Below are 114,476 nucleotides of genomic sequence, written 5' to 3' on the forward strand. Positions count from 1 at the left end.
CCGCGATCCGGAACCAGCACGGGCGAGCTGGCATCCGATCGCGGCTGAAGCCGCTCCTACAAAAACGGTTCTGCGGACGGAACCACAATCGGCAAAGGCGGATAATCGGCCGCATGAGCATCGAAACCGTTCCTCCCGCCGAAGCCTTCCGCCGACAGCGCGCCGGCGCCGTGTTGATCGACGTGCGCGAATCGCATGAGCGCGCGGCTGGGCACGCCGCCGACGCGCGGGGTATCGCCAAAGGCGAACTCGAAGCCGACCCGCAGGCCTCACTGCCGGCCCGCGACACCGACGTGCTGCTGATCTGCCAGTCCGGCGCCCGCTCGCTGCAAGCCGCGCACTCGCTCACGGCCGCCGGCTACACACGGGTCGCGTCGGTTGAGGGCGGCACCGCGGCGTGGATGGCAGCGTCGCTGCCGATCGTCCGGCCCGAGGGCGGGGATCCCAACTTCGATGGCGACTTCTTCGACCGCTATTCGCGCCACCTGCGCCTGCCCGAAGTCGGCGAGGCCGGCCAGCGCAAGCTGCAGGTTGCGCGCATCGCGATGGTCGGGGCGGGCGGCCTCGGTTCGCCCGCCGCGTTCTATCTGGCCGCCGCCGGAATCGGCACGCTGGTGCTGGCCGACGACGACGTGATCGACCGCAGCAACCTGCAGCGGCAGATACTGCACACCGAAGCGCGCATCGGCACGTCCAAGGTCGAATCCGCCCGCGTGGCGCTGGCCGCGCTCAATCCGCGCGTGCGGGTGGAGGGGTTCGGCGAGCGTGTCACCGCCGACAACGTCGAGCGCCTGCTCGGTGGCGCCGACGTGGTGCTCGACGGCGCCGACAATTTCGCCGCGCGCTACCTGCTCAACGACGCCTGCGTGAAGCTCGGAAAGCCGCTGGTGTACGGCGCGGTGCATCGCTTCGAGGGCCAGGTCAGCGTGTTCGATGCGGGGCGCCGGCGCGGCGAGGCGCCGTGTTATCGCTGCCTGTTTCCGGAACCGCCGCCGGCCGAGGCCGCGCCCAACTGCGCCGAAGCCGGCGTGCTCGGCGTGCTGCCCGGCGTGATCGGGCTGCTGCAGGCAACCGAGGCGATCAAGCTGATCCTGGGGCTGGGTGAACCGCTTGCCGGCCGGTTGCTGCATTTCGACGCGCTGGCGATGCGCTTTCGCGAGACCCGGTTGACGGCGGATCCCGGCTGCAAGCTCTGCGCGGCCGACGCGTCGTTTCCCGGTTACATCGACTACCGCGCGTTCTGCGCCGGCGGCTGAATCGTTCGATCCGGCTGTGCCCGCTGCTTTCCGGGTCGACAGCAGCGGAGCAAGCTCCGCTCTACAGGACGCTAGGAGCGGGCCATGCCCGCGACGGGAACCGGGAGTGCGTCGCGGCGTGGATCGCGCCCATGGGGCGCTCCTACGAAAGACACACGGTTTTTGTAGGAGCGGGCCATGCCCGCGACGGGAACCGGAGTGCGCCGCGGCGTGGGTCGCGCCCATGGGGCGCTCCTACGATACGGTGGATGCGTAGAGCCGAGCTTGCTCGGCTGCTCTTCCAGGCGGACGGCAGCGCAGCAAGCTCCGCTTTCCTCAGAACCTGCGCGCCACGCTGGCGATGAGCGCGACCAGTTCGGCCGGTTCGATCGGCTTGGGCAGGTGCATCTGGTAGCCGGCGCGGATCGCCTTGAGCCGGTCGTCGGCGCCGGCGTAGGCGGTCAGCGCGATCGCGGGGATCGCGCCGCCACGATCGGCGTCGAGCGCGCGGACCCGCCGCATCAACGCGTAGCCGTCCTCGCCCGGCATCCCGATGTCGCTGACCAGCACGTCGAATGCGCCATCTTCCAGTGCGCTCACCGCCGCACCGGCCGAATCGGCGGTGCTGACACGCGCGCTGCAGGCCTCCAGCAGGCGCTGGGTCATCAAGCGTGCATCGGGGTCGTCGTCGACCACGAGCACATTCACCCCATCGAGTTCACTGGCGTGGCTGCCGCCGCGGGCCGGCGACGGCGCTCGCAGCGCCGGCTGCGAGCACGCCAGCGGCAGCGCGACCACGAACGTCGTCCCGCAACCCGCGCCTGCGCTGTGGGCATGCACCGTACCGCCATGCAGCTCGACCAGCTTCTTGACGATCGACAGCCCAAGGCCGAGCCCGCCGTGGCGCCGGCTGATCGAAGCGTCGGCCTGGCGGAAGCGGTCGAACACATACGGCAGGAATTCGGCATCGATGCCCTCGCCGGTATCGCTGACGGTCAACTCCAGCAGCGAGCCGGCACGCGCCAGTCGCACCTGCACCTCGCCGCCGCGCGGGGTGAACTTGATCGCGTTGCTAAGCAGGTTCCACAGGATCTGCTGCAGCCGCGACGCATCGCCACTGACCGTGCTATCGCCGATCGCGTCCCGGGTCGAGTGCACCAGACGCACATGCCGGGCGTCGGCGTTGGGCCGGGCGGTTTCCACCGCGGCCAAGGCAATCTCGGCCAGGTCGACGTTCTGCAGGTCCAGGCGCACCTTGCCGGAGATGATCGCGCTCATGTCGAGCAGGTCCTGGATGATCTGCGCCTGCGCGCGCGCGTTGCGTTCGATCACGTCCACGCCCTGCGCCAGTTCGGCCGGAAGCGCCTCCTGCTGCAGGCGCAGGATGCCGACCCAGCCCAGGATCGCGTTGAGCGGCGTGCGCAGCTCATGGCTCAGCGTGGCAAGGAAGTCGTCCTTCATGCGGCTGGCACGCTCGGCCTCGCTGCGTGCCTCCTGCTCGGCCTGCAGCGACTGGCGCAGGCGCTGGTCGACACTGTGCTTCTCCAGGACGATGCCGCCCAGGTGCGAGGCCAGACGTGCGAGGTCGAGATCGTGGGCGCTCGTCTCGCGCGGCTGGCGATAGTAGACCGCGACCGAGCCGAGCACCCGGCCGTCGCTGGCGCGGATCGGTATCGAGGTGCAGGCGCCGAGGCCCTGCTCGGCGGCCAGTGCGCGGAAGTCCTGCCACAGCGGATCGTTGCTGATGTCGTCCACCGACACCACCCGGTCCTCGAACGCGGCGGTGCCGCACGAGCCGGCGCTGGTGCCGATGCGCAGGCCGTCGATCGCGGCGTTGTAGGGCTCCGGCAGGCTCGGCGCGGCGCCACGATGCAGGCATTCGCCGGCCTCGTCGAGCACCAGCACCGAACACAGCATGCCATCGGCCGACTGCGCCTCGACCATCCGCACCAGCGTCTCGAGCACGTCGGGCAAGGCCGCGCCGGTCGCCATCAGTTCCAGCACCTTCTTCTCGGCGGCCAGCCCGTCCTCGATACGCTTTCGATCGGTGATGTCGATGACCGATCCGATGTAGCCCGGGACTTCACTGCGCGCTACCGGACGCGGCGCAGCCGACACCACGCACCAGCGGTAGCTGCCATCCGCGCGGCGCATGCGGAACTCGTGAGAGAACGGTTCGCGGCGCGCAGTGGCCGCGGTGAAGGTATCGATCGTCTTGAGCGCGTCATCCGGGTGCACCACGTCCACCCAACCCTCGCCCAGCGGTTGCGCGTGGGTCTGGCCGGTGAAGTCGTACCACTGCTTGTTGACGTATTCGCACTGCCTGTCGGGCCGCGTGAGCCAGATCATCACCGGTGCCTGGTCGGACATGTTGCGAAAGCGCTGCTCGCTCTCGCGCAGCTCGCGCGCGACATGGGCGCGCTCCATGGACTCCCAGCAGCGATTGGCGACGTGGTGAGTCAGGTCGACCTCCTCGGCGGTCCAGTGGCGCGGGGTCGCCTGGTGTACGGCCATCGCGGCGACGAAGCGTCCCGACTTGTGCAGCGGGACGCAGATCACTGCCTGGATCATCGTCTGGCGGTAGGCGGACAGGTCTCCCAGCGCGGGCTGATGGTCGTCGACATCGTTGACCACCAGCGGCTGCCCGGCGTGCATCAGTTGCAATGCCTGCTCGCCGAAATCGGAAAAAAACCTGTAGCGGCCGACGATGCCAGGGACGACGCGGTTGTAGTTGCCGCTGACGTTGAAGGTGTCCTGGTCGGCCTCGACGTCCGCGTAGGCGCAACGGTCGGCCTGCAGGTGCTCGCCCAGCAGGCGGGCGCAGGTTCTGGTGATCTCCTCCGGATCGGTCAGTGGCCGCACCGCCTCGTCGAGCGCGAGCAGGAAGCGGTCGCGAGTCTCGGTCTGGTGCCGTTCGGTAACGTCGATGCCGTGGGCGAGGATACCGGTCACTATGCCGTCGGCATCGCGCATCGGCAGGTAGACGAAATCCACGTAGCACGTCTCCAGCGGCCGCCCGGACTGGCGCTGCAGCAACACCTGCATGTCGTTGCCCACGTAGGGCTGGCCACTGGTATAGACGCCGTCGAGGATCCCGATGAAGCCCTGCTCGACAACTTCCGGCAGTGCCACGGTCACGGTCTGGCCGACCACTTCACGACCGCCGATGAGTTGCAGGTAGCGCTCGTTGGCGAACTCGAACACGTGCGCCGGCCCGCGGGTCACCGCCATGAACGAAGGCGAGAGCGTGAACGCATCCGCCAGCCGCTCGCGCTCGGACTGCGCGCGCGCGAGCAGTCGGTCGCGCTCGCGTTCGACCAGTACCCGCGGCGTTTCCTCGGTGCAGGCGCAGAACAGACCGCCAATCCCGCCCGAGCCGTCCGGCGCGTCATCGGGAATGGGGCTGTAGGACCAGGTGAAGTAGGCCTCCTCACGGAAGCCGTGGCGCTCCATGACCAGCAGCATGCGCTCGTTCCAGCTCGCCTCGCCGCGTTGCATCACGGCATCGGCCTGTACCCCGACCACGTCCCAAATCTCCTCCCACGCTGCCTGCGCCGGACGCGCGAATGCGGATGGGTGTCGCTTGCCCAGTAACGGGATGTAGGCGTCGTTGTAGAAGTTGATCAGCTGTGGTCCCCACCACACGAACATCGGAAACCGCGAGTTCAGGCAGATGCCCAGGGCAATGCGGAGACTCTGCGGCCAACGCTCCATTGGTCCAAGCGCATGACGCGACCAGTCGGTGGCCTGCAGCAACGCCCACGCCTCCGGCGAGGTCACCGGCGCTCCGGCTGCGGACTGCTTCGGTTGCATCATCGGTCGCGGTTCCCGCGGTGCAGCGCTGCAGGCGCGCGGCATGTCACCGGGCAGTGGCGATGCTCCTCGGGATGCGTGATCCAGCGGGACCAGCGTCGATCAGATAGGCACATCGTGTCGAGTCTAGCGGTGGCGGGTGTAAAGATGAAGAAAAAAGGCCCGCCGAAAAACGGCGGCCCGCCGCCATCACCAGGACGTTCGGTGCGCGCGTGCCGGCGTCGCATCAGCGCATGAATTCCGACAACGCCTGCCCATATTCGGGATACATCGCGATGTCGTTGTGCCCGGCCTGCTCGATCGCCACGACCTGCGTGGCCACCAACAACCCCGACGCCAACGACGCGATCAGCCGGTCGGTCGCCGGCGCCGGCACGACCGCGTCCTCGCCGGCACGGATGATCAGCACCTCGCCGCGATAGTCCGCCAAGGCATCGGCGGTGTCATAGCGATCGCGCATCAACCAGCGCACGGGCATCCATGGGTAGTGCGATTGCGCGACGTTGGGCAGCGAGTCGAACGGCGTGATCAGCACCAGCCGTGGCACGTCCCGGCGCGAGGCGAGGTGGCCAGCGACGCCGCTGCCGAGGCTGCGGCCTACCGCTGCGATGGACGCCGCGGGCTGGCGGGCCCTCACGTGGTCATACAGTGCGAGCGCATCGGCGACCAGCGCCGCTTCGCTGGGCTCGCCGTCGCTGGCGCCGTAACCGCGGTAGGCGAGCAGGTAGATGGTGCGGCCGGGAAACCAGCGGCGGAGATCCTCGCGCGAGGCCTCGATGCGCTCGGCATTGCCGCCGAAGTACAGCAGCGCGTCGGGCTTTCCCGGATTCACCACCCAGCCGCGCAGCGTGATGTCGCCGCGGGCGAGGGCAAAGTCGGTCTCCGCCGCCTCGACCCGGGTGAACTCCGGGAAATATATGAGACTGCGTTGGCGTTCATACAGCAGCAGGCACAAGCCGACATAGGCCAGCAGCACGACCGCCAGCGCGCCCAGCAGGATGCGCATCGGGGCGGCTCAGCCGTTGCTCGCCCGTGCGGCCTCGAATGCTGCCAGTTGCTCCGGCGTCGCCTCGCGCTGGTGCTGCGCTTTCCATTGCGTGAACGGCATGCCGTAGACGGCCTCGCGGGCCTCGTCCCGGGTCATCGTGATGCCGCGCGCTTCGGCGGCATCGCGGTACCAGTCCGACAGGCAGTTGCGGCAGAACCCGGCCTGGATCATCAGATCGATGTTCTGCACGTCCGGACGCTCGTGCATCAGGTGCTGCAGCAGACGGCGGAACGCGGCGGCTTCGATGGCGGTGGTTTCGTGGTCGGTCATGGCGCAGTCGGCAAGTCCGTGGGAGCGTCGCCTACGTTACGTCGGATTTCGTGGTGACGTGGTAATCGGGGACAATGCCGGTCCCAGCGCCCGGGTGTCCCTCCACTGATGACCGCAAAGATCCTCGACGGCAAGCGCATCGCCGAAGCCCTGCTCGATGACCTCAAGGTACGGGTCGATGCACGTATGGCCGCCGGCGGCACCCGGCCGGGACTCGCGGTGGTGCTGGTCGGTGGCGATCCGGCCTCCGGCGTGTACGTGCGCAACAAGCGGCGTGCCGCCAAGAAGGTTGGCATCCGCGCGATCGACCACGACCTGCCGGCGACCACCACCGACGCCGAGCTGCTCGCGCTGATCGACCGGCTCAACGCGGACCCGCAGGTGCACGGCATCCTGGTGCAGCTGCCGCTGCCGGACCGCCGCGACGGCACGGAGCTGATCCACCGGATCGACCCGCGCAAGGACGTCGACGGGTTCCATCCCCAGAACGTCGGCCATCTCGCGCTGCGCCAGTTCGGCCTGCGTCCGTGCACCCCGCGCGGCATCACCACCTTGCTGGCCTACACCGACCGGCCGGTGCGCGGTGCCAGTGCCACGGTGGTGGGCGTGTCCAACCACGTCGGCCGGCCCATGGCGCTGGAGCTGTTGATCGCCGGCTGCACCACCACCTGCTGCCACAAGTTCACCCCGGCCGAGGCGCTGGAGGCGGCGGTGCGCGGCGCCGACATCCTGGTGGTCGCGGTCGGGCGCCCGCGGCTGATCCCGGGCGAGTGGGTCAAGCCCGGTGCGGTGGTGATCGATGTCGGCATCAACCGCCTCGAGGACGGCCGCCTGGTCGGCGACGTGGGCTTCGCCGCGGCGGCTGAACGGGCCAGCTGGATCACGCCGGTGCCGGGCGGGGTCGGGCCGATGACCGTTGCGACGCTGATGCAGAACACCCTGGATGCCGCCGACGCTGCCGAGTCGTAGGGCGGGTAAGTCGGCGGCTTTCGCCGCCTGTGAGCCGGCAAGGCCGTGCCCACCCCCAGCGGCGACTTACCCACTCACAGCCGCGCCAGCGGCGACTTGCCCCTCACAGGCCGCGCAGCGGCCGACTCCCGCCTGATACAATGACGCGCTTCATTCCCCCGGGCCCGCCCATGCTGCGCATCCAGGCTGAAGCGCTGACCTACGACGACGTATCGCTCGTCCCCGCGCATTCGAGCGTCCTGCCCAAGGACGTCAAGCTCACCACCCGCCTCACCCGCGACCTGAGCATCCGCCTGCCGATCCTGTCGGCGGCGATGGACACCGTCAGCGAGGCGCGCCTCGCCATCGCGATGGCGCAGCTCGGCGGCATCAGCATCATCCACAAGAACATGAGCGTCGAGCAGCAGGCCTCGCACGTGGCGCAGGTCAAGACGTTCGAGGCCGGGGTGATCCGGCGGCCGTTCACGGTCGGTCCGGAAACCACGATCGGCGACGTGCTCAAGCTCACCCGCGCGCGCAACATCTCCGGCGTGCCGGTGGTCGACGGCGGGCGCCTGGTCGGCATCGTCACCAGTCGCGACATGCGATTCGAGAAGAAGCTCGACGATCCGGTCCGCCACATCATGACCAAGAAAGATCGCCTGGTGACCGTGCAGGAGGGCGCCGCGGACGAAGAGGTGGTGCACCTGCTGCACAAGCACCGCATCGAGAAGGTGCTGGTGGTCAACGACGGTTTCGAGTTGCGCGGCCTGATCACGGTCAAGGACATCCAGAAAAAATCCGACAACCCCAACGCCGCCTATGACAGCAGCGAGCGCCTGCTGGTCGGGGCTGCGGTCGGTGTGGCCGGCGATACCGAGGCGCGGATCGAGGCGCTGGCCGAGGCCGGGGTCGACGTGGTGGTGGTCGATACCGCGCACGGCCATTCGCAGGGCGTGCTCGAGCGGGTGCGGTGGGTCAAGCAGCGTTTCCCGCAGCTGCAGGTGATCGGCGGCAACATCGTCACCGGCGATGCCGCGCTGGCGCTGATGGACCATGGCGCGGACGCGGTCAAGGTGGGGATCGGGCCGGGCTCGATCTGCACCACGCGAATCGTGGCCGGCGTCGGCGTGCCGCAGGTGACTGCGGTGGCGATGGTGGCCGAGGCACTGCAGGACCGCATCCCGCTGATCGCCGACGGCGGCATCCGCTACTCGGGCGATATCGGCAAGGCGATCGTTGCGGGCGCATCGACGGTGATGGTCGGCGGCCTGTTCGCCGGCACCGAGGAGGCCCCCGGGGAGACCGAGCTGTTCCAGGGTCGCAGCTACAAGAGCTACCGCGGCATGGGCAGCCTGGGCGCGATGGAGCAGGGCTCCAAGGATCGCTATTTCCAGGATGCCTCCGACGCCGACAAGCTGGTGCCGGAAGGTATCGAGGGGCGGGTTCCGTACCGCGGACCGCTGCGCAACGTCGTCCACCAGCTCGCCGGCGGCCTGCGCGCGACGATGGGCTACGTCGGCTGCGCGACGATCGAGGAAATGCGCAAGCAGCCCAGCTTCGTGCGCGTGACCAACGCCGGCACGCGCGAGAGCCATGTGCATGACGTGCAGATCACCAAGGAACCGCCGAATTATCGGGCGGGGTGAAAACAGTAGGAGTGAGTGAAGAGGAGTGAGGAGTGGGAGCCGATGCTCCCGCACCGTTCGCACCGCTTTCTCTCGCTTCTCACTCCTCTCCACTCACTTCTCGCCCATGACCATCGCCCACATCGACGACATCCATTCCGACCGCATCCTGATCCTGGATTTCGGCGCGCAGTACACGCAGTTGATCGCCCGCCGCATCCGCGAGATCGGGGTCTACTGCGAAGTCTGGGCCTGGGACCACGATCCGGCCGAGATCGCCGGCTACGGTGCCAACGGCATCATCCTCTCGGGCGGTCCGGAGTCGACCACGGCACAAGGCGCGCCGCGGGCGCCGCAGGAGGTGTTCGATTCCGGCCTGCCGATCCTGGGGATCTGCTACGGGATGCAGACGCTGGCGGTGCAGCTGGGCGGTTCGACCGAGGCGGCCGACGCACGCGAGTTCGGCCACGCCGAGGTCGAGCTGTTTGCCCACGATGCGCTACTGGGCGGCCTGAGCGACCACGCAGGCCAGCCGCGCCTGAACGTCTGGATGAGCCACGGCGACCACGTCGCCACCGCGCCGCCGGGGTTCACCGTGACCGCACGCACCGACCGCATCCCGGTCGCGGCGATGGCCTGCGAGGACAAGCGCTGGTACGGCGTGCAGTTCCATCCGGAAGTCACCCACACCCTGCAGGGCCAGACCCTGCTGCGTCGTTTCGTCACCGAGATCTGCGGCTGCCAGACCTTGTGGACCGCCGCGCACATCATCGACGACCAGATCGCCCGGGTGCGCGAACAGGTCGGCAGCGACGAGGTGATCCTGGGCCTGTCCGGCGGAGTCGACTCCTCGGTCGTCGCCGCGCTGTTGCACAAGGCCATCGGCGACCAGCTGACCTGCGTGTTCGTCGACACCGGCCTGCTGCGCTGGCAGGAGGGCGACCAGGTGATGGCGATGTTCGCCGAGCACATGGGCGTGAAGGTGATCCGGGTCGACGCCGCCGACCGCTACTTCGCGGCATTGGAAGGCGTCAGCGACCCTGAGGCCAAGCGCAAGATCATCGGCAACCTGTTCATCGACATCTTCGACGAAGAGTCGTCGCGGCTCGCCAATGCGAAGTGGCTGGCGCAGGGCACCATCTACCCCGACGTGATCGAGTCCGCCGGCAGCAAGACCGGCAAGGCCCACGTCATCAAGAGCCACCACAACGTCGGCGGACTGCCCGAGCACATGAAACTCGGGCTGGTCGAGCCGCTGCGCGAGCTGTTCAAGGACGAGGTCCGTCGCCTCGGCGTCGAGCTCGGCCTGCCCGAGCCGATGGTCTACCGCCATCCGTTCCCCGGCCCGGGCCTGGGCGTGCGCATCCTGGGCGAGGTCAGGCAGGAGTACGCCGAGCTGCTGGCCCAGGCCGACAACATCTTCATCGAGGAGCTGCGCAGGGCCGACCTGTACGACAAGACCAGCCAGGCCTTCGCGGTGTTCCTGCCGGTGAAGTCGGTCGGCGTGGTCGGCGACGCGCGCGCCTACGAATGGGTGATCGCCTTGCGCGCGGTGGAGACCATCGACTTCATGACCGCACACTGGGCGCACCTCCCGTACGAGTTTCTCGGCCGGGTTTCTAACAGGATAATCAACGAGTTACGAGGCGTTTCTCGTGTTGTCTATGACATCAGTGGCAAGCCGCCTGCGACGATCGAGTGGGAGTAGGGGCTTTTTTGACGCGGATCAACGCGGATAAAAACGCGGATAGAGCAAAGGTTGTGATGGCTAGTTCGTCTTTCGTAGTTCGTAGGATGGGTTGAGCGCAGCGAAACCCATCGTGGTCTCGGTCGATGGGTATTCGCCTTCGGCTCAACCCATCCTACGGCTCTGTTGTTCTGCTTGGTCCGCTGTTATCCGCGTCAAAAATGTTAGCGCCCATGAACACCGACGAACACTGGATGCAGCACGCGCTCGCCTTGGCCGAGCGTGCCGAGCGCGAGGACGACGAGATTCCGGTCGGCGCGCTGTTGGTATCAGCCGCGGGCGAGGTCCTGGGCGAGGGCTGGAACCGCAACATCACCGAGCATGACCCGACCGCGCACGCCGAAGTCGTCGCGATGCGCCAGGCCGGTGCACGCATTGGCAACCACCGGCTGCTAGGCAGCACGCTGTACGTGACCCTGGAGCCGTGCGCGATGTGCGCGATGGCGATGATCCATGCGCGTGTGGCGCGCGTGGTCTATGCGGCCAGCGATCCCAAGACCGGCGCCGCCGGCAGTGTGTTCGATCTGTTGGCCGACCCGCGCCACAACCACCGCGTCGAAGTGCAGGGTGGGGTGCTCGGCGAGGCGGCTGCGGCGCGGCTGACCGCCTATTTCCGCCGCAAGCGCGGCAAGGCCACGCCGGCCGCGTCCTAGTCAGCTCTTGTCGAGCATGATCAGCTCTGGTCGAGCATGCTCAGCTCTTGTCGAGCATGGCGCGTGCGCGCTCGTGGGCGTGGTCCATTTCCTCGTTGAGCGCGGCCACCGCGAGCGCGGCTTCGCGCGACAGGCTTAGGCTCGCGGCAAACATGGTCAGCACGCCCAGCACCGCCAATGCCGTCGGCATGTACCCGAGCCGGTAGTCGAGGAATGCGTCGATCGCGACCGTCAGGCTGGTGCCGACGAAGAAACTGATCGACCCGTAGAGCAACTGGCTGCCACGCAGGATCAGGTTGGAGCGACGCCGCTGGATCCGGATTCGGCGCTCGATCCGCAGGATATGCTCGTCATCGTCCTTGCCGTCCTCAAGCTCGCGCAGCAAACCGCGCAGCCGGTCGACCACGCGCGCCAGCCGGTTGTTGGCCGACAGCAGCAGCGATGCGGTGGCGGTCAGGAAAAACGCCGGCGCCAGCATCGCGGTGAGGATTGCGTAGTGTGCATTCTGGAACATCGGATCGCTCGTGGCAGTCGCGGGGCGTGGGCTATCATGCCGCGACACCGACAAGACAGCGAGCCATCAATGCAAAGGACTGGGGCCGAGCACCGGCTTATCTGGATCGACCTTGAGATGACCGGACTGGACACCGACCGGGACTCGATCCTCGAGATCGCCACGGTGGTGACCGATGCCAACCTCGAGGTGCTGGCCGAGGGTCCTGAACTGGCCATCGCGCATTCGCTGCAGACGCTGGAGGCGATGGACGAATGGAACCGCAACCAGCATCGCAAGTCCGGATTATGGCAGCGGGTGCTGGAGCAAGGCGTGGCAATGGCCGAGGCCGAGCAGCGCACGCTCGCATTCCTCGGCAAGTGGGTGGCGGCCAATACCTCGCCGATCTGCGGCAACTCGATCTGCCAGGACCGGCGCTTCCTGCACCGGCAGATGCCGCAACTGGAAAAACACTTCCACTACCGCAACCTCGACGTCAGTACCGTCAAGGAACTCGCCCGACGCTGGGCGCCGGAAGTGCTGGCCGGCGCCGGCAAGGAATCCAAGCACACGGCGTTGAGCGACGTGCAGGACTCGATTGCGGAGTTGCGGCACTACCGGTATTTCATGGGCCAGTTGAGCGGCCTGCATCCGGTCGAGGATTGACCGCGCCACAGCACCTGTAGGAGCGGCTTCAGCCGCGATCAGTTGCCGTCCAGCGGACCGACTGGCACGCGAGACTCGCCATTGCGATGCTCCTACAGGGGCGTCGGGCTTCAGCCGCCTTCGATCTGGTTGGCGGCCTGGGGGCTCAGCAGTCGCGGGTCGATGATGCTGCCGTCGCGGGCGTCGTGGTGATAGACGTGCACATCGCGCTGCGGGAACGGGATGTTGACGCCGATCGCGTCGAAGCACTTCTTGATGCGTTCGGTCAATTCGCACTTGGTCACGAAAAAGTCGGCATTGGCGACGTGGCAGCGGATGCCGAGATCGACGCTGTTGTCGCCCAGCGCATAGACCAGCACGTCGGGCGCCGGGTCCTCCAGCACCCGCTCGTCGCCGTGCATCAGCTCCAGCGCCGCCGCACGCGCGGCGTCGATATCGCTGTTGTAGGCAATGCCGATCACCAGCTCAATGCGACGCCTAACGTCCGGGGTCAGGTTGATGATCGAGTCGGTGGTGACCAGGCTGTTGGGCAGCACGATGGTCTGGTTGTCGGGGCCGCGCAGCACCGTCTGGAAGATGCTGACCGACTCGACCAGGCCGGTCTGCCCGCCGACGGTGACGATATTGCCGACGCGGAAGGGCTTGAGCGTCACCAGCATCACGCCGGACGCGATGTTGGACAACGAATCCTTCAATGCCAGGCCGATCGCCAGGCCGGCGGCACCGAGCACCGCGATCATCGAGGTCATCGGAATGCCGATGAACTGCAGCACCGCCAGAATCAGCACCACCACCAGCAGCACATAGGCCACCTTTCGCAGGAACAGCACCGCGGTCGCCTCGACGCGAGACCGGGTGAGTGCCTTCTCGGCCAGTCCCGAAACCCACGTGGCGACACGCAGCCCGATCAGCAGGATCAACAACCCGCCGAGCACCTTCGCGCCCCAGGTCATCGCGATTGCCTGCCAACTGCCCGCTTCCAGGTTGCTTAACCAGTCCATACGGCCTCCCTCTACTCGATTAGCCAGCCTTCGCCTTCGCAAGCCGCAACCAGGTATCAACCACCGTGTCGGGGTTCAGCGACACCGAGTCGATGCCCTGGTCCATCAGCCATTCGGCCAGGTCAGGGTGATCGCTGGGTCCCTGGCCGCAGATGCCGACGTACTTACCCTTGGCGCGGGCGGTCGAGATCGCCATCGACAGCAGCTTCTTGACCGCGGGGTCGCGCTCGTCGAACAGGCTGGACACCAGTGCCGAATCGCGGTCCAGCCCGAGGGTCAGCTGGGTCAGGTCGTTGGAGCCGATCGAGAAGCCGTCGAAGATATCGAGGAACTCGTCGGCGAGCAGGGCATTGGACGGTAATTCGCACATCATGATGATCTTGAGATCGTCCTTGCCCTGTTCCAGCCCGTTGGCACGCAGCACCTCGACCACCTTGCGGCCTTCCTCCAGGGTGCGCACGAACGGGATCATGACCCAGCAATTGGTCAGGCCCATCTGCTCGCGCACCTTCAGGACCGCGCGGCACTCCAGCGCGAACGCGTCGGTGAAGCTGGGATCGACGTAGCGGCTGGCACCGCGAAACCCGATCATCGGGTTCTCCTCGTGCGGCTCGTAGCGCGCGCCGCCGATCAGGTTGGCGTATTCGTTCGACTTGAAGTCCGACAGCCGCACGATCACCGGGTTGGGTGCGAACGCAGCGGTGATCGTGGCAATGCCCTCGGCCAGCCGGTCGACGTAAAAGTCGACCGGGTCATCACCGTAACCGGCAATGCGCGCGTCGATCTTCTGCTTGGTCGCTGCATCCTGTTGCGCATACTCCAGCAGCGCCTTGGGGTGGATGCCGATGTGGCTGGCGATGATCATCTCCAGCCGCGCCAGTCCGACGCCGGCGTTGGGCAGCATCGCAAAATCGAACGCGCGCTCCGGGTTGGCGACGTTCATCATCACCTTGAGCGGCGCCGGCGGCATCTTCTGCAGGTCGGCGGTATGGCGCTCGAAGGGCAGGGCACCGTCGTAGATGAAGCCGGTGTCGCCCTCGCAGCAGCTGATGGTGACCGTCTGGCCGTCGCGGATCGTGTCCAGCCCGTTGCCGGTGCCGACCACCGCCGGCACGCCCAGCTCGCGCGCGATGATCGCGGCGTGGCAGGTGCGGCCACCGCGGTTGGTCACGATCGCCGCCGAACGCTTCATCACCGGCTCCCAGTCGGGGTCGGTCATGTCGGCGACCAGTACGTCGCCGGGCTGCACGCGACTCATGTCATTGAGGTTGCGCACCACGCGCGCGACGCCGCTGCCGATCCTCTGGCCGATCGCGCGGCCCTCGCAGATCACCGGGCCGCGCTCGCCGAGCTGGAAGCGCTCGATCTGGGTGGCCTTGCCGCGCGACTTCACCGTCTCCGGGCGCGCCTGCACGATGAAGAGCTTTCCGCTGACGCCGTCCCGCGCCCACTCGATGTCCATCGGGCGGCCGTAGTGCTGCTCGATCACCAGCGCCTGCCGCGACAGCTCGTGCACGTCCTCATCGCTCAGCGAGAAGGTGTTGCGCAGCTCGGCCGGGGTCTCCTCGGTGCGCACGCGCTCGCCGGGCTGGTCGGAGTAGACCATGCGCAGCTGCTTGGCGCCGATCGTGCGCCGCAGGATCGCCGGCTTGCCCTGCTGCAGGGTGGGCTTGTAGACGTAGAACTCGTCGGGATTGACCGCGCCCTGCACGACCATTTCGCCGAGCCCGTAGCTGGAGGTCACAAACACCACGTCGCGGAAGCCGGACTCGGTATCGAGCGTGAACAGCACGCCGGAGGCACCGACGTCGGACCGGACCATCAACTGCACGCCGGCCGACAGGAACACGTCCTCGTGCTTGAAGCCGTGGTGCACGCGGTAGGCGATCGCGCGGTCGTTGTAGAGGCTGGCGAAGACTTCCTTGACCTTGACCACCACGTCGTCCTCGCCGGTGACATTGAGGAAGGTTTCCTGCTGCCCGGCAAACGACGCATCCGGCAGATCCTCGGCGGTGGCCGAAGAGCGTACCGCCACCGCGACGTCGTTGCCGTTGGAGCCGGCGCTGGCGTTGTCCTGGCACAGCTGGCGATAGGCGGTGCGGATGTCCTGGTCGAGTTGCGGCTGCAATGGCGCGGCGATCACCCAATTGCGGATCTCGGTGCCGGCCGCAGCCAATGCCCCGACATCCTCGACATCCAGCGGAGCCAGGCGATCGAAGATCCGCTGATGCAGATCGTTGTGGGCGATGAAGTCCTTGAATGCCTCGGCCGTGGTGGCGAAGCCGCCCGGTACCGATACGCCGAGTTTCGCGAGGTTGCCGATCATCTCGCCGAGCGAGGAGTTCTTGCCGCCGACGCGGGCCAGGTCGTTGAGGCGCAGCGCGTGCAGCCAGAGGATGTTCTCGTTCAAGGCGGGCGATCTCCGTGGGGGCAGCAATATCGGGGGGCGAGGGCAGGGAGCGATGTGGCGCGAGAATATGCCGGCTGCGGTGGACACGGCGTTTGCGGGCGCGGCCAAGCGGCTATGATCGCTGTTGCGTCGGGTGCTTACAAGCTTGATCCGGCGGGCTTTTTCCTATCTGGAGGCAGGCCTGCGGAGTAATCCGCAGGTACATATTGCGAGGTGATTCGATGACGGGCTTGCGTCCGGTTTTCTACATTTCCGACGGTACCGGCATCACCGCCGAGACGATCGGCCACAGCCTGTTGACCCAGTTCACCACTACGCGTTTCGTCAGCGACCGCATCGCGTTCGTGGACTCCATCGAACGTGCCGGTGAAGCCGCCGTGCGCATCCGCGCCGCGGCCGAACTGCACGGCGTGCGGCCGGTGGTCATCAACTCGTGCATGGATGGCAACGTCAGCGCGGCGCTGGCCGAGAGCGGCGCGCTGATGCTGGACGTGTTCGCGCCTTTCATCGAGCCGCTGGAGCAGGAGTTCGGCGAGAGCCGCCAGCACACCGTCGGCCGGGCCCATGGGCTGATCGATTTCGACACATACCATCGCCGCATCAATGCGATGAACTACGCGCTCAGCCACGACGACGGCGCCAGCATCGACTACAGCGACGCCGACCTGATCCTGGTGGCGGTGTCGCGCGCCGGCAAGACCCCGACCTGCGTCTACCTGGCGCTGCACTACGGCGTGCGCGCGGCCAACTATCCGCTGACCGAGGAAGACCTCGAGCACGACCGGCTGCCGCCGCGCCTGCGGCCGTTTCGCAACAAGCTGTTCGGGCTGACCATCGACCCGGTGCGCCTGCAGCAGATCCGGCAGGAGCGCCGTCCGGATTCGCGCTATGCCAAGCTGGAGACCTGCAAGCGCGAGGTCGCGGCGGCGGAAATGATGTTCCGCGCCGAACGCATTCCGACGCTGAGCACCACGCACACCTCGATCGAGGAAATCTCCAGCAAGGTGCTGACCTCATTGGGCATCCAGCGCGAGATGTTCTGAAGCCGGCTCGCCATGCGCGCTGTGTTGTAGGAGCGCCCCATGGGCGCGATGCTTTCGCATCGTCTGATCGAAGAACATCACGCCCATGGGGCGCTCCTACGGAAGCGTTGATCTCGACCAACGCTGAACCATAAAGTTATGCGCGTCGCAGGACGTTCGTCAATGCTGCCGCGCCGCCGCCGGCGCGTGTAGCATCGGGCCATGAATTCGCTTGCCACCCGCACCGCCCGCATTCCGCGCCTGTCCCGCCTCGGCTGGTTGATGGGCCTGTATGCCGAGAACCACGCGCGCATCGAGCGTCTGTTCGCACCAGCGAAGCTGGCTCCGGGACGATATCTGTCGCAGGTCGATGACCAGCTAGACCTGCATCTCGATGTCATCGAGCAACATCGCTACACGACCGAGCTCCGGCTGAGCTACGCGATGACCGATCCGCAGACCGGCGAGCCCGACCCGTCGGCCTACCTGCGGTTGTACAACGATGCGCGCCAGGTGGAAGCCACGCACTGCTACATCGGCCGCCGCTGGCAGGACGTCATCGGCATGTATCCGCCGCCCGCACGGCTGTTCGGCCACCGCCTGCGAATGAACACGTTCCTGGGCAAATGGCTCGAATACCTGGCCGAGCGCGGGCACGGCGTCGGCACGTTGGGGTTCGCGGGGGAAATTCCGCGCGAAACAAAAAGAGCGCTTGACGATCCGGAAATCGCTGCTTAAGCTTGTCGACTTTCCAGCACGTGGGGCCATAGCTCAGCTGGGAGAGCGCTACAATGGCATTGTAGAGGTCGGCGGTTCGATCCCGCCTGGCTCCACCATCTCGCTGGAACGTGTCAGGCCCGACTGCGTGAAAGGCAGTCGCAAAAGGGCTGAGTTTTCCGCGTCCCCATCGTCTAGAGGCCTAGGACACTGCCCTTTCACGGCGGCGACAGGGGTTCGAATCCCCTTGGGGACGCCATCTCGTTTCTGCAACGAAGCCCGCCACTGGCGGGCTTCGTTGTTTCCGATGGTCGGAGACCGGAACGGGCAGGCGCACTTCCCTTCTGCGGAGGACGCGGCGCGGCAGGACCTCTTCGCAGGTCTACCGCGCCGGAGCCAGGCAGTTCATCACCCGCTCGCCAGGCCTGCACGCCTGCGCGCGTACCTACTGGCTTGAGATCGAGGTGATCGTGCCGTCCATGCCGGTCGAGGTGAACTCGAACGACACCTCGTCGCCCGGCTCGATCGAGCCCAGATCGATCCCGGGCGCCTGGAACGTCATCGTCATCGCAGGCCATTGCAGTGCGTCGACGGGGCCATGGTCGATGGTGATGGTGCCGGCGGAGGCATCGACGGCCTGCACGGTGCCGGTGGTCGATGCACTGGTCGTGCCGGCGTTGTCGCGCTGCATGCCCTGCATGCCATCGGCGCCGGGCGCCGGCGCGGCCGGTGCCGCTGCATCAGGCGCTGCCAGGTTCTGCTCGTCGGCCTCTGGTGAGCAGCCGGCGAGCAGCCCGAGTGCAAGCAGCGCGGTCATCGTGTACGTGGTCAGGGTCTTCATGTGGTTCTCCTGGGGTTTGTGGAGCGGGATCTATGGAGTCGGGATCGGTGGAGTCCGGCTGATGGAGCCGGCGTTGGAGCGGTTGCGAACCAGTTCGCGTCGGCGCAGCCAGCGATAGGCCGCCGGGATTGCCAACATCGACAACAGCGGCGCGCTGAGCATGCCGCCGACCATTGGCGCGGCGATGCGTTGCATGACCTCCGAGCCGGCGCCGCCGCCGATCAGGATCGGCAGCAGACCGGCCAGGATCACCGCCACGGTCATCGCCTTGGGCCGGACGCGTTGTACCGCACCTTCGCGGATGGCGGCGTCAAGTTCGGCCTCGCCGGCCTGCGGGTTGGCCGCCAGCTGGCGCTCCCAGGCCTGGCGCAGGTACAGCAGCATGATGATGCCGAACTCGGCGGCCACGCCCGCGAGCGCGATGAACCCGATCAGGGTAGCGACCGAAATCGCATGGCCCAGCAGCCAGATCAGCCACAAGCCGCCGATCAGTGCGAACGGCAGGCTGAGCATGATGATCCCTGCCTCCGACGCGCGCCGGAACACCAGCCATATCAGGCCGAAGATGATCAGCAGCGTCGCCGGGATCACCACCCGCAGGCGCTCGCTCGCGCGCTGCAGGTATTCGTACTGGCCCGACCAACCCAGCGAATAGCCGGCCGGCAACGGCACCTCCGCGGCGATGGCCTGCTGCAGGTCCTCGACCACCGAGCCGAGATCGCGATCGGCGACATCGACGTAGACATAGCTGGCCAGCCGGGCGTTGTCGCTCTTCAGCATCGGCGGGCCGGTCGTATACGACACCTCTGCCACTTGCCCCAAAGTCAGCTGCACGCCGCCAGGTGCAACCAGCGGCAGCTGCGCCAGCTCCGAGGGCGAGTCGCGGAGTGCGCGTGGGTAGCGCACCAGCACCGGATAGCGTTCGCGGCCCTGGATGGTCTGGTCGATCGGCTGGCCTCCGACGACGGTGGCGACCAGCCGCTGCACATCGGCCTGAGTGAACCCGTAGCGCGCTGCCGCCTGCGGTCTGACCTCGACATCGAGATAGCGACCGCCGGCGATGCGCTCGGCCACCGCGGAGCTCACGCCGGGCACCGTTCGCGCGACCTGTTCGATCCTGTCGCCGAGGCTCGCCAGCACCTCGGTATCCGGGCCGAAGATCTTGATGCCGATCGGGCTCTTGATACCGGTGGCGAGCATGTCGATGCGGTTGCGGATCGGCGGCACGAACAGGTTGGTCAGGCCCGGCACTTGCACCGCCGCGTCCAGCTCCTGCTGCAGCTTCTCCATGGTCATGCCGGGGCGCCATTCACTTTGCGGCTTGAACGTGATCGTGGTCTCGAACATCACCAGCGGCGCCGGATCGGTCGCGGTATCGGCGCGCCCGGCCTTGCCGAACACGTGCGCGACCTCGGGCACGGTCTTGAGCATGCGGTCGGTCTGCTGCAGCAGTTGCGCGGCCTTGCCGGCCGACAGCCCGGGCAGCGCGGTCGGCATGTACAGCAAGGTGCCCTCGTTGAGCGGCGGCATGAACTCGCTGCCCAGTTTCAACAGCGGCAGCAGGCTGAGAAGCAGCACCGTGCCGGTCAGCGCCAGGGTCATGCGCGGACGCCGCAGCACGGCTTCCAGGACCGGACGGTAGGCCTTGATCAGCCCGCGATTGACCGGGTTGTCGCGCTCCGGACGGATGCGCCCGCGGATCAGGTAACCCATCAGCACCGGGACCAGCGTGATCGACAGCATGGCCGCGGCCGCCATCGAATAGGTCTTGGTGAATGCCAATGGCGAGAACAGCCGGCCCTCCTGCGCCTGCAGCGAGAACACCGGGACGAATGACAGGGTGATCACCAGCAGGCTGACGAACAGCGCCGGCCCGACTTCGCTGGCCGACTCCCCCATCAGTTGCCATCGTTCCAGGCCCTTGGGATCGCGTGCGTTGCGTTCGCGAAACTCTTCCAGATGTTTGTGTGCGTTCTCGATCATCACCACCGCCGCATCGACCATCGCGCCGATCGCGATGGCGATGCCGCCCAGCGACAGCAGGTTCGCGCTGATGCCCTGGTAGCGCATCACGATGAACGCGGCGAGCACGCCCAGCGGCAGGCTGATCACCGCGACCAGCGCCGAGCGCACGTGCCACAGGAACAACACGCAGACCAGCGCGACGATGAGGAACTCCTGGGCCAGCTTGCCCGCGAGGTTGTTCACGGCATCCAGGATCAGCCCGGAGCGGTCGTACACCGGCACCACCTCGACCCCCGGCGGCAGGCTGTCCTGCAACTGGGCGAGCTTGGCCTTGACCGCATCGATCGCGTCCAGCGCGTTCTTGCCCGAGCGCAGCACGATGATGCCGCCGACGACCTCGCCCTCGCCGTCGAGTTCGGCGATGCCGCGGCGCAGGGTCGGGCCGCGTACGACCCGTGCCACTTCATCCAGCAGCACCGGCACGCCACCGGTGGTGACCGGCACGTTCTCGAAGTCCTCGCGGGTTTGCAGATAGCCTTCGCTGCGGACCATCAGCTCGGCCTCGGCCAGCTCGATCACCGAACCGCCGGTGGCGCCGTTGGCGGCGCGGATCGCCTCGACCAGTTGCGCGACGCCGATGCCGCGGGCGGCGAGCGCCTGCGGATCCGGCACGACCTGCCAGGCCTGCACCATGCCGCCGATACTGGCGACCTCGGCCACGTCGGGAATGGTCTTGAGCTCGTAACGCAGGAACCAGTCCTGCAGCGAGCGCAGCTCGCCCAGGTCGTGCGCGCCGGTACGATCGACCAGCGCGTACTGGTACACCCAGCCCAGCCCGGTCGCGTCGGGGCCGAGCGACGGCGTGATCCCCTCGGGCAGGCTGTCACGCGCCTGGCTCAGATACTCCAGCACGCGCGAGCGCGCCCAGTACAGGTCGGTGTCGTCGTCGAACAGCACGTAGACGTACGAATCGCCGAAGAACGAATAGCCACGCACGTCCTTGACGCCCGGCACCGACAGCATCGTCGTGGTCAGCGGGTAGGTGACCTGGTCCTCGACGATGCGCGGGGTCTGTCCGGGCCATTCGGTCCGGATGATGACCTGGGTGTCGGACAGGTCGGGCAACGCGTCCAGAGGGGTACGGAAGACCGACAGGACTCCCCATACCGTCAGCAGCAGCGCAGCGAACAGTACGATGACGCGGTTGGCGATCGACGCGCGGATGATTGCGGCGATCATGGAGTCGGCTCCGCGGCGGCGGGCACGTCGGTCGACGAAGCCGCTTCGGGCGCCGGTTCGGCCGCATCATCCGCGTCGTCGGCACCGTCCATTCCGGGCATGCCATCCATGTCCGGCATCCCGGGCCCGGGCGTGCTCGAGTCAGGCATGCTCGAGTCAGGTGCGGCGTCGCTGGCCGCGTCGTCCTGGCCCGAGGCAGTGCCCAGGCGCTCCAGTGCGCCGGACAGGTTTGCCTCCGAGTCGATCAGGAACTGCCCCGACGCCACCACCTGCTCACCGCCCTCCAGGCCCGACAGGATTTCGGTGAAACCGCCGCCGCTGCGCCCGGTCTGCACCGCCACCGGCCGGAAGCGACCCTCCTGGTCCATCAGGATCACGCGCGCCTCGTTGCCCGCGCCGATCACGGCATCCGACGGCACCAGCGGCTGTTGCGCCCCATCGACCGGCTGCAACGTGATCTGCGCGAACATGCCCGGTGCCAGCACGCCATCGGGGTTGTCGAGCACGATCCGCGCCTGCTGCGTGCGGCTGCCGGTTTCGATCTGCGGCAGCAGGGTTTCCACGCGCCCCTCGAACACGCGTCCGGGCATGGTGCTCACGCGCGCCTCGACCGGGGTGCCGGGCACGATGGCGCCAACGGCAGCCTGCGGGATCGCCGCTTCCAGCCACACCGTGTCGGTGCCGTTGACGCGGAACAGCAGCATGCCGGTTGGCGCCGCCTGGCCTTCGCGCACGCCGATTTCGCTGACCACGCCGTCGACCGGTGAGGTCAGGACGATGCGGCCATCGCGCGTCGTTGCACCCGGCGGTAGTCCCAGTACCTGCAGCCGTTCGCGCGCGGCCGATTGCAGCGCCTGCGCCGAGGCCGAATCGGCCTGGCCCAGCGCCCGGGCTTCGGCCAGTGCGCTGCTCCACGCCGGGGCCAGGATCGTCGCCAGCGGCTCGCCGGCACGGACCGGTTGGTACGGCGCCTTGACGAACAGGCGATCGACCACCGCATCGACCCGCGCACTGACGACGTGCTCCTGCCGCAGGTCCCAGCCGATCGTGCCGGGCACGCTGACGGTGCCGGCGAGACTGCCGCGCTCTACCTCCACGGTGCGGATGCCGAGGTTCTGACGTGTGCCCGGGGCGATGCTGATGCCGCTCGCGGTCGCTTCATCGGCGTACTTGGGCACCAGTTCCATGTCCATGAACGGCGACGGGCCCGGCTGGTCGAAATGCTGGCCCGGCACCATCGGGTCATACCAGTACAGGACCTCCTGCTCGGTGGCAGGGGCCACGCCGTCGGCGGCGGCGCCGGAAGCGGGCGGCGCGGATGACTGGCTTGCCCACCAGTAGCCCACGCCGATGCCGCCTGCCAGGATGGCAAGTGAAAGCGCGATGATGAGAGTGCGATTGTTGAAGTTCATCGCTGCGGCTCCTCCGGAAGCAGATAGGCAAGCGCCGCCCAGGCACGTCCAAGCCCCTGCAGGCGTTGTGTGTGGTCGATCAGGATGTCGAGCTCGTCGCGCCGGGCATCCAGCCACGGCCGCACCGGAGCGCCAGCCCGGTAGGCCGCCAGAGCGGTCGCGGTGCGATCCCGCGCCAGCGGCAGCAATGCATTCCGGTCACGCGCTACTTGCGCCTTGAAGCCTTCCCATCGCGCAACATCGGCGCGGATCCGGGCCGCCTGCTGGCGGCGCAGGTCCTCCCGCATCGCCAGCGTCGCCTGGTATTCGGCCTGGCGGGCGGCAACGCCGCGGTCCTGCCGGTTGCGGGTGAACAGCGGCAGCTCGATCCCGAACTCCAGCATCACCATGTCGCTGCGATCGCCACCGCGCTGGCCGTAGGAGGCGGCGACGCTCCAGTCCGGACGCTTCTCCGCGCGCGCAAGATCCACCGCGGCGGCCGCGGTCTCGATTTCCGCCGTGGTCGGCAGCAGCGGTCCCAGCCGGTCCAGCGCGGCCAACAGTTGGGCTTCCGACACAGGCAAAGCGGTGAAGTCGGGCGCCTCATCGGTAAACAGCAGCGTGCCGTCGCCGAGCCAGCGCGCCAGTTCCACCTGCGCCGCCGTCTCGGACGCGCGAGCCGCTTCGATGCGGTTGTCCAACTCCAGCAACGCCGCCTCGGCTGCCAGCGCGTCGGCCACCGGCTCGGTCCCGCCGGACACACGTGCACGGGCGAGCCGGCTGGCCAGCTCGGTTTCCTCGCGCAGGGCCATCAGCTCGTGCAGTTCGCGCTGTGTGGCCCATAGATCGATCCAGGCGCCGGCAGTCTCGCGGCGCACCTGGAGATGCTCCGCCTGGGCATCGGCCTGGGCCTGGTCGATATTGCGCGCCGCCAGCGAACGGCGCGCCTCCCGCTTGGCACGCGCTGGAACCTCCTGGCGCAGGCCGATGCGCTTCATGGTCATGAAGTCGGCCTGGACATCGAACGCATCGGTGCCGGTGACCGGCATATTGTCGATGCCGACGGCCAGGGTCGGGTCGGGCAGGGCGCCGGCGCGGCGCGACTCCTGCTGCGCCGCCTCGATCTGAGATCGGCGCGCATCGAGCAACGGGGCGCGCTCGACCGCGAGGCGGGTCGCCTCTTCCAGCGAAAGCACAGGTGGCGCGGCGAAGGCCGCAAGCGGGACCGCCAACAGCAAGATCAGCGGGCACATCCTGGTCGCGCGAGCAAGCGAGCGCGCAACACAGACAGTCTGGGTATGGAACAGCATGGAACCTCCGGAACGAAAGCGTCAGCAACGCGAGGCGCACATTGCGCCGGCGTGATTCACGACGTCGTTCGGGGTCTAGATCAACAAGCTGCAGTAGCGCAGACGCGCCGGAGGATCCGATCTGGCGACCGGTACCTCCGTGACCATCACATGCGATACGTGCTGTTCCAGCACGAGGTCGAACGCGACCGGCGGCAGCGCCAGTGCCGGCACACCCGGGGGGGCGGCGTGATCGGCGGCAATCGACAGGTCCGGCGCGCAATGTTTGGCGCACAACACCGGAGACTGCTCGACTTGCTTGATGCCCATCTGCTCGCAAGCCTCGGTCATGGCGACCGGATCGGACGGCATGCGGGTTAGCGTGCAGGCGTACGCAGCCACCGCGACCTGCTGAAACAGCAGGCTCAGGATCACCACGAGGGCGATACGCATGCGGTGGCGGCCACGGCGGGTCATGCGCGGCATTCTACACTCCGTGCCGCCGTAGCGGGGCGTGAAGGCTGAACATCCGGTACGGCTAGGCGTGCGACACACTGGGCCCAAGCCCAACGCGCCGAGCCAAGGCTGACGCCGCGAGCATGCACTTCATAGATAGTAGCGGCCTCGTCGGTGGCGACACGTTCTCAAACCATGGCACCAATGTCGGACGCACCTGTTGGGTACGCGAACATCGTGCTCTTCAGATCGGCTGCTGTAAGCCCGTGGCGGATCGCGAGCGTGAAGAGGTTGATAACCTCGTCCGCATGCGGACCAACGAGGTGGGCGCCCAGAATCTGGCCGCTATCCTCCTCGACCAGTACTGAAAACCCGTAGACCGGTTCTGCCGCCTGGCGTGCAGTGAACCAGTCCGAGGTCCGTTGCGACTTCACTGTGAACTTCAATCCTCTTTCGCGAGCCTTGGCTTCGGTCAGGCCAACGGTCGCCATGGGCGGGATCGTGAAAACCACGCTCGGGACGCCGCGGTAGTCCGGCCGACGATGGTTTCCATGAAGGAGGTTGGCGACCACCACCTTCGCATCGTGGCTCGACACAGGCGTCAACGGCGGCCCTGCCTGGGCTGCGTCGCCCGCCGCAAAGACCGCAGGATTGGACACGCTCTGCAGGTACTCGTTGAGGGCGAGGCGACCGTGCTCGTGCGCAAGTCCGGCCGCTTCGAGGTCAAGCGATTCGAGTGCAGGCGCTCTGCCCGCCGCATGCACGACCAGATCGGCGTCGACCGCCCAGGTCTGATCGTGCGAGGTGCATTGCACGCGGTAGCCGCTGTCGGTTTTTTCGATCGCAGTGACCGTGGTTTGCAGACGCACATCCACACCGATGGTGTCGAACGAGTCCATCAGCCAGCCGACGAGGTCGGAATCGAATCCGTTCAACAGGCGTGGGCCGCGCTGAAAGACGGTCACGTGCGCACCGGCGCGAGCCGCGATGTGCGAGAACTCGGCAGCGATATAGCCGCCGCCCACGAGCGCGATCCGCTTCGGCAACATCGGCAGGGCAAGAAACTCTTCGCTGGTGATCAGGCACTCTTCGCCAGCAATACCCAGCTCGATCGGCTCCGCGCCCGACGCGATCAATACGTGTTTGGCGTCCAGCGACTCGTCACCGACTTCGATCGTGTTCGGTCCCGTAAACCGGGCTCGACCATGGTAGGTGTCGATCCCCTTTTCGCGGTATCTCTGTTCATGTTTGGCCGGGACGGGATCGGTGAAGCCACGTTTGAACGCCATCAGTTCGGACCAATCGATCTTGACGTCTCCGGCCACGCCTTTGCCCTGCATCCGACGTGCGTGATCGGCGGCGCGCGCTCCACCGACCAGCATTTTCTTGGGATCGCAGCCCCGCAAGGCGCAGGTGCCGCCGAAAGGGCGGTAATCGACGACGGCAACGCGCCAACCCGCGGCGCGTACGCGCGTGGCCGCAACCAGGGCGGCGGTCCCTGTACCGATCACCACGAGATCGTACTGTTTCAACATGGCAGCTCTCCATAACGCTGGCGGCTCGTTGCTGATGACCCTGGCGGCTGTTATTCCCGAGACCTATGTGCGAGACGCGCCAGTGACCGTGTGCGGGCCGAGCTGGCCATCAGCCGGCGCAGCACGACAACTGCGAGACATCCCTGGTGAATGTCTGTGCCGCGAGCTTCAGACCCTCCACCATCGTCAGATACGGGAACAGTTGATCGGCCAGGTCGTGCACGGTCATTCCCGCCCGCAATGCCATCGCGGCGGTCTGGATCAATTCTCCAGCTTCAGGTGCTACGGCCTGGACACCGAGCAGGCGGCCAGTGCCGGCCTCGGCCACTACCTTGATGAAGCCACGCACGTCGAAGTTCACGATCGCACGCGGGACGTTGTCCAGGTTGAGCAGGCGGGCGTCGGTCTGGATGCCGTCGCGCTGCGCTTGCGCCTCGCTGTAGCCCACCGTGGCGACCTGCGGATCGGTGAATACGACCGCCGGCATGGCGGCCAGGTCGAGCACGACGTCGCTGCCGGTCATGTTGAGTGCCGCGCGGGTGCCGGCGGCCGCGGCCACGTAGACGAACTGGGGCTGATCGGTGCAATCGCCGGCGGCATAGATGTGCGGCGCACTGGTCCGCATGCCTGGATCGATGGCGATGGCACCCCGCGCATCGACCACCACGCCCGCCGCGTCCAGTTCCAGGTTTTGTGTATTGGGCGCGCGTCCGGTCGCCACGAGCAATTGATCGGCGCGCACCTCGCCATGCCCGGCGGTCAGCGTGAATTCCCCGTCCGCATGACGGACGCGGTGGACCGACGTGTGTTCCAGCACTTCGATCCCTTCTGCGCGGAAGGCATCGGCGAGCGCCTCGCCGACGGCCGGATCGTCCCGGGAGAGCAGAGTGTTGCGCGCCAGGATCGTGACCTGGCTGCCCAGCCGCGCGAACGCCTGGGCCAGCTCTACCGCCACCACCGACGAGCCGATGACCCCAAGCCGGGCCGGCAGGATCTCGCTCGCCAGGGCCTCGGTGGAGGTCCAGTACGGCGTGTCGCTCAAGCCGGAGATTGGCGGCACCGCCGCACTGGCACCGGTGGCGATCAGGCAGCGATCGAACGCCACCGTACGCTCGCCGCCATCGGTCAGGCGCACGAGCAGGCGATGATCGTCCTGGAAACTCGCTTCGCCCCGCAGCACGGTGATCGCCGGATTGCCGTCCAGGATGCCTTCGTACTTGGCGCGCCGCAGTTCATCCACGCGCGCCTGCTGTTGGGCCAGCAGCCGGTCGCGCCGGATCTTCGGCAGCGATGCTTCAATGCCGCTATCGAACGGACTTACGCGGCGCAGATGGGCAATGTGGGCGGCGCGGATCATGATCTTGGACGGCACGCAGCCGACGTTGACGCAGGTCCCGCCGAGGATGCCGCGCTCGACCAGGGTGACCTGCGCGCCTTGTTCGACGGCCTTCAGCGCCGCCGCCATTGCGGCACCGCCACTGCCGATGATCGCCACGCGCAGCGGGCTGTTTTCGACAGGATCGACGCATGACGCGCAGGTCATGTCGTCACCTTGTAGTGCGGTCGGTTCGGCCATGTGCCGTCTCAAGGCTTGACGGTGGAGGGATAGCCGACGTTCCGGGTCGCCTCGGTCAACGCGCCGACGTCGGTCCTAGCGTCGTCGTACGTCACCACCGCTTCCTTGGGCTCCCAGGTGACCTTGGCCTCGAGCACACCCTCCACCTTGCCGAGTGCCGCTTTCACCGTAAGCGGACAGGTGGCACAGGTCATGCCGGGCACCGACAGGGTGACGGTCCGGGTTGCGGCCCAGGCGGGCGTGCTGAAAGCGGCTGCCAGGGCGATGAGGATGGCGAACTTTTTCATGCGACTCTCCTGTTTCAATAGAACGGCTTTCAGTAGAACAGCGGCACCACGTAGGGAAACGCCAGCGCGACCAGCACCAGAGCACCCACGATCCAGAAAAGGATTTTGTAGGCCCTCCTGACCGCGGGCACGGAGCAGGTTTTCCCCGGTTGGCAGGCCGACATCGGCCGGAAAATGCCGCGATAGGCGAACCACAGCGCGATCAGCGCCGCGCCGATGAAAAGCGGACGGTACGGATCCAGTGCCGACAGATTGCCGATCCATGCCCCGCTGAAGCCGAGCGTGACCAGCACCAGCGGCCCGAGGCAGCAGGTGGACGCAAGGATCGCCGCGATGCCGCCGGCGGCCAGCGCGTTGCGACCTTTGGGAGATTCGTCCAAGGGGTTCCTTTATTTCCGATATCGGTCAGTTGCGCTACGATATCTCCGTAGTCAAGTACGGAGTCAAGCCTCATGTCACGTCCGGAAAACCTGGCCATCGGCGCGTTCGCGAAAGCAGCAGGAGTCACCGTCGAAACGCTCCGGTTCTATCAGCGCAAAGGGCTGCTGATCGAACCGGAAAAGCCGCCTGGCGGCATCCGTCGTTATGGCGCAGCGGACGTCGCGCGGGTCAGGTTCGTAAAATCGGCGCAGCGGCTTGGGTTCACCCTGGACGAAGTCGCACAGCTGCTGAAACTGGCCGATGGCACCCATTGCAGTGAAGCCTCTGAACTGGCCATGCTGCGCCTGACCGATGTCCGGGCCCGCCTGAAGGACCTCAGGCGCATGGAGTCGGCTCTTTCCAGGCTGGTCAAGGAGTGCCACGCACATAGAGGCGACGTGTCCTGTCCGCTGATCGCCGCGCTGTACTGAAGTGTCAGCTCACACCTCACTTCGAGATCACAGTGGGCGCGGTCAGCTATCAAAGCGAGCGGAGTGCTTGCCCAACAGGAAGACAAGATCATGAAACTGTTGAATGCATCGTTGTTACTGGCGTGGTTCGCCCTGCTCTCGGGTGCTGCGCATGCCAGCCAGGGCCCCGGTCCCGGGATGATGAGTGAAGGCATGATGGGCGGCTGGATGATGGCCGGCTGCGTGTTGCTGGGCGTGCTGCTCATCATTTTTCTGGTGCTGGCCGTCGTCGCGCTGATCAAGTATCTACGGAGCGATCGGCACCCCCGACCCTGAGTCGATTGCCGCCCGGAGCCGACCGCAAGGGCGCGCTCAACCTCGTGCTCGCCAGCCTGATCGTCGTGGTCGCGCTTTACATGCTGTACCGCACCGGACTCGAACTCGGCTGGCTGTGACGCCGCCGCCCACGTTCCGACATCCCCAACAGGAGGACACATGACCTCGCCCCTTCCCTTCGATGACGCCCACCCTTCGCGGGTGGACAGCCCACCCTTGAGGAGCTCGCGCAACTCGCACACGACGGCGTGCGCACGGTGACCGACCTGCGCGCGCCCGGTGAAACAGTGGACTACGACGAATCGGCCGAAGCGGCACGGCTCGGCATGCGCTACAGGTCTCTGCCGATCACTGGCGCGGGCGACCTCGACCGCCAGCGTGTCCAGCGCTTCGGACGCATGCTCGACGAGGCACGCGGCGAAGGCGGCGTCCTGATCCACTGCGCGAGTTCCAACCGCGCGGGAGCACTGGTGGCGCTGGACGAAGCGCTCAACCGCGGCCGCCCGCTCGATGTCGCGCTCGAGCGCGGCCGTGCCGCCGGACTCGCGGCGCTGGAGCCGGCCGTCGTCGCACTTGTGCAGCGAGAGGAGGCCACGCGATGAACATGACCCGGCCTATGATCTTTCGGCAACTGTTCGAGCCGGTGTCCTCTACCTACACCTACCTGCTGGGCTGCGCGGAAACCGGCGAGGCCGTGCTGGTCGACCCGGTGATGCCCGCCTGGCAGCGCGACCTCGAAGCGGTCAACGACCTCGGCCTGCGGCTCGTCATGACGCTCGACACGCACATCCACGCCGATCACATCACCTCGGCCTCGCTGCTCAGGCGCGAAGTCGGCAGCCGCATTGCGAATCCGGCGCTCGATTCGCTGCCGTGTGCGGACGTGGGGGTCGAGGACGGCGTCCCGCTGCACGTCGGGGGGCTGCAGCTCGATCCGATGCACACGCCAGGCCATACCGACAACCACTTCGCGATCATCGCCGGTGACCGCGTGTTCACCGGCGATGCCCTGCTGATCGACGGCTGCGGCCGCACCGACTTCCAGAGCGGCGATTCGCACGCGCTGTTCGAAAGCGTGCGCGGCAAACTGTTCGGCCTGCCGGGCGAAATGCTGGTGTATCCCGCGCATGACTACCAGGGCCGCCGGGTGTCCAGCATCGCGCAGGAGAAGCAGCGCAATCCACGGCTCGGCGCCGATCGCACGCTGGAGGATTTCGTCGAGCTCATGGCGAACCTCGACCTGCCGTATCCGAAATTCATCGACCACGCGGTGCCCGGCAATCGTGCTTGCGGCGTCTGCCCGCCCGACCTCCCCGAGCACCTGCGGCAGTATTGCCAGGAGGTGGCGGAGAGCCCGCAGGGATGACGACCCTGTGCCTCACCCGGCGACCGGCAGTGCTGATCGCAGCTGTGCTGCTGCTCGCGGGCTGCCAGAGCGTGCCGGACTCGTCCCGGGCTGCATTCGTCGCCGTGACCGCGTTCTAAACGGCTGTCAACGTGCCTGGCGCCTCGGCTCGCCCGGGCGTCCGAAGCGACGTGCGGACCTGCCGGGATGACCGCCCGCAACATCATCACGAACGTCGCGATGTTGATGCCGGCGCCATCATCAGCCCGCCGCTGCCGCGCCTCCAGGCGCGGATACCGACGGTGCCGCTGCAGCAGGCATCACTTGTCGGCGTGCTCCTTGTGTTTGTCCGTCTCGTGGTGGGCGTCGTGCAGGATGTCGATACCGCCCTTCAGTGCGACTCCCGCAACGGCGACGCCGACGGCGAGGTCGGTCCATGCCTGCCCTGTCCAGAGTACTTTTTCCCAAGCCCGAGCATCTCGCGATGCACACACCTGTAGGAGCGGGCCATGCCCGCGACCGCCAGTCAGGTGACCGGCATCTCGGCCCTTTCTAGCGCACCTCTTGCAACCGGTTGCCGATCGCGGCTGAAGCCGCTCCTACAGGGGTTGTGCTACTGCTTCATGCTTCCGCAGCTTTCGGCGCAGCGACGGCAGATGTCGACGCAGCGCTGCATCTCGGGGTCATCGCCCATGGCCGCGCAGGAGTCGGCGCACTGGCGGCACACCTTCGCGCAGGCGCCGCAGATCACGCCGTGCACCTGCGTGCCACGCAGCATGGCATCGGCGCAGGTCGCGCAGACGTCGGCGCAGGTGGCCATCAGCGCGATGTGCCGGGCCTCGGCGTGCTTGCCGCCCTTGCCCAGGCAGTAGTTGATGGTCTCCAGGCAGATCGCGTGACACTGGGTGCAATCGTCGATGCAGCGGTTCACTTCCTGGCTGCGATGTTCGGCTCGGTGGTGGGACATTGGAGAACCCTCCTGATCGGCGGGCGATCATCGGCGCGCCCGCTTCACCGCCCCTTTTTCCGACTACTTCCCCGTCGGGCCGTGCTGCGCGAAGGGCGTGGTGGTGCCATCGCGGCCGACCAGTTCCACGGTGTACCGATGGACTGTGCCATCGGGGACTTCCATGCCGGGTGAACCCAGCGGCATGCCCGGTACCACCAGCCCCTTGGCGTCGGGCTTCTCGGCGAGCAGGCGTTTCACGTCGGCCGCCGGCACGTGACCTTCGATGAAATAGTTGCCGACCTGCGCGGTGTGGCAGGAGCCCTTCGCCAGCGGTACGCCGACCTGCTGCTTGATCGGGTTGAGGTTGTCGACGTTGCGCACCTCGACCTGGAAGCCGGCATCGCGCATGTGCTCCACCCACAGGCGACAGCAGCCGCAAAACTCGCTCTTGTGCACGACCATGTGCTCGAGTTGCAGCGCCGCATCGTCGGCGGTGGCGGCAGGCTCGACTGTCGCGGCCGGTGCCGAGGGCTTCGCCGCGGCATCGGAGATCACCGTCGGCGGCGTCTGCCGCGCGCAGGCGGGCAGCGCCATGGCGGCAAGCAATAGCGCGCCGGTAGTCAGGGCATGAAGTTTCATCATGTCTCTCCTCAGGATTTCTTCGGTCGCGAGGACCAGTGGATGTGGACGATGCGCCAGCCCTCCGGCGTGTTGTTCAACACGACCGTCTCGGTGCTCAGCAGGGTCATGGGTTTGCCGTCCCTGCTCGCGTGCAGCTCGCTTTCACTGGCGATCCAGGCGGTGTCGCCATCGACGCGTGCGCGTCGGTGGGTCAGCGTGCTGTGGGTACCGGACAGGAATTTGGCATCGGACCGGGCGTGATGGCTCAGGTACTCACTGCGGCTGCGTTCGGCGCCGCCGCTCTCCAGGATGATCACCGACGGATCGAGCAGTGTCTCGACCTCGGCGAAATCGCCGGCGACGAGCGCCTTGCCGAATGCATCGACGACTTCGACCGGCGCCTGCGCAGCGGCAGGCACGTCCATCGCGGCCGTGCTCGCCGCTGCCGGGTGGGCGTGATCGGATGAGGATGGCTGGGTCTGTGCAGGGACGGGCAGGGCCATACCGAGCAGCAGTGCGGCGCTTAGCATCGAGATTGCGGTTTTCATGGGTGCGGTTTCCCTGTGGTCAGTGTTGGTGGTCGTGGCCGTCGCCGGCCTCTGGCGCGGCCGGCTCGGGTGAGGGCGCGGACTGCGGAGCGGGGTGTGATTCGACGGTGCCGTCCGCGTGGCGGTGGGTGGTCGTCTGGTTGGAGGCCGCGGCATGGTGGTCGTCCGCCACACCGGGCGGGTGCGGGTGATCGTCTGTTGCACCCCCTGCCGCTTCACGCCCTTCGTCGTGTGCGGTCCCGGCATCGTGGTGGTCGGCGGACGCGCTTTCGGAGTGCCCGTGCTCCATCGTCTCCCCGCCGCCGTGATCATGGCCGCCGCTGCTGGCGACCAGTGCGTCGTACTGCGCGGCGTCCAGCCCGGGCAGTTCCTGCAGGAACGCGGCCATGTTCCAGACGTACTCGTCGGCCATGCTCTCGCCCCAGGCCGGCATGCCGGTGGCCTTGATGCCGTGCTTGATCACCCAGAACGCCGCGGCCGCATCCACCGCCGCCTTCGACAGGTTCGGCGGCGCCGGGTTCAGGCCCCGGCTCAGCTCGGTCTCGCCCATGCCGGGCGCGAGGTGGCAGCCCGTGCACATGGCGTCGTAGTTGCCCGCGCCCTGGCGGATGCGGGCCGGGTCGGCCAGATCGGGCGGCGGCTGCAGCTCGTCGATGCGCGTTGCGATCGATCGCTCGCGCACCGTTTGCAAGAGTGTGCTGACTGCCTGCGTGTGGTCATCGTCGGCGGCTACGTTGTAGACGCCGGACCATATGACGCCGGCGGTCACGGCCGCGACCGCGGCGATGGCGACAATGCCGCCGATGATCATTGACCTGCTTGTCGTGATTGGCATGTTGTTCCCCTTGGTGTTGCTATCTAGAACCACAGACGAACGCCCGCGACCACGCGGGTGTCGTCGACCGCCTCGCCCTCTTCGCGGTGCAGGTCGGCGGTGCCACCGTACACGCGCTCATGCACCACGCCGATATAGGGCGCGAACTGCCGGGTGAATTCGTAGCGCAGGCGCAGGCCCGCTTCGAGCTTGCCAAGGCCCGAACCGATGCCGCGGCGCGGGTCGTCCTTGCCCCAGGCTTCGGCCTCGATCAGCGACTGCAGGACCAGGCGGTTGGTGAACCGCGTGTCGTATTCGGCCTCCAGGGCGACGCCGGTCTGGCCGGACTCGCCCAGGTAGGCGGTGGCCGAGATCTCGAACATGTACGGCGCCAGGCCCATCACGCCGACCGCGGCGAAGGTCTGCGACGGGTGTTCGCCGAAATCGTGGCGGATGCCGGCCACCGCGTCCCACCAGGTGGCGACGGCGCGGCCATACAGCAGTTCGACATCCGCCGACTCGGTCGTTCCGTCGGTCCATTCGCCCTCGCTGCGTATCCACAGGCGCTCCAGGTCGTTGCCGATCCAGCCGCTGCCTTCCCAGCCCAGTGCATTGCCGTCGTCGGCGTCCCAGGTTTCCAGGCGGTTGAACTGGGCGAACCAGAGAGTCGCGGTGTCGTGGACGCTGTGACCGGCGACGTCGGGGAACGCGGCGGCGCGGTCGGCGGCGGTGATTTCGGGGATCGGCTCGCGCGGCGCGGCGTCCGCCGGTAGATCGGCGGACGTGCCCGGCAGGTCGTGACCCATGGCGGCGTGTCCCATCGCTTCTTGGTCCACCGGCGGCGGGCCTGCCTGGTTGTGGGAGTCACTGTGGGCTCCGTCGCGCTCGTCCTGCATCGGCATCGCGTGCCCGGTGTGCGGGTCGTGTTCGGGTTCCGAAGGCGGCGCGTGCCGGGAGTGCTCGGTCTGCTGCGCAAAGGCGGGCAGGACGCCGCCGGCCAGTGCAATCGCCAGGCCGAGCGCACCTAGGCGCAGACGGCTTTGGGAAGGAATCATGTCGGTCACTCCAGCACCTGCACTTCGCGGAACATGCCCGCTTCCATGTGGTACAGCAGGTGGCAGTGGTAGGCCCATCGGCCCAGCGCGTCGGCGCGCACGCGGTAGCTACGCCTGGTGCCCGGCGGCATGTCGATGGTGTGCTTGCGGACCAGGAAGTTGCCGTCCTCGTCCTCCAGGTCGCTCCACATGCCGTGCAGGTGGATCGGGTGGGTCATCATGGTGTCGTTGACCAGCACGATGCGCACGCGCTCGCCGTACTTCAGTTGCAGGGGTTCGGCCGAGGAGAACTTGATGCCGTCGAACGACCACGCGAAGCGCTCCATGTGGCCGGTCAGGTGCAGTTCGATGGTGCGGCCGGGCGCGCGGCCGTCGGGGTCGGGGAAGGCGCTGCGCAGGTCGGCGTAGGTCAGCACCCGGCGGCCGTTGTCGCGCAGGCCGATGCCGGGGTCGTCGAGTTTCGGCGCCGGGGTCATGGTCTGCATGTCGACCAGTGGGTTGTCGGTCTCGCTGGCGGGGTGGGACTGCATGCCGCCGGCACCATGATTCATGCCGGGATGGTTCATGCCGGAATGGTCCATGCCGGCGTTGGCGCTACCGGACATCGCCGACATGTCGTGTCCACCGTGCTCCATGCCGTGCTCCATGCCGCCATGCCCCATGTCGGCCATCGTCAGCACCGGTTTCGGATCGACCTGCGGCACCGCTGCGCGCAGCCCCTCGCGCACCGCCAGCGTGCCGCTGACGTAGCCGGTGCGGCCGAGGTCCTGGGCGAAGATGGTGAACGCATCCTGCCCGGTGGGCTCGACGATCACGTCGAAGGTCTCGGCCGTCGCGATACGGAACTCGTCGACCGATACCGGCCGCACGTAAAGCCCGTCGGCGGCGACCACGGTCATCTTCAGACCGGGGATGCGTACGTCGAAATGGGTCATCGACGAGCCGTTGATGAAGCGCAGCCGCACCTTCTCGCCGGAGCGGAACAGACCGGTCCAGTTGCCCAGCGACGTGGTGCCATTCAGCAGGTAGGTGTAGGTGTTGCCGTTGACGTCCGACAGGTCGGTCGGGCTCATCCGCATCTCGCCCCACAGCTTGCGGTTCTGCACCGTGTCCGCGAGGCCGTGCTCCTGCACGTCGTCGATGAAGTCGCCGACGGTGCGCTGGGACATGTTGTCGTAGTGCGACATCTTCTTGAGCCGGGAGAACAGCGCGGTGGGGTCCAGGTCGGTCCAGTCGCTCAGCAGCACCACGTAGTCGCGCTCATAGCGGAACGGCTCAGGCTCCAGCGGATCGATCACCAGCGCGCCATAGACGCCGGCCTGCTCCTGGAACGCGGAATGGCTGTGATACCAGTAGGTGCCACCCTGGATCACGTCGAAGCGGTAGGGGTAGGTCTTGCCACGATGGATGCCGTCGAAGCTCAGCCCCGGCACGCCGTCCATGTTGGCCGGCAGCAGGATGCCGTGCCAGTGCAGCGAGGTGGAATGGCCGTGGATGGAATTTTCCGGCAGGCGGTTGGAAACGCGCAGGTTGACCGTGTCGCCCTCGCGCCAGCGCAGCAGCGGCGCCGGCACCGAGCCGTTGACGGTGATGCCGGTGCGGGTGGCGCCGGTGAAATTGAGCGGCGTCTCGCCGATGGCCAAGTCGAACTCGGTGCCGGCCAGCACGGTTTTCTGGCCGAGCGACTTGAGCGCCCAGACCGGCTCCGGCCACAGGCCGAGCCCTGCAATTGCGCCGCCGGCGGCGAGGCCCTGCACGAACCGGCGCCGCGACGGGGTGGCCGGATCGAGCGGTCCGGAACCCGAAGAACTGAATGCCATGTATGACTCCACTGGGGAACGTTGTTTTCTGCCGCGGAACGGCCGCCGCATGCCGGACATGCCGGACATCCGATACGCGGCACGAGCGGGTTGGACCGGGCAGGAACCGGACGCAGCGCACTCAGGTGCTGGACGCGCCACGCAAGGCACCGCAAGGACTCAGCCGATTGGCGGCCGGATCAGATGCGGCAGGACAGGCGGAGGATGGCCGCTCATGAGCGCGCCGGCCTCGCCGCTGTGGCCGACGACCGCCCCGTGCGGCAGGAGGGCCGCGGGCGTCCCCATCGCGAGTTGCAGGCAGGCGCAGCTGCACGCTGACGGTTCGCAGCATCCGGCGTGGGTCTGGTCCGGGCCGTGCTGCATGCCGGAGTCACGAGGCGCGGGCGTCGCTCCGCCCGCGTGTGGACCCGCCTCCTCGTGGCAGGGTCCGGCTGCATGCCCTGCGGCGAGGATATCCGGCGGCGGCGGCGAAAGCCGGGCGTCCTGGACCGCGGCAACGCCACGCTCCAGGGGGACGTGCTCGGCCGACACGGCGTGGCCCGCCCCGTTCAGAAACAGGCTGACGCACAGCAGCAGGCGCAGAAGGATGGCGTGACAAGACATCAGGCCGACACTTTACCCGGAAGCACTTGGCGGTTGCTCACCGATCCGTAAACGTGGCGCTCAGGGGGGCGGTCGCACCGTGCGTATTAGATGCGAGTGCGCCGCAACCGGCTCGCGCCAGCGCGAAGCAGGTTTCAGCATCATCATGTGACGTGAAATTACGCTGTACGGCGTATAACCAAGGGGTTCCCGCCATTTGCCAGCGGAGGCGGCCCTTCGATGAGTGAGCGCAACGCTCGCGATGAGTACGTGAAACCTGTCGCCGGTGCCCGCGAGGCACCGCCGAGCGATGGGGCGTCCGTGGCTGACGGGGGCATGGATCTGGTTGCCGCGGGACGACTGCACGAACTGAGCATGCGCCTGGTCAGCCGCGGCGACCAGGCAAGCCTGTTGCAGGACATCGTCGATGCGGCGGTCGAACTCACCGGTGCCGACGCCGGCAACGCGCAGCTGCTGGAGCGGCATTCCGACGATCACGTGGTATTGCGCCTGAGCGCCAGTCGGGGGCTCGATCTCGCGTTCCAAAGCTACTTCGATCTCGTCGACGGCGCCGATTCTGCATGCGGGGTGGCCATGCAGCACGGCGGACGGGTCGTCGTGGAGGATGTAGTCAGCAGTCCGGTGTTCACCGAGGAAGCACGCCGGGTGATCCTCGATGCCGGGTTCGTGGCCGTGCAGTCGACGCCGATGCGCAGCCGCTCGGGCGAGTTGCTCGGAATGTTGTCCACGCACTACCGCGACCACGCGCCCACCCGCGGCGACCTGCGCCTGATCGACCTGCTGGCGCGCCAGGCCGCCGACTGGATCGAGCGCATGCGGGCCGATGAGCGTGCGCGTCGCAGCGCGCAGCAGCTCCATGCGATCGCCCAGGCGACGCTGGCCATGGGCACGGCGCCGACCATCGAGGCCAAGCTGCAGATATGCACCGACCGGGTGCGCGAGATCATCGGTACGCACCAGTGCGTGATCAGCGTGCGCAACGGCGATGGCGAGGGCGGCGACGGCGGCAACCGCGACGACGATGGCGACTGGTCGCCCGCCGTCACCAGTGTGTCCCTCTCGGACAAGTACCGGCAATCGCGCAATCTCGGGAAGCAGGTGCGCGGCAGCGGCATCTTCGCCGAGGTCGGCCGCAGCAACCGGCCGATGCGGCTGACCCACGAACAACTGCTCGCGCATCCGGCATGGCGCGGGTCCAGCGAGGGTGCCGAGGGCCACCCGCCGCTGCGGGGTTGCCTGGCCGCGCCGCTGATCGGCGGCGACGGGCGCAACATCGGCGTGGTGCAGGTTTCCGACAAGCACGTCGGCGAATTCACCGACGAGGACGAATCGATCCTGGTGCAACTGGCGCAGTACGCTTCGGCCGTGATCGATGCCGCGCAGGGGCAGCAGGCGCTGAACGCCAGCCAGGCGCGGTACCGGAACATCGTCAATCACACCATCACCGGCGTGGTCCAGACCGACGCGGCCGGCCGGATCACCTTCGTCAATCAATGCTGGTGCGAGATGCTCGGCTACAGCGAGCAGGAGATGCTGGGGCTGAACATCACCGACGTCACCGACGCGGTCAGCCTCGCACAGACCGGCGAGGCGGTGCGACGGTTGGCAGAGGGTGGCCCGGCCTTCACCATCGAGAAGTGCTACCGGCGCAAGGACGGTGGCGCGCTGTGGGCCACCAGCAGCGTCAATGCCCTGCGTGGCCCGGACGGCGAATACCTGGGCCTGAGCGCGGTGGTGCTGGACATCAGCAGCCGCAAGCGCGCCGAGACCCTGCAGACCGGGCTGTCCGGCGTGCTGGAGCGCATCGCCAGGGGCGAGCCGCTGCCGGAGGTGCTGCACGCATTGGTCGACGTGGTCGAGGCCGTATCCGAAGACGGGATGGTCGCCTCGGTGCTGCTGCTCGACCGCGACCGCGCGCACCTGCGCCATGGCGCAGCACCAAGCCTGCCGGAGGCATACAACCAGGCCGTCGACGGCATTGCCATCGGCCCAAGGGCCGGCAGCTGCGGCACCGCGGTGTACCGCCGCGAGCCGGTCTACGTGAGCGACATCGCCACCGATCCGCTGTGGGACGACTACCGTGATGTCGCCGTGCCCTGCGGATTGCGTGCGTGCTGGTCCACGCCGATCCTGTCCAGCGAAGACGAGGTGCTGGGGACCTTTGCGCTGTACTACCGCGAACCGCAGGAATCCAGCCCGCAGGACAGCGAGATCATCCGCATCGCCACGCGCACCGCGGCGGTGGCGATCGAGCGTGCACGCGTGGAAGAGGCCCTGCACCAGAGCGGCGAGCAGTTCCGCCGGGCCGTCCAGGACGCGCCCATCCCGGTAATGATGCACGCCGAGGACGGCGAGGTATTGCAGCTGAGCCACGCATGGACCGAGCTCACCGGATACGGACTGCACGACGTCGCGCAACTGCGCTACTGGCTGACCCAGGCCTACGGCAACGACATCCTTGACGCGGTGCGCGGCGTGTTCGACCGCGGCGGCACTCTGGCGACGGACTTCGAGTTCGACACCCGCGCCGGCGAGCGCCGTACCTGGAGCTTCAGCGCCTCCTCCCCGGGCACTCTGCGCGACGGGCGACGGTTCGTGATCGCGATGGCGCTGGACATCACCGAACGCAAGCAGGCGCAGCGACGCAACGAGTTCCTGCTGCGGCTGGACGCGGCGCTGCGGATGCTGGTCGAACCGGAGACGATGCTCGCCGCCGCCGGTGCGCTGTTGCGCGGGCACCTCGATGCCGACCGCGTGATCTTCGCCGAGGTCCACCAGGACGAGGACCACAGCACGATGCTCGGGGATTTCCGGCGCGGCGACATGCCCGCAATGCGCGGCGCCCGGCGTATCGGGGATTTCGGAGGCGCTCTGCTGCGGGCCATGCTCGAGGACCGGGTGTTCACGATCGAGGACGCCGAAACCGATCCACGTATCGCCGGCCACCTCGACCTGCATCGGGCACTGCACGCGCGGGCAAGCCTGTCGGTGCCGCTGCACAAGGGCGGCCGGCTGGCGGCTGTGCTGGCGGTGCACCGCAAGTTCCCTCGCGCCTGGGTCGAAGACGAAACCGAGTTGTGCCGCATCGTCGCGCACCGCTGCTGGGAGTCGATCGAGCGTGCGCGCGTGACCCGTGCGCTGGCCGACCGCGAGGGCCGCTACCGGGCGCTGTTCGATTCTGTCGACCAGGGCTACTGCGTGGTCGAGGTGCTGCTGGACGATGCCGGCGAGCCGGTCGACTACCGCTTCCTCGAAACCAACCCGGCGTTCGTCGATCAGACTGATCTGCACGATGCGGAAGGCAAGACCATGCGGGCACTAGTGCCCGGCCTCGAGCAGGGTTGGGTCGAGGCGTACGCGCGCGTCGCGCTGACCGGCGAGCCGGCCCGTTTCGAGGCATCGGCGGATGCGATGGGCCGCTGGTTCGACGTCTACGCCTGCCGCATCGATGCGCCGCATCTGCGGCACGTCGCAATCCTGTTCCGCGACATCAGCGGGCGCAAGCGTGAGGAACTCAACCTCGAGTTTCTGTCCAGGGTCAGCCGTGAGCTGTCGGTACTGACCGACGCCCACGCGATCATGCGCACGATCGGGGCCATGATGCGCTTGCACTTCGGTCTGCTCTGGCTGACCTTCGGCGAGGTGGACGAAGCCGCCGAGCATCTGAGGCTCGTCTACCGCACGGAGGGTGCGCAGCCCGAGATCGGACCCGGGCCGCACCGTTTCTCGGACTTCGTCAGCAAGCCGTTCCTGGAGGCGTTGCGCGCCGGTGAAGTCGTCGTGGTCGACGATGTCGCCAGCGATCCGCGCACCGTCGATCTCTCCGAGGCATACATGGAGCACGGAGTGAGGTCGCAGGTGGTGGTGCCGTTCTTCAGTGAGGGACACTGGAAATTCGTGCTGGCCGCGCACCGCGACCACGTCTCGAATTGGCAGTCCGGGGAGGTCGACCTGCTGCGCGAGCTGACCGCACGCATCCACCTGCGGCTCGAGCGCGCCGATGCCGAGACTGCCTTGCGCAAGAGCGAGCGCCGGTTCGCCTCCATATTCAACCAGGCCGGCGGCGGGATCTCCTACACCGATGTCGATGGCCGCTTCAGCATGGTCAACGATCGCTACTGCGAAATCGTCGGGCACAGCCGCGAGCAGTTGATCGGCATGTGCATGCAGGACCTGGTCCATCCCGAAGACCTGCCGGTCAGCAATGTCCTGTTTGAGCGCATGCTCGACAACGGCCAGGCGTTCGCCGTCGACCAGCGTTGTGTGCAAGCCGACGGCGGCATGGTCTGGGTCAGCAGCGATGTCTCGCCGATCAGAAATGACAGCGGCGCGATCATCGCGGCGATGGCGGTCACCCAGGACATCACCCAGCGCAAGCGGGTCGAGGATCGTGACCGCCTGCTGGTGGCGGTCGACGATGCCGCGATGCCGCTGTCGGACCCCGACGAAATCGCGCTGGCGGTGGTCCGTGTGCTCGGCGAGCACCTCAAGCTGGACGGCGCGGCCTATGTCGAGGTCGACGCCGATGAGGACTGGGAAACGGTGGTCGGCAACTACAGCCCCGGGCTGCCGAGCATCGCGGGGCGTTTTCGCCTGTCGGATTTCGGCGAGGTCCTGCACGATGCGATGCGCGCCGGACGGCCGTTCTGGGAGGATGATGTCGAGCACGAGGGGCTCACCGAGCAGCAGCGTGCGCGCTACGCGGAACTGCAGATCCGCGCGATCCTGGCCGTTCCGCTGCGCAAGGACGGTCGGCTGGTGGCGACCATCAGTGGTTACCAGGGCACGCCGCGGGCATGGAGCGACGATGAAATCGAATGGACCCGGCTGGTGGCGAACCGGTGCTGGGAGTCCATCGAACGCGCGCGCGCGATGCGTGGCCTTGCCGAAAACGAGGAGCGCCTGCGCGTCGCGCTCGACACCGGCCGGCTGGGCTCGTGGGAGCTGTGCCTGCCGGGACGGGAATTCAGCGGCGACGAGCTGTGCCGCGCCCACCTCGGCCTGCCCCCCGACGCGCCGCTGGACTACACCCGCTTTCTCGATCAACTGGTGCACCCCGACGACCGCGAGCTCCTGAAGCGCCAGGTGATGAAGGCCGTGACCCAGGTGGAGGATTTCGACGCGGAGTTCCGAGCGAACTGGCCCAATGGCAGCCTGCACTGGATCATCGCGCGCGGCCGCGTGTTCTACGACCCCGCCGGCGAGCCGACCCGGGTCGCCGGCGTCAGCCTGGACATCACCGACCGCAAGCGCGTGGAGGAGGCGCTACGGGTCAGCGACGAGCGCGCATCGCTGGCGCTGACCGTGGCTAAGCTCGGCACCTGGAGCTGGGAGCCCGCGCCGGGCACGATCCGCGTGGATGCGCGCACGCGCGAGATCTGCGGCCTCGAACCAGACGCCTCGCCGTCGCTGGAGGAGATCGCCGCCCGCATTCATCCCGGGGACCGGCCGCGCGTGATCGCTGCGTTGAAGGCCGCGACGCGACCGGAGGGTGACGGCCGCTATGGCGAGGAGTTTCGCTGGGTCCACCGCGACGGCAGCATCCGCTGGGCCGTGTCGCGCGGGCAGACGCTGTTCGACGAGGCCAACAGCGACCACGAGCGCGATGACGAGTCCCCGCGCCGGCCGCTGCTGATGCTCGGATCGGTGCTCGACATCACCGAGCGCAAGCAGACCGAGGAATCGCTGCGCGACATCGACCGGCGCAAGGACGAGTTCCTGGCGACGCTGGCACACGAGCTGCGCAACCCGCTCGCGCCGATCCGCAACTGCCTGCACATCCTGCGGATGAAGCACGACGACGAGCCCGACGCCGCCCAACTTCACGAGATGATGGAACGCCAGGTCAAGCACCTGGTGCGGCTGGTCGACGACCTCATGGAGGTCTCGCGCGTGACCCGCGGCAACATCGAGCTGCGCTGCGAGCGGATCGACCTGTCGGAGGTGGTGCGCAACTCAGTGGAGACCAGCAAGCCACTGATCGATGCCGGCCAGCACCACATCGAGATCGACCTGCCGGACGAGCCGTTGCCGCTACACGTCGATCCGGTGCGGATGTCGCAGGTGTTCGCCAACCTTCTCAACAACGCGGCCAAGTACAGCCACAGCGGTGGCCGGATCAGGCTGGCCGCCCGCCGCGAGGGCGATTGCGTGGTGGTCTCGGTGCGCGACAACGGCCTGGGCATTGCGCCGGACATGCTGCCGCGGGTGTTCGACATGTTCGCGCAGATCGACCAGTCGCGGGGCTACGCGCAGGGTGGGCTGGGCATCGGCCTGACCCTGGTGCGCAGCCTGGTCGCGCTGCACGACGGGCAGGTCGAGGCGCGCAGCGAAGGCCTCGGCCATGGCAGCGAATTCGTGGTCCGCCTGCCGCTGCACACGCCTCGCGCGGTGGCGGCCGGCCCCACCGCACCTGAAGGCGACGGCAGCCAGCAGATGGTGCACCGCATTCTGGTGGTCGATGACAATCATGAGAGTGCCGACTCGCTGGCGCTGTTCCTGCGCATTTCCGGCCACGAGGTGCGTGCGGCCTATGGCGGGTCGGACGGGATCGAAGCCACCGCATCGTTCCGGCCCGACGTGGTGCTGCTCGACCTGGGCATGCCGCAACCGGACGGGCACGAGGTGTGCCGACAGCTCAGGCAGCAGCCCTGGGGCGCGGACATCGTGTTGATCGCGGTGACCGGCTGGGGCCAGAGCGAAGACCGGCGCCGCAGCGAGCAGAGCGGGTTCGATGCGCATGTGGTCAAGCCGGTCGAGCCGGCCGCCCTGATGGCGCTGGTGGATTCGCTGCGGCGGCTCAAGCACCGCCAGCGCGCAGCGCCTTTGTAGGAGCGCCCCATGGGCGCGATCGCCGTACTACGCATGGCACGGTCGCGCCCATGGGGCGCTCCCACAGGCACGGGCGCAAGGTCACAACCCATTCACCACAGCTGCCCCCGGGTGGGACTAGATTGGCGACATGGATGCCGATCGCGACCGCTCCGCCGACGCAAACGATCTACGCCCCGCGACAAGCGCGCTGCTGGACCAGGCGCAGGCGCAGTATCGCTTCCTGTTCGACCACAATCCGATCCCGATGTGGGTGTTCGAGCTGGAGACCTTGAAATTCCTGGCGGTCAATGACGCGGCCCTGGAGCACTACGGCTACGGCCGCGGCGAACTGCTCGAAATGACCGTGCTGAACATACGCCCGCCCGAGCACAGGCAGGCCATGCGGGACGCGGCGCAGTCGGACGCCGCGCACGTGCAGGGACGCGTGTGGACTCATCGGCGCCGCGACGGCAGCACCCTGCGCGCGGAGATCCACCTGCACGATGTCGAATTCGACGGCCAGCCGGCGCGGCTCGTGGCCGCCCACGATGTGACCGAGCGCGAGTGCAGCGAGCAGCGTTTCCGGCTGATCGCGCGCGCCACTAGCGATGCCATCTACGACTGGGACATCGTCAAGGACACGCTGTGGCTCAGCGACAGCTTCTACAGCGGCTTCGGCCATGACCGGGAACAAATGCCCTCGGCCACGCAGACATGGCAGTCGCTGATCCACCCTGGCGACATCGAGGCGGTCCGGGCGAGCCTGCAGCGCGTGCTCGCCTCCGACCGGCTTGAGTGGGAGCACGAATATCGGTTCCAGCGAGGCGACGGGAGCCATGCCGAGGTGCTCGATCGCGGCTTCCTGATGCGCGATGCCCGCGGCGCACCGATCCGCATGGTCGGCGGCATGCTCGACCTGACCGAGAAACACCGCGTGGCGGCCGAGTTGCGCCTGCTGCGCCGTGCGGTGGAGAACACCGACAGCGGGATCGTGGTCACCGATGCGGTCGCCGAGGACCACCCGATCGTCTACGTCAACCCGGCGTTCGAGCGGATCAGCGGCTACGACGCCGATGAAGTGCTGGGCCGCAACTGCCGTTTCCTGCAGGGCGAGGACCGTGACCAGCCGGCGCTTGCCGCCGTGCGCCATGCCCTGGCCGAGGGGCGCGGTACCACGGTCACGATGCGCAACTACCGCAAGAACGGCGAGCTGTTCTGGAATGATTTCCATCTCGATGCGCTGCACGACGAACAAGGATGCGTGACCCATCACGTCGGCGTCTTGGCCGATGTCACCGAGCGGCATCGCTATGAGGAGCAACTCGCCTGGCGCGCGACCCATGACGACCTGACCGGCCTGCCCAACCGTGAGCTGCTGCTGGACCGGCTGGGGCAGGCAGTGCGCAATGCCGCGCGTTACCGGCGGCAGGTGGCGGTGATATTCGTCGACCTGGATGACTTCAAACTGGTCAATGAGAACCTCGGGCACGGCGCCGGCGATGCGGTGCTGCGCACCATCGCCAGGCGCCTGTCGGCGCTGGTGAGCGACACCGACAGCGTCGGCCGGTTCGGCGGCGACGAGTTCGTGATGGTGCTCAACGAGGTTTCCGACCGGCGCAGCCTGGACCAGGTGCTCGAGCGCGCGACCGCGCAGGTGTCCGAACCCATCGAGATCGAGGGAGTGAGCTACACGCTGACGCCGAGCATCGGCTACTGCACCTATCCCGAATCGGGCACCACCGCCGAGTCGCTGCTGATGCGCGCCGACCTGGCGATGTACCAGGCCAAGCAGCAGGGCCGCAACCGCGCGGTGCCCTACCAGCCGGAGTTCGACAGCGAGGTGTCGCAGCGGTTGCGGTTGATCTCGCGGCTGCGCGAGGCGCTGGCGCGCGAGGAGTTCTGCCTGGTGTTCCAGCCGATCTTCTCGCCGCTGGGGCGGCCGCTGGGGCTGGAGGCATTGCTGCGCTGGGAGCATCCGGAGTTCGGCGAGCTGCCGCCGGGCCAGTTCATTGCGGTGTGCGAGGAAAGCGGGTTGATCGTCGAGATTGGCCGCTGGGTGCTGATGGAAGCGGCGCGGCATCACCGCATGCTGGTCGATGCCGGGCTGGGGCACGTGCGGTTGGCGGTGAACGTGTCGGCCGCGCAGTTCACCGAGGACCTGCATGCCGATGTCGTGCGCGCGATGCAGGCCGGTTCGCTGCCGCCCGGCGCGCTCGAGCTGGAACTGACCGAGAGCGTGATCATGGCCCACCCCGAGCGCGCGATCGACACGATGCAGCGCCTGGCGACCTTGGGGGTGAGCATCTCGATCGACGACTTCGGTACCGGTTACTCCAGCCTGGCCTACCTGAAGCGGCTGCCGATAGACCGGCTAAAGATCGACCGCTCGTTCGTGCGCGACCTGCACGAAGACGCCAACGACCGTTCGATCTGCCAGTCGGTGATCAGCCTGGCCCAGTCACTCGGCCTGGATACGGTGGCCGAGGGCGTGGAGACGCAGGAGCAGCTCGACTGGCTGCGGCAGCATGGAATCGGCGAGCTGCAGGGGTTCCTGCTGGGACGGCCGGGCTCGTTCGAGTCGGTCGTGGACAAGCTGCGCAACGCCGGCAGCGCTGCCCAGGCGTAGGGTGGGCACGCTCTTGCGGCCGGCGACGGTGGGCACGAAAAGCGTGCCCACCCTACGTTCTTGCGACGATTGGAGCTCGCAAGCCGTAGCCAGGGCGCTGCGGCGGAATCAGACGTCGGCTCTCTGCCCGGCCCAGCGCTGCACCCAGTCGGTCAGTCGGCGGTGGTAGTCGACTCGGTGGCTGGGCTTGCCGCTGCCGGACAACGAGTGGCTGCCGCCGGGATAGACCACCATCTGCACCGGCGATTTCGAGCAGCGGATCAGGTTGGCGAACAGCTCTTCGGCCTGGCCAAGCGGACAGCGCTGGTCGTCCTCGCCTTGCAGGATCAAGGTCGCCGCGCCGACATCGATGCAGTACTTGACCGGCGACAGGGCGTGGTAGCGCTCGCGCACCTCGTTGATCTCACCGTCCATTGCGTACGGGCTGACGTAGTAGCCGCTGTCGGACGAGCCCGCATGCGATTCGATATTGCTGACCGGTGCCGATACCACCGCGGCCTTGAACACGTCGCACTGGCCGATCGACCACGCGCTCAGGAAGCCGCCGTAGGATTTGCCGGTACAGGCCAGGCGCTCGTCGGCCAGGCCTTCGTCCTGCAGCGTCCGGATGACCGCCAGATACTGCGGCAGGTCGAGTTCGCCCCAGTGGCCGCGCAGGCGCCGCGCGAACTCGCCGCCGTAGCTGCCCGAGCCGACCGCATGCGGCGACAGCACCGCCCATCCGCGCGAACACAGGGCATACCAGTGCACATGCGCGGCATAGTCGATCAGGGTGTAACTGTGCGGGCCGCCGTGCATGTCGACCAGCAGCGGATAGGGACCGGACGTTTCCTCCGGCGGCAGCAGCAGCCAGGCCTCGATGATTTCGGTGCCGCCGTTGCCATCGGGCACCTCGAACCCGCGCTTGGACACCCGCGGGCGGCTGCGGCGGGCAAACCAGGCGCGGTTGAAAGCGCTGTGGCGCTGCTCGTCCCCGCCGTCCCAGCGCGCCGAATGCACCTCGCAGGGTCGGCGCATGCTGGCGACGCCGAACAGCAGCCGGTCGCGGTGCTGTGCCAGTTGCAGCACGTGGCGCAGGTCGGCGTGCAGGCGCCGGGTAGGCCCGCCGCGCACGCCGACGATGGCGATTTCCTGAAGGCCGCGGTATGCGGCGATGACCGCCAGCCGGTCGCCGTCGGGGTGCCACAACGGGTTTCCGGTGGCTATTTCGAGCTCCCGGTCGAGACGCTCCAGCGAGCCCTGGGCGACTTCGAGCAGCCACAGCCCCAGCAGCGAGTCGCCTTCGCGCTCGCTGCCAACGAATGCGATCCAGCGCCCGTCGGGCGACCAGGCCGCGCCCTGGACCGAAGCGAGGTCGTGCGTGACCTGTCGTGCGTTGGCACCGTCGGCATCGGCCAGCCACAGGTCGCTGCGATGGCGCTCCCGGCCGGCGCGCTTGCGGGTGTACGCCAGCGAGCGGCCGTCGGGTGACCAGGATCCCCCACTGACGTCGAAGTCGCCTTCGACCAGCGCGGTGAGCGCGCCGCTGTCAGCATCCAATGCGCACAGATGGCTTCGATGGCCGGTCGAGTAGCCGCTGCCGTCGAGCTTGTAGGGCAGGAAGTTGGCGACCACCGGGCCTTCGGCCGGCGGGTCTGCCGCGGGCGCATTGCGGTCTTCGCACCAGTCGACCTGAACGGTTGCGAGCAGCCGGTGGCCGTCGTGGGACCAGCCCAGGATCGATTGGATGTGCTCGTCGGTCAGCGCGGCCGCCTCACCGCCGTCGAGCGGGAGCAGGTGGACCTTCGTGCTGTTGCCATCGCGCCTCGACAGGAAGGCGAGGGTGCTGCCGTCGGGGCTCAGCCGCGGCGACTGCGCGCTGAATGCGGGCGAGGTGAGCGGGCATGGATCGTCGCCGGCCGCGATCCGCCACACCATCGATTCGTAGTGATCGGCTTGCTGCAGGGCGCGGCTCACCAGGACCACTGCACGGCCGTGGCTGGCCGACCCGTCGAGGGCCTGCAAGGTGCGGTGGCGGTAGAGGTCTTCGGGCTCGAAACGCTTCATGAGGTCCTTCTCGCAGCGTTGTCGAGATGTCCTGCCTGGGGCGTGTCTTCAATGCCCGCTCGCCGCCGCCCGCTCGCCGCCACATAAAAGAACGCCCCGGGACAGGGGCCCGAGGCGTTCGACAGTGGCAGGCTTAGCGGCGCTGCGTGCGGTCTTGTTCTTGTTCTCGATTGATGCCCTGGCCCTGCTGTGGCTCGCTCTGGCCCTGGCGGCCCTGGCCCTGCTGTTGCTCGCTCTGGCCTTGACGGCCCTGGCCCTGCTGCTGCTCGTTCTGGCCCTGGCGGCCCTGGCCCTGCTGTTGTTCATTCTGGCCCTGGCGGCCCTGACCTTGTTGATCGCGTTGATTAGCCATGACGTGCTCCGATTGTGGGGTTTCGCCGGCAAGGTGCCGACACTGGAATGTCGCAATTCGCGTGCCACAAGACGAGCCTTCGCAGAGCGTGCCAAATCCGACGGAGCGGTGAACTTATTGCCTGCAGGACCAATGTTTCCGACCGCTGTTTTCTGGGCCGCAGCTGCCGTCGACACAACGTCAACCTGGCGTCAACACGATCTTGCGGCAGTCGTCCTGCTTTTCGTTGAACATCTCGTAGCCGCGCGCCGCTTCCGACACCGGCATGCGATGGGCGATGATCACCTCCGGCTTCAGGTTGCCCATCTGGATTTGCTCCAGCAGCTCCGGCATGTACTTGAGCACGTGGGTCTGTCCCATCTTGAAGGACAAGCCCTTGTCGAACGCGTCGCCGAACAGGAACGCGTGGATGAATCCGGCGTACACGCCGGGCACGCTGACTGTTCCGCCGCGTCGCGTGCAGGCGATCGCCTGGCGCAGCACCTTGCTGCTGCTGCCTTCGATCTTGAGCTTGGTCATCACCGTCTCGGTCGTGCTGCCCTTCGCCTCGAAACCCACCGCATCGATCGACGCGTCGACGCCGCGGCCCTGGATCGCGTCGTTGATGAGCTGTGCCGGGTCGTCGTGCTCGTCGAAGTCGATCGTTTCCACCCCGTAGGTTCGCCTGGCGAAATCGAGCCGGTAGGGGTGGTGGTCAACCATGAAGATGCGCTCGGCACCGAGCAGCCGCGCGCAGGCCGCGCTCATGTAGCCGACCGGCCCGGCGCCGAAGATCGCCACGCTCGATCCCTGGGTGATCCCGGCATTGACCGCGGCCTGGTAGCCGGTGGGCAGGATGTCGGACAGGAACAGCACCTGCTCGTCGCTGAGTCCGTCGGGCAGCTTCAGGGTGTTGGTGTCCGCGTACGGCACGCGCACGAACTCGGCCTGGCCCCCGGGCACGCCGCCATACAGATGGGAATAGCCGAACATCGCGGCGGTCGAGGGGATGTCCTTCTTGTTGAGGATCGCGCCACGGTCGGGATTGGAGTTCTCGCAGGCGGCGGTCTGCTCGCGCTCGCAGAAGAAGCACTGGCCGCAGGCGATGTTGAACGGGACCACCACGCGGTTGCCCTTCCTGAGCCCGGTCACGCCCGGGCCGACGTCCTCGATGACGCCCATGAACTCGTGGCCGAGGATGTCGCCATCCTTTACCAGTGGGATGCTGCCGCGGTACAGGTGCAGGTCGGATCCGCAGATGGCGGTCGCAGTCACCCGCAGCACGACGTCCTGCTCGTACTGGAGGATGGGGTCGGGGACGGTTTCCACGCGCACGTCGTGCGCGCCTTAGTAGGTCAGGGCCTTCATTGCGCTCCCTTTGCCGGGGGTCAGAAAAAGGGTCGCAAGGGACGTGCCATGCCCGCGGCGCAAAGATCGGCTGTGCGGGGAGCGGCTGCGGAAGAAATTTCCGGAGGAAAAAAGGAGCGTCCCAGTATTTCCTGAAAAAGGCGCGCGCCCCGGGAGGGGAGGGCGCGCGCGCCTTTTACATCAACGCTGTTGCTTTTTGGAACTGCTGCTACCAGCGCTCTTGGCCTGCTTGCTGCCCTGCGATCCATTGCGGCCGCTGCTGCTCTGGCTGTCCTGCTTCTGGCTGCTGCCACCGGCACGCTTGGTGTGCTGGTTTTCACCCTGCGGATTGTTGTTCGGCATGGTCGCTCTCCGGGAGCTGTGGATACGCCTCGGGATGAGGCGATCTGGATGTCGCAACTCCCGTGCCAGCGAGCCTTCGAGCTGTCCGTTGGCCCGGAGGGCCCGATCTGGAATCGTGACTAGTGCGCCAGCGCGCCCGGCTGCGGGCCGGCATCGTCCGCATCCTCCGGGTTGGTCTGGCCGAGCTCGTGGTCTGGAGCTCCGCCGTGCATCCCGGGTCGCACCGTCGCCAGCAGAGCATCGATCTGCTCGGTGTGGCCTCGCAGCATGCCCAGTGCGTCCTCGACCAGGGCGAGGGTCTGCGGCTCGGTGGCGGTGCGTTCAGCCCGCTGGTAAAGCGCGATCGATTGGGCATGGCCACGATGCATGTGCTCCAGCCAGGCAGGGTCGAACGCGTCGCTCGACAGGCGCTCGAGCCGGTCGAGCCGGATCTGGTGCGCCAGTCCCGGCTCGCTCGACGGCAGGCCGCTGGCTTCGGCCAGGGCTGCATTGGAGGCGATGTGGTCCTGCTCGATGCGCTCGGCCAGGCGCCGCAACTCCTCGTCATTAGAGCGCTCCTGCGCAAGCCGGCCCGCGGCGACGGCCGCCACGCCGGCACGCAACGCCTTTGCATGGAAGGCCAGGCCGGGCCGCGGCGACTGGCGGCGCGCCCGCGTGGTCGGGCCGGGCGAAGCCAGCATCAACGCGCCGACCACGCTGGCGGCGAGCACGCCGCTGACGGCCAGACAGGTACTTAACTTTTTCATGGGATCTCCGGGTTCGGGAGGAGGGGAAGGGCTTGCAGCCGCCGGGGACAGCCCACGTGGGCAGGCCAACATGAGGGGCAGACCAACGTGAGGGCAGGCCAACGTGAGCGGCAGACCGACCCGGCGGGAGTGGCGCAAGAATCGTTCCCGTCAGCAGCCCGGCATGCACTGTCGGGCCCGGCGGCTCGGGCAAAAAGTTCTTCACGGAAGTGCAGCGATTTCACGCGGCCGGAGCGTTTTTCAGCGTTGGCAAAGACACGTTATTAACCCGTCGCCGCCTAGCCTCGCGTACTCGGATGGACACTGATGGGAGGGGATGGAATGCCGCAGCACAGTCCGACTCTGCTGATCGTCGATGACGACCACGACTTCGCACAGGCGGCTGCCGATTTCGCGCGCGCGCGCGGATTCACCCCGTACATGGCGCACAGCCTGGAGCAGTCGCGGCGGTTCACGCATCTGCCGGCCCTCGACCTGATGCTGCTGGACCTGACCTTGCCCGACGGCAGCGGGTTCGACCTGCTGGACGATTTCGACCTGCTCGAGCACGGCCAGATCGCGGTCGTGACCGGCCAGCCGTCGGTCGAGTCAGCCGCCAAGGCCGTATCGCTGCCGGTGGTCGACTACCTGATCAAGCCGCTATGCCCGGAGCAGTTCGAGGCATTGCTGTCGCAGGCTGCGGCACGCGCGCAGACGACCCGGGTGCCGGTGGAACGCGCCGGCATGATCGGCGAATGCGGCGCCATCCAGCGCCTGCACCAGGAACTGGGCCGGGTCGCGCCGACCCAGGTGACGGTGCTGATCTCCGGCGAAAGCGGCACCGGCAAGGAACTGGTCGCGCGTGCGGTGCACGAGCAGAGCGGGCGGCGCGGGCCGTTCGTGGCGGTGAACTGCGGCGCGATTGCGCCGGACCTGCTCGCCAGCCACCTGTTCGGCCACGAACGCGGCAGCTTCACCGGTGCGGCCACCCGGCACGTCGGGTTCTTCGAGCAGGCCAACCGCGGCACCCTGTTTCTCGACGAGATCACCGAGATGCCGCCGTCGCTGCAGGTCTACCTGCTGCGCGTGCTGGAGACCGCAACGGTGACGCGGGTCGGCGGCAGCGAAGGCATCGACACCGACGTGCGCGTGGTCGCGGCGACCAACCGCGAGCCGATGGCCGCGGTCGAGGCCGGCGCACTGCGCGAGGACCTGTTCTACCGGTTGGCCGACTTCCACGTCGAACTGCCGCCACTGCGCTCGCGGGGCCGCGACGTGGTGCTGCTGGCGCAGTTCTTCCTGGACCGGCTCAACGCCCACTACGAGATCGCCAAACGGTTCGCGCCGGGCACCGACCGGGTGCTGCTGCAGCACCGTTGGCCGGGCAACGTGCGCGAGCTGCGCAGCGCGGTCCAGCGAGCGTTCCTGGTCAGCAGCGGGCACGAGGTCAAGGTGACGACGGGTTATCGCCGCAGTGCCCCGGTGCATCATGACGCGACCACGGTCTCGTTCACCGTGGGCACCAGCTATGCCGAGATCGAGCGCGAGATGCTGCTCAAGACGCTGGCCCATTTCGACAACGACCGCACCCGCACCGCCGAGGCGCTGGGCGTCAGCGTGCGCACCATCCACAACCAGTTGGCGCGGTTGCGCGGCAACGCGCCGACGGCGGAGGGCTGATGGTAGATCCGCCGTCGCCTGAGGTGACCGCCTTTACGCAGTGGGTGCACCGGCTGCGTAACGAGGTCAACACCGCGACGATGGCCGCGGCCGCGGCCAGGTCGTTGCTCGACGCGGGGCAGGTCGATCAGGCGCGGGTCAACCTCGATCGCGTGGAGGGTGCCTGCCGCCGCTCGGCGGCACTGTTGAGCGCTCAGCCCGGCTGCGATCGGTCATCCGTCAGCGGCGTTCCGGGCGAGCGGCCCTCCGGCGCCCACCCGGGTAATCAGCCAACGCAGCGATGAACGAACGCGCGGCCGCGTCGTGGTTATGGCTCAGGGACATCGTCGTCGCGCTGATCCTGGTCGCGATCGCCGCGTCGCTGTACGCCTACTACGGCCGCAACGCCGGCGGCGTGCTGCCGATGAGCGTGTGCTACCTGGCGGTGATCGCCGCGGCGGTGCTTGCCGGGCGGCGCGGCGGGTTCGCCGCGATCGTGGCGGTGCTGGCGGTCGCGTGGCTGGTGCCGCAGGCCGGCCTCGACAGCGATCCGCCCTGGATCGTGGTGTTCACCGTGATCGCCAGCCTGGTGGTGCTGCTGATTTCGCAGTCGCGCGAGCAGCGCCGGGTCGCGATCGAGCGGCAGGCGCATCTGGCCACGGTGCTGCGCGGCATCGATGACGGCGTGATCGCGATCGACGACGCCGAACGCGTGCGCTACTTCAATCCCGCGGCCGAGCATCTGCTCGGGGTGTCGGCTCGCCACGCGCAGGGGCGGGCGATCGCCGAACTGGTGCCCGGCCTGCACGCGGCAGCATTCGACCAGCCCGACCCGGATGCAGGCGGCGGGGCGCACCTGGCGACGGTGGTGATCGATGCGCCGTTGCCGGCGATCGGTTCGCTGGCGGTCACCAGCATCCGCCTGCGCAGCTCGTCCAAAGATGCACTGGGGCGGCTGCTGTTCATCCGCCGGCGTTCGGACCAGCACGAGGCTGCCCTGGCGCTGAGCGAACGGAAACTTCGCGCGGTGTTCGAGACCGATCTGTGGGGCATCTGCTTCACCGACCTGCCCGGCCAGCGCTGGCTCGGCAACCGGGCCTTCCGGCGCATGCTGCTGGGCGAGGCCGACCTCGACCAGTCCCTGCACTGGGACCGGCTGCCCGATGCGTCTTCGCCGATGGGGCTGCGCCAGACCCTGCAGCGCACCGGCGTCTACGGCCCGCGCGAAGTGCAGGTGCTGCGGCCCGACGGCAGCACCGCCTGGCTGCTGTTGACCGCCGTGGTCGTGGCCGAGGACGAGGTCGCGCTGCTTGCGGTCGACGTCACCGAGCGCAAGCGCATCGACACCACGCTGCGCACCCAGCGCCTGCTGATGCGTTCGATCATCGACCGCATCCCCGCCTTCATCGGCTACCTCGACCGCGGCCGGCGCTACCGCCTGTTCAACCGCCTGTACGAGGTGTGGTATCCGGGCAAGGACATCCAGGGCGCCAAGCTGGCCGCGGTGCACGAGCCCGAGATGCTCCAGGTCATCGCGCCCTACCTGGACCGGGCGTTCGCGGGCGAGACCGTGCGCTTCCCCGCCACGTTCGACCGCGCCGGCGAGGCCCACCATTTCGATGTGCACTACGTTCCGCACCAGCCCGGCGGTGAGGAGGTCGAGGGCGTGGTGGTGCACGCCCACGAAATCAGCGACCGCATCCGCGCCGCCGAGCAGGTCGCTGCCAGCGAGCGGCGGCTGCGCAGCCTGGTCCTGGCATCGGCGGCGATCGTCTGGCATGCAGACCGCGACGGCAACATGGTCGACGCTTCGGGCTGGGACACGCTGACCGGCCAGTCGCGCGAGGAGTATCGCGGCACCGGCTGGCTCGGTGCGGTGCACCCCGACGACGTCGCACAGGTACGCGGCGCGTGGGAGAGCGCCCGCGCCACCGGCCGCTCGGTGGAGATCGAGTACCGCGCGCGCACCCACGGCAACGTATATCGCCACATGGCGGTGCGTGCGGTGCCGGTGCCCGACGCCAGCGGCGCGACCGTGGAGTGGATCGGCACCATGCGCGACGTGCACGACCGCCGGCTGGTTGAGGGACAGCTGCAGCGCGCCGAGGCCGAACAGCGCGCATTGCTGGAAAACCTGCCGAACATGGTGTGGATGGCCGATCCGGATGGGCGTATCCGCTACCAGAACAAGCTGTGGGACGAATACACCGGCCTGGGCGGCGATACCGGTTGGCAGCAGGTCACCCATCCCGACGACCTGGCGCAGGCCACCGTCGCGTGGGAGTCGGCGATCGCCGGCGGCGAGCCGCTGAACCTGGAGCTGCGGTTCCGCCGCGCCGACGGTCAATACCGCTGGCACATGGTCAAGGGCATTCCCATTTACGGGCTGCAGGAGGAAGGCCCGCGCGACCAGCCGCGCCGGATCCGCAGCTGGTACGGCGCCAGCACCGACATCGAGGACCAGAAGCGCGCGCTGGAAACCCTGGCCGCAGCCCACCAGCGCGTCAGCCAGTTCCTGGCCGTGCTCAGCCATGAGCTGCGCAATCCGCTCTCGGGCGTGACCACCGCCTGTGAACTGCTGACGCGGACCGACATCGATGAGCTGCAGCGCTCGCAGGCGCTCGCCACCATGGGCCGGCAGAGCCGCCACCTGCAGCGCATGGTCGACGACCTGCTCGACACCGCGCGGGTCACCCAGGGCAAGATCGAATTGCGCCGCGAGCCCACCGACCTGATGGTGCTACTGCAGGAAGTGCGGATGGATAACCTGTTGAAGGCCGAGGGCGAGGCGGTGCGGCTGTTGCCGCCGACCGGCCCGTCGCCGTGCTTCGTGCAGGGCGACCACGCCCGTCTGCGGCAGGTGTTCGACAACCTGGTGTCCAACGCGATCAAGGCCAGCGCGGCGGGTCAGGCGGTGCGCATCACGCTGCGCCGCGAGGCCACCCAGGCGCTGGTCGAGGTCGCCGATGAAGGGCAAGGCATCGCCCCGGACGTGCGCGCCAGCCTGTTCGACCCGTTCGTGCAGGCGACCGCGTGGCGCGCGCGAGGCCTCGGGCTCGGCCTCAACATCGTGCAGAAGATCGCGATGCTGCACGGCGGATCGGTCTCGGTGGACAGTGCCGGATTGGGGCGGGGCACGTGCTTCTCGGTGCGGCTGCCGTTGCTCGACAACACACCGGAACCGCAGGCCCCAAGGGCCGCGTCGCGGCCGCGACTGCTCGGCCACGTGCTGATCGTCGACGACGAAGCCGAGAACGCCGAGGCACTGGCGGTGCTGCTGCGGATGGAGGGCTTCACCGTGGACATCGCGACCGATGCCGAGCGTGCGATTTCGATTTGCCGAGCAGCGCCCTGCGACGTCGTGCTGTGCGACCTGGAATTGCCCGGTGCGCTGTCGGGCCATGACGTCGCCGCCGCCCTGCGCGCACAGCCCGATCCCCCGTACCTGATCGCCTACAGCGGCTACGGACAGAATTCGGACCGGCAGCGGACCGCCGAATCCGGTTTCAAGGCGCATGTGGTCAAGCCGGCCTTGCTGGAGGAGATCCTGGCGGTGATCCAGGACGGCCTGCGCCGTAAGCAGGCCAGCGAGGCGCTTTAGGCACCGGACACGCTTGGATCGGTTGAGTTGGTGGGTGTTCAAGTAGCTGTACCAAACCCTTTGCACTTTATCGAGTTTCAACTGCCGATGACACGGCGGTCGGCATGGTGGCTGCGACATTCAGCAAAGGGGGGGTCGCATTGACAAATTACGATGATGGCAACGGCCTCGCCGACCTGATCCCGCACTTGGTATGGATCGCCGACGCCGCCGGCAATCCGGTCTGGTTTAATCGCCGCTGGTACGAGTACACCGGCGCAATCGCGCAAGGCGCCCCTGAGTCCACCACCTGGCATCGCTTCGTGCATCCCGATGCGCTTGACCAGGTCGTGCGTCGCTGGCAGCACGCGCTGGCTACCGGCGAGCCGTATGAAATGGAGTACCCCCTGCGCGGCGCTCACGGAAGCTATCGCACGTTCCTGGCCCGGGCCGTGCCAATCCGTGACGAACGCGGCCGTATCGTGCGCTGGTTCGGCACCAATACCGATCTCGACGAATTCGATCGTTCGCGCGAAGCCCAACTGGACGAGATGCGGCTGCTGGACATCGTCAACTCGACCGGACAGGCGCTGGTGTCGCAGCTCGATCTGCAGACGCTGCTGCAGCAGATCACCGACGCCGCCACCGAGCTCAGCGGCGGGCAGTTCGGCGCGTTCTTCTACAACGTGACCGACGAGCAGGGCGAGTCGTACATGCTCTACACACTCTCGGGCGCCCCGCGGGAGGCCTTCAGCAAATTCGGCCACCCCCGGGCGACGCCGCTGTTCGGCCCAACCTTCCGCGGCGAGGCGCCAATCCGGATCGATGATGTACTGGAAGATCCGCGCTACGGACAGTGGGGCCCGCACCGCGGGATGCCCAAAGGGCACTTGCCCGTGCGCAGCTACCTCGCGGTGCCCGTGGTCTCTCGCGCTGGCGACGTGATCGGCGGCCTGTTCTTCGGCCATCCGGAGGTCGGCGTCTTCAACGAGCGCACCGAGCGGGTGATCACCGGCATCGTGGGGCAGGCGGCGGTCGCGCTGGATAACGCCCGCCTCTACGACGCGGTGAAGCGCGCTGCCGAGGAGCGCGAAAGATTGCTTGCGGCCGAACAGGCAGCGCGCACGGAAGCCGAGCACGCGAGCCGCATGAAGGACGAGTTCCTTGCGACCCTGTCGCATGAGCTGCGAACCCCGCTCAGCGCCATCGTGGGTTGGTCGCACATCCTGCAAACCGGCAACGCCACACCCGAGGATGTCGCGCGCGGGGCGGATGTGATCGGCCGCAACGCACGGGCCCAGGCCAAACTGGTCGAAGACCTGCTCGACATGAGCCGAATCGTGGCAGGCAACGTGAGGCTCGACGTGCAGCCCACGGACCTCACCCCAGTGGCGACGGCGGCCGTGGAAGCGGTCACTCCCGCCGCGGACGCCAAGGGCATCCGCATTCGCAGGATCGTGGATCCGCGCGCCGGCCCGGTGCAGGGCGATCCGCACCGGCTGCAGCAGGTGATCTGGAATCTGCTGTCGAACGCTGTGAAGTTCACCCCCAAGAACGGGGGCGTCGAACTCGTCGTGGCGCGGGTGAATTCGCACGTTGAAATCACCGTGTCAGACAACGGCATGGGGATCGAGCGGGAGTTCCTGCCGTTCGTGTTCGACCGGTTCCGCCAAGCCGACGCCAAGACCACGCGGGCGTTCGGCGGCCTGGGGTTGGGGCTTTCCATCGTGCGCCAGTTGGTCGAGCTGCATGGCGGCACGATCCACGCCGCCAGTTCCGGAGCGGGACAGGGCGCCACGTTCGTCGTCGAGCTCCCGCTCGCGCCCAGCCGGAACTTCAGCGACCAGGCGGAGTCCTCCCAGCTTCCGCTATGCGCGGCCGAGGGAATGAACCTGGAAGGATTGACCGTGCTGGTCGTCGATGACGAAGCCGACGCGCGCGAGCTGCTTCGCCACCTGCTGGAGCAGAGACACGCGAAGGTGGTGACCGCGGACGACGCCGCGAGCGGCCTGGCGCGGCTGGACCACCAGGTACCGGATCTGATCGTCAGCGACATCGGCATGCCGGGGACCGACGGTTACGGCTTTATGCGCGAGGTCCGGCGGCGTCCTGCCGAACGTGGCGGCCGGACGCCGGCCGTGGCCCTGACTGCCTTCGCACGCTCGCAGGATCGTACCCACGCGATCATGGCCGGATACCAGGCGCACGTGGCGAAACCGTTCGAGGCGCAAGAGCTGCTTGCCACGATCGCCAGCCTAGCGGGCCGCCTTTGAGACCGAAATTCGCGCGTGCGCGGTGGTGCGGCTTGTACTCGCGGATGGCACAGATCGCCTACCATTCACTCATTCCACGCCCTTTACGCTGTATTCCTGCAGTTCGTGCCTTCAAAAAAGGGCTGTATTTTTATGAGCAAGGGAGCAGCAATGAGGCTATCCGAGTTTATCCGGCACAACATGGAGCCCATTCTCCAGGAATGGGAAGACTTCGCGCGAACGATCGAGCCCACGACCGGCGTCATGGACGTCGCGGAACTGCGCGATCACGCGGAGGACATGTTGAAGGTGATCTCGGCGGACCTCGCAACCTGGCAAACCGACGAGGAGAGCGTCGAGAAGTCCAAGGGACACGTTCCGCCAACGCCCGGCGACACCGCGGCCGAAATCCACGCCGAGACGCGGTTGAAATGCGGGTTCACCATCGAGCAGCTGATATCGGAGTATCGGGCGCTGCGCGCGAGCGTGCTGCTGCTCTGGTCCGATCAAAACGAGGATGTGGTGCGTTTTCATGCGCGCGATATCACCCGGTTCAACGAAGCGGTCGACCAGGCGCTTGCCGAGTCGGTAAGTCGCTACGCCGCTATGGTCCGGCAGGCTCAGGACATATTCGTAGGCATCCTCGGCCACGATCTGCGCACGCCCTTGCAGTCGGTCAGTCTCGGGGCCGAATATCTCATGCAGTCGCCGGACTCCGATGCCAATCTGATCCAGCTCGGTTCCCGGATGTTCAGGAGCAGCACGAGAATGAGCGAAATGCTCGACAACCTTCTCGACTTCACGAGAAGCCGCATCGGCGGCGGTATATCGATATCGCGCGCTGAGACAAACCTGGCGGCCGTATGCGAGCAGGTGGTCGAAGAGCTTAGCCTGTCCAATCCGGGCCGCACCATCCGCTGCGTGATCGATGGGGATGTCCGTGGAAGATGGGATGCAGGCAGGCTAGGGCAGGTCTATCAGAACCTGATCAACAACGCCCTACAGCATGGAAGCAAGGACGGAGAGGTGTCGGTTGTCACTACTGCGAATCCCCAAGACATCGTGCTGACGGTTCACAACGATGGAGAACCGATAGCACCAGACGAACAGGAGCATATCTTCGATCTGCTCAGCCGCCATGCCAGGCATGCGGCTGGAGACGGCCCCTCGCAGAAGAACCTGGGGCTGGGGTTATACATCACCCGGGAAATCGTGCTTGCGCACCATGGGTCGATCAGTCTCCAGTCCACGCAAACAGCAGGGACCACGTTTACGGTCCGGGTTCCAAAGGACGGCTCCTGACCGGCAGCAGACCACGGAAGCGGGATTTAAGGCGCATGTATCAAGCCGGCCTTGCTGGAGGAGATATTGGTTGTGATACAGGATGGCCTGCGCCAGCGGGCACAGACCGCTTGCTGCAGGAGTGACCCATGGGCGACGACGTAACCCCATCGCGGGCATGGCCCGCTCCTACAAAAGCATGGCCCCGTAGGAGCGCCCCGTGGGCGCGATGTACGGTCGCGACGCAGCCCGATCGCGGGCATGGCCCGCTCCTACAAAGGCATGGCCCCGTAGGAGCGCCCCATGGGCGCGATGCACGGTCGCGACGCAGCCCGATCGCGGGCATGGCCCGCTCCTACAAAGGCATGGCCCCGTAGGAGCGCCCCATGGGCACGATGCACGGTCGCGACGTAGTAGCCCGATCACGCTTCCGCGCGCCGCATCGAATCAATGCGGTTGTTGCGACGATGGGCCTGTCGACGAGGAACCGCTCGACGACGGGCCGCTAGACGAGGAACCACCCGAGGGCGTACCCGCGCCGATGTCCTGCGAGCGCCCGTCGTTGCTGCCCGACGCGCTGCTCTTGACCCGCAGGCGGTTATCGACCTGCTTCACGCCGCTGCAGGCATCGACCAGGTCCTCGGCGCGATGTTTCATCCAGCGCTCGGTCACCGAGCCCTCCAATGTCACCGAACCACTCTGGGCCTTGACCTCGATGTCGCTGGCGTCGATATCGTGGTCATCGGTCAGCCGTTCGCATACGTCCTCGAGAATGCGTTCGTCGGAGCGGGTGTATTGCCGGGGCCCGCGGCCGCGATGGCTCTGGCCCTGCTGCTGCCCGCCGTGCTGCGAGCCGACCGAGCCGTACCCACTGCTGCGGTTGCTGGTGGAACCGTAGTCGCCAAAGCCGCCGACACCCGATCGATCCTGTAGGTGGGCACGTCCGCCCGAACCCTGGCTCTCGCCGCCGTAGCGATCGAAGGACTGGCGGCCACCCAGCCGGTCCTCGCCATAGCGATCCTCGCCATGTTGGCTGTATGCCTGGTTCCTGCCGGACCCCTGCATGCCGGCGCCGGGCATGTCGGAGCCGCCCTGTGCACGCGGGTCGGAACCGCCACCGGCCTGTTGCGACTGCGCGCCCTGCCCGTAACCGCGGTCGTTGGAGTTGCTGTGGCCGTATTCGCGCCCGGAACCGCCGCTCACGTCGTCGATGTCGCGGTCCCAGTCGTTGCCCTGGCTGGCATCCTGGCCGCGCTGCGGGGAGGGGTCGTTCCACTGGTTGCGCCCGCGCGGCTGGTTGGGCGAGCTGCCGTGCATGTGCTGGCTCTGCCGGCCCCCGCGACGCGCGTCCTCCTGTGCATACCGTTGCTCATCACCTTGATCTCGTCGGCCCATCTCGTCTCTCCTGCCGGTTAGCCAGTCGCGACCCGCTTTCGCGCATCGCATGCCCAGATGCATCGCTTCCTCAGCGACGGCCTTGAATTCGGTTCCCAGATATTGATCACGCACTGATGTGTCCTCCGCCATTGATGTGGATGATTTGACCGGTGATGAACGAGGCCTCCTCCGAGGCGAGAAAAACATATGCCGGCCCCAGTTCCGACGGCTGTCCCGCGCGCTTCATCAGCGTGGAGGCGCCGAACTGGGCGACCTTCTCCTTGGGGAAACTCGCCGGAATCAGCGGCGTCCAGATCGGGCCGGGTGCGACCGCGTTGACCCGGATGCCCCGCTCGGCGTAAGCCTGCGCCAGCGAAAACGTGAATGCATGGATCGCGCCCTTGGTCGCGGCGTAATCGAGCAGCGTCTTGTGGCCGCGCACCCCGGTGACCGAGCCGGTGTTGATGATCGCGCCGCCCTCGGGCAGGTGCTCGAGAGCGGCCTTGGCCATGTAGATGTACGCGAAGATGTTGGTCCGGAAGGTTCGCTCGATCTGCTCGGCGGTCAGTTCGCCGGCCGCCTCCACCGGGTGCTGCTCGGCCGCGTTGTTGACCAGGATGTCGAGCCGGCCGAAGGTCTCCACCGTCTTCGCCACCGCCTGCCTGCAGGCATCCTCAACGCCCAGGTCGCCCGGCAGCAGCAGGCATTTCGCGCCCTCGGCCCGGATCAGCCGCTCGGTCTCGCGGGCGTCTTCGGTTTCTTCCAGATAGCCAATCGCCACGTCGGCGCCCTCGCGCGCGAAGTGCACCGCGACGGCGCGCCCGATGCCGCTGTCGCCGCCGGTCACCAGCGCGGACCTGCCCTTGAGCCGGCCACTGCCGAGATAGCTGTCGCGGATGGTTTCCGGGGTCGGCCGCATCGCCGACTGGTCGCCGGGTTGATGGGCTTGCGACTGCGGCGGTTGCTTGTCCGAGGCGGATGGATCGGGCATCAACGGCTCCTATGGGTGCATGGGTCGGGCGGGGGGGTGGGGAGGCCTGACTGCGGCATGCGCGGGCAGCGCGGCGCCCTGCGCGGACACGCCCGGCGCCAGGCCGAAGGCCAGCAGTCGCTGATGGCGGCTATACAGCGCGTCACCCAACGCCTCCAGGTCGATTCCGCAGATCCGTGCCATCGGCAGCAGGTGGGTCTCCTCGCGCTGGACATGACCGGACACGTACTGCTTCAGCACCGACACGCGCGCCCGGCATGGGCGTTGATTTTCATTGTCCTCGAGGATCTGGGCGATGCATTCGTCCAGTGCGGCGTGGTCGCGTTCGGCCTCGTCGATGCTGCGGCCCAGGGCCGGGCCGAAGCGGCGCAGCGCCGGGTAGAGCAGGGCATGTTCGAGTTGTCCGTGCAGGGCCAGGCGGGTCAGCAGCCGCTCCAGCACCTTTGCCGCATCCTCGTCGTTGGCGGTCTGCTCGAATTCCTCGAACAACGCCTCGACCAGCCGGTGATCGGTTTCGATGTAGTCAACAGCGTTCCAGCGCACGATTTGCTGATACACGGCACATCCCCATCTGCTGTCGGCGGAACCGTCCGCCGCTCGCTCCGGTTGCTGCTCCTGGTGGCTGCGCTCGGTCGGGTAACAACAGCCAGACAAAAAACACCCGACGCAGGGCACCCGAGCCAGAGCAACTCGAAATCAAAGCGTCTCCAACACAGGTGCCGCAAAAGGCGTGCCATCGGAGCGGACCGGGTGCAAGCGGCACCGGAGCGGACGTCCGGCAGGCGCACGAATCAAATCTTTCGCCGGCCTGCAAAGTTTTCACGGCGCGCCGGAGACTGCCGGAAGCGGATGCCGATCAGGCGCGCCGACTGGCTGGCACGCACATTGCGAGACTGTGGGTGCGACACGTGTCCTGAGCCAACCGATGCACCACAGGAGATATTGATGAAGCCGCTTGTCTTGAGCCTGGCCGTATTGGTGGTGTTCGCCGCCTGCGATCGACGTGTGGCGCAGGTCGACGAGGACGAGTCCAGGGCCGCCGACAGCACGGTGCTGCCGGCCGCCGAGACACCGGCTCAGGCCGATGCCCGGGTGGAAATGTCGCCGCCGGCCGGTGCGACCGACCAGCGCTGCATGGGCCTGAGCGGCCAGGACCGGATAGATTGCGAGGCGATGTCCGATGCGCTGGACCGGCAGACGCCGCCCGATCCGATGGAGCCGATGAACCCGGCCGACCCGCTCGACCAGACCGACCCGATGGACCCGGCCAATCCGGTGCCTGCCGATACCGACGACGGCACCACTGCGCCATGACTGCACTCCCGCCGGACCGCGGCAAGCAGGAGCAACTGGACCACGCGCTGGAGGACACATTCCCGGCCAGTGATCCGCCAGCGAGTTCGGTGCCGGTCGCCACGGCCGAGACCGACGAATCTAAAGCGGGCCCGCGTGAGCAGTGCGCCGTATACCGGGTCGTCGCCAGGGAACGCGCCGATGCGCCGTTCTCGCTCGCCCAGGCCTACCGCTCCGGACGCTGGACCTCCGCGCACGACAAGGCGGTCTATGCCTCGTTGTCCCCGGCCGGCGCGGTACTGGAGTATCTCGCGCACCTGGAGGGCGAGACCCCGGACGAACTGGTGATGGTGGTTGCCAGCTTGCCGGCCGGCTGCCTGCAGTCGATCGGCCGTGACCTGCCGCAGGACTGGAAGGAGCGGCCATACCGCGGCCATGTGCAGGAAATCGGCGACCGGTGGTGGGCGGACGAGGCGTCGCTGGCGCTCAAGGTCCCCAGTGCGCTGTCCCCGCGCGAGTACAACGTCCTCATCAATCCCCGGCACCCCGACCACGGGCGCCTGGCGGTGCTGTCGCTGGACGCAGTGCACATCGACTCGCGCCTGCGCTACTGATCGTTGTGGGCGTTGCAGTGCAGGCGCCTGCGGCGAACGTGAACGACCACATGCAACTGCGGGATCGCGCGCCCCGTTTTCATTCGTCCCTAACGGCCAAAAGCGCATAAGTATTCCCATGGCCACACTCGAACGACTGAAGGAAAGCCTGGACTCGCTGGAGCGGTTCCTTCCCGCCATGATGTCCACCCAGCCCAACCCGGAAGCGTTCTGGATCACATTCAGCGTGCGCGCCGATCTCATTCGCGAAGGGGCCGGCAGCCACGCCGACTACGTCTGGTCCAGACTGGATGCGATGCTGGCCGGTGCCGGAATGAGCGAGGAGACCCCAAGCCTGCCGGACTATCGGCCACCGATGGGCCGCGCCGAACCCCGCATCGCGCTCACCGAGTCCCTGTAGGAGCGGCTTCAGCCGCGATCCAGTCCCGGACGGAGCTCCACGCAGGCGGGGCTGGCAAAGCCGGCTTTTCGGCTGGCAGCGCCGTGTCCCCCAAACAAGAAGCGCTGGGCTTGGCAGCCCAGCCTACGGTTGTCCGGGGTGGGCGTGGCGCTCCGCGATATCCGCTGACTGACGGACGTTCGCGGGTCGCGGCTGAAGCCGCTCCTACGGGAGAACCGCCAGCCTGCGGGTTGCATGGCGTGGCAGGGCGCTCGGCGATATCTCTATCGGGGCCGTTGTGAAACGTCGCCGGCCGGCTCACGCATTTTTGTTGGCGCGTCGCATCACGCGCTGTTTCTCGCGTGCCCAGTCCCGGTCCTTGTTAGTCTGCCGCTTGTCGTGGGCCTGCTTGCCCTTGGCAAGCGCCAGTTCGATCTTGATCTTGTTGCCTTTCCAGTACAGCGCGGTCGGCACCACGGTGTAGCCGTCGCGTTGGATCCGACCGATCAGGTTGTCGATCTCGCTGCGGTGGAGCAGCAGCTTGCGGGTACGGCGTTCCTCGGTGACCACGTGGGTCGAGGCCGAGATCAGCGGCGTCATCTGCGCGCCGAACAGGAACATCTCGCCGCCGCGGACCACCGCGTAGCTCTCGCCGATGTTGGCGCGCCCGGCGCGGATCGATTTCAGCTCCCAGCCCTGCAGCGCCAGGCCGGCCTCGAAGCGTTCCTCGAGGTGGTAGTCGTGGCGCGCGCGCTTGTTCAGGGCGATCGTGCCGCCGCCGGCACCCTTTCCTTTATCCTTGTCAGCCTTGCCTTTTGCGTTCTTAGCCATCGCACCATTGTCCCTGATCGGGGCGGGTCCGCGATACGGCCGCCTGTTATGCCGACGATCCGACGCTCCGCCCTGGTTGAACACTCCGCTGCGCGCATGTTCGCGCTGGTGAATGATGTCGCGGCGTATCCGCGACGTTTCGAGTGGTGCGATGCCGCGCAGGTGCTGGAGCAGGACGAGCTGCGCATGCGCGCTCGCCTGGACCTCGGCCTCGGCGCGCTGCGCACCTGGTTCACCACCGAGAACACCTTGGCGCCGCCGCACCATATCGACCTGAAGCTGGTCGACGGGCCGTTCCGCAAGCTCAGCGGCCGCTGGCAGTTCCACTCGCTCGACGAGTCCGCCTGCAAGGTGACATTGACGCTGGAGTTCGAGCCGGCGGTGAAGCTGTTCGCGAAGGCATTCACGATCGGGTTCCAGGCCTTGGCCGACCGCATGGTGGACGATTTCGTGCGCGTGGCCGACCACGAGGAAGCATGACCGGACCCATGAGGATCGAGGTGATCCGCGCGTGGCCACAGCGGTCCGAGTCGGTCACGCTGAGCTTGCCGGAAGGTTCGAGCGTGGCCGATGCGGTCGCCGCGGCCGGTCTGGCCGGCGATGCCGGGATCACTGCCTACGCCGTGCACGGCCAGCGAACCGATCCGGCGGCGAGGCTGCGCGATGGCGACCGGGTGGAGCTGCTGCGGCCGCTGCAGGCCGATCCGAAGGATGCGCGGCGGCGCCGGGCGCGCTTGCAAGATTCGAAGCACCGGTAGAGCGGAGCTTGCTCCGCTGCGGCCCTGCCGTATCGCAGCGATAACTGCCTGTGCGACGTTGTATCGTGAATCAGGAGCCGAGCAAGCTCGGCTCTACGGCACTGCTTACCGGCCGCGCGGCGGATCCTTGGCGAGATTGCGGCCGAACTGCCGGACCGACGATTGGGCGATCTGCTCGTCCTGCTCTTGGAAGTACTCGCCTTCCCAGGTCCGGACGGTGTCGCCGTCGAACCACACGGTCAGGTTCTTGACCTCGGTCCGGCCGAGGCGGTCGGTGCGCTGGCTGGCGGTGTAGTCCCAGCGATCGTGATGGAACGGGTCGGCAACCGACGGGGTGCCCAGCAACAATCGCACCTGCTGCTTGCTCATGCCTTCCTGCAACTGGTCGACGTTGGCCTTCTCCAGCAGGTTGCCCTGGTAGATCGGCTGGCGATAGACGATGCCGCAGCCAGCGGTCATCACGGCGACGACAATGAGCAACAGCAGCTTTTGCATGGGTATCCGAGGCAGGTGGAGAACGCGCCGATGATACACTGAAGGTGCAGTCACGCGTCCCGGAAGCGCCTCCGTTCATCCCGTGTTGCCGCATGGTTCCTGCGGTCGATATTGCGGCGAGGGGGCGATGCGAGCCACTGGTGACCTGTAAACGCAGCCCGCAGTAGAGCCCGTAGCACCAGGAGTTGAAATGGAATCCCAGGACCTGCGCAAAGTCGGCCTCAAGGTCACTCACCCGCGGTTGCGCATCCTCGAATTGCTGGAGCAGGCCAAGCCGCGCCACATGACCGCCGAGGACATCTACCGGCTGTTGCTCGACAAGGGCGAGGACATCGGGCTGGCCACGGTGTACCGCGTGCTGACCCAGTTCGAATCGGCCGGCCTGGTGCTCAAGCACAACTTCGAGTCGGGGCAGTCGGTGTACGAGCTCGACCGCGGGCACCACCACGACCACATGGTCGATATCGAGACCGGCAAGATCACCGAATTCGAGAGCGAGGAGATCGAGGTGCTGCAGGCGAAGATCGCCGCCAAGCACGGCTTCGAGATCGAGGACCACTCGCTGGTGCTGTACGTGCGCAAGAAGCGCTGACCTGCGCTGCCATCGTGGCGATGGATGTCGCTGCGCCTGATCCGTCCTGCGGCTACCGACGCGGGACGTTCTTGTAGGAGCGGGGCATGCCCGCGACATGCCCGCGATTGGGAACGACGCGGCGACGTGGATCGCGGGCATGGCCCGCTCCTACAAATACAAAATCAGCTTACGTCGCTGAGCAGGCGCTTGGCCGCGGCCCGCGCCTCGCGGGTGAGTTCCACGCCGCCGAGCATCCGCGCCAGCTCCTCCTGGCGCTGTGGCGCGTCGAGCAGCTGCACCGCGCTCTGGGTGACGCCTTCACTGGCGGCCTTGCTGACCCGGTAGTGCGCATGCCCCTGCGCGGCGACCTGCGCCAGGTGGGTCACGCACAGCACCTGCCGCTTGCTGCCGAGTCCACGCAGTTTCTGCCCGACAATCTCGGCGACGCCGCCGCCGATGCCCGAATCGACCTCGTCGAACACCATCGTCGGCACCGCATCCAGCCCGAGCGCGGCCACCTCGATCGCCAACGAGATGCGTGACAGCTCGCCGCCGGAGGCGACCTTGCGTAGCGGGCGCGGTGGCTGGCCGGGGTTGGCGGCGACCAGGAACTCGACCCGCTCGGCGCCCTGCGGATCCGGGCGGTCGCCATCGATCGATTCGATCTCGATCTCGAAGCGCCCGCCGCCCATACCCAGTTCGGCGATCAGGCCGGTGGTGCTGCCCGACAGGGTCTGTGCAGCCGTGCGCCGGGCGACGCTCAGGATCTCGGCCGCGCTGTGCCAGGCCTGGTGCGCGGCGCTGATTTCGGCATCGAGCTTCTGCAGGCGCAGACCGGCACCGCGCAGGCCCTCCAGTTCGGTGTTCAATGTCTCGCGCTGGGCCGCCAGTTGCTCGGGCTTGACCCGGTGCTTGCGAGCCAGGTCATGGATGCGCCCGAGTCGCTGTTCGATCGTGACCAGCGCCGCGGGGTCCAGGTCGAGGTTGCTGCGCACGCGGTCGAGCAACGCGACGGCTTCGTCGAGCTGGATCGCGGCGGTGTCGAGCATGCCGTCGACATCGCCCAGGCGTGGTTCATGCTCGAGCACGCGCTGCAGGTCGCCGCGCACCTGTTGCAGCGACTTCGACAGCGACGGCCCGTCCTCGCCGCCGAGTCGTGCAAACGCGGCGTCGCAGGCGTCGATCAGGCCGGCGGCATGGGCGTGGCGGCGGTGGTCGGCGTGCAACTGCTCGATCGATTCGGGCTCCAGCGTTTCACGCTCCAGTTCGGCGTACTGGTGCTCCAGCCAGTCGATCCGCTCGGAGACATCGCCTTGAGCTGACAAGCGCTCGCGTTCGCGCAGCAGGCCATTCCAGCGTTGCGCGGCATCGGCGACGGCGGCGCGTTCGCTGTCGGTGCGCCCGAACGCGTCGAGCAAGGCCAACTGGCTGGGCCGCGACAGCAGCGCCTGGTGCTCGTGCTGGCCGTGGATCTCGACCAGCCGCCCGGCCAGCTCGGACAGTTGCCCGACCGTCACCGGGCGTCCGTTGATCCATGCCTTCGAGCCGCCATCGGCGCGGATCACGCGGCGGACCTGGCACAGCGCCCCCTGGCCGGCGTCGTCCTGCTCGTCCAGCTCGTTCTCGCGCAACCAGTCGCGCGCGAACGGCACGTCATCGAGCTTGAAGTCGGCGACCAGTTCGGCGCGCTCGGCACCGTGGCGGACCACGCCGCTGTCCGCGCGCAGGCCCGACAGCAGCCCCAGCGCATCGACCAGCAGCGACTTGCCCGCGCCGGTTTCACCGGAAATCACGGTCAGCCCCGGCCCGAAGCCGAGTTCGGCGGCGCTGACCACGGCAAATTGTTTGAGCGACAGATGGGTAAGCATGCGGCGGCGATTGTGACCGGTGAGCGGGCGAGGGGCCAAGCCCGGCGTTCGAGATGCCCTGTCATGCTGCGCAAAGCCGTCGCCCGGACTGCGACTGGCGCCGCCCGCCGGCCGCAGTCACGCAGCGAGCCGCTTGCGTCTCCTTGCTGCCGGGCTTATATCCACAGCATGAGCCGCAAGCCCGCCGACCCCACCCTCGACCCCCGCGCCCGACAGCTGCTGCGCACGCTGATTGCGCGCTACATCCACAGCGGCGAGCCGGTCGGCTCGCAGACCCTGGCCCGGCATGCGGGCCTGGACGTGAGTCCGGCGACCATCCGCAGCATCCTGGGGGACCTGGAGGAGATCGGGCTGCTCAGCGCCCCGCACGCCTCCGCCGGACGCATCCCGACCGCCCAGGGCTACCGGTTGTTCGTGGATTCGCTGCTGAAGGTGCAGCCGCTGCCGGAGGGCGACATGGCGCGGCTGCGCGACGAGCTCACGGCCGGGTCGGGCACGCAGGCGCTGCTCGGCGGCGCCTCGGAACTGCTGTCGGCGATGACCCGTTTCGTCGGCGTGGTCAGCGTGCCACGGCGCGAGCAGTTCGCGTTCCGGCGGATCGATTTCGTCCCGATCGACGCCCAGCGCGTGCTGGCGATACTGGTGTTCGCCGACAATGAGGTGCAGAACCGCATCATCCAGACCCGCCGCGCGTTCGACGCCGGCGAGCTGGAGCGGGTCGCCAACTACCTCAATACCCATTTCGCCGGACGCTCGGCCGGCGACATACGCATCGCGCTGCTGCATGACCTGAAGTCGGCCCGCAGCGAAATGGAAACGCTGCTGGCGCAGTCGGTCGAACTGGCCGAGCAGGTGCTGATTCCCGGCCACGACGACATGGTGCTGGCCGGCCAGACCCGGCTGATGGGCGTACAGGAGCTGGCCGACCTGGACCGGCTGCGGGAGCTGTTCGAAGCCTTCGCCCGCAAGCGCGAGATCCTGCAGCTGCTCGAACGCACGATCAGCGCGCCGGGTGTGCGCATCTTCATCGGCGAGGAAACCGGGCTGGCGCCGCTGGAGGGCATCTCGCTGGTGACCGCGCCCTATGCCGCCGGCGGCCAGGTGCTGGGCGTGCTCGGGGTCATCGGACCGACCCGCATGGCGTACCAGCGGGTAATCCCGGTGGTGCAGGCCGCGGCCGACGCGCTGGGCGAGGCTCTGGCGCCGGAGCGCTCGGGCTAGGGCGGCTTTGACGCGGATCCAGGAGCGGTTTTGACGCGGATCAACGCGGATCAGAACAGATGAAAAATAGAGATGGCAAGGGGCGCCGGGCGGGCCGAGGACCGGGCCCCGGCTGCCGTCCCTGCGGCGTTGCCCCGACGTTGTTTTGGTCAGACCCGCTCTTATCCGCGTTCGATCCGCGTTGATCCGCGTCAAAAACAGCTCACGCAAGCTTGAAAAGGCCCGACCCGGCCCCATTGCTCGTGCTTGCTACGGACAACGCGCCCAAGCGCGCCAGGATCTGAATCGAGCATGACCACAGAACCCATGAAGGAAGCGGCCGAGCAGGCCGCCGTCGAAAACGAGATGTCCCCGCTGGCCGCGGAGCTCGAAGCCGCCCAGGACGAACTGGCCCGGCTGCGCGCGGATTCGCTGCGCGAGCGGGCCGACCTGGAGAACCAGCGCAAGCGGCTCGAGCGCGAGCGCGACATGGCACGCAAGTTCGCCAACGAGCGCCTGCTGGGGGAGCTGCTGCCGGTCATCGACAGCCTCGAGGCCGGCCTCAACGCCGCCGGAGGCGAGCCCGGCGCACTCCGCGAGGGCATGGAGCTGACCCTGCGCCAGTTGCTCAAGGTGGCCGGGGACAACGGGCTGGTCGCGGTCGATCCCGCCGGGGAGGCGTTCGATCCCGAGCAGCACCAGGCGATGAGCATGGTCGAGAACGCCGAACACGCGCCCGGCCACATCGTGCAGGTCTACCAGAAAGGCTGGCTGCTGAACGACCGCCTGCTGCGCCCCGCGCTGGTGCTGGTGTCAAAGCACGACTGACAGCACCTGCAGGAGCGGGGTACGCCCCCCACCCGGGGGGGGTGGGGTGTGGGCTGGGGTCTTGTGGGAGCGGCTTCAGCCGCGATCGGAACGGGGCGTGGCTACGATGGATTGGGGTTCGCGGCCGGAGCCGCTCCTACAGGGGTGGCGGTCGGTTTCTGTAGGAGCGACGTGAGTCGCGATCGGAAGTCGGTGGTGGCGCGGTTGTCGGGGTGGCGCGGTCGCGACTCACGTCGCTCCTACAAAGGGGGGTGGGGTGTGGATGCTCAGTCCAGGCGTGCGTATGCCGGCAGGGTGAGGAAATCGGCCAGTTCGTCGGCGTGGGTCAGGCGGTCGAGCATCCCGATGGCTTCGTTGATGCGGCTGGCGCCGGGCAGGTTGAGGCGGTCGGCCAGCTTGCTGGGCAGGCCGATCAGCGCGCGCTCCAGCAGCGCGAAGTCCACTTCGCTGCCGTCGTCCAGGTGCAACCCGTCGGCGTGCAGCCACTGCCACAGCTGGGCGCGGGCGATCTCGGCGGTGGCCGCGTCCTCCATCAGCCAATGGATCGGCACGCAGCCGTGGCCATCCAGCCATGCGGCCAGGTAGCGCACGCAGACCTCGACGTTGTCCTCGAAGCCTCGCCGGGTGATGGTCCCGCGCGGCACCGCCAGCAGGTCGGCGGCGTCCACGCATACCTCGTCGCGGGTGACGTGGTGCTGGTGCGGGCCATGCATGCGCTCGTCGAACACCGCACGCGCGAGCGGGATCAGCGCCGGGTGCGCCACCCAGGTGCCGTCGTGGCCGGCGGTGACCTCGCGCACCTTGTCGGCGCGCACCTTGGCCAGCGCGGCGTCGTTGGCGTCAGCATCGCCGCTGATCGGAATCTGCGCGGCCATGCCGCCCATCGCATGCGCGCCGCGCCGATGGCAGGTCTGCACCAGCAGTTCGGAATAGGCCCGCAGGAAAGGCTGGTCCATCGTCACCTGGCCGCGCTCGGGCAGCACGCGGCCGCGGTGGGCGCGCAGGGTCTTGATGGCGCTGAAGATGTAGTCCCAGCGTCCGCAGTTCAGGCCGACCACGCGGGTGCGCAGCGCGTGCAGGATCTCGTCCATCTCGAACGCCGCCGGCAGCGTCTCGATCAGCACGGTCACCTTGATGCTGTCCGCCGGCAGTTCGAGCACGCCCTCGGCATGGGCGAGCACCTCGTGCCACAGCGCGGCTTCCTCCATGCATTCCAGCTTGGGCAGGTACAGGTACGGCCCGCGGTCGCGCCGGGCCAGTGCGTGCGCGTTGTGGAACAGGAACAGGCCGGCGTCGAACAGGCTCGCCGCCATCGGCGCGCCGTCCACCGTCACGTGCTTCTCGTCCAGGTGCCAGCCGCGCGGACGCACGATCAGGACCGCCTGCTGGTCCCGTGGCTTGAGTGTGTAGTGGCGGCCGCCGTCGGGCGCCATCCAGTCCAGGGTGCCGGCGACGGCACGGCGCAGCGCGTGCTGCCCGGTCAGCAGGTTGCGCCAGGTCGGGCTGGTGCTGTCCTCGAAGTCGGCCATGTAGCACTGCGCGCCGGAATTGAGGGCGTTGATCACCATCTTGGGATCGACCGGGCCGGTGATCTCCACCCGCCGGTCGAGCAGCGCGGCCGGGATCGGCCCGACCCGCCAGTCGCCGGAGCGGATCGCGGCCGTGTCGACGCGGAACCGGGGCAGCGCGCCGCCGTCGAACCGGGCCTGGCGCTGGCGACGGGCGTCCAGGCGCGACTGGCGCCCATCCTCGAACGCCCGCTGCAGTCCGACCAGGAACGCCAGCGCCTCCGGGGTCAGCAGCCGCTCCTGGCCCGGCTGCCGGGCATGGACCTGGATACCGGCGAGCGGTTGCGGGGTGCCCAGCGGGCGGGCGGTGGCGTTCTGGAGGACTGCCGACATGGTCGGGCTCCTGGCAAGGGGGCCATGACCATGCGGTACCGTCTGGTATTTGACAAACCAGAGTTGTCAATACGTGGTATTTGTTTTGCTTATATCTAGTTTAAAAGCTGGCCCCGCATGCCCCCCAGCCACCGCTTCGCCTACAAGGGCGACCGCCTCAAGCCCTTGCGTGCGTTCTGCCAGACCGCGCGCCTGGGCTCGGTATCGCGTGCGGCCGAGGCGCTGTTCCTGTCCCAGCCGGCGGTGACGCTGCAACTGCAGGCACTGGAGCGCGAAATGGGCCAGCGCCTGCTGGAGCGCAGCGGGCGGCGGCTGGTCCTCACCCCCGAGGGCGAGGCGCTGTACGAACTGGCCCGCCCGCTGGTGGAGGGCTTCGAGGGCCTGGATGGCGCCTTCAAGGAGCGGCTGCGGGGCATGGATGCAGGCGAGCTCAACGTCGCCGCCGGCAGCTCGACCATCCTCTACCTGCTGCCGCGGATCGTCGCGGCGTTCCGCGCCGCCCACCCGGACGTGCGACTGAGCCTGCACAACGTCACCGGCGCGAGCGGCCTGGACCTGCTGCGGTCGGACGCGGTCGACCTGGCGGTGGGTTCGATGCTGGACGTGCCGGCGGACCTGGACTACGCGCCGGTGTACCGCTTCGACCCGATGCTGATCACCCCGCCCGACCACCCTCTGGCATCCCGGCCGGACCTCACGCTGGCAGACCTCTCGCCGTACGGGCTGATCCTGCCGCCGCAGCGGCTGACCACCTACCGGCTGGTCGACCTGGTGTTCCAGCGCAACCGGGTGCCGTACACGGTGGCGCTGGAGGTCGGTGGCTGGGAGGTGATCAAGCAGTACGTGGCGATGGGGCTGGGCATCAGCATCGTCACCGCGATCTGCCTGACCGAGGCGGACCGGGCGCGGCTGGCGGCGCGCTCGCTCGCCGAGTACTTCCCGTCCCGCAGCTACGGCGTGGTGGTGCGCAAGGGCAAGTACCTGAGCCCCCAGGCGAGGGCCTTCAGCGAACTGATCCAGCCGGCGCTGTTCGAACGTGGCGGCTACGACGACACCGGCCAGTCCGGGCGCTGAGGCCTACCGCCGCAGCCGGCGCGTCCTGAGCGAGCGCTTCAGCGCGAAGCCGAGCACGATGCCCAGCTCCTGCAGCATCAGCGCATAGCGCAGCGGGGTGAACAGCACCGCCTTGCCCAGCATCGCGCCACGGCGCCCACGCGGCGTTACCGCCAGCAGCACCCCGAACGCCACCGCCATTTCGGCGGCCACCACCGCGGCCAACCATGCCCACTGGCCCAGCACGGCCAGGGCCATCAGGCCGATCGGGAACACCACCTTCTCCACCGCACCGAAGAACAGCGCCCAGCCGATCGGCCGGCCGTGCTGCCGGGTCAGGCGCTCCCCGAACGGTTGGCGGTAGGCTTCCGCGACCCGGCGCAGCTCCCGCCCGCCGGGCTGCTCGACGGTGGCCCGCTGCCGCCACTGCCCCCACCAGCGGCGTGGCCAGCGCAGCGGGCTGCGAAGCAGGCTGTCGAAGTCGTGGCCCGCCTGCAGGAACGCCAGCGTCTCGCGCCGGGCGTGGGCCGGCAGCTGCATCACGTCGCCACCGATGGTGCGCACCTGCACCTCGGCCAGCTGCAGGTTGCGGTAGCCCACGTTGTTGAGCGCGAAGCCGATGAACAGGTCGGGCAGGCCGGTGAGGTCGTCGCCATACACCGGCTCGTAGCGGTCGAAGACGTCCTTGAGATACCGGCGCCGGTACGCCACCGCGCTGCCGCTGCGGTGCGCCACGCCACCGACCAGCGCCATCAACCCGCGGTTGAGGAACTGCTGCTGGAACCCGGCCACGGTCTCGCGGTAGGCGTTGCCCGCCCACCACAGCAGCCGGTGCAGCGGATCCTCCGGCAGCAGGGGGTCGAGGTAGGGATCGCCGCCCACCCAGCGGCGGAACTCCGGCATCGCCGCCCATGCCCGCCGATCACTCGCGCGCATCGGCCACGCGGCGCCGGTGGCGCTGGCAATGCCCACGCCCTGGTACAGCTCGCGCACGCAGCGCTCGATGTAATCGGGCGACTCCAGCACGGTATCGCCGTCCAGGGCGAACAGCACGTCGCCGTCCAGTTCGCGCGCCTGGCGCTTGAGCGTCGGGGCGCGTCCGATCGACCACATCCGACCCACCACCGCCAGCGACATGCCGTTGGCATGCGCGAACTCGCGGGCGATCTGCACGGTGTGGTCGCGGTCGGAACCGCCATCGTCGACCAGCATCACCTGGCGCGGGCGCAGCGTCTGCCGCGCCAACGCGGCCAGGCAGTAGGCGATGCTGTGCTGGTGCCGGTCGGCGTGGATGACCACGTCCACCGTCGCGTCCTGCCAGCGCTCGACCGGCGTCGGCACGGTCGGATCCGGCCCGCGCCAGAGCCCGACCGCGCTGAGCAGCGCGGTGGGATTAAGCGCGAACAACGACGGCGTGCCCATGGCGTTCCCCCGTGCCGACACAACGCCTTGGCGCAACGCACGCGCGCAGACGCAGCCGTTCCGTCGCACCCCGATCCGCGATGAATCCCGCGACTGCCTGCACTGGTCTCCCCTTTGCCGCGACGGGCTCCATCCCGGACGGCGCGAACACCGTCGAACTGGGAACTACGCCGCAAGAAGCGTGCCAAACAGGTCACGGGTGGAACGGGGAGGCGGCGGCGGACGGCGGGGGGACCCGCGGGGCGAACACCCGGCCCGCCAGGGCGACGGCGACGGCGCGCATGACCCTCTGCGGCAGGAGCCGCCGGTCAGGGCCCGATCAGGGCGTGCCGTGGTACTTGCCCTGCCACGGCCGGTACCACTCGCGGATGCGCGCGAGGTCGGCCTCCATGTCGTCGGTCAGCTCGAACGGCGGGCCGATCCCGATCACCTTGTCGGGATAGTGGAAGTACGCGGGTACCACCGGCACCCCCGCGGCCCGCGCGATTTTCCAGAATCCCGGCTTCCAGCGCTCCACCCGCCGGCGCGTGCCCTCCGGCGCCAGGCCGATCCACAGCCGCTCGGCGTCGATCACCCGCCCGGCGGCCTGCTCGACCACCCCGCGCGCCGCGCTGCGGTCGACCGGGATCACGCCGAACGCGCGCAGCATCGCCCCCAGCAGCGGCACGCGGAACAGCGAATGCTTGCCCAGCACGGTGAGGTCCAGGTCCATCGCGGCCTTGGCCGAAAACCCCCAGATGCCGTCCCAGTTGGTCGAATGCGGCGCGCCGATCAGCACCGCCTTGGGCACGTCGGGCAGCGCGCCGACCATGCGCCATCCCCCGAGCCGCAGCGCGGTCAGCCCCATCCAGCGGGTGAGCGGGTGGTGGCCGGCGCGCGGCACCCGCGGCGGCAACGGCAGGACGCGGGCGCCCCCGGGTGGGTGCGGGGGCGGCGCACTCAGTCCCATGTCTGGGCGCCGCGTCCGCGCTTGACCGTGCTGCGCTCGCGCTTGGCCCCCAGTCGGCGCTCGACCGAGCCCCGGGTGGGCCGCGTGGCAACGCGCTTCTTGGGCGCCACCATGCCGGCGGCGATGAACGCGGCCAGTCGCTCGCGGGCGTCCTGGCGGTTGCGGTCCTGGGTGCGGAAGCGCTGGGCGCTGATCACCAGCACGCCCTCACCGGTCACGCGACGGTCGCGACGCGCCAGCAGCCGTTCGCGCACCGGCTCGCTCAGCGTGGGCGAGCCGGCGATGTCGAACCGCAGTTCCACCGCGGTGGCCACCTTGTTGACGTTCTGCCCGCCCGGGCCGGTGGCGCGCACGAAGCGCTCCACCAGTTCGGACTCGGGGATCGACGGTGCGCGCGGCGCGCTCTTGGTGGGCGGCATCGGCAGGGACATGCGGCCAGGACGGGAACCAGGCGTGGGATTGTAGGGCCTTGCGCCGGCATGGCCGGCCACGGCACGTTGACGCCCGCGCCCGCGGCCGGGAGGATGCAGGCCTCATTCCAGGAAGGAGCTGCACCATGCGTCTTAAGATGTCCGCCCGCCCCCTGCGTGCACTGGCCTGTGCCGCCATGCTTGCCCTCGCCGCCCCCGTGGCCTTCGCCGCACCGCCCAGCGACGCCCAGGTCGACGAGCTGATGGAGGTGATGCGGGTCGAGCAGTCGCTCGACGGGATGTGGCCGCAGATCGAAGCCATGCAGCAGCAGGCCGCCGCGCAGGCCGCCGCCGGCAAGCAGCTGAGCGCCGGACAACAGGCCGAGATCCAGGCCACGCTGGGCCGGATGATGGCCGGCATGCGGGCCGCGATGGCGTGGGAGAAGGTGCAGCCGGTCTACCGCGAGATCTACGCCAAGTCCTTCGACGACGCGGACGTGGCCGCGCTGGTGGCGTTCTACCGCAGCGAAGCGGGCCAGAACCTGCTCGACAAGATGCCGCAGCTGATGCAGAACACCATGGTCGCCACGCAGCAGTTGATGGCGCCCGCGATGCAGCAGATGCAGCAGGAGATCGAGACCCAGGCCGCCAAGGCCGCCGCTGAAGGCGAGGCCGAGGCGAGCGACGCCGACAGCGCCAAGTAACCCGGTCAGGCGGCCGGCGTCCCGTCCAGTGGCGGGACGCCGGCCGTTTTGTTTTCCGCCGCCTCCCGCTCGGGGGCGACGGCTACCTCGCCGTCGCCCGGGCCGAACAGGTCCAGGGCGCGCTGGAACTGCGCGTCCACGGGTGCGAACACCTCGACCGCCCGGCCATGCAGTGGATGGGCGAACGCCAGCCGTCGCGCGTGCAGCAGCATGCGGTGGATGCCGAGCATCCGGAACGTGCGGTTGTGGCGGCCGTCGCCGTGGCTGGTGTCACCTACCAGGTGGTGGCTGGCGTGCTTGAGGTGGCGGCGGATCTGCCGGAACCGGCCGGTCTCCGGACGGGCCGACAGCCACGCGTAGCGCGAGGTCTCGAAGCCGGTCGAGGGCAGCGCGAGTTCCGCCGTCGCCAGCCGCTGGAACCGGGTAACTGCCGGCTTCTTCAGCGGCTTGCCCGGCCCGCCGTCCAGGTCGTGGTCGATGGTGAACGCCGTCGGCTCCGGCCAGCCCCGGCAAACCGCCCAATAGTCCTTCTCCACCTCGCGCGACATCAGCACCTTCCCAAGCGCCGATGCCGTCGCGCGGTCGAAGGCCAGCAGCAGGCAACCGCTGGTCGCGCGGTCCAGCCGGTGCACGAGGAAAACCGGTTTGGCGAACTGCTCGCGCAACCGGTCGGCGGCGAAGTCGGTCTCGCCCCGGGCCAGCGCGCTGTCGTGGACCATCAGCCCGGCGGGCTTGTCGACGACGGCCAGGCAGTCGTCGCGGTAGAGCACCTCCAGGGCGGTCACGTCGCCACCCGGGCAGCCCTTGCATCACCAAGAGGAGCGACTTCAGCCGCGATCCCGCCGCAAGGTGCCCTTCGACAGCCTGAGATCGCGGCTGAAGTCGCTCCGACGGAAAGCCGTCCGGTCATCGCCGCGGCCACGCCGCGAGCAGCGCCCACAGCCCGCCGAGTCCGGCGATCCACGCCGAGGCCGGTACCGACCACAGCGACGGACCGCCCGCCTCAAGGCCGTACAGCACCGCCGCCACGATCAGCAGGCCGGTGCCGAGGATGGCCGCGACGGTGCGCCGCTGCGCCTCGCGCACCGACCGGTTGAGTTGGGCGAGGTCGTCCGAGCGCATCCGCAGCTCGTGCTGGCCCTCCACCTGCTGGCTGAGCCAGGCATGCAGCAGCCGCGGCATCTCGGGGGCCCGGGTCACCAGTTCCGGCAGCCGCTTGCGGAACTCCGCGGCCAGCCGCTGCGGGCTGTAGCGCTCCACCAGGATGCGCTGCAGCACCGGCCGCGCCACCGCCCAGATGTCCAGCCTGGGGTCCAGCAGGCGGCCCACGCCCTCGATGTTGAGCAGGGTCTTCTGTAGCAGGATCAGTTGGGGCTGCAGGGTCAGCTCGTGGCGCTGGGCGACCTTGAACAGCTTGACCAGCACTTCGGCCAGCGAGATCTCGCTCAACGGGCGGGTGAAGTACGGCTCGCACACCGAACGCGCGGCGGCCTCCAGCTCGTCGATGCGCACGTGCGCCGGCATCCAGCCGGCCTGCACGTGAAGCTCGGCGATGCGGCGGTAGTCGCGGTTGAAGATCGCCATGAAGTTCTCGGCGAGGTAGTACTGGTCCTCGTCCGAGAGCTGGCCCATGATCCCGAAGTCCAGCGCGATGAAGCGCGGGTTGTCGCGACGCGCCGGGTCGCTGTCGACCCAGATGTTGCCGGCGTGCGCGTCGGCGTGGAAGAAGTTGTCCCGGAACACCTGCGTGTAGAACACCCGCACGCCCTTGGCCGCCAGCGCCTTGCGGTCGATACCCGCCTCGTCGAGCGCGACGATGTCGTCGGAGGGGATGCCGCGCACGCGCTCCAGGGTGAGCACGCGCTCGCCAGTGTGGCTCCAGACCACCTCGGGCACGTACAGGTCGTCGCTGTGCTGCCACAGCCGGCGCAGCACGCTGGCATTGGCGCCCTCGCGCTGCAGGTCAAGTTCCGCGGCCAGGGTGTGCTCGATCTCGGCCACCACCTCGCGCGGGCGGATCTTGTCGGCGTGGGGATGGGTGTGCTCGACGAGGCCGGCCATCGCCTTGAGCAGGCCGACGTCGGCGGCGATCTGGCGGCGGATGCCCGGGCGCAGCACCTTGACCACCACCTCGCGCGCCGGCGCGCTGGCGGTCGCAGCCAACACCGCGGCGTGCACCTGGGCGATCGAGGCCGAGGCCAGCGGCGTGGTGTCGAAATGCTCGAAGGCCTCCGCAACGGGCATGCCCAGCGCCTCCTCGACGATGGCCTGCGCGGCCTGGCCGTCGAAGGGTGCGACGCGGTCCTGCAGCAGGGTCAGTTCCTCGGCGACATCGGGCGGCACCAGGTCGCGCCGGGTCGAGAGGATCTGCCCGAACTTGACGAAGATCGGCCCGAGTTCCTGCAGCGCCATGCGCAGGCGCGCGCCGCGCGGCATGGCCTGCACCTCCCGCGAGGCGCTGGGCACGAATGGCCGCGCCAGCTTCAGCCAGCGCTCGGCAGGGGTGTCGTCGGCCAGCGCGTCCAGCCGGTAGCGCAGCAGGACCCGGCCGATGCGCCAGGCGCGCAGCGCCGACTTCATCGCGGCGCCCCGTCGCCCAGGCGCGACACACGCGCGGCAAGCCGCTCGACATCGTCACGCAGCGCGTCGACGTCGTCATGGAAGGCGTTGAGCTCGGCGCGTCCGACCACGTCGCGCGATTCCTCGGTCACGTATTCGGCGGCGTTGGTCGCCAGCGCGGCTCCGGCGCCGCGCGCATGCCGCAGCGCGCCGGCAACCGCCTGCGCCACCTGCACGCCGACCACCTCGCCCAGCACCGCCACGAACGGTTGCTGCCAGTCCGGGTCGAAGCGTCCGGCCATCCGTTGCAGGCGGCGCGCGAGGTCGGCATCGCCCTCGATGCGCAACTGGCCCACCGGCGCGGCGCGGTCGCTGCGCAGGAACGGCAACTGCGACAGCAGTCCGCCCAGCGTGCTGCGCACCGACAGGTCGACCTCGCCCGCCTCCGGCACCGGCCCCACTTCGAGCCGGTCACCGGCCACGCGCACCTGCAGCGACAGTGGCGGCGAGGCCAGGTGCAGTGCGACGCTGCGCCCATCCAGCGCGGGCAGCCCGTCGCGGGTCTCGGGATCCAGCGCCAGCGCGCGATTGAGCGCTGCCTGCAGCGCGCGGCCGGCGATCGGCTTGAGTGCGTCCAGGGGGGTCGACGGGGGGCTCGGGGTCATGGCCGGCATTCTAGCGGGCGCGTGCCGTGGCCTCTTCGCGGGGCTCGCACGCCCCCAGCGACCCGGGTCAGTCGCGTGGACGCCAGCCCGCGGCCAGGCGCTGCAGCCCGTGCTCGAACGACACCTGCGGCACGTAGCCGAAGTCACGCGTGGCCGGCGCCATGTCGTACCAGTGCGGGGTGACCAGCTGCTCGGCCAGGAACCGCGTCAGTGGCGGCTCGCCCTTGAGCGGCAACACCGACCACAGGCCTTCGCAGGTCGCGCCGATCGCGTAGGCCAGGGGGAATGGCAGGGTCTTCTCCACCGGGGGCGCACCGACCGCGGCGAGCAGCCGGTTGAGCGTCTCGCGCATGGTCAGCGGTTCGCCATTGCTGATGAAGTAGGCGCGGCCCGCGCAGGCCGCGCCCGGCGCCAGCTGCTGGAAGGCATCGAAATGCGCCTGCGCGGCGTTGTCGATGTAGGTGGTGTCGACGCGGTTGCCGCCATCGCCCACCAGGCGCAGGCGGCCGGTACGCGCGCGCTGCACCAGCCGCGGCAGCAGCTGGTTGTCGCCCGGGCCCCAGATCAGACGCGGGCGCAGCGCGACCGTGGCGAGCGCAGCGTCGTTGGCGGCCAGCACCGCGCGCTCGGCGATCGCCTTGGTGGCCGCGTAGGGCGCCTTGAAGCCCTCGCCATAGGGCACCGTGTCGGCGGTGCCGCCCTCCACCGGGTGGGTGGCGCGATGGGTCACGCTGGGCGTGGAGGTGTACACGAGCCGGCCGATGCCGTGCGCACGGCAGGCGGCGATCACGTTTTGCGTACCGACCACGTTGGCGCGGTGGTAGTCGTCGTACGGCCCCCACGCACCGGCCTTGGCGGCGTTGTGGAACACCGCTTCGCTGCCCGCCGCCGCCGCGTGCACCGCGGCGGCATCGGCCAGGTCGCCGCGGTGCTGCAGCACGCCCATCGCATCCAGCTCGGCGTAGTGCCCGCGATTGAAGCTGGCCACCTGGTGGCCGCGCTCGACCAGTCCGCGGCACAGCGCCTGCCCGAGGAACCCGCCGCCCCCGGTGACGAGGATTTTCATCCGGGAGTCTCCATGCCGCGCGGTGCACCTGTAGGAGCGGCTTCAGCCGCGATCGGTCGCCACCGTCGCCCCGCCGTCTGCACGACCGCGGCTGAAGCCGCTGCTAGAAGGGCTCCTGCGCTCATTGCCGGGTGGCCCACACCGCCAGCTTCTCGCGCCCGATCTTGGCGTTGTGGCGGATGTCGACCGGGAACCCCGGGTGGCGCAGGAAATGGTCGATGGCGCCGGTGTGCACGTGGCCGCGGCCCAGTGCGCGCAGTTCGGCTTCGATTCGCGGCCACTGCCCGCGCGGCACGCCGGCCGCGAGCTCGACGCACAGTACCGGCCGTTGCGCACCGCGATCCCCCGTGCCGACCAGCGCGGTGCGGCGCACGTCCGGGTGCAGGTTGAACACCGGTTCGACCTGCTCGGTGTACAGCGGGCCGGCGGCGGTCTCCACGCGGTGCGACTTGCGCCCGCAGAACCACAGCCGCCCCTCGCCATCGACGTAGCCGACATCGCCCATGCGGTGCACCACGCGCTGGTCGCCGCCGGGCAGGCATTCGACGATCTTGGCCAGCCGCGTCTGCGCGTGGCGGTTGAAGTAGGTGTCGGTGGCGGTCGGGCCGGCGACGGTGATCTCACCGACCTGCCCCGCGGGCAGTTCCTCGACCTCCGCCCAGGTCGGCAGCGCGTCGTCGCTGATCGCGATGATGCGCACGGCGTTGGGCGCGACCGCGCGGCCGACGCAGGTGCCCGCACCGCTTTCGGTCGCCGCGCGCGTGGCCTGCAGCTCGCGCGCCTCGATGACCGCGACCGGCAGGCATTCGGTGGCGCCGTAGGGCGTCCAGAACGAGGCATCGGCAGGCAGAAGGTCGCGCATCCCCGCGACGACGTCCGCCGGTACCGGTGCGCCTGCCGAGGTCACCCGGCGCAGCGTCGGCAAGGGTTGTCCATGCGCGGCCAGCACCGCCATCAATGCCGGCGAGCCGAACAGCTGGTCGACGCCGAAGCGCTCGATGGCGTCGTGCAGCCTGCGCGGGTCGGCACGCGCGGGTCGCGTGGGATCCATGTCCGGGATCACCGAGGTCAGCCCCAGCGCGGGGTCGAACAGGGCGAACGGCGGGAACGTGGGCAGGTCGACGCCACCGGGCTCGATGCCGAAGGCGGTGCGCAGCATGTCGACCTGGGCGACAAGATGGCGATGGCGGTAGACCACGCCCTTGGGCACCCCGGTGGAGCCGCTGGTGAACAGGATGGCGGCGACGTCGTCCGGCGCGGTCGCCGCCAACTGCGGGCCGGCGTCGGCACCCGCCGTCTCCACCTGCGCCAGCGTCGCCCCGGCCAGCCACGGCCGCGCCCCGGTGGTGATCCGTACGCGCGCCGAGCGCGCCCAACCCAGCGCCACGCGCGCGGCATGGGCCAGCGGGATGCCGATGAACGCCTCCGCGTCGGCCTCGCCCAGGCACTGCCGCAGCGCACGTTTGTCGATGCCCGGGTCGACCAGCACCGGCACCGCGCCTGCCTTGAACAGCGCGAACATCAGCAGGAAGAACTCGGGCGAGGGCCGCACCATCACCACGGTGCGCGTCCCGCGGGCCACGCCGTGGCGTGCCAGGCCGGCAGCGATCGCATCGCTGCGCGCATCCAGCTGGGTGTAGGTCAGGGCCTGGTCGTAGCGGGCCCTGCCGCCCGCACCGCGCCCCCCGGGGCAGCGCAGCGCGACCTGCCCGGGCTGGGCGGCCGCCAGCCGGGGCAGCGCGGCGGCGATGTTGCAGGGTGAGGCGTCGGGCGCTGGGGTCATGGCCCCATTGTCGCCGCTGAACCGTGCAGGCGCGGCACTTGCGCGCGGCGCAGGAATCCACAGAATCCCGCAACCGACCTGCGCCAGCCCCCCGGCGGCCCGGCCCGAACGAGCGCCGCTGGTGTATCCCGATCCCCGTCCCGTGGCGCCGACCCCGGTCGTGCCCGCTGTCCCCAGCCCGCACCCGTGCCTGGCCTGTGGCGCGTGCTGCGCGCATTTCCGCGTGAGCTTCCACTGGTCGGAGGCCGATCCCGACATGGGCGGCAGGGTGCCGATCGAGCTGACCGCGCCGCTGCGCAGCCACGAACGTGTCATGCGCGGCACGTCGCAGGCCGCGCCCCGGTGCGTGGCGCTGGATGCGCAGATCGGTGTGTATTCGCGCTGCGGCATCCACGACCGGCGCCCGTCGAGCTGCGCCGCGGTGCCGGCGTCGTGGGAATTCGGCGCGGCCAGCGCGCAGTGCGACAGGGCGCGGCTGGCCCACGGGTTGCCGGCGCTGAAGCCGGATGATTGGGCGGGCGTGCCGGAGACGGTGCGCAATCCGCTTCCGGAGTGATGGCGGCGGCTCCTGTAGGAGCGACGTAAGTCGCGACCACGAACTCCGGCGTGCGGCGCAGGTCGCGACTCACGTCGCTCCTACATCGGACTCAGCGCGGTAGCGGGTTCGCGTCCAGGAACGCGCGGATCGCCGGCACCAGCACCTCGTGCCTGTCTTCCAGCACGTAGTGGTTGGCATCCTCGAACGCATGCACCTGCGCCCCTGGCAGCGCGCGGGTGAAGCCGTCGAGGAAATGCCGGTCGAACACGAAGTCGCGCAGGCCCCAGCCGATGAAGGCCGGGCGGTCGGCGTAACCCGGCAGCACGCGGGCGGATTCGGCCAGCAACGCCCACGCCGGGTCGCCCTCCCGCAGCGGGATGTCCTGCATGAAGCGCAGGGTGCTGATCGCGTTGCGCCAGCCGTTGTAGGGCGAGATGTAGGCGCGGCGCACCTCGCCGGGCAGCGCGCGCTCGGTGCCGAACCACGCCGCGCCCCGGGCGAACAGGTTGAACGCGCGGATCAGGAAACCGCCGACTTGGGAGTCGCGTCCCAGCGTCAGCTGCCAGGGCATCGGCTTGTCGGCGGGCAACGGGAACGCGGCGGTGTTGAGCACCACCAGCCGGCGCACGCGCGAGGGGTCGCGCAGCGCCCAGCCGAACCCGACCATGCCGCCCCAGTCGTGCACCGCCAGCGTCACCGGGCCGTCGATGCCCAGGTGTGCGAGCAGCGCATCGAGGTCGTCGACACGCGACTGCAGGGTGTACTCGTAGTCCGCATCGCCGGGCCGGTCAGACAGGCCCATGCCGACATGGTCGGGGACGATGCACCGGTAGCGGTCACGCAGCGCGGACACCAGGTGGCGCCAGTAGAAGCTCCACGACGGATTGCCGTGCAGCATCACCACCACCTCGCCATCGCGCGGGCCTTCGTCCAGGTACGACATGCCGATGCCGGGGCGGACGTGGAAGCGCTGCGGGGCGAAGGGGTAGTCGGGGTAGGCGTCGGTCATCGGGCGGCGGGCGCGGTCGGGGCGCGCATTGTCGTGCATCGCGGCATGGACGGCGGCAACGACGCGCGGACGAGCGCAACCGCAACGCGCCCCGCCGGACGAAAGGGGCTACCTGAGCCGCAACCACCGTTGCGTACCCGGAGTGCAGGCCTTGCATCCCGGGCTGCAGTGCCCGGGGCGCGCGTGATCAGCCCGGCTTGCGGAATCGCAGCGTCATGCGGTCGGACTCGCCGATGGCCTGGAACCTGGCCCGGTCGGCGTCGTCGTGGCGGTTGCCCGGCGGCAGCGTCCACACACCGTTGGGGTGGTCCTTGGTGTCGCGCGGGTTGGCGTTGACCTCGCTGGTGGCGTCCAGCACGAAGCCGGCGGCCTGCGCCATCGCCACCACCTGTGCCTGCCCGACGTAGCCGCTCTTGTCGTCGGCCGGCACGTCGGCGGCGGCGCGGTGCTCGACCACGCCCAGCACGCCGCCGGGCTTGAGGACGTCGAAGAACCCTTCGAACATGCCCTCGGCCTGCCCGTTGGCGCGCCAGTTGTGCACGTTGCGGAAAGTCAGCACCGCATCGGCCGACGCGTCCGCGCCGAAGCGGGGGCTGGCCGGGTCGTAGGCCACCACGCGCGCGCGGTCGTACTGCGCCGGGGCGCCGGCGAAGAGCTTCTCCAGTCCTGCCCTGCTCTTGGCCTGGTAGTCGCGGCCCCGCCCTTCCGGCAACGCCATCGGGTCGACCACGGCGGCGACGTACTGGCCATCCTCGCGGAGGTACGGGGCCAGGATCTCGGCGTACCAGCCACCGCCGGGGGTGATCTCGACGACCGTGTCGCCGGGCATCACGCCGAAGAACTGCAGGGTCTCGCGCGGGTGGCGGTAGCCGTCGCGCGCGACATTGTCGGCGCTGCGCCACGGGCCCGAGAGGGCCGCCGCCAGCCGGGCCTCGGCCACGGCGCCGTCGACCATGCCGTCGACCGCCCGGGTGGCTTCGTTCATGGCCCCCGTCGACGTGGCGCAGGCGCCGAGCGAGACGGTGAGGGCGGTGGCGAGCAGGGCGGTACGGAACATGGCGTCACTCCAGTGAAGGGGTCCGGGTGCCCGATGGTACCCGCCAGCGATTACGGGCCGGCCCCGGGGCCGGATGCACGCGAGCGGGCCGGCGCCGGTGAGGCCGCTGCCCGGACCCCACCCACGTGCGAACCGTCAGCTGCGTGCGAGGGACTGCAGGGCCGCGTTGAACGTCGCACTCGGCCGCATCACCTCGGCCAGCCGTGCATCGCTGGGCTGGTAGTAGCCGCCGATGTCGACCGCTTGGCCCTGCACCCCGTTGAGTTCGGCCACGATCGCCGCCTCGTCGCGTTCAAGCGCGTCGGCCAACGGCGCGAACGTCGCCTTCAGGTCGGCGTCGCTGTCCTGGTCGGCCAGCGCGCGCGCCCAGTACATCGCCAGGAAGAAATGGCTGCCGCGGTTGTCGATGCCGCCGAGCTTGCGCGTGGGCGACTTGTCAGTGTCCAGGAACCGGGCGTTGGCCGCGTCCAGCGCGTCGGCCAGCACCCGGGCCCGGGCGTTGCCGGTGCTCTGGGCGAGGTGCTCGAGCGATGCCGCCAGCGCCAGGAACTCGCCCAGCGAATCCCAGCGCAGGTAGTTCTGCGCCACCAGCTGCTGCACGTGCTTGGGCGCGCTGCCGCCGGCGCCGGTCTCGAACAGGCCGCCGCCGGCCATCAAAGGCACCACGGACAGCATCTTGGCGCTGGTGCCCAGCTCCAGGATCGGGAACAGGTCGGTCAGGTAGTCGCGCAACACGTTGCCGGTGACGCTGATGGTGTCCTGCCCCTTGCGGATCCGCTCCAGCGAGAACTTCGTCGCGTCGACGGGCGGCAGGATGCGGATGTCCAGCCCCGTGGTGTCGTGGTCCTTGAGGTAGGCCTCAACCTTCTTGATCAGCTGCGCGTCGTGCGCGCGCTGCGGGTTGAGCCAGAACACCGCCGGCGTGCCTGACAGGCGCGCACGGCTGACGGCCAGCTTCACCCAGTCGCGGATCGGTGCGTCCCTGGTCTGGCACATGCGCCAGATGTCGCCGGCCTGCACGGCGTGCTCCAGCAGCACGCTGCCGGAGGCGTCGACCACGCGCACGGTGCCGGCGCGGTCGAGCTGGAACGTCTTGTCGTGGCTGCCGTACTCCTCGGCCTTCTGCGCCATCAGGCCGACGTTGGGCACGCTGCCCATGGTCGCCGGATCGAACGCGCCATTGGCCTTGCAGTCGTCGATCACCGCCTGGTAGACGCCGGCGTAGCAGCGGTCGGGGATCACTGCCTTGGTGTCCTGCAGCTTGCCTTCGGCGTTCCACATCCGGCCGCTGTCGCGGATCATCGCCGGCATCGAGGCATCGACGATCACGTCCGACGGCACGTGCAGGTTGGTGATGCCCTTGTCGGAGTTGACCATCGCCAGCGCGGGACGCTGGCGGTACAACGCGTCCAGGTCGGCACGGATCGCCGCGGCGATGTCTGCCGGCAATGCATCCAGGCGCGCGTACAGGTCGCCGATGCCGTTGTTGGGGTCGAAGCCCTCCGCCATCAGCTCGTCGTCGTATTCGCCCAGCACCGGGGCATAGAAGCGGTTGACCACCGCGCCGAAGATGATCGGGTCCGACACCTTCATCATCGTCGCCTTCAGGTGCAGCGAGAACAGCACGCCGCGGGCCTGTGCATCGTCCATCTGGGCATCGATGAACTCCGCCAGCTTGCGCGTGTCCATGGCGGCCGCGTCGATCACCTCGCCCGCCTGCAGCGCGACCTTGGGCTTGAGCACGGTGGTGGTGCGGTCTTCGCCGACCAGCTCGATGCGCACCTCGGTGGCGGCCTGCACGGTGGTGGAGCGCTCGCTGCCGAAGAAGTCGCCCGAGTCCATGCTGGCCACGTGCGAGTCGCTGTCGGCCGACCACGCACCCATGCGGTGCGGGTGCTTGCGGGCGTAGGCCTTGACCGAGGCCGGCGCGCGGCGGTCGGAGTTGCCTTCGCGCAGCACCGGGTTGACCGCGCTGCCCTTGGTCCGGTCGTAGCGCGCCTGGATGTCGCGCTCGGCATCGGTGGCGGGCTCGTCCGGGTAGTCGGGCAGGTCGAAGCCCTGTCCCTGCAACTCCCGGATCGCGGCCTTGAGCTGCGGCACCGACGCGCTGATGTTGGGCAGCTTGATGATGTTGGCTTCAGGCGTCTTGGCCAGCTCGCCGAGCTCGGCCAGGTGGTCGCCCACGCGCTGCCCTTCCTCCAGGCGATCGCTGAACTGGCCCAGGATGCGGCCGGCCAGCGAGATGTCGCGGGTCTGCACGTCGATGCCGGCGGTCGCGGCGAACGCCTCCACGATCGGCAGCAGCGAGGCGGTCGCCAGCCGCGGCGCCTCGTCGGTCAGGGTGTAGATGATCGTGGGGGACTTGGACATGGAGGCTCGCTTCGATTCGTCAGGCAGAACGCGGATTGTCGCGTCTGTAGGCTTCACGGGCAAAGCGTCGCCTGCATACGCGTGCGCATGCGGATGGGGATCTGGGAGTCCGCGGCGGGCGGCGGGCCCCACGCAGCGGGATGGCAGGCAGTGGCGAGCCGTCGCCGGGTCAGCTCACGCGCCGCAGCACTTCTTGTACTTCTTGCCGCTGCCGCACGGGCACGCTGCGTTGCGCTCGGGGGTCTCCGCCCGGCGGATCGGGTCGCGCGGGGTCAGCGCGTCGATGCGGTGGTGGTGCAGGTCGGCCAGCATGTCGGGCAGGCCGGCTATGATCTCCAGCCGCTCGCGGTAGCTGATCGGCGTACCGGGCGCCTCGACGTCCTCGCCCAGCACCTCGCCGCTGGCGAGGCGGTCCAGCAGCACGAACACCTCGTCGATCCAGTCGTTGTCGTCCAGCCACTGCTCCCAGGCGGCCTCGCGCAGCTCGACGCCACGGAAGAATCCCAAGGCCCAGTCGCCGCCGACGTCCAGCTCGTCGTCGTCCTCCGACTCGGGATCCTCGGGCAGCCACAGCAGCGGGGCGAGGTGGTCGGGCAAGTCGTCCTCGCCGAAGCGCACGCGCGCGGCGGCCATGTTGGCGTGGCCCTGCAGCAGCATCGCCACCTGCATGCGCTCGTCCTCGTCGGCCCAGCGCGGCGGCGTGCCCCATACCGGCGGCTCCCACTCCGACATCGGCACGGTGTCGGGGCCGACCGCCAGCGCCGACAGGAAGCCATCCAGCGCTTCGAGGTTGAAGCCCTTGAACGGCACGGCGCGCTGCTCCAGCAGTTCAGCCAGGCGTTCGATGGCGGCGTCGTCGAGGTAGGGGGGCGCGTTCATGGCGGTATCACCGGCGGGGGACGGGCATGGTAGTCGTTCCAGGCCGCTACCCGGCATGCGGACCGGAGGAAAAAAATTGGGCGCGACCTGCGTCGCGCCCATCATTGGAGAGATCGATCTTGGTGAGAGCGTGCCTTGGAGAGAGCGCGACCTTGGGATCGTGGAGCGGGGATCGGCGGGGGACCGCGCGATGGTGGAGCCGGACCGGCCTGGTGCACCGGTTGGACCACCGCCACGGCGGCACGGGGCCACCTTCCCACTTCGTTTGTTAAGGCCGTATCGCGTCCCGGTGAAACGCCATGCAACAACCGTGCTCAGCCCGCCGGGGCTACTGCCTGGCGTCGCGGCCGGCGCGTGGCAGGGCATGGCCCGGGGTGGCCCGCCACGGGTTGATGTCGAGTCCGCCGCGGCGGGTGTAGCGCGCCTCCACTGAAAGCCGCTGCGGGCGGGCACGGGCCAGGATGTCGGTGAAGATGCGCTCCACGCACTGCTCGTGGAACTCGGCGTGGTCGCGGAACGACACCAGGTAGCGCAACAGGCCGGCGCGGTCCAGGCGCGGGCCGCGGTAGCCGATCACCACCCGCGCCCAGTCCGGCTGGCCGGTGACCGGGCAATTGGACTTCAGCAGCGCACTGCTCAGGGTTTCCTCCACCACGGTTTCGTCGTCGGCCACCAGCAGCGCGGGGTCCGGGGGGCCGTAGCCGTTGATCGACACCTCCAGCGCGTCGATGGATCCGCAGTCGTCGACGGCGTCGTCGACCGCGGGCAGGCCGAGCGCCACGTGCACCGGCGCACCCGCCGCCGCCGACACATCCGACGTGATCCGCGAGACCAGCCCGGCCCCGTCCTCCACGCGCGTGGCGTTGAACGAATTGAGATAGAGCTTCAGCGACTTTGATTCGACCAGGTTCGGGGAATCCGCCGGCACGGTCAGCGTGGCCGTGGCGACGCGGGGCTTGCCGCGCGCGTCCAGCCAGGACAGCTCGTAGGCGTGCCAGCGGTCGTGGCCGATGAAGGGCAGCGCCGTGCCGCCCAGACCGATGGCGCCACGCCCCAGCGCGCGCGGGATCGGGTACAGCAGGCCGGGATCGTAGTGGCTCGGGTAGTCGACGTGGCGGCCGAGCGGGAGGTCGTTGAGGTCCATGCGGGGATTATCGCGCGCGGGACGGCCGGCGGCCCAGGCGCGATCGCCGTGTGCCTCCAGTTCGTTGTAGGAGCGACGTGAGTCGCGACACGCGCGGGTGTCCGAAGTTGCGCGGTCGCGACTCACGTCGCTCCTACAAAGGTCATGCGGATCCGATCGCTGCTGAAGCCGCTCCTACAAATGCATCGGTCAGGCCTCTTCGCCGTGCAGGTAATCCAGAGTGACCTGCAGCATCGCGCGCAGGCCCAGGTCCAGCGCGGCCTCGTCCAGCATGAACTCCGGCGAGTGGTTGCTGGGCGCGGCCAGCGGGTCCTGGCCCGGCGGGGTGGCGCCGACGAAGAAGAACATCGCCGGCACCTCGCGGGCGTAGAAGGAGAAGTCTTCCGCGCCGGTGACCAGCGGCGGCTCCACCACCTTGCCGGGCGCGACGGCCTCCAGGCTGGCGCGCATTCGTGCGGTCAGCGCGGGGTCGTTGACGGTGACCGGGTAGCCATCCTGGTCCGGCACCTGCGCATCGGCGGTGGCGCCATGCGCGGCGCTGACGTGCTCGGCGACGTTGATGAGGTCGGCGAAGATCTTCTCGCGCATGCCCTCGTCGAAGGTGCGGATGGTCCCGGTCAGCTCGACTTCGTCGGGAATGATGTTGTAGCGGATGCCACCGCGCACCACGCCGAAGGTCAACACCGCCGGCTGCTTGGCGATATCGGCGCGGCGGCTGATCACGGTCTGTGCGGTGGAGACCAGGTCGGCAGCGGCGACGATCGGATCGATCCCGCCCCAGGGCCGCGAGCCGTGCGTCTGGCGGCCCTTGACCTTGATCGTGAAGCGGTCCGACGCGGCCATCAGCGGGCCGCTGCGCACGCCGATGGTGTCGGCGTTGAGGGTGGAGAACACGTGCAGCCCGAACATCGCGTCGGGCTTGAAGCCGTCGAACAGGCCTTCTTCCAGCATCAGTTTTGCACCGCCCTCTTCGCCCGGGGGCGGGCCTTCCTCGGCGGGCTGGAACACCAGCATCACCTGGCCGGGCAGCGACTCGCGCATGTCGACCAGCGCGCGGGCGACGCCCAAAAGGATCCCGGTGTGGGCGTCGTGGCCGCAGGCGTGCATCACGCCGGTGGCCTGGCCGTTGAACTCGGTGGTGGCCCTGGATGCGAACGGCAGGCCGGTGCGCTCGGTCACCGGCAGCGCGTCGATGTCGGCGCGCAGCGCCACCTTCGGACCGGGTCGCGCCCCTTCGATGATCGCAACCACGCCGTGGCCGCCGATGCCCGTGCGCGGTGCAAGGCCCATGTCGCGCAGGTGCCCGGCGATGGTGGCAGCGGTCTCCACCTCGCGGTTGGACAGCTCGGGGTGCCGGTGGAAGTGGCGACGCCACTGCACCACCTCCTCGCGCACCTCGCGCGCAGCAGCTTCCACCTCGGGGCGGGCATTCGCGGCCGCCGGCGCGGCGGCGAGCGTGGCCAGCAGGCCGGTGGCCAACAAGGCGATGGACAGGCCGGCGCGCGGCAATGCAGAGGCGGTCATGGCAGTTCCCCCAGGGCGAGCGGCCGATGCTAACGCCGATGCGGCCGGTGCGCCCGTCGGCGGTGGACAGCCTCGCCACGGCCCACCGGGCGCGCGACGTTAATCGCATCTTGACGCCCGCTGCGTATCCTGCCGCGATGCGCCTGACCTTTGCCGCCCTCGCCACCGCCGTGCTGATGCTCACCGCAACCGGCGCGTCGCAGGCGGCGCAGGTCGCGCGGGTCGACGTGGTCGGCCTGGACGAGGCGATGACCGAGAACGTACGGGTGTCGCTGTCGCTGGTGGACGCGATCGGCGACGAAGTCTCCGCCCGCCGCCTGGCCTACCTGGTGCGCGAGGCCGAGGACGAAACCCGCGAGGCGCTGGAGCCGTTCGGCTACTACGACCCGACGATCACCGTCGAGCGCACCCCCGGCGAAGGCCCGGTGTCGGTCACCGTGTCCGTCCAGCCCGGAACCCCGGTGCGGGTGCGCCGCACCGACGTGGCGATCCTGGGCGAGGGCGCCCGCGACCGCTACCTGCGCGAGGAACTGGCCGGCTTCGAGCCCCAGCAGGGCGACGTGCTCGACCATCCCACCTACGAGGCCAGCAAGATCCGCATCACCCGCCGACTGGCCGAACGCGGGTACTTCGACGCGGACTTCGCCAGCCGCCGGGTCGAGGTGACCCGCGCCGAGAATGCCGCCGACATCGACCTGGTGTGGGAAAGCGGCGTGCGCTACGACATGGGCGCGGTCACCTTCCAGCAGGACCCGCGCATCATCCGCCCGCAACTGCTCGAGCAACTCGTCTACTGGGACACCGGCAGCTACTACCACCAGGGCAAGCTGGACCGGCTGCGCAAGTCGCTGTCGCGGCTGGACTACTTCGCCAGCATCGACATCCAGCCGCACCCGGACCAGGCCCAGGGCACGCTGGTGCCGGTGACCGTCAGCCTGACCCCGGCCAAGCGCAGCATCTACACCGCCGGCCTGAGCTACGGCACCGACAGTGGCGCCGGTGTCCGCCTGGGCCTGGAGCGGCGCTACCTCAACGAGCGCGGGCACAAGGCGCTGGCGCAGCTGGACTACGCCCAGCAGCGCAAGACACTCACCCTGCAGTACCGCATCCCCGCATTCGCCTGGCTGGACGGCTGGTACACCCTCAGCGCCCAGGCCGCCGACGAGCAGACCGACTACATCGACTCGCGCCGGGTGGAACTGGTCGCCAGCCGCAGCGGCGAGATCAACGACCACCTGACCGCCGTGGCATCGCTGCACGCGCTGCGCGAGCGCTGGGATTTCATCGAGGAAAGCGACGCCGGCACGGTGATCGAACCCGACTACCGCTACGCCACCTTTACCTACCCCTCGTTGCGCGCCGAGTACGTCGACGCCGACAACCTGCTGTTCCCGCGCGATGCGCTGGCCGGCGATTTGGAGCTGCGCGGCGGCGTCGAAGGCGCCGGCTCGGACGCCAGCTTCGCGCAGGCGCGGGCCAGTACGCGCTGGTACCGCGGGCTGGGCGAGCGCAACCGGTTGATCGTGCGGGGCGAAGTGGGGCGCACGTTCTCCGGGGAGATCTTCGAGATCCCGCCGAGCCTGCGCTACTTCGCCGGTGGCGATCGCAGCATCCGCGGCTACGCCTGGCGCGAGGTGGGTCCGCGCATCACCGGTGTCGACGGCGAGCGCTACGGCCTGGGCGCGCGCAACGTGGTCACCGCCAGCGTCGAGATCGAGCACTACTTCAACGACACCTGGGGGGCGGCGGGGTTCGTCGACAGCGGCAGCGCGTTCAACGACACCCCCGACTGGCGCACCGGCGTGGGCGTGGGCGTGCGCTGGCGCTCGCCGGTAGGCCCGCTGCGGCTGGACGTGGCCCACGGCCTTGACGATCCGGACGCCGATTTCCAGCTCTACCTGAGCATCGGGGCCGACCTGTGAGGCCGGTTCAGTGAGCCCGTCGCTGCCGCGCCCGCGCTTCGGGCGACGCATCGATCCCTCGCTGACGCCCGAGCAGCGCGAGGAGCGCATCGCCGAGCTTCGCGCGCGCCGCCACAAGCGGCTGCGCTGGCTGGCGATCCGCGGCAGCCTGGTCGCCGGCGCGCTCACCCTGGCGCTGGCGCTGCTGGCGTACTGGCTGTTGATGACGGTGGGCGGGCGCAACGTGCTGTTGGCGCAGGTGCAGCAACGCCTGCCGGTGGGCGCGACGCTGGAGTGGCGGGAGGCGGAAGGCCCGGCCTCGGGCCCGCTGACGCTGCACGGCGTGCGCTTCGAGTACGAGGGCACGGTGTTCGAGGCCGAGCGGGTGATGCTCGACACCGCGCTGCGGCCGCTGCTGGGACGGACGCTTCGCCTGGATGCGCTGGAAGTGGAGGACGCCACCCTGCTGCTGGCCGAGAGCGACGAGCCGTTCGAGCTGCCGCGCTGGCCCGACGTGCTGCCCGACATCGCGCCCCCGCTGCACCTGCAGGCGCGCGAGTTGCGCATCGACGGGTTGCGGGTGTCGCGTGCCGATGGGGCGATGCGCGTGCCGGTCATCGACGTGTACCGCGTACGCGGCGGGCTGGACGCGCGCGATGGCCACCTCGCCCTGGACGACGTGGTGGTCGACAGCGACCGCGGTCGCTTCACCGCGGACGGCGAATACGCACCGCGCGATGACTACCGCACCGACCTCACCGTGACCGCGGTCCTGCCCGCCACTGCCGGCACTACGCCACCGCGGCTGGGGCTGGTGGCGCGCGGTGACATCACGCGGATGGACGTGGCAGTCGCCGGCCGTGCGCCCGGGCCGACCCGCGCCACCCTCACCCTGCGCGGCCAGGATGATCCACGCTGGCAGTTGCGCGCGGACAGCGACGCGCTCGACCTGGGCCTGCTCGCCCGCGGCGAGCCCGACGGGCAGCCGCTGCGGCTGGAGCTGTCGGCCGATGGCGTGGGCGGACGCGCGGCACTGCGGGGCCGCGTCCAGCGCGGCGCGTTGTCGGCGGTGATCCGCCCTTCCCGCGTTTCGCTGGAAGACCAGGTGCTGGACGTGCAGCCGCTGGTGCTGGACGTGCTGGACGGCACCGCCACCCTGCGCGGCCGTGCCGACTTCCGCGACCCCGCCCAGCGCCGGTTCAAGTTCGCGGTCAATGCCCGCGGACTGGCCTGGGGCGGCGCGGCAACCACGCCCGCGACGCCGGCGGGGGCGGCCACCGACACCCCGCTGATCCGCGCCGATGCCGACCTGGGGCTGGCCGGCACGGTGGAGGCGTGGGCGGCGATCGGCACCGCACGCCTGTCACGCGATGGCCAGCGCGCCCGGGTCGAGTTCGACGGACGCGGAACCGGCGAGGGCATCGCGTTGCGTTCGCTGCGCGCCACCATGCCCGGCGGCCGGCTCGACGCCACCGGTGACGTGCGCTGGGCGCCGGCGCTGGGCTGGGACGTGGACGCGACGTTGTCGGGCTTCGACCCGGGCTATTTCATCGCCGGCTGGGACGGCGCGATCAACGGCACCCTCGCCAGCCAGGGCGCCACCGCCGCCGACGGCACGCTCGGCATCGACGTGGATGCCCCGCGCCTGACCGGCCGGCTGCGCGGACGCGCGCTCGACGGACGCGCGCGGGTGGCGATCGCGTTGCCACCCGGCGACGGCCGCAGCCCGTCCTACGAAGGTGACGTGGCGCTGTCCCTGGGGAGCAGCCGGCTGCAGGCGTCGGGCCGCATCGCCGACACCCTGCAGGTGGATGCGCGCTTCTCGCCGCTGCAACTGGACGACCTGCTGCCCGACGCCGCCGGTACCCTGCGCGGCACGCTGTCCCTGTCGGGTCCACGCACGGCGCCTGACGTACGCGCCGACCTGGCCGGCCAGGGCCTGCGCTGGAACGACCTGCAGGCCGACACCGTGGCCGTCGACGGCCGCCTGCCCTGGCGTGGCGGCGGCGGCGCATTGACGTTGAATGCCACCGGACTGCAGGCAGGCCTGCCGTTCGACAGCCTGGCGGTGGACGCGCGCGGCGCGGTCGAGGCCCTGCAGCTGGACGCACGTGCACGGGGCGACATCGGTGCGCTGGCACTCGCCGGCAACCTGCGCCGCCAGGGGGGCACCTGGCGCGGCACCCTGGCCACGCTGCAGCTGGACCCCACGCGCGGCGCCGACTGGCGGCTGCAGGGGCCGGCGGACTTCAGCTGGAACGGCGCTGCCGGCACGCTGGAGACGGCCTGCCTATCCAGCGGTGGCGGCGGATCGCTTTGCGCCAGCGCCGACTGGCCGCGCCGGGGCCTCCAGATCGACGGCCAGGGCCTGCCGCTGGCGCTGCTGGCGCCCTACCTGCCCGAACGCAGTGATCGCCGGCCCTGGCTGCTCAGCGGCGAGGTGGCGATCGATGCGCGGGTGCGCCCGGCCGGCAACGCCTGGCAGGGCCGCGCCACGATCACCTCGCCCGAGGCCGGCCTGCGCTTCAGCGAGCGCGCCCGACGCGACGTGCTGAGCTACCGCAACCTGTCGCTGGTGGCCGACTTCGATGCGACCCGAATCACCGCCACCGTCGGCGCGGACGTACTGGGCAACGGCCGCCTGGACGCGCGCGTGGCCACCGGCTGGGACGCCTACGCGCCGCTCGACGGGGAGATCGCGATCAACGTCGACGAGCTCACCTGGATGGAGCTGTTCTCGCCCGACATCGTCGAGCCGGAGGGGCGGCTGGTGGGCCGCGTCGGGCTCTCCGGCACGCGCGGCGAACCGCTGCTGGACGGCCAGGCACAACTGACCGGTTTCACCGCCGAGGTACCGTCCCTGGGCATCACGCTGCGAAATGGCCGCATGTCGCTGGTGGCGCAGGCCGATGGCAGTGCGCGCATCGACGGCCAGGTCGGCACCGGCGACGGGGTGCTGTCGATCGACGGCACGCTGGGTTGGCGCGGGGGCGACACGCCGCTGGTACTGGCGATCCGCGGCCAGGACGTGCTGGTCTCCGACACCCGTGACCTCTACGCCGTTGCCAGCCCGGACGTCGAGGTGCGCTACACCGCCGGCTCGCCGCTGCGGGTCACCGGCACCGTGCGCGTGCCCGAGGCCCGGCTCGACCTGGAGCGGCTGGATCAGGGCGTGTCGGCCTCGCCCGACGTGGTGGTGCTCGACCCGGTCGATCCCGAGGACAGCGGCGGCCTGCCGCTGGACATGGACCTGGCGCTGGTGCTGGGCGATGACGTGACGCTCAACGGCTTCGGCCTGGACGGCACCCTTGACGGCCAGCTGCGCGTGCGCGCCGTGCCGGGTCGCGAGATGACCGCCTCCGGCCGCCTGGAGGTGGGGGGCGAGTACGCCGCCTACGGGCAGGAGCTCGATATCACCCGCGGCTACCTGACCTGGTCGGGCGGGCCGGTGTCGGATCCGTTGCTGGACCTGCGCGCCGAACGCGAGGTGGGCGAGGTCACCGCGGGCGTGGACGTCAGCGGCCGCGCCAGCGCCCCCCAGGCCGATGTGTGGTCGAACCCCGCCAGCTCGCAGTCCGAGGCGCTGGCCTACCTCGCCCTGGGACGCCCGCTGTCGAGCGTGAGCGGCGACGAGGGGCGCCAGCTCAACGCCGCCAGCGCGGCGCTCACCGCCGGTGGCAGCCTGCTGGCTTCGCAACTGGGCGCGCGCATCGGCCTGGACGATGCCGGGGTGACGCAGAGCCGCGCCCTGGGCGGGTCGGTGCTGGGCGTGGGCAAGTTCCTGTCGCCGCGCCTGTATGTCGGCTACGGGGTCTCGTTGCTCGGTACCGGCCAGGTGCTGACGCTCAAATACCTGCTGCGCCGCGGCTTCGACATCGAGATCGAATCGAGCACGGTCGAGAACCGCGCGTCGCTGAACTGGCGGCTTGAGCGCTGAGCCCGCCGGGGCGCCGTTAACCTGCCGCACACCCGTCGCCGGGCACCCTGCCGGCCTACGTCCCGCGCATGGAGTCGCCCAATGGAGTCGATGATCGCCCCGCGTATCGCTGCGTTCACCACGCTCTGCACCTGTCTGCTGGCCCTGTCCGCCTGCGCCACGCAGGTCGCACCGCCGGTCAGCGACCCGCAGCCACCCGCCACTGCCGAGGCCCCGCCCATGAGTGACCCGACTCCCCCGATGCCCGTCGACAGCTGCGATGCCGACGCCGCCCGGCCCGCCGCCATCGGACGGGTCGCGACCGCCGCCGTGGTCGAACAGGCGCGCATCGACGCCAGCGCCGACATGGCGCGGGTGATCAAGCCCGGGATGATGGTGACCATGGAATACCGCGCTGGCCGCCTGAACATCGACGTCGACGAGAACAACGTGATCACCCACGTGCGTTGCGGCTGACCGGGGCGCGTTGCCTGGCGCTCCCTGACGGAGCGCCTGCCCCAGCGCTCGGGTCGCCGTTCTCCCGTAGGCGCAGACGCACGCCGCGACCGGTCACTTCGTCACTTCGCTTCGATCACTTCGCTCTTCGCTTCGATCACTTCGCTTCGATCACTTCGATCGCAGGCACGGTCGCGATGCGTCCCGTACGCCCGCGCTACGGGGTGTCGGCCACGGGGCGCACGATGCGCCCCTGCAACCGCGGCGTGCGATCGACCACGTCGGTCCACACCAGGTGGACGGCATCGCCGCGCAGGGCCATCTGCGGGAATCCGGTGCCACGGCCCCGCCCCTGCAGGCGCGCGACCTCGATGCGCTGGCGCTCCGCGGACAGGTCGGGCGCCCAGCGGCCCAGGTGCAGCGACTGGCCATCACGGTCTTCGTTCACCCACAGCACCCAGAAATCTTCCGCACCCAGCGCGACGTCGACGCGACCCTGCACGTGCGCCCCGCTTTCGAACGCCACGGGCGCCTGGAACGTATCGCCCGCGTCGGTGCTGCGCGCCAGCTTCAGCGTCGGGACGTCGCCGGCGGCGGTGTACCACCCGACCACCGCGTCCTCGCCCCGTGCGGCCACCGCCGGGCCGTTGACCGGGCACGCCGGCATCACCCAGCCATCCGCATGCACGGGGCGCGGTGGCGTCCAGCGCCCACCCGCCTGCCGCGATACCGAGATGTCGCGGACTTCCTCGGCGGTTCGGTCGCGATAGACCAGCAACGGGCCCCGGGCGGTCATCGCGGTGTCGGTCTGGCAGCAGTCGCAGGCCATCGCATCCAGGCGTACCTCGTCATGGCGCGCCAGCGCGGCGTCGATCCGCGCGGTACGGACGGTCATTGCGCCGCCCCCATGGCCGCCATCCCCACCATCGCCGCCGTGGCCGCCGCTGGTCTCCCGTCCGTCCAGCCAGGCGATGCCAAGGCTGTCCCCGGAGGCGGGCCAGAGCGATACGAAGCCGTGTTCGGTCGGGGTTCCGTCATCGTTGACGGTGACCGGCGCCGACCAGCTGGCGCCACCGTCGCCGGAGCGGACCAGCGCGACGTCGTAGGCGTAGGTCGCGGCGGCCGACTTCTGCAGCCAGTGCGCCCACAGCGCGCCGTCCGCCGTGGCCAGCACGTGCGGGGTATCGGCCCAGTTGACGAACCAGTCGCCGCCGCGGGCGATGTCCGCCGCCGGGCTCCAGGCCGCGCCGTCGTAGGAGGCGAACCGCAGCGCATGGCCCTCCCCGTCGGGCTCGATCCACGACAGCAGCAACCCGCCCGCTCCATTGGCCACCAGGTCCGGCTGGGCAGCATTCGAGTCGGCAGTGGGCAAGGTCCACTCCTGCACCGACCACGTCACTTCCGGGGCCGCCGGAGCCGTTGCGGTGGGGGGGTCGTCGGCAGTGCCGCAGGCGGCCAGCCCGAGCGCGGCGAGCAACGGGGCCAGCGTCCACCGGGCGGGGCGGGGGGGCACGGGACGGGCGAGGACAGTGCAGTTGGGCATGGCGGTTCCGGGCGGCATGGGTCGGCTGCAGGGTAAGGTGCCCGCGTCTTCCCTGCACGGCACGCCGTCGATGAACCTGCACCTGCTCTATGTCGGCCTGGGCGGCGCGATCGGCGCAATGGCGCGGCACCTGCTGGGCGGGTGGGTGCTGCACCACACCGCGCAGGGGCGCTTTCCCGCCGGAACCTTCGCCGTCAACGTGCTCGGCTGCCTGTTGATTGGTGTCCTTGCAGGCCTGGCCGAGCGGCACGCGATGTTCCCGCCGCCGCTGCGGGTGTTCCTGTTCACCGGCCTGCTGGGCGGGTTCACCACCTTCTCGGCATTCGGCCTGGAAACGCTCCACCTGCTGCGCCGCGGCGAGGCGGGCATGGCGGCAGCGTACGTACTGGGCAGCGTGCTCGTTGGGCTGGCGGCGGTGTGGATCGGGTTCAGGCTGGTGGGCGGGCCGCGCTGACCGGCCGCGCATCGCGAGGGTGTCCGGTCAGGCCGCCTGGCCGCGCCGCAACCGGGTGAGATGCACCAGCAGCAGCGAAATCGCCGCCGGCGTCATGCCGGCAATGCGCTGCGCCTGCCCGACCGTCAGTGGCCGCACCCGCTCCAGCTTGCCGGCCACTTCCGCCGACAGCCCTCGCACCCCGCCGTAGTCGAAGTCAGCCGGAATCGGCATGTCCCCATGGCGACGCGTGCGTTCGATCTCCTCGCGCTGGCGGTCCAGGTAGCCGGCGTACTTGATCGCGATCTCCACCTGCTCGGCCACCGCCGGGTCGTCCACGCCAGGACCGAGCCCGGGCACCTGCATCAGCTTCGTGTAATCCAGCTCGGGACGCTTGAGCAGGTCGGCGGCATGGGTCTCGCGGCTGACCGCCACGCCCAGGGTGTCTGCGATTCCCCGCCCCAGGGCATTGCCCGGCGCCGCCCACAGCCCCGAGAGCCGCGCGTGTTCGCGTTCGATCGCCTCTCGCTTGGCCTCCAGCGCGGCGCAGCGCGCGTCATCGACCAGCCCCAGCGCGCGGCCGACCGGCGTCAGGCGCAGGTCGGCGTTGTCCTCGCGCAGCTGCAGGCGGTACTCCGCGCGGCTGGTGAACATGCGGTACGGCTCGGTGGTGCCGTGGGTGATCAGGTCGTCAACCAGCACCCCCAGGTAGGCCTGGTCGCGGCGTGGGCACCAGCCCTCCAGCCCGCGCACCTGCCGCGCGGCGTTGACGCCGGCAAGCAGGCCCTGGGCGGCCGCCTCCTCGTAGCCGGTGGTGCCGTTGATCTGGCCGGCGAAGTAGAGGCCTTCGATGGCGCGGGTTTCCAGCGTCGGCTTCAGCCCGCGCGGGTCGAAGAAGTCGTACTCGATCGCGTAGCCCGGGCGGGTGACGTGGGCTCGTTCGAAGCCGCGGATGCTGCGCACCAGGTCCAGCTGTACGTCGAACGGCAGCGAGGTCGAGATCCCGTTGGGGTAGATCTCGGCCACGTCCAGCCCTTCGGGCTCGACGAAGACCTGGTGGCTGTCCTTTTCCGCAAAGCGCACCACCTTGTCCTCGATGGACGGGCAGTAGCGCGGGCCGATCCCTTCGATGCGGCCGGTGTAGAGCGGGCTGCGGTCCAACGCGGCGCGAATGATGTCGTGGGTGCGCGCGGTGGTGTGGGTGATCCAGCACGAGACCTGACGCGGGTGGTCACTTTCACGTCCCGTAAACGAGAAAACCGGACGCGGGCCGTCGCCCGGCTGCTCGACCATGGCCGCGTAGTCCAGGCTGCGGCCATCGATCCTGGGCGGCGTGCCGGTCTTGAGCCGGTCGACCACGAACGGCCCCTCCCGCAGGCGCGCGGCCAGCGCGGTGGCAGGCGGGTCGCCCGCGCGACCGGCGGCGTGGGTGGCCTCGCCGACGTGGACCTTGCCGGCCAGGAACGTGCCCGCCGTAAGCACCACCGCCGGGGCGTCGAAGCGCAACCCGCCCTGGGTCAGCACCCCCACCACCCGGCCGTTCTCGAACACCAGGTCGTCCACGGCGCACTGGAACAGGGTGAGCCCCGGCTGGGCCTCCACCGCCCGCCGGATGAACGCCCGGTACAGGCCGCGATCGGCCTGGCAACGCGTCGCCCGCACTGCCGGCCCCTTGCTGGCATTGAGCCGGCGCCACTGGATACCGGCAGCGTCCGCGGCCCGGGCCATCACTCCGCCCAGGGCGTCGATTTCCCTGACCAGATGGCCCTTGCCGATCCCGCCGATGGCCGGGTTGCAGCTCATCACGCCCACCGTTTCCACGCTGTGGGTCAGCAGCAGCGTACGCGCGCCGGCACGGGCGGCCGCCAGTGCGGCTTCGGTGCCGGCATGGCCGCCGCCCACGACGATCACGTCATGGCAGTGGAAGTCGGTATGCATGGACATGGCGGGCCAATGCCCGCGGAGGGCCTGGCGGGGCGGGAAGTCTACGCCAATCAAGGGCTTGCCCGCGTCCCTGTTCAGTTTTTACGCCCGTCAAGCGACCGGCACTTGCGTTTTGCCGAAAAGTTGGCATGAGACTTGCGATACCCCATACTGCGCCCGCTCTGCGACCCCGGTCACAGATAGAGAGCGACAGCAGTCAAACAACTTTGGGGAGTGCTTCACAATGTCGATGTTCACCCGTACCACCCTGGCCGTCGCGCTTCTGGCCGCCGCCCCGCTGGCCTTTGCCGATACCGCTACCGACACCATGAACGTGTCGATCGAAATCGAGAACGCCTGCACGGTCGACGCCGCCGACATGTCCTTCGGCCCGCAGTCGGACCTGTCGAGCGCCATCACCTCCACCGCCGACGTGACCGTGGACTGCACCAACCAGGGCGCCATCGAAGTGGCGTTCAGCACCGGCGGCAGCGGCGACTTCGCGCAGCGCACCATGGCCGGCCCGGGCGGCGCGACCATCGACTACCAGCTGTATGACGCCGCCACCGGTGGCGCCGTGCTGGGCGACGGCAGCGGCACCACGGCCACCTTTGCCGGCACCAGCACCGGCAGCATCGAGACCTTCACCGTCCACGGTGTCGTTCCGGCGCAGGGCGCCAAGCCGGTCGGTAACTACTCCGACGCGATCACCGCGACACTGACCTACTGATGAGACTGCCCCGCCGCCTCGCGGCGGCGGCGTTCGCCCTGGCCCTGGTGGCCGGGGTGGCGTCGGCGCGCGGCCAGCTGCAGACCCGTCAGACCGGGGTCGACCTCGACGCGGGCGACCGCGCCGGGCGGCTGGTGCTTGCCAACACCGGCGATGCGCCGGTCGCGGCGCAGGTGCGCGTGTATGCGTGGTCCCAGGTCGACGGCCAGGATGTGCTGGAGCCGACCGATGCGATGGTTGCCAGTCCGCCGATCATGGAGATCGCCGCGGGCGGCGAGCAGCTGGTCCGGCTGGTGCGCCCGACCGCGGCACCGGTCGAGCGCGAGCAGTCGTACCGCATCGTCGTCGACGAGTTGCCTGGCCAGGGCGAAAGCGAGGCCGGCAGCGCGATCAAGGTTCGCATGCGCTACGTGTTGCCTGCCTTCGTGCGGGCGCCGGACCCGGCGCCCGCAGCGCTCGAGTGCCGGATCGAACCGCGCGCGATGGTCTGCCGCAATACCGGTGGCCGCGCCGCGCAGCTCGGCCGCAGCCACCTGCTGGCGGCGGGTGGGCGCAGGGTCGAACTGTCCCCGGGCCTCCTGGGTTATGTGCTGGCCGGCAATACCCGCCGGTTCGAGCTGGACGCGCCGGTGATGGCCGCGGCCGGTTCGGCAACCCAGCTGGAAGTGCTGCTCGATGGCCAGCCGGCCTCCCTGCCGCTCGCCCGCGGCCGCTAGGCCAACCGCGCTCGCGCTGGCCCTGGCGGCCGCGCTGGCGGTACCCGGCCTGGCGTGCGCCGCCACCGCCACCGGCGGCGCCACCGGTGGCGCCATGGCCACGCTGGATGCCGAGCCGGTGGCGCAGGTCAGTGCGGTGCGCGCGCCCCAGGTGATGTACCTGGACGTGCTGTTGGACGGCCGGGTGGTCGCGACCCTGGTCCGCTTCACCGTGGTGGCCGGTGAGCTGTCGGTGGCGCCCTCGGTGCTCACCGATGCCGGCCTGGCGCTCCCCGAGGGCCTGCCCATCGACGCCGCCGGCGAGGTCGCGCTGGCCGACATCCCGGGCCTGGGCGTGGACTACCAGCCCACCCTGCAACGCGTCACCCTGCTGCCCGGCATCGACCTGCGTCCCACCCGGCTGCTGGGCTATCGCATCCCCGCACCCGTGCAGGTCGACCGCGACCACGGCCTGGTGCTGGACTGGGACGCCTACGGGCGCCGCCTCGACGGCCAGGACACGTTGTCGCTGGGCACCGGCGCGCGCTGGTTCGGTCGCTGGGGCACGCTGGAGGTCAACGGCGTCAGCCGCACCGGCGATACGGGTACCGACGGCTACGCCCGGCTCGACACCCGCTGGACCTACTCCGACCCCAGGCGCATGTGGACCTGGTCGGCCGGCGACGTGGTGTCCGGTGGGCTGGCATGGTCGCGGCCGGTGCGCCTGGGCGGCGTGCAGCTGCGCCGGGACTTCGGCGTGCGACCCGACCTCATCGTGCATCCGCTGCCGCAGTTCTCCGCCGACGCGACGCTGCCCTCGTCGGTCGAGCTGTACGTCAACAACATCCGCCAGTACGGCGCGGACGTCGCTCCGGGCCCGTTCGTGCTGAGCGACTTCCCGCGCGTGAGCGGCGCCGGGCAGGCAGTGGTGGTGGTGACCGACGCGCTCGGGCGCACCACCCAGACCAGCGTGCCGCTGTACGTCGACTACCAGCGGCTGGCGCGCGGACTCACGGATTTCTCGTTCGAGGCGGGCGTGCTGCGCCGCGGCTTCGGCATCGACTCGGCCGATTACGGCAGTGACCCGGTCGCCAGCGGCAGCTGGCGCCGGGGCATGCGCGACGACCTCACCCTGGAGCTGCACGGCGAGGCGGGACCGGGGCTGCAGCTGGCCGGTGCCGGCGTGGCCTGGTCGCCGCTGGCCCGCCTTGGCGTGGCCACCGGCAGCGTTTCCCGCAGCGATGGCGACAGCATCGGCACGCAGTGGAGCGGTGGCTACCAGTGGTTCGGCCAGCGCGCCGGCTTCGACCTCAACGTGCAACGCGCCGACGCCGGCTACCGTGACCTGGGCACCCTCGACGGCGGCAGCGTGCCGCTGCGCGCCCAGGACCGCGCCTCGGCATGGATGGCGGTGCCACGCGGCTCGCTTTCGGCCACCTGGCTGCGCTACCGCGACGGCGCCGACCTTGAGGGACGCACGCTCAGCATCGGCCTCAGCCAGACCTGGGGGCGTTCGCTGTCGGTGTTCGCCAACGCCTTCCACGACGATCGCGCCGGCACCGGCGTGTCGCTCACCCTGAGCCTTCCGCTGGGCGACGGCCTGGACGCTTCGCTCACTGCCGAGCACCGGCGCAGCGACACCGGCCTGACCGCCAACCTGCGCCGCCGCGCCCCGTACCAGGGCGGCTGGGGCTGGCAGGCGCAAGCCAGCGACGACGGCGACGGCCAGCTGGCCGCGCAGTACCGCGGCGACGCCGGCGAGTTCTGGGCGGGCGTGGACCGGGTCGACGACCGGCACGGCCTGTTCGCGCAGGGCATGGGCAGCATCGTGTTGATGGACGGCCAGGCCTTCGCCAGCCGCCGCATCAGCGATGCCTTCGCAGTGGTCTCCACCAACGGCGTCGCCGACGTGCCGATCCTCTATGAAAACCGCACCGCCGGGCGTACCAACGACCGGGGGTACCTGCTGCTTTCGGACCTGCGCGGCTGGGAGCGCAACCGCATCGCGATCGACCCCGACGGCCTGGCCGCGGACTTGCGGGTACCCGCCATCGAACGCCTGGTCACGCCTCCCAACGCCAGCGGCATCCGCGTACCGTTCGCGCTGGAGCGCGTGCAGAGCACGACGGTGACGCTGCTGGATTCCGACGGCACGCCGGTCCCACCCGGCACGCGCGTGCAGCGCGCCGACGGGTCGGAGGCGATCGTGGGGTTCGAGGGCAAACTGTGGCTGGAGAACTACCAGGACGGCGAGATGCTGTCGTGGACGCGTCTCGGACAGCTTTGCAAGGCGGTTGCCGGCGATGTCGACCGCTCGCAATCGCGCGACGCTAGCCCTGCCGCCATCACCTGCACGCCGGAGAAAGCTACATGATCCTCAGATCGGTCACCCTGCTGGCGCTCCTGGTTGCCGGGGCCGCGTACGCGCCAAACGCAATGTCGGCGGTCACCTGCACCTCGACCGAAAGCCCTATGAACTACGGCGATGTGGCGTTGCCTGTCGATCCTGTCACCACCACCATGGTCATCAGCGTGACGTGCGACGGCAACGGAAGCGACAAGGGCGAGTCGGTCCGCGTCTGCATCGGCCTGAATACGCCACAGTCGCCAAGACGGATGGCGGCAGGCGGCCAGTTCATCACCCATCGCCTGTACCGCGATCCAGCGTACTCCGAGGAGATCAATTACACGGACGTGAATCCCGAGCGCGTCGTGGTGATGCCGGACTCCAAGACCTTCACCACGCAACTCACCATCTATGGACGACTGCAGGGCAACTCCGCGGGCGCCGGGCCCGGACCCTACAGCGAGGTGATCTCCGGCGCACTGGGCTGGTCCACGACCGCGCCTACCTGCTCAACCGTTCCGGCCCGACGTCCCGTCAGCTTCACCGCATCGGCACGCGGGGTGGCCTCGTGCGACATCAGCGCTGATGACCTGAGTTTTGGCACTCGCGCCCAACTCGCTTCAGCTGTGAACGCGAACACCAGCCTGGGGGTCAGCTGCACCGTCAACACGCCGTACACGGTGCGGATGGACGGCGGGACAACGGCCAACAACGTGGCTGACCGGCGCATGGGGTTGAACGGCACGGGTCCGGCAGCACAGGGCGTTGCCTACCAGCTGCGGCATACCTCGGCCAACGGCCCGCTGTGGGGCGACGGCACCGCCGGCACCACGACCGTCGCCGGCACCGGGACCGGCGGCTCGCAGACGCTGCCCGTGTACGGGGTCGTGCCGCCGCAGCCGGTGCCGCTGCCGGGCAGCTACCAGGACACGGTCACCGTGACCGTGCAGTACTGACCAGGACGCACGTCGGGCTTTCGCCAAGGTTGGCACGCTTCATGCGTCAGCTTGGGCGCACCCAGTGGAACAGGCGCCCGGCGCCGGCCGGAATTGGAACAGGGGCTGGCCACGTATCCACAGGGGAAGCCGGAGGGGCCGAGTGTCGGGGGACGCTCGGCCCCTTTTTTTTGCGGGATGTTTGCCAAGTTTTTGAGGGGTTGGCGGGACGTTTGCCAAGCCCATGCGCCGCGGGGACTGCGCGGGGGATCCCTGGCGCGTTTGCTCAGGTGGCCCGGCTGGGCGCGGCAGTTCCATGCCAACCCGAGCATGCACCGGCGAGACCCGTTACTGGCACGGGCATACACGGAGGTCGCGAGGGGCGGGCCGGCAAGGCGCCGACGCCCGGCAAGGACGGAACAGGGGGGATCCGTGAGTTCCTCGCCGGGCGTCGACATGGACGCTTGCGGGCTGGCAGGTGACGCTGACCTGCCGGATGGGTCGCAATGCGACGCATCCGGTCAGGGTCGTAGAGTGCGGCGCGATCGCCCGCAACGCAAGCGACCCGCACCCCGGTTTCCGACCGGCGGTCAGCGCGGCTCGACTTCGCGCGATTCCGCCCTGGACCGGATCTCCCCGATGCGGTTGCCCAGCGAGGAGCTGGACGACCGGCGGGGCTGCACCGCGGGACTCGGTGCCGGCGGAGCCACCGGCCTCACCTCCGGTCGCGGCGACGGAGCCACCGGCCGTGGCATGGGAGCCATCGGACGCGAGGGTTCGACCCGCCGCGACGTCCCGCTTTCCGGGCCCTGCTTGCGACGGCGCAGGTCGTCGATGTTACGCCACGGCGACCCGTCGTCATCGTTGTGCTGAGGCGGGCGGTCGGCGCCGCCGCCGTCCGGATCACCGGGGCGCGGCGGGCGCGGCGGACGAACCACGATAGGCGGGCGCGGGTAGTAGCCACCGCCATAACCGGGGTAGTACGGGTTATAGGGGTTGTAGGGGTTGTACGGGTTGTACGGGTTGTAGCCACCGTACGGATCGCCGTAATAGCCACCGCCGTAGTAGCGGCGGTCGTACGGGTAGCCATACCCGTAATGACCATGGCCGTGGTACCGGTACTCGGTACGCGGCTGACCGTAGTAGTAGTCGCCGCGGCCACCGCGGTAGTCGTAGCCACTGGTGACGCAGCCGCCGAGCAGCGCAATGGCCACGGCAGGCAGGAGAAGCTTGCGGATCATGTCGGGAACCCCCCTTGGGCAGGGTCCCACAGTGGTGCCGTTCCATTGAACTCGACCTTAATCTTTCCGTCACGCGGCTGAATGCTTCATCCCCGCGTGGCAGCCTCGTGCTGCGCTACGCTTTCGCCGCATGACCCATGACGACACGCCGCCGGGCTTCACGGACATCCTTGCCGCGGCCGCGCGCATCGCCCCCCACGCCCACGCCACGCCGGTCCTGCGCTCGAGCGCGATCGATGCCATCGCCGGGTGCGAGTTGCATTTCAAGTGCGAGAACCTGCAACGCGCTGGAGCATTCAAGTTCCGTGGCGCGTGCAACGCGGTGTTCTCACTGGATGACGAGGCGCTTGCCCGGGGCATCGTCACCCAGAGTTCGGGCAACCACGGCGCAGCGGTTGCGCTCGCCGGCCGGTTGCGCGGCGCGCAGGTCACCGTCGTGGCCCCGCGCAGCACGCCGAAGGTCAAGCTGGCGGCGATCGAAGGCTATGGCGCCCGCATCGTCCCCTGCGACACCTCGCAGGCCGCGCGCGATGCCGCAACGGCGCGGGTGCTGGCCGAAACCGGCGGCGAACTGGTCCATCCCTTCAACGATGCGCGGGTGGTGGCCGGCCAGGGCACGGCGACCCTGGAGCTGCTGTCGACGGCGCCGGGGCTGGATGCGGTGGTTGCGCCGGTCAGCGGCGGCGGCCTGTTGTCGGGTACGGCCATTGCCGCACGCGGCATGGATGCGCGTATCGAGGTGTACGGCGCCGAACCCACCGGCGCGCGCGACGCGCACGATTCGCTGGCAGCGGGCGAGCGCATCACCGGCCGCGTCCCCGACACCGTCTGCGATGGCCTGCGCGCGGAGCTGGGGACGCTGACGTTCCCCATCCTGCGCGGGCACGTGCACGACATCCTGCTGGCCGACGACGCAGCGGCGATCAACGCGATGCGCCTGCTGTGGACGCGCATGAAACTTGTGGTCGAGCCGTCGGGCGCGATGCCGCTGGCAGTGGTGCTGGCCCACCGCGAACGCTTCGCGGGCCGGCGGGTCGGCATCATCCTGTCGGGGGGCAATGTCGACCCCGACGCGCTGGCGGCGCTGTTTGCCGTGTTGGAGCCGGGCGCTTGAATACGGCCCACCCGCGCGGCCGCTGCGAGGCTCGCGATCCCTCGCAACAGTTCGGAAAGCCCGACCCGGACAGCCGCGGCACGTACCGCTAGCGTTCGATCGGCAACGATCCCCGCTCGCCCTGCATCCACACCAGCCCCTCGCCGAGCAGCAAGCGGGTGACCGCAGCGCGCTCGGTCAGCGGGCGGTCGTGCAGCACCTCCAGCAACGCACCCACCGAGTTGCAGCGCGCGCCGTGGTCGCCGCCATTGAGGCCGGCAACAAAGCCGTCATGCAACAGCGATGCGCGCACGCCGGCGGCCTTCAGCCATTGCGTGGCCTGGGCACGGTCGAAGGGTTGCGGCGGGCTCTGCGCGGCCGCCACGAACACATCCACCGCGGCATCGGCAAAACGCAGCCGCGACTGCTCGCCCAGCCGCGCGGCGGTGTCGTTGAGGCCCTGCAGGCTGCGATCGGCTGCCGGGTCGAACAGCGCGCACATCACGCCGGCGTCCGCGGGGTCCTGCGCGGTGGCATGCACGGCCTGGAACAGACCGTCGACGGCGGGGTCGGGGGCGCGCTGCAGCAGGTCGCGCCCATCGGCAACCAGCACCGACGGGTCGAACCCCCACTCCTGTACGGGCGATTGCGCGGACGCCGCGCCTGCCGCCACCACCGTGGTGAGCACTGCGGCCCAGACCGGCGCCCGCAATCGTGCAATCCGCTTCATCGTCGTGCCCCTTGGGAATCCGGATGGGAATCTAACTCCCGGGCAATGAACGCCGACCGTGGGCAGGCCATTCAGGCGCCCCGCTCGCTTCGCAGTTCGCGCACGGCGTGGGCGTCGTGGGCCACCGCGCGGGTGGCCATCCAGCTGAAGACGGCGATGCCCGCGACCACCAGCCCCACCCCCGCCAATGCACCTCCCCGCGGCCACGCCTCGCCCAGCAGCAGCGCCCCGATCACCGTGGCGAACAGGATCTCCGCCGCCTGCATGGCTTCGGTTGCGGCCAGGCCGGTGGGATCGTTGCGCACCATGCCGGTGGCCTGGAAGAACAGGATCGTGGCGATGATGCCGGCGCCCAACGCAACGCCCGCCGCCAGCCATGCCTGGGCCGCCGTGGGCGGGCCGACCGTGTTCCACGCCACCAGCGCGATTGCCCACCACGCCGGCTGGCTGGCCAGGGTCAGCCCGAAGACACGCTGGCTGGCATTGAGCCCGGGGCCATCATCGGCGGGGTGGCGCTCCAGGTGCAGCAGCAGGCCGCGGTTGCCCAGCGGATAGGCGAAGGCGGCGACCACCGCGCAGGCCAGGCCGATCCAGGCGGCGCGGTCCATCGAGCCGCCGGCGTGGCCGAACTGCATGAGCAGCACGCCGGCAAGGACCACCAGGCCGGCGGCCATCGCCAGCGGCGGGATGTGGGCGCGATGGTCGCCGTGGCCGCGGTACAACAGCGGCGACACCAGCATCCCGGCGATCACCGTCAACTGGAACGTGCCGGCCACCAGCCATGACGGCCCGCTGGCCGCGGCGAAGCTGAGCCCCAGGTAGAACAGCACGAAGCCGATCGCGCTCCACGACAGCCATGCTCCGGGATGGCGCCGGATCGCGCGCCATACCGGTGCGCTGCCGCCCTGCCAGCGCATCAGCGGCCACAGCAGCGGCAGGGTGATCAGGTAGCGCAACGCGGCGGTCCACAGCCAGTGCCCGCCGCCGGTGGCGGCCGCGCGGTTCAGCACGTAGGTGCTGGTGAAGAACAGCGCAGAGGCCAGCGAGATCGCGACGGCCAGCAGCACGGTTTGGCGGTGGCTACGCATGGCTCGGGTTGGCATCGCGGGTGGCGCGATCATCGCCAGTCCGCGCTTTGGGCGCTACCGCCTCAACGCCGCCGGACCGGGATCGCCGACACCGGCACGCGCACCTCGTCGACGCCGCCCACGCGGATCGGCGCGCCCGGCGGCGGGCCCCACGCGTGCGCGTAGATCACCTCCCACGTGGCCGGCAACCGGCCGTCGGTGTGTGGGTAGGCGGCAGCGGCGCGCGCGAACCGGCTGCGGCCGGTGAGGTGGCGACGGCGCCCGGCCATCGCATTGGTCGCACCCAGCGTGCGCAGCTCGCGCATGAGGCCGCCCAGGTCGTCGTGGTGCAGCACGAACTCGTCGCGGTCCAGCACCGGGTCCTTGAAACCCGCCGCGATCAGCGCATCGCCGAACTGGCCGATGGCCGGGAACAGGCTGACGTGCGGGGCGTCGTCGGCCTGGGCGAACGCGGTGCGCAGCTCGTGCAGGGTGTCCGGCCCGAAGGTCGACACCAGCAGCAGGCCGCCGGGCTTGAGCACGCGCCGGAACCCGGCGAACACCGCCGGCAGGTCCTCGACCCACTGCAGGCACAGGTTGGAAAAGAGCACGTCGACGCTGGACTCGCGCAGCGGCAGCGCACGCGCGTCGGCGCACACCGGGCGCGGCCGCCGGGCGAAGGGACGCCAGCCGCCGGTGTTGGCGCGGGTGGTCTGCAGCATCGGCAGTGCGAGGTCCAGCGCGAGCACCTGTGCCTTCGGCCAGCGCGCCTGCATCGCGATCGACGCGTGGCCGGGGCCTGCCCCCAGGTCGACCACCACCCGCGGCGGGGGTGCCTCGCGTGCCGGGTCCTCGAAGTAGTCCAAAGACTCCATCAACCGCGAGCAGACCTCGCGCTGCAACGCGGCGGCGGCGTCGTAGTGGCCCGCAGCGCGGGAAAAGGCGCGACGGACCTGGCGGTGGTCGAACAGGTCCGCGGTCATGCAGTGGCCCCGGCGGTCGGCTGCGAAAGGAACCCGTGCACCGCCTCGGCCACGGCGTCGGGCGCGCCCAGGAACGGTGCATGCCCGGCGTCGTCGATCACCACGCTGCGGGCATCCGTCGCCAGCGCAGCCGCGGCCGGCATCGCCCCGGCCGGCACCAGCCGGTCACGCCGACCCGACACCCACAGGCTGGGGACGCGCAGGCCACCGAGGTCCCCGCGCGTGTCCAGCGAATCCAGCAGCGCCAGGCCTTCCTGCAACGCTCGCGGTGCCGGCTCGCCGCGCTCGAACGCGTGCGCGCGCAGATCGCGCAACTCGACCTGCGCACTGGCCGAACCCAGCGCCTCCAGTGCGAGGAAGCCATCCAGCGTGCCGCGGAAATCGCGTTCGAGGGCCTGGCCGAAGTCGCGGAACAACGTGGGGCTCACGCCATGCGGCCAGCCATCGCCGCGCACGAAGCGTGGCGAGGACGCCAGCATCACCAGCGCGCGCACCCGGGAGGGATGGTCCAGCGCGGCACGCAGCGCGACCTGCCCACCCAGCGACCAGCCCAGCCACGCGGCATCCGGCAGCCGCTCGACCAGTTCCGCGGCCAGTCGCACCGGATCCAGCGGCGCCGGGTCGCGGCTGGCGTGGCCGTGCCCGGGGAGGTCCACCGCGTGCACGGTGTAGCGGTCGCGCAGGCGGATGGCCAGCGGCTCGAACAGCCCGCCGTGCATCGCCCAGCCGTGGATCAGGATCAGCCCGGGACCCTGCCCGGTGGTGTGGATATGCATGTCCGGCCGATCAGCGCGAGAGGTCGGCGACGCGCGCTTCGGCCTCGGCCCGGTCGCGCGCCCCCGCGATCGCCGCGGCCAGTCCGTCCACTTCTGCAACGGTATGCAGCGCCGACAGCGCCACCCTCAGGCGCGCGCGCCCCTCCGGCACCGTCGGTGGGCGGATCGCGGCAACCCAGTAGCCCGCCCGCTCCAGCGATGCGGCCATCGAAAGCGCACGTGATTCGGTGCCACAGATCACCGGCTGGATCGGCGTGTCCGACTCCAGCAACAGCAGGCCCAGCGCACGCGCCCGCTCGCGGAAGCGCGCGGTGAGTTCAACCAGCTTCTCGCGGCGCCAGTGCTCGGCGCGCGCGAGCTTCACCGCCACCAGGCTGGCCGCCGCCTGCGCGGGGGGCAGCGCGGTGGTGTAGAGGTAGGGGCGTGCGGTCTCGGCCAGGTGCTCGACCAGCGCGGCCTCGCCGACCACCGCCGCGCCATACCCGCCCAGCGCCTTGCCGAGCGTGGCCAGCTGCAGCGGCACTTCCTCCAGCCCCAGCCGCGCAGCGGCGACGCTGCCGCGGCCATCGGGGCCGACCACGCCGACACCGTGCGCGTCGTCGACGTAGAGCATCGCCTTCTGCACGCGCGTGACCAGTGCCAGTTCGCGCAGCGGTGCGATGTCGCCGTCCATCGAGAACACGCCATCGGTGGCGACCATCGCCAGGCCGTCGGGAAGCGTGCGCAGTTGCCGGATCGCACCTTCGGGATCGGCGTGCGGGTAGCGCCGCAGCCGGCAACCGGCCAGCCGCGCGGCGTCGATCAGGCTGGCGTGGTTGAGCCGGTCCTGCACGCACACGTCCTCGTCGCCCAGCAGCGACTGCAGCACGGCAAGGTTGGCCAGGAAGCCGCTGCCAAAGAGCAGTGCGCGCGGTGCGCCCAGCCAGTCGGCCAGTTCGCGCTCGAGCGCGTCGTGGATGGCGTGGTGCCCGCAGACCAGGTGCGAGCCGGTGCCACCGGCACCCTCGCGCGCGGCGGTGTCCTGCAGCGCGCCGACCACCGCGAAATGCTGCGACAACCCGAGGTAGTCGTTGCTGCAGAAATTCAGCAGCGCACGTCCATCGACGGTGCAGCGCGCGCCGTCGCGGTGCTCGACGCTGCGCCGCACGCGCACGCGCCCGGTGGCCTCGCGCTGGGTCCGCGCCGCCTGCACCCGCTCACGCCAGTGCGCGCGCGCCATGGCTCAGGCGACCGCGCAGTGCCGGTCGGCCGGTACGGCATCGGCGGCCGGTTCAAGCACGTCGGCATGCACC

The 114,476-nt window shown here is 69.1% G+C and carries 94 protein-coding genes, 2 tRNA genes and 2 pseudogenes (1 of these 98 running past the window's edge); 42 read left to right on the forward strand and 56 right to left on the reverse strand.

The features are described from left to right. Nucleotides 1–113 precede the first annotated feature (113 nt). Nucleotides 114–1,256 carry a molybdopterin-synthase adenylyltransferase MoeB gene (moeB, locus tag ACJQWL_RS10205; RefSeq protein WP_332702370.1) on the forward strand — a complete coding sequence of 381 codons (1,143 nt, stop codon included), beginning with the start codon at nt 114–116 and terminating at the stop codon, nt 1,254–1,256. A gap of 315 nt (nt 1,257–1,571) precedes the next feature. On the opposite strand, the gene ACJQWL_RS10210 is transcribed toward moeB, so the two are convergent. The 3 genes from ACJQWL_RS10210 to ACJQWL_RS10220 form a co-directional block, all read right to left on the reverse strand. Beyond that, on the reverse strand, nt 1,572–5,051 hold the full coding sequence (locus tag ACJQWL_RS10210; protein WP_332702368.1) for an ATP-binding protein: 3,480 nt from the start codon (nt 5,049–5,051) through the stop codon (nt 1,572–1,574). Between the two features lie 223 nt (nt 5,052–5,274). Then, nucleotides 5,275–6,054, reverse strand: coding sequence for an alpha/beta hydrolase (locus ACJQWL_RS10215; RefSeq protein ID WP_332702366.1), 780 nt, complete (start codon nt 6,052–6,054; stop codon nt 5,275–5,277). A gap of 9 nt (nt 6,055–6,063) precedes the next feature. Beyond that, a complete protein-coding gene (locus ACJQWL_RS10220) occupies nt 6,064–6,366 on the reverse strand; it encodes a DUF1244 domain-containing protein (protein WP_332702364.1) in 303 nt (100 codons plus the stop codon). Between the two features lie 108 nt (nt 6,367–6,474). Between ACJQWL_RS10220 and folD the strand changes: the two genes are divergently transcribed. The 4 genes from folD (at nt 6,475) to tadA (ending at nt 11,342) form a co-directional block, all read left to right on the forward strand. Then, nucleotides 6,475–7,335: a bifunctional methylenetetrahydrofolate dehydrogenase/methenyltetrahydrofolate cyclohydrolase FolD gene (gene folD / locus ACJQWL_RS10225; RefSeq protein WP_332702362.1), complete on the forward strand. Its 861-nt coding sequence runs from the start codon at nt 6,475–6,477 to the stop codon at nt 7,333–7,335. A 170-nt stretch (nt 7,336–7,505) separates the two neighbouring features. Further along, nucleotides 7,506–8,963 (forward strand): IMP dehydrogenase, encoded by a 1,458-nt coding sequence (gene guaB / locus ACJQWL_RS10230; protein ID WP_332702360.1) that lies wholly within the window; start codon nt 7,506–7,508, stop codon nt 8,961–8,963. A 121-nt stretch (nt 8,964–9,084) separates the two neighbouring features. Then, the gene (gene guaA, locus ACJQWL_RS10235) at nt 9,085–10,650 is read left to right on the forward strand and encodes a glutamine-hydrolyzing GMP synthase (RefSeq protein WP_332702410.1); all 1,566 of its coding nucleotides are present in this window, start codon (nt 9,085–9,087) and stop codon (nt 10,648–10,650) included. Nucleotides 10,651–10,862: 212 nt separating this feature from the next. Then, entirely contained in the window at nt 10,863–11,342 is a 480-nt protein-coding gene (tadA, locus tag ACJQWL_RS10240) for a tRNA adenosine(34) deaminase TadA (RefSeq protein ID WP_411300881.1), read from the forward strand. Nucleotides 11,343–11,382: 40 nt separating this feature from the next. Here the strand turns inward: tadA and ACJQWL_RS10245 are convergent, their stop codons facing one another. Further along, on the reverse strand, nt 11,383–11,856 hold the full coding sequence (locus ACJQWL_RS10245; protein ID WP_330970079.1) for a DUF2721 domain-containing protein: 474 nt from the start codon (nt 11,854–11,856) through the stop codon (nt 11,383–11,385). A 69-nt stretch (nt 11,857–11,925) separates the two neighbouring features. Here ACJQWL_RS10245 and orn point away from each other — a divergent pair, with 69 nt between their 5' ends. Further along, on the forward strand, nt 11,926–12,501 hold the full coding sequence (gene orn, locus ACJQWL_RS10250) for an oligoribonuclease (protein ID WP_332702356.1): 576 nt from the start codon (nt 11,926–11,928) through the stop codon (nt 12,499–12,501). 110 nt (nt 12,502–12,611) lie between these two features. Here the strand turns inward: orn and ACJQWL_RS10255 are convergent, their stop codons facing one another. Continuing rightward, nucleotides 12,612–13,502, reverse strand: coding sequence for a mechanosensitive ion channel family protein (locus ACJQWL_RS10255; RefSeq protein WP_330970191.1), 891 nt, complete (start codon nt 13,500–13,502; stop codon nt 12,612–12,614). A 19-nt stretch (nt 13,503–13,521) separates the two neighbouring features. After that, entirely contained in the window at nt 13,522–15,912 is a 2,391-nt protein-coding gene (gene ppsA, locus ACJQWL_RS10260; RefSeq protein WP_332702354.1) for a phosphoenolpyruvate synthase, read from the reverse strand. A gap of 221 nt (nt 15,913–16,133) precedes the next feature. Here ppsA and ppsR point away from each other — a divergent pair, with 221 nt between their 5' ends. The 4 genes from ppsR (at nt 16,134) to ACJQWL_RS10280 (ending at nt 17,910) form a co-directional block, all read left to right on the forward strand. Next, on the forward strand, nt 16,134–16,955 hold the full coding sequence (gene ppsR, locus ACJQWL_RS10265; protein WP_332702353.1) for a posphoenolpyruvate synthetase regulatory kinase/phosphorylase PpsR: 822 nt from the start codon (nt 16,134–16,136) through the stop codon (nt 16,953–16,955). Between the two features lie 201 nt (nt 16,956–17,156). Further along, complete coding sequence (locus ACJQWL_RS10270) at nt 17,157–17,672, forward strand: DUF1249 domain-containing protein (RefSeq protein ID WP_332702352.1); 516 nt, start codon at nt 17,157–17,159, stop codon at nt 17,670–17,672. 22 nt (nt 17,673–17,694) lie between these two features. Next, nucleotides 17,695–17,770 (forward strand) — tRNA-Ala (locus ACJQWL_RS10275). A gap of 64 nt (nt 17,771–17,834) precedes the next feature. Beyond that, nucleotides 17,835–17,910: transfer RNA gene (locus ACJQWL_RS10280), tRNA-Glu, on the forward strand. Nucleotides 17,911–18,096: 186 nt separating this feature from the next. Here the strand turns inward: ACJQWL_RS10280 and ACJQWL_RS10285 are convergent. The 8 genes and pseudogenes from ACJQWL_RS10285 to merT all read right to left on the reverse strand — a co-directional run bounded on the left by ACJQWL_RS10285 (nt 18,097) and on the right by merT (nt 28,610). After that, complete coding sequence (locus ACJQWL_RS10285) at nt 18,097–18,492, reverse strand: copper-binding protein (RefSeq protein ID WP_332702351.1); 396 nt, start codon at nt 18,490–18,492, stop codon at nt 18,097–18,099. A gap of 30 nt (nt 18,493–18,522) precedes the next feature. Continuing rightward, entirely contained in the window at nt 18,523–21,696 is a 3,174-nt protein-coding gene (locus tag ACJQWL_RS10290; RefSeq protein ID WP_332702350.1) for an efflux RND transporter permease subunit, read from the reverse strand. After that, entirely contained in the window at nt 21,693–23,108 is a 1,416-nt protein-coding gene (locus ACJQWL_RS10295) for an efflux RND transporter periplasmic adaptor subunit (protein ID WP_332702349.1), read from the reverse strand. Before ACJQWL_RS10295 ends, ACJQWL_RS10290 begins: the two co-directional genes overlap by 4 nt. Further along, nucleotides 23,105–24,340, reverse strand: coding sequence for a TolC family protein (locus ACJQWL_RS10300; RefSeq protein WP_411300882.1), 1,236 nt, complete (start codon nt 24,338–24,340; stop codon nt 23,105–23,107). The genes ACJQWL_RS10295 and ACJQWL_RS10300 overlap by 4 nt, the downstream gene beginning before the upstream one ends. A 132-nt stretch (nt 24,341–24,472) precedes the next feature. Then, complete coding sequence (locus ACJQWL_RS10305; protein WP_330970345.1) at nt 24,473–24,862, reverse strand: hypothetical protein; 390 nt, start codon at nt 24,860–24,862, stop codon at nt 24,473–24,475. Between the two features lie 158 nt (nt 24,863–25,020). Next, on the reverse strand, nt 25,021–26,367 hold the full coding sequence (locus tag ACJQWL_RS10310; RefSeq protein WP_332702346.1) for a dihydrolipoyl dehydrogenase family protein: 1,347 nt from the start codon (nt 26,365–26,367) through the stop codon (nt 25,021–25,023). A gap of 109 nt (nt 26,368–26,476) precedes the next feature. Next, a pseudogene (gene merA / locus ACJQWL_RS10315) lies at nt 26,477–28,230 on the reverse strand (mercury(II) reductase). Nucleotides 28,231–28,259: 29 nt separating this feature from the next. Further along, nucleotides 28,260–28,610, reverse strand: a complete 351-nt coding sequence (gene merT / locus ACJQWL_RS10325) for a mercuric ion transporter MerT (RefSeq protein WP_332702343.1) — start codon at nt 28,608–28,610, stop codon at nt 28,260–28,262. Nucleotides 28,611–28,682: 72 nt separating this feature from the next. On the opposite strand from merT, the gene merR reads away from it, so the two are divergent. The 5 genes and pseudogenes from merR to ACJQWL_RS10350 all read left to right on the forward strand — a co-directional run bounded on the left by merR (nt 28,683) and on the right by ACJQWL_RS10350 (nt 30,881). After that, nucleotides 28,683–29,081, forward strand: coding sequence for a mercury resistance transcriptional regulator MerR (gene merR / locus ACJQWL_RS10330; protein WP_332702341.1), 399 nt, complete (start codon nt 28,683–28,685; stop codon nt 29,079–29,081). A 90-nt stretch (nt 29,082–29,171) separates the two neighbouring features. Further along, nucleotides 29,172–29,396, forward strand: a complete 225-nt coding sequence (locus tag ACJQWL_RS10335) for a hypothetical protein (protein WP_332702339.1) — start codon at nt 29,172–29,174, stop codon at nt 29,394–29,396. 209 nt (nt 29,397–29,605) lie between these two features. After that, a pseudogene (locus ACJQWL_RS10340) lies at nt 29,606–29,998 on the forward strand (protein tyrosine phosphatase family protein); the annotation flags it as partial. Next, nucleotides 29,995–30,762 (forward strand): MBL fold metallo-hydrolase, encoded by a 768-nt coding sequence (locus ACJQWL_RS10345; RefSeq protein WP_332702337.1) that lies wholly within the window; start codon nt 29,995–29,997, stop codon nt 30,760–30,762. The pseudogene ACJQWL_RS10340 and the gene ACJQWL_RS10345, both read left to right, overlap by 4 nt. After that, entirely contained in the window at nt 30,759–30,881 is a 123-nt protein-coding gene (locus ACJQWL_RS10350; RefSeq protein ID WP_330970158.1) for a hypothetical protein, read from the forward strand. Before ACJQWL_RS10345 ends, ACJQWL_RS10350 begins: the two co-directional genes overlap by 4 nt. A 473-nt stretch (nt 30,882–31,354) precedes the next feature. Here ACJQWL_RS10350 and ACJQWL_RS10355 read toward each other — a convergent pair whose 3' ends face one another. From ACJQWL_RS10355 to ACJQWL_RS10385, 7 genes are all read right to left on the reverse strand, one after another. Continuing rightward, nucleotides 31,355–31,708: a four-helix bundle copper-binding protein gene (locus tag ACJQWL_RS10355; protein WP_332702334.1), complete on the reverse strand. Its 354-nt coding sequence runs from the start codon at nt 31,706–31,708 to the stop codon at nt 31,355–31,357. Nucleotides 31,709–31,771: 63 nt separating this feature from the next. Next, nucleotides 31,772–32,332: a DUF411 domain-containing protein gene (locus ACJQWL_RS10360; protein ID WP_411300883.1), complete on the reverse strand. Its 561-nt coding sequence runs from the start codon at nt 32,330–32,332 to the stop codon at nt 31,772–31,774. An 8-nt stretch (nt 32,333–32,340) separates the two neighbouring features. Beyond that, on the reverse strand, nt 32,341–32,859 hold the full coding sequence (locus tag ACJQWL_RS10365; RefSeq protein WP_332702330.1) for a YybH family protein: 519 nt from the start codon (nt 32,857–32,859) through the stop codon (nt 32,341–32,343). Between the two features lie 19 nt (nt 32,860–32,878). Continuing rightward, a complete protein-coding gene (locus ACJQWL_RS10370) occupies nt 32,879–33,694 on the reverse strand; it encodes a c-type cytochrome (RefSeq protein WP_332702328.1) in 816 nt (271 codons plus the stop codon). A gap of 23 nt (nt 33,695–33,717) precedes the next feature. Beyond that, nucleotides 33,718–34,728, reverse strand: coding sequence for a copper resistance protein B (locus ACJQWL_RS10375; RefSeq protein WP_332702326.1), 1,011 nt, complete (start codon nt 34,726–34,728; stop codon nt 33,718–33,720). 5 nt (nt 34,729–34,733) lie between these two features. Continuing rightward, nucleotides 34,734–36,548 (reverse strand): copper resistance system multicopper oxidase, encoded by a 1,815-nt coding sequence (locus tag ACJQWL_RS10380; RefSeq protein ID WP_332702324.1) that lies wholly within the window; start codon nt 36,546–36,548, stop codon nt 34,734–34,736. A 159-nt stretch (nt 36,549–36,707) separates the two neighbouring features. Then, nucleotides 36,708–37,151, reverse strand: coding sequence for a CopL family metal-binding regulatory protein (locus ACJQWL_RS10385; protein WP_332702322.1), 444 nt, complete (start codon nt 37,149–37,151; stop codon nt 36,708–36,710). Nucleotides 37,152–37,466: 315 nt separating this feature from the next. On the opposite strand from ACJQWL_RS10385, the gene ACJQWL_RS10390 reads away from it, so the two are divergent. Together ACJQWL_RS10390 and ACJQWL_RS10395 are read left to right on the forward strand one after the other, a co-directional pair. Next, nucleotides 37,467–43,982, forward strand: a complete 6,516-nt coding sequence (locus ACJQWL_RS10390; protein ID WP_332702320.1) for a PAS domain S-box protein — start codon at nt 37,467–37,469, stop codon at nt 43,980–43,982. Between the two features lie 130 nt (nt 43,983–44,112). Then, entirely contained in the window at nt 44,113–46,590 is a 2,478-nt protein-coding gene (locus tag ACJQWL_RS10395) for a sensor domain-containing protein (protein ID WP_411300884.1), read from the forward strand. A gap of 108 nt (nt 46,591–46,698) precedes the next feature. Here the strand turns inward: ACJQWL_RS10395 and ACJQWL_RS10400 are convergent, their stop codons facing one another. The 5 genes from ACJQWL_RS10400 to ACJQWL_RS10420 all read right to left on the reverse strand — a co-directional run bounded on the left by ACJQWL_RS10400 (nt 46,699) and on the right by ACJQWL_RS10420 (nt 51,423). Beyond that, a complete protein-coding gene (locus tag ACJQWL_RS10400; protein WP_332702316.1) occupies nt 46,699–48,636 on the reverse strand; it encodes a S9 family peptidase in 1,938 nt (645 codons plus the stop codon). A gap of 133 nt (nt 48,637–48,769) precedes the next feature. Next, nucleotides 48,770–48,988: a hypothetical protein gene (locus ACJQWL_RS10405; protein ID WP_332702314.1), complete on the reverse strand. Its 219-nt coding sequence runs from the start codon at nt 48,986–48,988 to the stop codon at nt 48,770–48,772. A 180-nt stretch (nt 48,989–49,168) separates the two neighbouring features. Beyond that, on the reverse strand, nt 49,169–50,302 hold the full coding sequence (locus tag ACJQWL_RS10410; protein WP_332702312.1) for a zinc-dependent alcohol dehydrogenase: 1,134 nt from the start codon (nt 50,300–50,302) through the stop codon (nt 49,169–49,171). Nucleotides 50,303–50,515: 213 nt separating this feature from the next. Then, on the reverse strand, nt 50,516–50,677 hold the full coding sequence (locus tag ACJQWL_RS10415; protein WP_332702311.1) for a hypothetical protein: 162 nt from the start codon (nt 50,675–50,677) through the stop codon (nt 50,516–50,518). A 119-nt stretch (nt 50,678–50,796) separates the two neighbouring features. Continuing rightward, nucleotides 50,797–51,423, reverse strand: coding sequence for a DUF4142 domain-containing protein (locus ACJQWL_RS10420; protein WP_332702309.1), 627 nt, complete (start codon nt 51,421–51,423; stop codon nt 50,797–50,799). A gap of 321 nt (nt 51,424–51,744) precedes the next feature. Between ACJQWL_RS10420 and ACJQWL_RS10425 the strand changes: the two genes are divergently transcribed. The 5 genes from ACJQWL_RS10425 (at nt 51,745) to ACJQWL_RS10445 (ending at nt 60,195) form a co-directional block, all read left to right on the forward strand. Then, entirely contained in the window at nt 51,745–53,082 is a 1,338-nt protein-coding gene (locus ACJQWL_RS10425) for a sigma-54-dependent transcriptional regulator (RefSeq protein ID WP_332702307.1), read from the forward strand. After that, the gene (locus ACJQWL_RS10430; protein ID WP_332702305.1) at nt 53,082–53,366 is read left to right on the forward strand and encodes a hypothetical protein; all 285 of its coding nucleotides are present in this window, start codon (nt 53,082–53,084) and stop codon (nt 53,364–53,366) included. The genes ACJQWL_RS10425 and ACJQWL_RS10430 overlap by 1 nt, the downstream gene beginning before the upstream one ends. Further along, on the forward strand, nt 53,363–56,662 hold the full coding sequence (locus ACJQWL_RS10435) for a PAS domain S-box protein (RefSeq protein WP_332702303.1): 3,300 nt from the start codon (nt 53,363–53,365) through the stop codon (nt 56,660–56,662). The genes ACJQWL_RS10430 and ACJQWL_RS10435 overlap by 4 nt, the downstream gene beginning before the upstream one ends. Nucleotides 56,663–56,766: 104 nt before the next feature. Continuing rightward, nucleotides 56,767–58,914, forward strand: coding sequence for a hybrid sensor histidine kinase/response regulator (locus ACJQWL_RS10440; RefSeq protein ID WP_411300885.1), 2,148 nt, complete (start codon nt 56,767–56,769; stop codon nt 58,912–58,914). A 132-nt stretch (nt 58,915–59,046) separates the two neighbouring features. Next, on the forward strand, nt 59,047–60,195 hold the full coding sequence (locus ACJQWL_RS10445; protein ID WP_411300886.1) for an ATP-binding protein: 1,149 nt from the start codon (nt 59,047–59,049) through the stop codon (nt 60,193–60,195). Between the two features lie 426 nt (nt 60,196–60,621). Here the strand turns inward: ACJQWL_RS10445 and ACJQWL_RS10450 are convergent, their stop codons facing one another. From ACJQWL_RS10450 to ACJQWL_RS10460, 3 genes are all read right to left on the reverse strand, one after another. Next, the gene (locus ACJQWL_RS10450; protein ID WP_411300887.1) at nt 60,622–61,491 is read right to left on the reverse strand and encodes a BON domain-containing protein; all 870 of its coding nucleotides are present in this window, start codon (nt 61,489–61,491) and stop codon (nt 60,622–60,624) included. Between the two features lie 184 nt (nt 61,492–61,675). Beyond that, nucleotides 61,676–62,542, reverse strand: a complete 867-nt coding sequence (locus tag ACJQWL_RS10455; protein ID WP_332702295.1) for an SDR family oxidoreductase — start codon at nt 62,540–62,542, stop codon at nt 61,676–61,678. 9 nt (nt 62,543–62,551) lie between these two features. Continuing rightward, on the reverse strand, nt 62,552–63,100 hold the full coding sequence (locus ACJQWL_RS10460; RefSeq protein WP_332702293.1) for a hemerythrin domain-containing protein: 549 nt from the start codon (nt 63,098–63,100) through the stop codon (nt 62,552–62,554). A 387-nt stretch (nt 63,101–63,487) separates the two neighbouring features. Between ACJQWL_RS10460 and ACJQWL_RS10465 the strand changes: the two genes are divergently transcribed. From ACJQWL_RS10465 to ACJQWL_RS10475, 3 genes are all read left to right on the forward strand, one after another. After that, nucleotides 63,488–63,856 (forward strand): hypothetical protein, encoded by a 369-nt coding sequence (locus ACJQWL_RS10465; protein WP_332702290.1) that lies wholly within the window; start codon nt 63,488–63,490, stop codon nt 63,854–63,856. Then, entirely contained in the window at nt 63,853–64,449 is a 597-nt protein-coding gene (locus tag ACJQWL_RS10470) for an RES family NAD+ phosphorylase (protein ID WP_332702288.1), read from the forward strand. Before ACJQWL_RS10465 ends, ACJQWL_RS10470 begins: the two co-directional genes overlap by 4 nt. A gap of 118 nt (nt 64,450–64,567) precedes the next feature. Beyond that, complete coding sequence (locus tag ACJQWL_RS10475) at nt 64,568–64,849, forward strand: hypothetical protein (protein ID WP_332702286.1); 282 nt, start codon at nt 64,568–64,570, stop codon at nt 64,847–64,849. 297 nt (nt 64,850–65,146) lie between these two features. On the opposite strand, the gene smpB is transcribed toward ACJQWL_RS10475, so the two are convergent. After that, nucleotides 65,147–65,659, reverse strand: a complete 513-nt coding sequence (gene smpB / locus ACJQWL_RS10480) for an SsrA-binding protein SmpB (protein ID WP_332702284.1) — start codon at nt 65,657–65,659, stop codon at nt 65,147–65,149. A gap of 48 nt (nt 65,660–65,707) precedes the next feature. Between smpB and ACJQWL_RS10485 the strand changes: the two genes are divergently transcribed. Both ACJQWL_RS10485 and ACJQWL_RS10490 read left to right on the forward strand, forming a co-directional pair. Next, nucleotides 65,708–66,139 carry a type II toxin-antitoxin system RatA family toxin gene (locus ACJQWL_RS10485; protein ID WP_332702282.1) on the forward strand — a complete coding sequence of 144 codons (432 nt, stop codon included), beginning with the start codon at nt 65,708–65,710 and terminating at the stop codon, nt 66,137–66,139. Then, on the forward strand, nt 66,136–66,417 hold the full coding sequence (locus tag ACJQWL_RS10490) for an RnfH family protein (RefSeq protein ID WP_332702280.1): 282 nt from the start codon (nt 66,136–66,138) through the stop codon (nt 66,415–66,417). Before ACJQWL_RS10485 ends, ACJQWL_RS10490 begins: the two co-directional genes overlap by 4 nt. Before the next feature lie 105 nt (nt 66,418–66,522). Here ACJQWL_RS10490 and ACJQWL_RS10495 read toward each other — a convergent pair whose 3' ends face one another. Next, nucleotides 66,523–66,912 (reverse strand): outer membrane protein assembly factor BamE, encoded by a 390-nt coding sequence (locus ACJQWL_RS10495; RefSeq protein WP_332702278.1) that lies wholly within the window; start codon nt 66,910–66,912, stop codon nt 66,523–66,525. Between the two features lie 190 nt (nt 66,913–67,102). Here ACJQWL_RS10495 and fur point away from each other — a divergent pair, with 190 nt between their 5' ends. Beyond that, nucleotides 67,103–67,504, forward strand: coding sequence for a ferric iron uptake transcriptional regulator (fur, locus tag ACJQWL_RS10500; protein ID WP_332702276.1), 402 nt, complete (start codon nt 67,103–67,105; stop codon nt 67,502–67,504). Nucleotides 67,505–67,668: 164 nt separating this feature from the next. Here the strand turns inward: fur and recN are convergent, their stop codons facing one another. Then, entirely contained in the window at nt 67,669–69,354 is a 1,686-nt protein-coding gene (gene recN / locus ACJQWL_RS10505; RefSeq protein ID WP_332702274.1) for a DNA repair protein RecN, read from the reverse strand. A 168-nt stretch (nt 69,355–69,522) separates the two neighbouring features. On the opposite strand from recN, the gene hrcA reads away from it, so the two are divergent. Together hrcA and grpE are read left to right on the forward strand one after the other, a co-directional pair. After that, the gene (hrcA, locus tag ACJQWL_RS10510; protein WP_332702272.1) at nt 69,523–70,575 is read left to right on the forward strand and encodes a heat-inducible transcriptional repressor HrcA; all 1,053 of its coding nucleotides are present in this window, start codon (nt 69,523–69,525) and stop codon (nt 70,573–70,575) included. Between the two features lie 291 nt (nt 70,576–70,866). Next, nucleotides 70,867–71,382, forward strand: coding sequence for a nucleotide exchange factor GrpE (grpE, locus tag ACJQWL_RS10515; RefSeq protein WP_411300888.1), 516 nt, complete (start codon nt 70,867–70,869; stop codon nt 71,380–71,382). 266 nt (nt 71,383–71,648) lie between these two features. On the opposite strand, the gene aceB is transcribed toward grpE, so the two are convergent. Continuing rightward, nucleotides 71,649–73,283 (reverse strand): malate synthase A, encoded by a 1,635-nt coding sequence (gene aceB, locus ACJQWL_RS10520; RefSeq protein ID WP_330969425.1) that lies wholly within the window; start codon nt 73,281–73,283, stop codon nt 71,649–71,651. A 117-nt stretch (nt 73,284–73,400) separates the two neighbouring features. Here aceB and ACJQWL_RS10525 point away from each other — a divergent pair, with 117 nt between their 5' ends. Continuing rightward, nucleotides 73,401–74,357, forward strand: coding sequence for a LysR family transcriptional regulator (locus ACJQWL_RS10525; protein ID WP_330969424.1), 957 nt, complete (start codon nt 73,401–73,403; stop codon nt 74,355–74,357). 3 nt (nt 74,358–74,360) lie between these two features. On the opposite strand, the gene ACJQWL_RS10530 is transcribed toward ACJQWL_RS10525, so the two are convergent. The 3 genes from ACJQWL_RS10530 to arfB form a co-directional block, all read right to left on the reverse strand. Then, nucleotides 74,361–75,758: a glycosyltransferase gene (locus ACJQWL_RS10530; protein ID WP_330969423.1), complete on the reverse strand. Its 1,398-nt coding sequence runs from the start codon at nt 75,756–75,758 to the stop codon at nt 74,361–74,363. 319 nt (nt 75,759–76,077) lie between these two features. After that, the gene (locus ACJQWL_RS10535) at nt 76,078–76,707 is read right to left on the reverse strand and encodes a lysophospholipid acyltransferase family protein (protein WP_330969422.1); all 630 of its coding nucleotides are present in this window, start codon (nt 76,705–76,707) and stop codon (nt 76,078–76,080) included. Next, the gene (gene arfB, locus ACJQWL_RS10540) at nt 76,698–77,126 is read right to left on the reverse strand and encodes an alternative ribosome rescue aminoacyl-tRNA hydrolase ArfB (RefSeq protein WP_330969436.1); all 429 of its coding nucleotides are present in this window, start codon (nt 77,124–77,126) and stop codon (nt 76,698–76,700) included. Before arfB ends, ACJQWL_RS10535 begins: the two co-directional genes overlap by 10 nt. Nucleotides 77,127–77,263: 137 nt before the next feature. On the opposite strand from arfB, the gene ACJQWL_RS10545 reads away from it, so the two are divergent. Further along, on the forward strand, nt 77,264–77,821 hold the full coding sequence (locus ACJQWL_RS10545) for a DUF2059 domain-containing protein (protein ID WP_411300889.1): 558 nt from the start codon (nt 77,264–77,266) through the stop codon (nt 77,819–77,821). 5 nt (nt 77,822–77,826) lie between these two features. Here the strand turns inward: ACJQWL_RS10545 and ACJQWL_RS10550 are convergent, their stop codons facing one another. The 5 genes from ACJQWL_RS10550 to oleC form a co-directional block, all read right to left on the reverse strand. Continuing rightward, on the reverse strand, nt 77,827–78,606 hold the full coding sequence (locus ACJQWL_RS10550) for a pseudouridine synthase (RefSeq protein WP_330969420.1): 780 nt from the start codon (nt 78,604–78,606) through the stop codon (nt 77,827–77,829). Between the two features lie 121 nt (nt 78,607–78,727). After that, nucleotides 78,728–80,401: a ubiquinone biosynthesis regulatory protein kinase UbiB gene (gene ubiB / locus ACJQWL_RS10555; RefSeq protein ID WP_330969419.1), complete on the reverse strand. Its 1,674-nt coding sequence runs from the start codon at nt 80,399–80,401 to the stop codon at nt 78,728–78,730. Continuing rightward, on the reverse strand, nt 80,398–81,045 hold the full coding sequence (locus ACJQWL_RS10560) for a ubiquinone biosynthesis accessory factor UbiJ (RefSeq protein ID WP_330969418.1): 648 nt from the start codon (nt 81,043–81,045) through the stop codon (nt 80,398–80,400). The genes ubiB and ACJQWL_RS10560 overlap by 4 nt, the downstream gene beginning before the upstream one ends. A gap of 67 nt (nt 81,046–81,112) precedes the next feature. Continuing rightward, complete coding sequence (oleD, locus tag ACJQWL_RS10565; protein ID WP_330969417.1) at nt 81,113–82,111, reverse strand: 2-alkyl-3-oxoalkanoate reductase; 999 nt, start codon at nt 82,109–82,111, stop codon at nt 81,113–81,115. A 121-nt stretch (nt 82,112–82,232) separates the two neighbouring features. Next, complete coding sequence (gene oleC, locus ACJQWL_RS10570) at nt 82,233–83,894, reverse strand: olefin beta-lactone synthetase (RefSeq protein ID WP_411300890.1); 1,662 nt, start codon at nt 83,892–83,894, stop codon at nt 82,233–82,235. Nucleotides 83,895–84,054: 160 nt separating this feature from the next. Between oleC and ACJQWL_RS10575 the strand changes: the two genes are divergently transcribed. After that, on the forward strand, nt 84,055–84,450 hold the full coding sequence (locus tag ACJQWL_RS10575) for a YkgJ family cysteine cluster protein (protein ID WP_330969336.1): 396 nt from the start codon (nt 84,055–84,057) through the stop codon (nt 84,448–84,450). Between the two features lie 91 nt (nt 84,451–84,541). Here ACJQWL_RS10575 and ACJQWL_RS10580 read toward each other — a convergent pair whose 3' ends face one another. From ACJQWL_RS10580 to ACJQWL_RS10605, 6 genes are all read right to left on the reverse strand, one after another. Beyond that, nucleotides 84,542–85,441: an alpha/beta fold hydrolase gene (locus tag ACJQWL_RS10580; protein WP_330969335.1), complete on the reverse strand. Its 900-nt coding sequence runs from the start codon at nt 85,439–85,441 to the stop codon at nt 84,542–84,544. A gap of 187 nt (nt 85,442–85,628) precedes the next feature. Continuing rightward, nucleotides 85,629–86,498: a class I SAM-dependent methyltransferase gene (locus ACJQWL_RS10585; protein ID WP_411300891.1), complete on the reverse strand. Its 870-nt coding sequence runs from the start codon at nt 86,496–86,498 to the stop codon at nt 85,629–85,631. Nucleotides 86,499–86,633: 135 nt separating this feature from the next. After that, nucleotides 86,634–88,868 carry an NADP-dependent isocitrate dehydrogenase gene (locus tag ACJQWL_RS10590; RefSeq protein ID WP_330969330.1) on the reverse strand — a complete coding sequence of 745 codons (2,235 nt, stop codon included), beginning with the start codon at nt 88,866–88,868 and terminating at the stop codon, nt 86,634–86,636. Nucleotides 88,869–89,042: 174 nt separating this feature from the next. Beyond that, nucleotides 89,043–89,747, reverse strand: coding sequence for a UPF0149 family protein (locus tag ACJQWL_RS10595; RefSeq protein WP_330969329.1), 705 nt, complete (start codon nt 89,745–89,747; stop codon nt 89,043–89,045). A gap of 328 nt (nt 89,748–90,075) precedes the next feature. Beyond that, a complete protein-coding gene (queF, locus tag ACJQWL_RS10600; protein WP_330969333.1) occupies nt 90,076–90,891 on the reverse strand; it encodes an NADPH-dependent 7-cyano-7-deazaguanine reductase QueF in 816 nt (271 codons plus the stop codon). 189 nt (nt 90,892–91,080) lie between these two features. After that, nucleotides 91,081–92,415, reverse strand: a complete 1,335-nt coding sequence (locus ACJQWL_RS10605; RefSeq protein ID WP_330969328.1) for an amidohydrolase — start codon at nt 92,413–92,415, stop codon at nt 91,081–91,083. A 137-nt stretch (nt 92,416–92,552) separates the two neighbouring features. Here ACJQWL_RS10605 and ACJQWL_RS10610 point away from each other — a divergent pair, with 137 nt between their 5' ends. From ACJQWL_RS10610 to ACJQWL_RS10620, 3 genes are all read left to right on the forward strand, one after another. Next, complete coding sequence (locus tag ACJQWL_RS10610; protein ID WP_411300892.1) at nt 92,553–94,337, forward strand: autotransporter assembly complex protein TamA; 1,785 nt, start codon at nt 92,553–92,555, stop codon at nt 94,335–94,337. A 10-nt stretch (nt 94,338–94,347) separates the two neighbouring features. Beyond that, a complete protein-coding gene (locus ACJQWL_RS10615) occupies nt 94,348–98,253 on the forward strand; it encodes a translocation/assembly module TamB domain-containing protein (protein ID WP_330969327.1) in 3,906 nt (1,301 codons plus the stop codon). 81 nt (nt 98,254–98,334) lie between these two features. Then, complete coding sequence (locus tag ACJQWL_RS10620; protein ID WP_330969326.1) at nt 98,335–98,709, forward strand: I78 family peptidase inhibitor; 375 nt, start codon at nt 98,335–98,337, stop codon at nt 98,707–98,709. A 196-nt stretch (nt 98,710–98,905) separates the two neighbouring features. Here ACJQWL_RS10620 and ACJQWL_RS10625 read toward each other — a convergent pair whose 3' ends face one another. Further along, nucleotides 98,906–100,231 carry a sialidase family protein gene (locus ACJQWL_RS10625; protein ID WP_330969325.1) on the reverse strand — a complete coding sequence of 442 codons (1,326 nt, stop codon included), beginning with the start codon at nt 100,229–100,231 and terminating at the stop codon, nt 98,906–98,908. 37 nt (nt 100,232–100,268) lie between these two features. On the opposite strand from ACJQWL_RS10625, the gene crcB reads away from it, so the two are divergent. Next, on the forward strand, nt 100,269–100,685 hold the full coding sequence (gene crcB / locus ACJQWL_RS10630) for a fluoride efflux transporter CrcB (RefSeq protein ID WP_330969324.1): 417 nt from the start codon (nt 100,269–100,271) through the stop codon (nt 100,683–100,685). 27 nt (nt 100,686–100,712) lie between these two features. Here crcB and mnmG read toward each other — a convergent pair whose 3' ends face one another. Further along, the gene (mnmG, locus tag ACJQWL_RS10635) at nt 100,713–102,602 is read right to left on the reverse strand and encodes a tRNA uridine-5-carboxymethylaminomethyl(34) synthesis enzyme MnmG (protein WP_330969331.1); all 1,890 of its coding nucleotides are present in this window, start codon (nt 102,600–102,602) and stop codon (nt 100,713–100,715) included. Nucleotides 102,603–102,831: 229 nt separating this feature from the next. Between mnmG and ACJQWL_RS10640 the strand changes: the two genes are divergently transcribed. From ACJQWL_RS10640 to ACJQWL_RS10655, 4 genes are read left to right on the forward strand one after another with little or no spacing between them, the layout of a single operon-like run. Further along, nucleotides 102,832–103,317 carry a Csu type fimbrial protein gene (locus tag ACJQWL_RS10640; protein ID WP_330969323.1) on the forward strand — a complete coding sequence of 162 codons (486 nt, stop codon included), beginning with the start codon at nt 102,832–102,834 and terminating at the stop codon, nt 103,315–103,317. Continuing rightward, the gene (locus ACJQWL_RS10645; RefSeq protein ID WP_330969322.1) at nt 103,317–104,033 is read left to right on the forward strand and encodes a fimbrial biogenesis chaperone; all 717 of its coding nucleotides are present in this window, start codon (nt 103,317–103,319) and stop codon (nt 104,031–104,033) included. The genes ACJQWL_RS10640 and ACJQWL_RS10645 overlap by 1 nt, the downstream gene beginning before the upstream one ends. Next, nucleotides 103,993–106,386 (forward strand): fimbria/pilus outer membrane usher protein, encoded by a 2,394-nt coding sequence (locus tag ACJQWL_RS10650; RefSeq protein ID WP_411300893.1) that lies wholly within the window; start codon nt 103,993–103,995, stop codon nt 106,384–106,386. The genes ACJQWL_RS10645 and ACJQWL_RS10650 overlap by 41 nt, the downstream gene beginning before the upstream one ends. Next, nucleotides 106,383–107,315 carry a Csu type fimbrial protein gene (locus ACJQWL_RS10655; protein WP_330969320.1) on the forward strand — a complete coding sequence of 311 codons (933 nt, stop codon included), beginning with the start codon at nt 106,383–106,385 and terminating at the stop codon, nt 107,313–107,315. The genes ACJQWL_RS10650 and ACJQWL_RS10655 overlap by 4 nt, the downstream gene beginning before the upstream one ends. A 569-nt stretch (nt 107,316–107,884) precedes the next feature. Here ACJQWL_RS10655 and ACJQWL_RS10660 read toward each other — a convergent pair. Next, on the reverse strand, nt 107,885–108,535 hold the full coding sequence (locus ACJQWL_RS10660; RefSeq protein ID WP_330969319.1) for a hypothetical protein: 651 nt from the start codon (nt 108,533–108,535) through the stop codon (nt 107,885–107,887). A 130-nt stretch (nt 108,536–108,665) separates the two neighbouring features. On the opposite strand from ACJQWL_RS10660, the gene ACJQWL_RS10665 reads away from it, so the two are divergent. Then, nucleotides 108,666–109,649: a pyridoxal-phosphate dependent enzyme gene (locus tag ACJQWL_RS10665; RefSeq protein WP_330969318.1), complete on the forward strand. Its 984-nt coding sequence runs from the start codon at nt 108,666–108,668 to the stop codon at nt 109,647–109,649. Between the two features lie 88 nt (nt 109,650–109,737). Here the strand turns inward: ACJQWL_RS10665 and ACJQWL_RS10670 are convergent, their stop codons facing one another. The 6 genes from ACJQWL_RS10670 to bioB all read right to left on the reverse strand — a co-directional run. After that, nucleotides 109,738–110,358 carry a hypothetical protein gene (locus ACJQWL_RS10670; protein WP_330969317.1) on the reverse strand — a complete coding sequence of 207 codons (621 nt, stop codon included), beginning with the start codon at nt 110,356–110,358 and terminating at the stop codon, nt 109,738–109,740. Between the two features lie 71 nt (nt 110,359–110,429). After that, on the reverse strand, nt 110,430–111,446 hold the full coding sequence (locus tag ACJQWL_RS10675) for a multidrug resistance efflux transporter family protein (RefSeq protein ID WP_330969316.1): 1,017 nt from the start codon (nt 111,444–111,446) through the stop codon (nt 110,430–110,432). Nucleotides 111,447–111,508: 62 nt separating this feature from the next. Beyond that, nucleotides 111,509–112,408 (reverse strand): malonyl-ACP O-methyltransferase BioC, encoded by a 900-nt coding sequence (bioC, locus tag ACJQWL_RS10680; RefSeq protein ID WP_330969315.1) that lies wholly within the window; start codon nt 112,406–112,408, stop codon nt 111,509–111,511. After that, entirely contained in the window at nt 112,405–113,184 is a 780-nt protein-coding gene (gene bioH, locus ACJQWL_RS10685) for a pimeloyl-ACP methyl ester esterase BioH (RefSeq protein ID WP_330969314.1), read from the reverse strand. The genes bioC and bioH overlap by 4 nt, the downstream gene beginning before the upstream one ends. 10 nt (nt 113,185–113,194) lie before the next feature. Further along, the gene (gene bioF, locus ACJQWL_RS10690; protein ID WP_330969313.1) at nt 113,195–114,403 is read right to left on the reverse strand and encodes an 8-amino-7-oxononanoate synthase; all 1,209 of its coding nucleotides are present in this window, start codon (nt 114,401–114,403) and stop codon (nt 113,195–113,197) included. Nucleotides 114,404–114,406: 3 nt separating this feature from the next. After that, nucleotides 114,407–114,476, reverse strand: the 3' end of a protein-coding gene (gene bioB / locus ACJQWL_RS10695) for a biotin synthase BioB (RefSeq protein WP_411300897.1). Its footprint extends 1,004 nt past the window's final position; the window shows 70 of its 1,074 coding nt (coding positions 1,005–1,074); its start codon lies beyond the right edge, outside the window; it ends in the stop codon at nt 114,407–114,409.

It is taken from the genome of Novilysobacter viscosus, assembly GCF_046600715.1.
Taxonomy (GTDB): domain Bacteria; phylum Pseudomonadota; class Gammaproteobacteria; order Xanthomonadales; family Xanthomonadaceae; genus Lysobacter_C; species Lysobacter_C viscosus.

Excerpts from the sequence above, each read along its gene's own strand:
- moeB (WP_332702370.1), top strand. The coding sequence starts at position 114 with ATGAGCATCGAAACCGTTCCTCCCGCCGAAGCCTTCCGCCGACAGCGC.
- ACJQWL_RS10210 (WP_332702368.1), bottom strand. The coding sequence starts at position 5,051 with ATGATGCAACCGAAGCAGTCCGCAGCCGGAGCGCCGGTGACCTCGCCG.
- ACJQWL_RS10215 (WP_332702366.1), bottom strand. The coding sequence starts at position 6,054 with ATGCGCATCCTGCTGGGCGCGCTGGCGGTCGTGCTGCTGGCCTATGTC.
- ACJQWL_RS10220 (WP_332702364.1), bottom strand. The coding sequence starts at position 6,366 with ATGACCGACCACGAAACCACCGCCATCGAAGCCGCCGCGTTCCGCCGT.
- folD (WP_332702362.1), top strand. The coding sequence starts at position 6,475 with ATGACCGCAAAGATCCTCGACGGCAAGCGCATCGCCGAAGCCCTGCTC.
- guaB (WP_332702360.1), top strand. The coding sequence starts at position 7,506 with ATGCTGCGCATCCAGGCTGAAGCGCTGACCTACGACGACGTATCGCTC.
- tadA (WP_411300881.1), top strand. The coding sequence starts at position 10,863 with ATGAACACCGACGAACACTGGATGCAGCACGCGCTCGCCTTGGCCGAG.
- ACJQWL_RS10245 (WP_330970079.1), bottom strand. The coding sequence starts at position 11,856 with ATGTTCCAGAATGCACACTACGCAATCCTCACCGCGATGCTGGCGCCG.
- orn (WP_332702356.1), top strand. The coding sequence starts at position 11,926 with ATGCAAAGGACTGGGGCCGAGCACCGGCTTATCTGGATCGACCTTGAG.
- ACJQWL_RS10255 (WP_330970191.1), bottom strand. The coding sequence starts at position 13,502 with ATGGACTGGTTAAGCAACCTGGAAGCGGGCAGTTGGCAGGCAATCGCG.
- ppsR (WP_332702353.1), top strand. The coding sequence starts at position 16,134 with ATGACGGGCTTGCGTCCGGTTTTCTACATTTCCGACGGTACCGGCATC.
- ACJQWL_RS10270 (WP_332702352.1), top strand. The coding sequence starts at position 17,157 with ATGAATTCGCTTGCCACCCGCACCGCCCGCATTCCGCGCCTGTCCCGC.
- ACJQWL_RS10285 (WP_332702351.1), bottom strand. The coding sequence starts at position 18,492 with ATGAAGACCCTGACCACGTACACGATGACCGCGCTGCTTGCACTCGGG.
- ACJQWL_RS10290 (WP_332702350.1), bottom strand. The coding sequence starts at position 21,696 with ATGATCGCCGCAATCATCCGCGCGTCGATCGCCAACCGCGTCATCGTA.
- ACJQWL_RS10295 (WP_332702349.1), bottom strand. The coding sequence starts at position 23,108 with ATGAACTTCAACAATCGCACTCTCATCATCGCGCTTTCACTTGCCATC.
- ACJQWL_RS10300 (WP_411300882.1), bottom strand. The coding sequence starts at position 24,340 with ATGTGCCCGCTGATCTTGCTGTTGGCGGTCCCGCTTGCGGCCTTCGCC.
- ACJQWL_RS10305 (WP_330970345.1), bottom strand. The coding sequence starts at position 24,862 with ATGCCGCGCATGACCCGCCGTGGCCGCCACCGCATGCGTATCGCCCTC.
- ACJQWL_RS10310 (WP_332702346.1), bottom strand. The coding sequence starts at position 26,367 with ATGTTGAAACAGTACGATCTCGTGGTGATCGGTACAGGGACCGCCGCC.
- merR (WP_332702341.1), top strand. The coding sequence starts at position 28,683 with ATGTCACGTCCGGAAAACCTGGCCATCGGCGCGTTCGCGAAAGCAGCA.
- ACJQWL_RS10335 (WP_332702339.1), top strand. The coding sequence starts at position 29,172 with ATGAAACTGTTGAATGCATCGTTGTTACTGGCGTGGTTCGCCCTGCTC.
- ACJQWL_RS10345 (WP_332702337.1), top strand. The coding sequence starts at position 29,995 with ATGAACATGACCCGGCCTATGATCTTTCGGCAACTGTTCGAGCCGGTG.
- ACJQWL_RS10350 (WP_330970158.1), top strand. The coding sequence starts at position 30,759 with ATGACGACCCTGTGCCTCACCCGGCGACCGGCAGTGCTGATCGCAGCT.
- ACJQWL_RS10355 (WP_332702334.1), bottom strand. The coding sequence starts at position 31,708 with ATGTCCCACCACCGAGCCGAACATCGCAGCCAGGAAGTGAACCGCTGC.
- ACJQWL_RS10360 (WP_411300883.1), bottom strand. The coding sequence starts at position 32,332 with ATGATGAAACTTCATGCCCTGACTACCGGCGCGCTATTGCTTGCCGCC.
- ACJQWL_RS10365 (WP_332702330.1), bottom strand. The coding sequence starts at position 32,859 with ATGAAAACCGCAATCTCGATGCTAAGCGCCGCACTGCTGCTCGGTATG.
- ACJQWL_RS10370 (WP_332702328.1), bottom strand. The coding sequence starts at position 33,694 with ATGCCAATCACGACAAGCAGGTCAATGATCATCGGCGGCATTGTCGCC.
- ACJQWL_RS10375 (WP_332702326.1), bottom strand. The coding sequence starts at position 34,728 with ATGATTCCTTCCCAAAGCCGTCTGCGCCTAGGTGCGCTCGGCCTGGCG.
- ACJQWL_RS10380 (WP_332702324.1), bottom strand. The coding sequence starts at position 36,548 with ATGGCATTCAGTTCTTCGGGTTCCGGACCGCTCGATCCGGCCACCCCG.
- ACJQWL_RS10385 (WP_332702322.1), bottom strand. The coding sequence starts at position 37,151 with ATGTCTTGTCACGCCATCCTTCTGCGCCTGCTGCTGTGCGTCAGCCTG.
- ACJQWL_RS10390 (WP_332702320.1), top strand. The coding sequence starts at position 37,467 with ATGGATCTGGTTGCCGCGGGACGACTGCACGAACTGAGCATGCGCCTG.
- ACJQWL_RS10395 (WP_411300884.1), top strand. The coding sequence starts at position 44,113 with ATGGATGCCGATCGCGACCGCTCCGCCGACGCAAACGATCTACGCCCC.
- ACJQWL_RS10400 (WP_332702316.1), bottom strand. The coding sequence starts at position 48,636 with ATGAAGCGTTTCGAGCCCGAAGACCTCTACCGCCACCGCACCTTGCAG.
- ACJQWL_RS10405 (WP_332702314.1), bottom strand. The coding sequence starts at position 48,988 with ATGGCTAATCAACGCGATCAACAAGGTCAGGGCCGCCAGGGCCAGAAT.
- ACJQWL_RS10415 (WP_332702311.1), bottom strand. The coding sequence starts at position 50,677 with ATGCCGAACAACAATCCGCAGGGTGAAAACCAGCACACCAAGCGTGCC.
- ACJQWL_RS10420 (WP_332702309.1), bottom strand. The coding sequence starts at position 51,423 with ATGAAAAAGTTAAGTACCTGTCTGGCCGTCAGCGGCGTGCTCGCCGCC.
- ACJQWL_RS10425 (WP_332702307.1), top strand. The coding sequence starts at position 51,745 with ATGCCGCAGCACAGTCCGACTCTGCTGATCGTCGATGACGACCACGAC.
- ACJQWL_RS10430 (WP_332702305.1), top strand. The coding sequence starts at position 53,082 with ATGGTAGATCCGCCGTCGCCTGAGGTGACCGCCTTTACGCAGTGGGTG.
- ACJQWL_RS10435 (WP_332702303.1), top strand. The coding sequence starts at position 53,363 with ATGAACGAACGCGCGGCCGCGTCGTGGTTATGGCTCAGGGACATCGTC.
- ACJQWL_RS10440 (WP_411300885.1), top strand. The coding sequence starts at position 56,767 with ATGGTGGCTGCGACATTCAGCAAAGGGGGGGTCGCATTGACAAATTAC.
- ACJQWL_RS10445 (WP_411300886.1), top strand. The coding sequence starts at position 59,047 with ATGAGCAAGGGAGCAGCAATGAGGCTATCCGAGTTTATCCGGCACAAC.
- ACJQWL_RS10450 (WP_411300887.1), bottom strand. The coding sequence starts at position 61,491 with ATGCACGGCAGCTCGCCCAACCAGCCGCGCGGGCGCAACCAGTGGAAC.
- ACJQWL_RS10455 (WP_332702295.1), bottom strand. The coding sequence starts at position 62,542 with ATGCCCGATCCATCCGCCTCGGACAAGCAACCGCCGCAGTCGCAAGCC.
- ACJQWL_RS10465 (WP_332702290.1), top strand. The coding sequence starts at position 63,488 with ATGAAGCCGCTTGTCTTGAGCCTGGCCGTATTGGTGGTGTTCGCCGCC.
- ACJQWL_RS10470 (WP_332702288.1), top strand. The coding sequence starts at position 63,853 with ATGACTGCACTCCCGCCGGACCGCGGCAAGCAGGAGCAACTGGACCAC.
- ACJQWL_RS10475 (WP_332702286.1), top strand. The coding sequence starts at position 64,568 with ATGGCCACACTCGAACGACTGAAGGAAAGCCTGGACTCGCTGGAGCGG.
- smpB (WP_332702284.1), bottom strand. The coding sequence starts at position 65,659 with ATGGCTAAGAACGCAAAAGGCAAGGCTGACAAGGATAAAGGAAAGGGT.
- ACJQWL_RS10485 (WP_332702282.1), top strand. The coding sequence starts at position 65,708 with ATGCCGACGATCCGACGCTCCGCCCTGGTTGAACACTCCGCTGCGCGC.
- ACJQWL_RS10490 (WP_332702280.1), top strand. The coding sequence starts at position 66,136 with ATGACCGGACCCATGAGGATCGAGGTGATCCGCGCGTGGCCACAGCGG.
- ACJQWL_RS10495 (WP_332702278.1), bottom strand. The coding sequence starts at position 66,912 with ATGCAAAAGCTGCTGTTGCTCATTGTCGTCGCCGTGATGACCGCTGGC.
- fur (WP_332702276.1), top strand. The coding sequence starts at position 67,103 with ATGGAATCCCAGGACCTGCGCAAAGTCGGCCTCAAGGTCACTCACCCG.
- recN (WP_332702274.1), bottom strand. The coding sequence starts at position 69,354 with ATGCTTACCCATCTGTCGCTCAAACAATTTGCCGTGGTCAGCGCCGCC.
- hrcA (WP_332702272.1), top strand. The coding sequence starts at position 69,523 with ATGAGCCGCAAGCCCGCCGACCCCACCCTCGACCCCCGCGCCCGACAG.
- grpE (WP_411300888.1), top strand. The coding sequence starts at position 70,867 with ATGACCACAGAACCCATGAAGGAAGCGGCCGAGCAGGCCGCCGTCGAA.
- aceB (WP_330969425.1), bottom strand. The coding sequence starts at position 73,283 with ATGTCGGCAGTCCTCCAGAACGCCACCGCCCGCCCGCTGGGCACCCCG.
- ACJQWL_RS10525 (WP_330969424.1), top strand. The coding sequence starts at position 73,401 with ATGCCCCCCAGCCACCGCTTCGCCTACAAGGGCGACCGCCTCAAGCCC.
- ACJQWL_RS10530 (WP_330969423.1), bottom strand. The coding sequence starts at position 75,758 with ATGGGCACGCCGTCGTTGTTCGCGCTTAATCCCACCGCGCTGCTCAGC.
- ACJQWL_RS10535 (WP_330969422.1), bottom strand. The coding sequence starts at position 76,707 with ATGGGACTGAGTGCGCCGCCCCCGCACCCACCCGGGGGCGCCCGCGTC.
- arfB (WP_330969436.1), bottom strand. The coding sequence starts at position 77,126 with ATGCCGCCCACCAAGAGCGCGCCGCGCGCACCGTCGATCCCCGAGTCC.
- ACJQWL_RS10545 (WP_411300889.1), top strand. The coding sequence starts at position 77,264 with ATGCGTCTTAAGATGTCCGCCCGCCCCCTGCGTGCACTGGCCTGTGCC.
- ubiB (WP_330969419.1), bottom strand. The coding sequence starts at position 80,401 with ATGAAGTCGGCGCTGCGCGCCTGGCGCATCGGCCGGGTCCTGCTGCGC.
- ACJQWL_RS10560 (WP_330969418.1), bottom strand. The coding sequence starts at position 81,045 with ATGACCCCGAGCCCCCCGTCGACCCCCCTGGACGCACTCAAGCCGATC.
- oleD (WP_330969417.1), bottom strand. The coding sequence starts at position 82,111 with ATGAAAATCCTCGTCACCGGGGGCGGCGGGTTCCTCGGGCAGGCGCTG.
- oleC (WP_411300890.1), bottom strand. The coding sequence starts at position 83,894 with ATGACCCCAGCGCCCGACGCCTCACCCTGCAACATCGCCGCCGCGCTG.
- ACJQWL_RS10580 (WP_330969335.1), bottom strand. The coding sequence starts at position 85,441 with ATGACCGACGCCTACCCCGACTACCCCTTCGCCCCGCAGCGCTTCCAC.
- ACJQWL_RS10585 (WP_411300891.1), bottom strand. The coding sequence starts at position 86,498 with ATGTTCCGTACCGCCCTGCTCGCCACCGCCCTCACCGTCTCGCTCGGC.
- ACJQWL_RS10590 (WP_330969330.1), bottom strand. The coding sequence starts at position 88,868 with ATGTCCAAGTCCCCCACGATCATCTACACCCTGACCGACGAGGCGCCG.
- ACJQWL_RS10595 (WP_330969329.1), bottom strand. The coding sequence starts at position 89,747 with ATGAACGCGCCCCCCTACCTCGACGACGCCGCCATCGAACGCCTGGCT.
- queF (WP_330969333.1), bottom strand. The coding sequence starts at position 90,891 with ATGGACCTCAACGACCTCCCGCTCGGCCGCCACGTCGACTACCCGAGC.
- ACJQWL_RS10605 (WP_330969328.1), bottom strand. The coding sequence starts at position 92,415 with ATGACCGCCTCTGCATTGCCGCGCGCCGGCCTGTCCATCGCCTTGTTG.
- ACJQWL_RS10610 (WP_411300892.1), top strand. The coding sequence starts at position 92,553 with ATGCGCCTGACCTTTGCCGCCCTCGCCACCGCCGTGCTGATGCTCACC.
- ACJQWL_RS10620 (WP_330969326.1), top strand. The coding sequence starts at position 98,335 with ATGGAGTCGATGATCGCCCCGCGTATCGCTGCGTTCACCACGCTCTGC.
- ACJQWL_RS10625 (WP_330969325.1), bottom strand. The coding sequence starts at position 100,231 with ATGCCCAACTGCACTGTCCTCGCCCGTCCCGTGCCCCCCCGCCCCGCC.
- mnmG (WP_330969331.1), bottom strand. The coding sequence starts at position 102,602 with ATGCATACCGACTTCCACTGCCATGACGTGATCGTCGTGGGCGGCGGC.
- ACJQWL_RS10640 (WP_330969323.1), top strand. The coding sequence starts at position 102,832 with ATGTCGATGTTCACCCGTACCACCCTGGCCGTCGCGCTTCTGGCCGCC.
- ACJQWL_RS10645 (WP_330969322.1), top strand. The coding sequence starts at position 103,317 with ATGAGACTGCCCCGCCGCCTCGCGGCGGCGGCGTTCGCCCTGGCCCTG.
- ACJQWL_RS10650 (WP_411300893.1), top strand. The coding sequence starts at position 103,993 with ATGGCCAGCCGGCCTCCCTGCCGCTCGCCCGCGGCCGCTAGGCCAACC.
- ACJQWL_RS10655 (WP_330969320.1), top strand. The coding sequence starts at position 106,383 with ATGATCCTCAGATCGGTCACCCTGCTGGCGCTCCTGGTTGCCGGGGCC.
- ACJQWL_RS10660 (WP_330969319.1), bottom strand. The coding sequence starts at position 108,535 with ATGATCCGCAAGCTTCTCCTGCCTGCCGTGGCCATTGCGCTGCTCGGC.
- ACJQWL_RS10665 (WP_330969318.1), top strand. The coding sequence starts at position 108,666 with ATGACCCATGACGACACGCCGCCGGGCTTCACGGACATCCTTGCCGCG.
- ACJQWL_RS10670 (WP_330969317.1), bottom strand. The coding sequence starts at position 110,358 with ATGAAGCGGATTGCACGATTGCGGGCGCCGGTCTGGGCCGCAGTGCTC.
- ACJQWL_RS10675 (WP_330969316.1), bottom strand. The coding sequence starts at position 111,446 with ATGCGTAGCCACCGCCAAACCGTGCTGCTGGCCGTCGCGATCTCGCTG.
- bioC (WP_330969315.1), bottom strand. The coding sequence starts at position 112,408 with ATGACCGCGGACCTGTTCGACCACCGCCAGGTCCGTCGCGCCTTTTCC.
- bioH (WP_330969314.1), bottom strand. The coding sequence starts at position 113,184 with ATGCATATCCACACCACCGGGCAGGGTCCCGGGCTGATCCTGATCCAC.
- bioF (WP_330969313.1), bottom strand. The coding sequence starts at position 114,403 with ATGGCGCGCGCGCACTGGCGTGAGCGGGTGCAGGCGGCGCGGACCCAG.